Raw genomic sequence first — 115,343 nt, forward strand, 5'->3', positions numbered from 1 at the left:
GACTGGAGGCTGGACACCCCGGATCAGGTCGCGGACGTCATGCGGGCCCAGGACGCACTCGACGCGCCGGAGTCGGCCCTGATCGTCGCCCATCCCGTCCCCGAGGCGGAGCAGCTCGATCCCGCGCTGCACGCGCGCGTGCTCGCCGACGCGCTGCGCGCCTGCGCGGAGCAGGGCATCACCGGGCAGGCCGTGACCCCGTTCCTGCTGGACTACCTGGTCCGGCACACCGACGGCGCTTCCCTGAGCGCGAATCTGGCGGCCGTGCGCGGCAATGTACGGCTGGCGGCGCGGATCGCCACAGCGTGGACCAGCAGGTGACCACGGGTGGGGGCGAGGCCCTGCTGGTCGTCGGTGATGTGGTCACGGATGTGGTCGCCCGGCACCAGGGGCCGCTCGCGGCCGGCACCGACACGGCCGCCGCGATCCGGACGGTGCCGGGCGGCGCGGGTGCGAACGTGGCCTGTTGGGCCGCGCACACGGGCTGTGCGGACGTACGGCTGCTCGGGCGGGTGGGCGCGGACGCGGCCGCGTGGCACGAGCGTGAGCTGGTCGCGGCCGGGGTGCGGCCCCGCCTGGTGGTCGATCCGGCGGCGGCGACCGGGACGGTGATCTGTCTCGTCGACACGGGTGCGGCGGCGGAGCGCACGTTCCTCACGGACAGCGGGGCCTCGTTGCGGCTCGAACCCGCCGACTGGTCGGACGCGTTGCTCGACGGCGTGGCCCGGCTGCACCTGTCGGGCTATCTGCTGTTCACGGAGCCGAGCCGGGAGCTGGCCGGGACGGCGCTCGCGGCGGCACGCACGCGTGGCGTGCCGGTCAGCCTGGATCCGGCGTCGGCAGGCTTCCTGGTGCGGCTGGGCGTGGACCGCTTCCTGGCGTTCGCGGAGAAGCTCGACGTGCTGCTGCCCAGCCGGGACGAGGCGTGTCTGCTGACCGGGCTGCCGGATCCGGTGGACGCGGCGGCCAAGCTGAGCCGTCTCGTTCCGCTGGTCGTGGCCAAGGCGGGCGCGGACGGTGCGCTGGTGGCCCGCTCCGGCAACGCGCCGGTCAGGGTCCCGGCGACACCGGCGGTGCCTCGGGACACCACGGGCGCCGGGGACGCCTTCACCGGCGCGTTCCTCGCAGCCCTGCTCGCGGGCGCGGGCCCGGAGGAGGCGGCGACACGGGGCTGCCGGGCAGGCGCGGAGGCCGTCCAACGGGTGGGCGGCAGGCCGCCGTGTGCGGGACGCGCCGGCTAGCCGGCTGCCGTCGCGTCAGGACCCGGGCGGGCAGCTGGGGCTCGGCCCGCCCGGCAGCGCGAACGCCGAGGCGGAGCAGCCGAATGTGCGCGGCACGGGCATATCCCGCCCGGATCGGCAGGCAACTAGGCCTTCCTCCCCCACGCCGAGATCATCGGTGCGGTGGCCAGGTCCATGGCACCGGCCTCGACGTTTGCGAGGTGCCGGTCGATGTCCTCGTCGGTGGCGAGTCCGGCGGTGACGAGCCGGTCCCGGATCTGACGGACCGTCGCGGCCTCCAGAGCGGTGCAGGCAGGTGACGTCACCGGGAAGAACGCATCCGCCTCCACCCCGCTCAGGCCGGCCTCGCGCAGCAGACGCGGGACTTTGCGGCCGTACGACAGATCGGCGCCGCGTTCGGCGAGCAGCTTGCGGAAGCCCTGGCGCAGCCGGTTGGCCAGTTGCTGTTCAGGGCCGTACTCGTCGGGGCAGAGCAGGGGCTGGAGGGCGGGGTCGGCGTCCTCGACCAACAGCCAGCCGCCGGGCCGCAGGGCCCGGATCATGGACCGCAACGCCCTTGCCCGGTCCGGGACATGGACGAGGACGAGCCGGGCGTGGACCAGGTCGAAGCCCTCGCCCGGCGGTTCCTCGGCGCCGACGTCGTGGACGCGGACCTCCACCGGCGGACGAGCGGCGGAGGCGATCCGCGAGGTGTCGATGTCGGTCGCGACGACCTTGCCGGAAGGACCCGCCTTCTCGGCCAGCCAGGACACCACGGAGGTGCCGCCGGCCCCGACCTCCCAGCAGCGCCAGCCGGGCCCGATGCCGAGCGCCTCGATGTGCCGGAAGGTCGTGGGGTCGAAGAGGGCCGCGAGGGCGTCGAAGCGCTGTCCCGCCTCGTTCTGCCGGTTGTCCAGGAGGTACCCGTCGGATCGCGTCATACCACGATCATCCCAGTCGCCCGGCTTGTCCGGATCAGCGGACGCTCCTTCCTTGGCCAGGACCGATCCGTCGAGGAGCGGCAACCGAGCCGTCCACACTCGGGAATCGATTCTCCAGAGGCGGGCACCCGTCCCTCCACAGGCGGGAACCAAGCGGAACATCCTGTTCCCACAGCCTTCCCCGCGCCTTGCTCTCGGCTGGCAGACTTGCACCGCAAGGCGCGAAAGCGTCGCACGAGGAGATCCATGCGAGGAGATCCAGATGTCCATGGCGGGGAATCTGCGGAAGGTCACGGGGCTGGGCAGGGTCGGCGGCCTGCGCAAGGTGGCGCGGCTGGCCCGGCGGCGGCCGCGCGTGGACCTGAGTCATCCCGCGAGGTCACCGCTGGGCTCGTCGGTGGTCAACTGCGTGACGTACCAGGACGGTGTGCGGGTACCGCAGTGCACGGACCTGGTGGACGCCGTGCGGATGGTGCGCAAGACCCGCGAGGGGTTCGTCTGGCTGGGGCTGCATGAGCCGACGGACCGTGAGTTCGCGGGCATCGCCGAGCTGTTCGACCTGCATCCACTGGCGGTGGAGGACGCGGTCGAGGCCCATCAGCGCCCGAAGCTGGAGCACTACGGGGACACGCTCTTCGCGGTGTTCAAGACCGTCTGTTATGTGGAGCACGAAAAGCTGACGGCGACCAGCGAGGTCGTGAACACCGGCGAGATCATGGTGTTCGTCGGCGAGGACTTCGTCATCACGGTCCGCCACGGCCGGCACGGCTCACTGGGTCCCCTGCGCGAGGAACTGGAGGCACATCCGTACCAGCTCTCGAAGGGCCCGGCGGCGGTGCTGCACGCGATCGCCGACCATGTCGTCGACGACTATCTGAACGTCACGGACGCGGTGCAGGCCGACATCGACCAGGTCGAGACGGAGGTGTTCTCGGAGAACGGCGCACGGCTCGACCCGGGCCGTATCTACCAGATGAAGCGCGAACTGCTGGAGCTGAAGCGGGCGGTGGTGCCGCTGGGCCGCCCGGTGGAGGACCTGGCCACCCGGCCCATACGAGTCGTCGCACCGGAGATACAGACCTATTTCCGGGACGTGCTCGACCATCTGATCCGGGCCAAGGAGCAGATCGCCGCGTTCGACGAACTGCTCAACTCGATCCTGCAGGCCCATCTCGCGCAGGTGACCGTCGCGCAGAACGAGGACATGCGGAAGATCACGGCCTGGGCCGCGGTGATCGCCGTGCCGACGATGGTGTGCGGGGTGTACGGCATGAATTTCGACCACATGCCGGAGCTTCACTGGCGGTTCGGCTATCCGCTGGTCATGGTCGTCATGGCGGGGGCGTGTCTGGTGCTGTACCGGGGCTTCCGGCGCAACGGCTGGCTCTGAGCCGCGGAGGCCCCGGCGGCCGGGACGTGCGGCTCAGCCGCTCCAGGCGGGATGGCGTGGGTCGTCGGCGCGTACCAGGACGTCGGCCAGGGCGGCGGGGTCGCTCTCGTTCTCGTAGCGCTCGAAAGCGGGGAGTGTCCAGTGGTCGGCCTCCGGGGTGCGGCGGCGCAGCGCGCCCGGGGAGAGGAGGAGGTGCACGGTCAGGTCGAAGGGGAACCAGTGGCGCAGCAGAAGGGGGCCGTGGAGCAACAGGATCCCGCCGGGCGGAAGTTGGACATAGGGGCTGCGGGTGGCCCGGTCGGTGACCGGATCCCACAGGTCGGGCAGGATACGTCCGCTGCCGCCGGGGTCCAGCGGGCCGAAGACCTCGCGCCACAGGGCGCCGGTGTCGAACCATCCGCCGTAGTACGACTCCGCATCCCGCCGCCCGTGTTCCAGGCGCAGTGAAGCGGGACGCAGGAAGCCCTCGGCGCCGACCACGAGCGAGGGCCGACCGCGTACCCGCAGCGCTTCCCCGACCCGCGAGGCGAGATCACCGGGCCGGACTGCCGGGGCCCCGTCGAAGCCGACACGCGGCCAGGCGCCCCCATCGGCCGGCTCCAGTCCGGTCAGCCGGTCGGCGAGCAGCTCGGCGAGCCGGTCCCAGGTGATCGCTTCGAGTCGCACAGGGCCCATGATGCCGGGTGGCGGGGAGTGACGTGACAGCAGAGCCTGCTGGGAGGGGCGGGCGGTGCGCCGGGTTCTTCGTGAAGGCGGCCGGCGAACTGCTCGACGGGCTCGCCGAGGCGGGGGTGAACCGACTGGTCGCGGCGGGGCTGTTTACGAATCTGCTCGGCGCGGACGGGCGGCTGGCGAGGGAGGACCCGGCGGCGTTCCCACCGGAGATCCGCTCCTTCGCGCGGGCGCACACCGCGGGACTGGAGCGGCTGCGGGAACGGTCGCACGGGCCCGTCGACCGAGTGCTGCTCACACCCGCCGGGCATCAGGGGCGCGGGGCCGGGGACGGATCGGGCACCGTACGCGGGTGTCGGTGTTCAACTTCCGGCGCGGGAAGGAGATCGGCGTGCGGGAGGAGGAGATGGAGTAGGCAAGGCGTGGGAGGCACGGGCGGCGGCGGGGAAAGTACCGCGTATGGCGCTTCCCTCAACTCCCCACTCCCCCGGTCGGCTTGTCGTCGTCCAGGCGCTGAAGCCCAAGCGGTGTGCCGCTTGCCGGCGCGGGCCGCTGTCGCTGCTCGTACTGGAGGACGGGGCGCCGCGCTGTCTGCGCTGTGCGGACCTCGGACACCTGGTGTTCCTGCCGCGCGGCGACACCGCGCTGACCCGCAGGTCCAGGGAGGAGAGCGGGCTGTCGGTCGTGGTGGTGCGCCTCAACCGGCGCAAGAGCCGTTACGAGCGTCAGGGCGTGCTCGTGGAGGAGGCGGCGCTGGCCCGGGCCGAGGCTCGCTGTCTGGCGGACGCTGAGGCGCGGCGTCGGCGGCGGGCGCGGGACGCGCGGCGCCGGGCGGAGGAGGACGAGCTGTTCGCGGCGGCGTTCGCGGCCGAGATCCTGCGGCTGTTTCCCGGCTGCCCGGCCGACCGGGCGCGGTCCATCGCGGCGCACGCGTCCGCGCGGGGCAGTGGGCGGGTCGGGCGCAGCTCGGCAGGGCGGGCGCTGTCGGAGGGGGCCGTGATCTCGGCGGTCGTGGCAGCCGTACGGCATGTGGACACTCCGTACGACCAGCTGTTGATGAGCGGGGTGCCGCGGTACGAGGCACGGCGCCGGATCGCCCCGGCAGTGGAGAGCGTGCTGCGGGCCTGGCAGGACGCCGGAGCGGACGTGGGCTGACAGCAGTGAGAGGGGAGAGGGAAGAAGAAAGACAACGTGACGGGAGTGGGGGGAGACGTGCACGCACGGCGCCGCGGCCCTCGGACACGGTCGACACCGGTGACTGGGCGTTCCCTGGGGTGAGGGAGATGCCGGGCCCGTACTGGGCGGGACAAGAGGGGGCGTGGAGATGATCGGCGGGCCGTTCTTCGTGCTGGTCGTGGTGGGGGTTCTCGGCACCGGGCTGATGGCCGGGGTCTTCTGCGCGTTCTCCGCCTTCGTGATGCGGGGGCTCGCCGCGCTGCCGCCCGCGCAGGGCCTCGCGGCGATGAACGCCATCAATGTCGCCGCGGTCCGGCCCGCCTTCATGACGGTGTTCACCGGCACGGCGGTGCTGAGCACGATGATCGCGGTGGTGACGTTCGTGGTGTGGCCGGGCGAGGGGAAGCTCGAACTGCTGCTGGGCAGCGCGCTGTACCTCTTGGGCTCGTTCGGGGTGACGGTGGTGGCGAACGTCCCGCGCAACGCCAGGCTGGCCCGGCTGACCCCGGGCGCCCCGGAGGCCGCCGTGTACTGGCCGACGTACGTGCGCGAGTGGACGTGCTGGAACCACGTGCGGGCCGTCGCCGCCGCCGCGGCGGCCGTCTTCTACATACTCGCCCTCACGTGACCCCGCAGGAGCCCTTCGCCTGACCCGCCCCTGACAACCCCATCATCCGGTGCCGGGCTGACGGCCCGCGTCAGCAAGCGCTGTCCGCCGCTCTGCGCGCTCGCCGGCACGGACGTATCGTGGCCGAAAGAGTGCCGAAGGCAGTCGCAGGAAGACGATCATGGCCGATCCCAAGGGGTTCATGACCACGCCGCGCCAGGAGTGGGCGCGGCGGCCCGTCGAGGAGCGGGTACGGGACTGGGACGAGGTGTACGTCCCCGGGGCGCTGCTGCCCATCATCAGCAAGCAGGCCGACCGGTGCATGGACTGCGGGATCCCGTTCTGCCACGACGCCTGTCCGCTCGGCAATCTGATCCCGGAGTGGAACGACCTGGTCTCGCGGGAGGACTGGCGGGCGGCGAGCGACCGGCTGCACGCGACGAACAACTTCCCCGAGTTCACCGGCCGGTTGTGTCCGGCGCCCTGTGAGGCGGGGTGTGTGCTCGCGATCAACCAGCCGGCCGTGACCATCAAGAACGTCGAGTGCGCGATCGCAGACCGGGCCTGGGCGGAAGGTTTCGTCCCGGCGCGGCCGCCGGATCGGCTGTCGGGGATGACCGTCGCCGTCATCGGCTCCGGGCCCACCGGGCTCGCCGCGGCGCAACAGCTCACACGGGCAGGGCACACGGTCGCCGTGTACGAGAAGGACGACCGGATCGGCGGGCTGATGCGCTACGGGATTCCCGCGTTCAAGATGGAGAAGCGGCATCTGGAGCGGCGGATCGAGCAGATGCGGGCCGAGGGCACGAAGTTCCGTACGTCGACAGCGGTCGGGCGGGACGTCGGCGCGGTGGAGCTACGGGGGCGGTACGACGCGGTGGTGATCGCCACGGGAGCGACAGCGTGGCGGGAACTTCCGGTGCAGGGCCGGGAGTTGAAGGGGATACACCAGGCGATGGAGTATCTGCCGCTGGCGAACCGGGTGTGTGAGGGGGATCTGGAGGTTTCACCGCTGTCGGCGGCCGGCCAGCATGTGGTGATCGTGGGTGGCGGGGACACCGGGGCGGACTGTCTGGGGACCGCGGTGCGCGAGGGGGCCGCGTCCGTGACCCAGCTGGACATCTACGCGCAGCCGGGCGCCGAGCGGGACGAGGACACCGAGCCGTGGCCGACGTATCCGAAGATCTACCGGCTGTCGGCCGCGCACGAGGAGGCACGGGACCTGCGTACGGCACCGGCGGCGGACGCGGACGCGCGGCTGTTCGCGGCGTCCACGCTCCGCTTCGCCGGGGACGAGAGCGGGCGGGTGCGGTCGCTGCATCTGACGGAGGTCGACGAGCTGCGCCGTCCGCTGCCCGGCTCCGGGCGGACGCTGCCCGCCGACCTCGTGCTGCTCGCTCTCGGGTTCTCCGGGCCGGACCAGGAGGACGGGCTGATCGGGCAGTTGGGGCTGGATCTCGCCCCGCGGGGCACGATCGCGCGGGACGACGGCTTCGCGACCAACGTCCCCGGGGTGTTCGCCGCCGGGGACGCGGCGCGCGGGCAGTCGCTCATCGTCTGGGCGATCGCGGAGGGGCGGGCGGTGGCGGCGGCCGTCGACCGCTATCTGACCGGGAGTTCACGGCTGCCCGCGCCGGTCTCTCCGCGGGATCGGCCGATGAGGGTGTAGGTGTGGCCGACGGTGGCGCTGTGGCCACCGGGTGAGAGGGACGCGGCGGGGTCGGGGCAGCCGTTCCTCGCGTCCGTGCCCGCCACCTTGCCCGTGGACAGGGCCACCCGGTTCCAGGTGTTGATCGCGCAGATCAGGGCGATGACGTGGGCCGGTTCCTCCTCGTCGAAGTGGGCGGCGGCCTCGGCGTAGAGGGCGTCGGGGACGCCCGCGTCGGCGACCAGGGTCAGCGCCTCCGTGAGCGCAAAGCGGCCTGTTCCTTCGGGGTGAAGAAGTGCCGGGCCTCGCGCCGGACGGCGACCATGTGCGGCCGGTCCTCGCTCTCGCCGGCCTTGCGGGCGTCGCCCGTGTGCATGTGCAGGCGGTAGGCGCAGTGATGGAGATGCGAGGAGCGGATCCGGATCAGTTCGACCAGCGCCGGGTCGAGGAGGCCGCAGCGCGGCTGCCTCTTGAGCCCCACCGCCCCGTACCGGGGAATCACCCCGTCGTCCTGGCCCGGGAACGGTTCGCCCCGTTCCGGGGGCCGCTTGTGGACGGTCTCAGCGCCGGGCTCGATCGGGTCGAGGCCGGCGAAGAAAGCGGGTGAACTCCTCGCGGGAGCGCAGGACCAGGGTGTCGTGAGTGTTGTCAGCGCTGTGGGCGTTCGGTGCGATGAATGGTCAAGTGGGGCACTGTGATGAGGGGGGTCGGCCGAGGAACAACTCACGGTCGAGGTCAGGACAGCAGGAAGTCGGCCTTCCCCGCCTTGGCACCCTCGATGAACGCGGTCATCTCGTCGGCGGTGTAGATCAGCGCCGGGCCGTCCGGGTCGGTGGACTGGCGTACGGCGATCCGGCCGTCGGCCAGCTTCATGGCCTCCAGGCAGTTTCCACCGTTGCCGCCGCTCCAGGGCTTGTGCCAGCCCTCGCTGCCCAGCTCCCGCGCGGGCATGCCGTTGTAGACGTGTCCGCGCGGCTCGATGCGATCCATTCACAGCTCCTTGCGGAGATCCCGGAGGATCTCCTTCGTGCGTTGTGCCGTAGCGGCCTGCGCCGCCATGCGGTCCATGACCTCGAGATGGGTGGCCACCTCGGCGCGCGCGTCGAGGTAGACGGCGCCGGTCAGGTACTCGCTGTAGACCATGTCCGGCAGCTCCGGCATGGCGAATCGGAACAGCACGAACGGCCCGTACGTCCCCGGGTGCGGCCCGCTCGCGTACGGGGCGACCTGGAGCGTCACATGGGGCAGCTTCGTGGCCTCGAGCAACTTGTCGATCTGCGCACGCATCACCTCCGGACCGCCGACCGGGCGGCGCAGGGCCGTCTCGTCCATCACGGCCCAGAAGCGCGGGGCGTCGGGACGGGTGAGCAGCTGCTGGCGTTGCATACGCAACGCGACGTGCCGCTCGATGCCGTCCGGGCTGGTCTGGCCGATGGCACCGGACTTGAGCACACCACGCGCGTAGTCCTCGGTCTGGAGCAGGCCGGGGACGAAGTGCGGCTCGTAGGAGCGGATGAGGCTGGCCGCGCCCTCCAGGCTGACGTACATCGAGAACCAGCCGGGCAGGATGTCGTGGAAACGCTGCCACCAGCCGGGCCTGTTGGCCTCCTCGGCGAGCTGGACGAAGAGTTCGGCCTCGTCGTCGGGCACGCCGTAGGCCTTGAGCAGCAGTTGCAGATACGGGATCTTGAGAGCGACCTCGGCCATCTCCATACGGCGGACGGTGGCGGGAGCGACGCGCAGGACGCGGGCTGCCTCCTCGCGCTTCAGCCCGGCGCGTTCCCGCAGGTCCAGCAGGCGCCGACCGAGGACCACCTGACCCACTGTCGGCGCGGACCGCGGTTCGCTCACGCTCCCACCTCCACCGAAGACACCACCGAACGCTCCAACGACAGCCCCGCCGACACTCCCATCGGCAGTTCCGCCGGCAGCCCACCGACGGTTCCGCCGAAATGTTTCCCGACAGCCCTACGGCGCCATTCGAAGATGCATTCGAAGACCGAGCCGGATCTCCGAAGCCCCCAATTGGCGCCGCTCGACGTGCTGTTGCGAAGCAGTGTGCCACGGCCTCTGACCGAGTCACACAGCACTCTGCATTTTTCAGAGTGACACTTGCCAAGTGTTCACGGCGGGGAGATAGTGGCAAGCGTGATTCCGTCCGCGCCCTTAGGAACAGACGCCGCCGCAGGCCGTCCCGGTCTCGGCGCAGCCGCGGGAGCAACCCCTCAGGGGGACGCTGCCCGGCGCCGGTTCCGTTTCGAGTTGGCCGCACATCCGGGTTCCGTCGCCCAGGCGAGACGTCTGACGCATGCCCGGCTGAGCGGCTGGTCGGTGTGCGCGGACACCTGTGACAGCGCTGCCCTGGTCATATCCGAGCTGGTCACGAACGCGATCGTGCACACCGCGAGCAGTCGCGTCGTATGCGAACTGCACGACCACGACGACACCGTGCGCATAGCCGTACGCGACTGGGGCTGTGCCCCCGGTGAACCCCATCCGTCCCCGCGTCGGCCCGACGAGGAGCACGGGAGGGGGTTGCTTCTCGTCGACGCGCTGTGCCAGGCCTGGGGCGCCCAGGAACACGGGCCCGGACTGCTGGTCTGGGCCGAGCTGGCACGCCGGGCCGACGCGGGGCACAACACGGCGGCGCCGTACGACGCCCCGGGTTCGGCGCACGGCGCCGCGGGCCTGTACGAAGACCTGGGCACGATTGCCGGCACCATGGGGCCGCGCAACGACCTGGGCTGGGGTGCTCGCACCAAGCCGGGCCGCCCTGACGACTCCGACGAGGACGAGTCGCCGGAGGGCCGGCACCCGGGTTCCGGGCGCATCCCGCATCAGCCCGCAGATCAGCCGCACCGTAACGGAATTCCGGAGCCGCACCGCCACGGGACACCGGAGCCGCACCGGCACCGCGCCCCGGACCGGCCCGCGCACCAGCCGCTGCACCGGGCTCCCGAGCAGCGCCGCGCCGGAGAACGCCCGTGACCAGCTCCTACGACTCCGACCGGCGAGATGTCGTGCACTCCGGGCAGCACGGCCACGCCCGCTCCGAAGGTTCCGAGCGGTCCCTCGGTCTGGACACCCTGGTGCGGCTGCAGCGTCGCCGGAGCGTCCCGGACGCGCCCCGCCGGCTCACCGTGCCGGACGGCATGACTGCGCCGCTCGGCTGGGACGCCGTGGCCGTGCCCGACCGTCTCGGTCCGCTGGTCGTACCCCGGCTGCCGCGGCTGGGCTGTGTGTACACCGACGGCGCCCGCTGGTGGTGGATCGTTCCGTCGGACTCCGACTACGCCCTCCCCTGGCCGTCCCCGGCCCACTACGCCCCCGGCGCCCTGGTCACCGACACGGCCCGGCTCATCCACCGTCCGGAGGGTACGGTGCCGTACACTCCGCCGATCCCGCTGTATCTGGCGCTGTGCCGGGTGATCGGGACGCCGCCGGACTTTCCGCAGCGCATGGCCTGGCCGTGACGCCCATGAGGGTGCCGCCTTCTGTTCGGGAGGCGGCTGCGGGTTGTCGGTGGCTCGGCGCGCAGCCCCCCGCGCCCCTTGAGGTTGGCTGCCCCCGAGTCGGCTGATGAACCGCCTCCCCACCCGGAGTCTCGTCGTACGCCCCCTCTCGCTCCCCCTGGCACTCCCTGCGCGCCCTCCCCCGCCATCGGTGCGGCGGCGATAGTGGCCCTTTCGTCGGGGTCCGGGAGGTCACGGTGGGGAAGAGGCGGGGGACGGCCGAGCCGACGGTGTCGGGGTCGGAGCGGCTGCTCTTCGGGGGGCCGTTGCGGTACGACATGGGCTGGAACGAGCATGCGGACGCCTGTCTGGAGCTGGGCTTGCGCGCGATGGTGGTCCGGCTGCCCGGCATGCTGGCGTCCAGTCTCCGGCTGGCCCTGCAGGCCGACGCCCGGGCCGCGTGGATCGTGCTGGCCGCCGAGGCGGTCCGGGGCCTCGCCCAGGCGATGAGCCTGCTGGCCGTGAACAGCGCGCTCGGCAGCCTGCTGACCGGCCCGGACATCGGGCAGCGACTGCGCTCGGCGGCTCCCGCCCTGATCGCCGTGGCCGCCGTGTCGCTCATGGCCGTACTGCTGCGGGCGGCCTCCACCTACGCCACCGGGCGGCTGGAGCCCAAGGTGGAGCGGGTGGCGACAGAGCTGTATCTGGAGCGGGCGGCGAACGTGGAGCTGGCCGCGATCGAGGACCACGCCTTCCACAAACTGCTGGACACCGCCCAGTACGGCGCCGAGTCCGCGCGCCGGATGATCTCCGTCGGCACCCGGGTGATCAGCGCGCTGATCTCGCTGATCGCGGCGGCGGGCGTGCTGGCCGTGCTGCATCCGGTGCTGCTGCCGCTGCTGGTCACCATGACCCTGCCCAGCGCCTGGAGCGCGCTGACCAACGCCCGGCGCCGCTACGAGTCCTTCCACGTCTGGGTGCAGCACGTCCGCGCCGGCCGGCTGATCAGCCAGCTGCTCACCGAGCCCGGCGCGGCCCCGGAGATCCGGGTGCACGGGGTCGGCCCGTTCCTGCTGCGGCACTTCCGGTCCATGTCGGAGACGGCCGAGGCGGAGCAGACCCGGCTGGCCCGGCTGTCCGCCCGGACCGGTCTGATCGCGGCGTGCTGGACGGGCCTCGCCACCCTCGCGACCTACGCCACCCTGGGCGCGCTGCTGCTGGCCGGCGCGATGGCCCTGTCGGTCGCCGGTACGGCGGTGATCGCGATCCGTACGGGGTCGGCGAGCCTCGACTCGCTGGTGCTGGAGATCAACCAGCTGCACGAGGAGGCCCTGTTCGTGGGGGATCTGCAGCGGCTGTACGGGGAGGCGGCCGAGCGGGCCATCCCGGTGGGCGGCGAGTCGCTGCCCAACAACCCTCGGGAGATCCGGTTCGAGCACGTCACCTTCGGCTATCCGGGCGACGCGGCCCGTCCCGCCCTGGACGATGTCACCCTGACCCTGCCGCTCGGCCGGATCATCGCGCTCGTCGGCGAGAACGGCTCGGGCAAGTCCACGCTGGTCAAGCTGCTCGCGGGCCTGTACACCCCGGACCGGGGCCGGATCCTGTGGGACGACGTCGACGCGGCCCACGCCGACCGGCGGCTGCTCGCCGAGCGCGTCGCGATGGTGGCCCAGGACTTCAAGCGCTGGCCGTTCACGGCCCGGGTGAACGTGGCCGTAGGCCGTTCCTCCGCGCCCCTCACCGAGGAACGGCTGGCCGCGGCGGTCGCCGAGGCGGGGGCCGAGGAGGTGGTCGCGGATCTGCCGCGCGGCCTGGACACGCTGCTGGCCCGCGACTTCAGCGGCGGGCACGAGCTGTCCGGCGGTCAGTGGCAGCGGCTCGGCATCGCCCGGGCCGCGTACCGGCGCGGGCAGGTGCTGATCGTGGACGAGCCCACGGCCGCGCTGGACGCGCGCGCCGAGCTGGAGGTTTTCGAGAAGATCCGGGCGCTGGCCGGCAACGGGCAGACGGTCGTGCTGATCACCCACCGGCTGGCCTCGGTCCGCCACGCCGACCTGGTGCATGTGCTGGAGCACGGGCGGCTGGTGGAGTCCGGCACGCCCGAGGAGCTGCTGGCCAGAGGCGGTGTCTACGCCGAGCTGTATGCCCTCCAGGCCGAGCAGTTCACGGCGGAGGTACCGGCGCCGAAGCCGGCCTGAGCCCGCCCGGCGGCGGCCGCCGGCTCACTCCGCGCCGTCGCCGCCCCGCACGATCACCAGGAACGTGTCCGTCGCGAGGTCCATGACGACCTCGGCGGGCAGCCCTTCCAGGCGCCGCGCGTGCGCGAACTCCTCCGCGGGCCACGATCCCCGTGGACCACCGGCGGGAAAGCGTTCGAGCACGGTTCGCCCGTTCACCATCTCGCACCTCCAGAAAGCGTCGTCCTCATGGGAGTTAACGCCCTGGAGAACGAGAACGCCTCGCTCGGAGACGGGACTGAGACTTTACCGACACTGGTTCGGCGCGGACCGTGAGGATGCGTTCACTTTCTGACACGAACCGCACCCTCCGTGTCAGACGTCGTACTCGTCGTGCAGGCGGAGCCGCTCGCTGCCCCCGGGGGTGCGGACGAGCGCGGTAAGGTCGAGCAGGCCGGCGAGGGTGCCGAGGCCGTCCAGCCCGTCGTCGTACACCGAGTAGGTGTGGAAGACGCGGTCGCCGTCGCGCAGGAAGCAGCTGATGCCGGGGCGCTCGGCCGGACCGCCGCCCGGCTCCGCGGTGGCCACGGTGGCTTCGAAGTCGAGGTTGAAGTCGCCGTGGGCCGAAGAGGATGACGAGTACCAGGGCACCGCCCAGCCCATCCGTGCCTTGAACGGCAGGATCCGGGTGAACGGCGCCCGGGAGACGGCCGCGAAAGAGGTGTTCCGGGCATGCAGAGGGGCGAGGTGGCCGATCTGGTCCAGGAAGGCCGAGCAGCACGGGCAGCCGGACTCCCACTCCGGCGCGAACATGAAGTGGTGGACGACGAGCTGGGCCCGCCCCTCGAAGAGGTCCAGAAGGGTGGCCTTGCCGTCGCCGCCCTCGAAGACGTACTCCGTGTCGACCTCGACCATGGGCAGCCGGCGCCGCTCCGCGCCAAGGACCTCGCGCGCCCGCCTGACCGCCTCCTCCTTGCGCAGCAACTCCTCGCGCGCCGCGCGCCACTGCTCGCGCGGGACGATCTCCGGGAACGACATGGGCCCTCCTGCCGACGGCCGGTGAGATAAGTGGTGACCGTCGGTGGGTACGGAACTCATCGCCGTGCACGGAGATTCTTTCCGGACGGATTTCGCCGGTCGGCGCCCAGTACGGTCAGTACCTCACCGGCAGGGCCAGCAGTCCGCGAGCCCGCAGGGACGGACGCCACTCCAACTCCCCATCGCCCAGGCTCAGTTCGGGGAACCGTTCCAGCAGGGCCGCCAGGGCGATCTCCGTCTCCGCGCGGGCCAGGGGTGCGCCGAGGCAGTAGTGGATGCCGTGGCCGAGTGCGAGATGCCCGGCGGCGTCGCGGGTGAGGTCGAGGCGGTCGGGGTCGGCGAAGCGGGCGGGGTCACGGTTGGCGGCGGACAGGGACACGAGGACCGTCTCCCCGGCGGGGACGGTGACACCGGCGATCGTCACGTCCTCGACCGGGAACCTGCGGATGGCGAGCAGCGCGGGACCCTCGTAACGGACCAACTCGTCCACGGCGGCGGGGATGTGGGCCGGATCCTTGCGCAGGGCGGCGAGCTGGTCCGGGTGCTGGAGGAGGGTGAGGACGGCGTTGCCGATGAGCTGGACCGTGTTCTCGTAGCCGCCGAAGAGGATGAGGAAGGCCAGCGACATCAGCTCGTCCTCGCTGAGCCGGTCACCGTCCTCGTCGTGTACGGCGATCAGGTCGGAGAGCAGGTCGTCGGCGGGCTCGGCGCGCTTGGCGGCGAGGAGATCGGTGAAGAAGCCGAGCATGGCGGCCACCGCTTCCCGGGCGGCTCCGGGGCGTGCCGGGTCCGGGGCGACGAGGGTGTCGGTCCAGATCCGGAAGTCCAGGCGCCTGCTCTCCGGCACGCCGAGCAGGTCGCAGATGACGGTGATGGGCAGCGGGGCCGCGTAGGCGGCGATCAGGTCGGTGGTGCCGTGCGGGCCGAACGCGTCCAGGAGCCGGTCGGCGGTACGGCGGATGGGCTCGCGCAGTTGCCGCACGCGGCGCGGTGTGAACGCGCGGCCGACCAGGCGCCGGATGCGGGTGTGGTCCGGCGGGTCCATGTTGAGGAGGTTGGCGTCCAGCGCGGGCGGCAGCGGGAACCCCTTGTAGGTGCCGGCCGACGCGTGCCGCTTGTCCAGCGAGAGCCGCGGGTCGGCGAGCGCGGACCGGACGTCCTCGTACCGGGTGACGAGCCAGGCGGGGGTGCCGTCGGGTCCGGTGATGCGGTGCACGGGCGCGGTGTCGCGCAGGCGCCGGTAGACGTCGTAGGGCTGGTCGATGAGGCCGTCGGCGAGTTCCATGATCTTCAGCCTACGCGGACTCAGGTGTCGTACTGCTGGATGCGCCGCGCATGGCTCCGGTCGGTCAATGCGGGCAGGCGGCGCTCCAACTCGCCCACGACGGCGGGGAGATCGAGGGTCAGCAGTTCGCGGTCGCGCATCAGGATCCGGCCGTCGACGACGGTCGTGCGGACGTCCGACGAGCGCGCGCTGTGCACGAGGGTGGCGGCGAGGTCGTGGACGGGCTGGGTGTGCGGGCCGGTGAGGTCGACCAGGACGATGTCGGCGCGCCGGCCGGGCGCGAGGCTGCCGACGCGGGCGCCGAGGCCGACCGCGCGGGCGCTCTGCAGGGTGGCATGGTGCAGTGCCTGACGGGATGTCAGCCAGCGTGGATCGCCTTGGTTCGCCTTCTGGACCAGGGCGGTCAGCGTCATCGACTCCCAGACGTCGAGGGAGTTGTTGGAGGCGGCGCCGTCGGTGGCGAGCCCGACGGGGACGCCGGCCGCGCGCAGGGCCCGTACCGGAGTGGTGTCCGGCCAGGCGAACCTGAGGTAGCCGCGGGGCGCGGTCGCCACGGCCGTACGACCCCCGGCCCTGGCCAGCAACGGGAGGTCGCGCTCGATGATGCCGGTGCCGTGTGCGATGAGCAGGTCGGTGCCGAGCAGCCCGGTCCGGTCCAGGACCTCGATGGGGGTGAGGCCGCGCCGGGCGAGGCTGGTGTCCGTCTGGTCGCGGTTCTCGGCGGCGTGGAGGTGGACGGGCAGGCCGTGTGCGCGGGCGAGTTCGGCGGTGGCGGCGAGGTCGGCGTCGGTGACGGTGTAGGGGGCGTGCGGGGCGAGGGCGGTGGTGATACGGCCGTCGGCGCCGCCACGGTGCCGGAGCGCGAACTCGGCCGACCGCTCCCGCCCTTCGGGGCCCTGGCTGGAGAAGTAGGCCTCGCCGAGGTGGGCGCGCAGCCCGCACTCGGCGACGACGACGGCGACCTCGTCCATGTGGAAGTAGTGGTCGGCGAAGCAGGTCACCCCGCCCCGGATCATCTCGGCGCAGGCGAGCCGGGCGCCCAGCTCCACGTCGCCGGCGGTGAGGTTGGACTCGACGGGCCAGACGACGTCGTTGAACCACTCCTCGATCGGCAGGTCCTCGGCGAGGCCGCGCAGCACCGTCATCGACGCGTGCGTATGGCAGTTGATCAGCCCCGGCACGGCGACCTGCCCGTGCGCCTCGATCCGCTCCACGGCTGGCAGTTCCCGCACCTCGGCCGCCGTCGTCACCGACTCGATGACCCGGTCGCGTACGACGATCCCCGCGTCCGGGCGGAACTCGATCCGCTCCTCCTCGTCATGGACGAGCGCGGTGCAGCCGGTGATGACGAGGTCGGCGGGATAGGTACGCATGGGCTCACCGTACGGCTACGCGGCGACCGGCAGCGGGACCTTCACCCCGTGGGTCTCCAACTGCCGCAGGGCTTCTCGCAGTTGCCCGAGGTGCCGGGAGGTGAGCCGGCCTGTTTCGTCGAGGTGGACCGCACAGGCCGTGGTCGTGTCGACAAGTCGCTCCAGGACGTCCGCGACGGCGTCCGTGCCCGCGGTGTACCGGGCGAGGGCGGGCAGTTCGGCGGCGGCCAGCGCGATCGTGGTACGGGCCTCGGCGAGGGCGCGGTAGGCCTCCCGGCGCAACGCCCACCGCTCGGTACGGCCACCTGGGCGGCCGAGGACGCCGGACGTGTCGTGGTCGCCGGACGTGTCGTGGTCGCCGGAGCCGCCGACGGCGTCGGACTCGCCGAGGACATGCGCGAGATAGGCCTGCGCGGCACTGCCGGCCGTGGCGAGGCGTGCCCGTACCGCGCCGCCGCGTCTGCCCGGCATCGGAAGGTGCCCGACGACCAGCACGAGTACACAGGCCAGCAAGGTCTCACCGATGCGGCTGACGGAGGCCTGCGGCTCACCGCCGGCCATGACCAGGGCGAGGACGAGGACGGTGACGACGGCGGTCTGCGCGGCGAAGTGCCGGGTGGCGACCGGGACGAGCGCCCCGCAGACCGCGACCAGCGCGATCAGCCCGGCGGGCCGGGGCAGCAGCGCGGCGAGCCCGGCGAACACCACGGCACCCAGTACGGTCCCGGCGGCCCGGCACAGCACCCGGGAGACGAGCGGCCCGAGGTCGGGCTTGACGAGGAAGACGGCGGTGGCGGGCAGCCAGTACCAGTGCTGGTGCTGGCCGTACCAGCGGGTGTGGTGCAGCGCCTGGGCGATGGCGGCGCTGGCCCCGAAGCAGAGGGCGACGCGCAGCCCGTACTCGCGTCCGCCGGTGCCGAGCGCGGCGCGCAGGGCGTCCCTGGCGCCCCGGTGCCGGGTGAGCAACCGCTGCCGCGGGCCGTCCGCCCGGTCGAAGGCCTCGGCGGCGCGCAACAGGGCGTCGTCGAGGGCGCGCAGGGCGGGAACGGACCGGCTGGGGGCGGGCAACGGGCCGGTGCCGGTGTTGCCGCGGACGGCGGCGGCGAGCCGCCTGAGCCCTTCCGCGGCCCGCGCCGAGACCGGCTCCCCCGCCCAGAACAGGGCGGTGGCGGCCTCGGCGAGGGGCAGCGCGGCCGCGTACTGGGCGTGCAGCCGGCGCTCGGCGGCGGAACTGGCGTACCGGCGCAGCCGGGGCCCGGCGAGGGCGTCCTGGGCGTGGTCGAGTGCGGCGGTGAGCGCGGCCCGCCGCGCGGTGGCGTGCGCTTTGCCCACGGCCTCGACCAGGGCGGCCACCGCGTCGTACACCTCGGCGACCGCCGCCCGCTCCCCGTCGAACCGGAAGTCCCCGGCGAGCGAACCGGGCGTGGGCAGGGCGAGCCGCAGCAGAAGCAGCCACCCGGCTCCGGCGAGGAAGGCGAGCGCCCGCAGCGGGCCGCTCTCGGCAGCCGGCATCCCGGCGCCGAGCGCCGCACCGACGAGCAGGTGGGTCCCCGCGGCCGAGGCGACGGGCCCGACCGCGCTGATCCCGCCGGCGACCAGCCCGAGCCCGGTGAGCGCCGACGTGAGCGGTACGGCGGCCAGTTCCTGCCCGGCGTACGTGCCCACGAGCAGCCCGAGGGCACCGGCCGACGCGGGTACCCCGAGCCGCTCCACGGCGGCCCGCCGGCTGCCGGGCCGGTCGTTGATGCCGGCGAGCATCGCGGCGATGGCGGCGAGCACACCGAGGGGCGTCCGCCCGGCGAGCACACCGGCGAGCAGCAGCGGTCCGGCGGCGAGCGCGCCCCGGATCACCGCGCCCCAGGGCACAGGACCGCGCTGCGCGCGCAGGGCATGGGAGAGCCAGAGGGGTGCGGCGGGCCGGGACACGGGGCTCCTGTTCGTACGAGGGCGGGGTGGGCCTGCGGACGACAGTGGCCGGTGGACCGTGCTTCCACGGTAGGACGGGTTCGCCGGACGAACCGGGCGATCACGTTTCAGGGAGGTGAAAGATGCCTGGGACGGCCGGGTTCTTTATGAACGCAATCCCTCGGCGCAATCCGTCACCGCCGTCCATGACGCGGTTCCCCGACCAATTCACGAACTCGATGAGCTCGATGAGCTCGATGAGCTCGATGAACTCGATGAACTCGATGAACTCGATGAACTCGATGAAGGCCTTCACGAACGCGTTGCCCCGACGATCCGCTCGGCATCGGTGACGGCGCGGAGCAGCGCACCGGGTTCGGCCCGCAGCCCACCCACCACCGCGTCGATCCCGCGCAGCCCGGCCCGCTCCAGCAGCCGTTTCTCGTTCGTCACCCACTCGCCGCGTGCCGCGAGCACGGCGTGCGCGGCCTGGGCGGCGGCCGTGGCGATGGCCCCGGCGGTCTCGGTGAGGCGGCCGTGGGGCGCGTGGTTGGCCTTGGCGTAGCCGAGAGTGGCGCGGGCGGTGCCGTACCAGCGCTCGGCGGCGGTGACGCGCAGCCTGGCCGGGTAGCCCGCGGGGCGGGGCAGGGTGCCCCTGAGTACCTGGTTGACGGCGAGTTCGGCCACGATCAGATAGGTGGGAATGCCGGCGAGGTGGAAGAGCAGCGGCTCCACCCGGAACCGGCCCTCCGCGGCCTCCGCCAGCTCGTGCTCGACCACGTCCAGATCCCGGTAGTGCACATCCACCCGGCGTCCGTCGACGGTGAGCCAGGCCCCGCCGTTGAAGACCCCGCCACCCCACTCGCCGACCTCGGACACCTCCCCGTCCCAGCCGACGGCCCGCAGATCGTCGGGGTCGAAGGGACCCCGGTAGTAGACGGCCAGGTCCCAGTCGCTGTCGTCCCGGTGCGTGCCCTGGGCCCGGGAACCGCCGAGGGCGACGGCCTGGACGGTGGGGAGGGCGGCGAGGCGGTCGGCGGTACGGCTGAGGAAGTCGGAATCGGAAGACTCGGGCATGGCCTCAGCCTGCCGCAGCGATCCCGAAGTCCGCTCCCGAAATTCCCACGAGGCCCTCCGCGTTCGGCTTGCCCTTCTCCTGGTAGGAGGATTCCGGGGCGGGCGTGCTCGATGACCCGGCTGACCCGCTCGCACGAGGCCGGATTCGCGAACCGCATCATCGGGTCGGCGGGGCCGGCGTTCGCGAGCAGTCCACCTCGCAGCCGACCGCCCGGAGTTGGTCGATCCGCTGCTGACGGCGCTCGGGTCCCTTGCCCGCACCGACAGCGGTGCCGAAGATGACCTGCCGGACCATTCCCGAGTCGGTGACCAGGCCCGAGGCGTGGAAAACATCCCGAGACGCCCGCTCAGCGCCCGGAAACCGGGATGCGGCAGCGCTACCGAACGCGGATGATCGGGAGGTTGTTGGGCCTTTCCCTAGGAGCTGCCGTGATCCGACGAGTCGACGCGCCCGGTCTCTTCCCGCCGCCCACCTATGCGCATGCCTCCGTGGTGGAGGCGGGCAGCAGGCTCGCCTTTCTCGCGGGGGCCGTGCCGCTCGACGAGAAGGGGGAGGTCGTCGGTCCGGGTGACCCCGTGCGGCAGGCCGAGCAGGTGATCGCCAATCTCGTGGAGCAACTCGCCGCAGTCGGGAGCGACTTGGCGCATGTCGTCGTTACGGAGGTGTACGTGGTCAGCAGTGAGCCCTCCGTGCTGTCCGCCGTGTGGGAGGTCGTCGAGGCGTCCGGGCTGAGCGCGGGACCGCACTCGTCCACGCTGCTCGGTGTCGCCTGCCTCGGGTACACCGGGCAGCTGGTGGAGATCACGGCCACGGCCGTGGTGCCGGAGCGGGAAGAGAGCCGGTGACGGGCACGGTCGTACTGCGGCGGGCCGCACCGGCCGACGCGCGTGCCGCAGCCGATGTGTGGCTGCGGTCCTTTCGGGCGGCGCTGCCCACCGTGGCCCGGCCGCGCTCCGACGACGATGTGCGGAAGTACTTCCGGGACGTCGTGGTGCCGGCGCGGGAGACCTGGGTGGCGGAGGCGGCCGGCGGCGGGATCGTCGGTGTGATGGTCCTGCACGAGGAGGAGCTGTCCCAGCTGTATCTGGACCCGGAGTGGCGGGGGCACGGCATCGGCGACCGGTTCGTCGCGCTGGCCAAGGAGCGCAGCCCGGGCGGGCTGAGCCTGTGGACCTTCCAGGTCAACACGCCCGCCCACCGCTTCTACGAACGCCACGGTTTCACCGCCGCCGAGTCCACCGACGGCGGTGGCAACGAGGAGCGGGAGCCGGACGTGCGTTACGTCTGGCGGCCCTGAGCCCCGCGTTCCGGCTCGCCCGAGGACCGGCCCCACAGTCGGACCTTGGGCAAAGGCGTTCCGTAGCTGCCCGCTCGGCTCGTCGTCAGTCCCAGGGTGACCAGGGATTCCGCGAGCTTGACCGCCGCCGCCACCCCGTCGACGACCGGCAGCCCGAGCTTCTCCCCCACCGCCCGCTGCAGTCCCGTCATCCCGGCGCAGCCCAGGACGAGGACCTCGGCGCCTGCGTCCCGGGCCCGTTCGGCCGCCGTCAGGAACGCGGACTCCGTGCGGCCGGGGTCGTCGGCGAGGTCGAGGACCCCGAGGCCGGTACCGACGACGGCGGCGCAGTTGCGGGCCACACCGGCGGTCTCCAGGCTGTCCTCGATCTGGCCGCGGGAGCGGTCCAGGGTGGTGACGACGCCGTAGCGACGGCCCAGGAAGCAGGCGAGGTGGGCGGCTGCCTCGGTGATGTCCACGGCGGGAACGTCGACCAACTCCCGTACGCCTTCCCGGCCGTGCTCGCCGAAGCCGGCCAGGACGACGGCGTCGTACGCGGGTCCGTCGTAGGTGCGCAGCGTGTCGAGGACGGCCGCGGCCGAGAGGTAGCTGTCGAGCCAGCCCTCGGCCGATGCCGGGCCCCAGGCCGGGGTCAGGCCGGTCACGGCGGTGCCCGGTGCCGCGGCGGCCCGCGCGCCACGGACGATCTCCTCGGTCATCTCCCGCGTGGTGTTGCAGTTGGTGACGATGATCCGCAACGTGTCAGACCTCCTCCGCCGTCGCCGTGCGCTCCCGGCGGGCAAGCAGCGCGTACAGGGCGGCGCCGAGTGCCGTGCCGATGAACCAGGAGTACGGCGCCACATCGCTGAAGCTCTTCACCAGGGCCAGTACGGCGGCGACCGCGGCGGCGGGCAGGAACGCCCACAGCGCCATCGGGTTGACGCCCCCGCGGTAGTGGTACGGCGAGCCCGCGCGGGCGTCGAACAGCGCGTCGACGTCGACCTTGCCGCGCTTGACCCAGTAGTAGTCGATCATGATCACGCCGAACAGGGGGCCAAGGAAGGCGCCGAGGCCGCCGAGGAAGTAGTTGACGACGGTCGGGTTGGAGAACAGGTTCCAGGGGGTGACGACCAGCGCGGCGACCGTGCTGATCATGCCGCCGACCTTGAAGGTGATCCTCTGCGGCCAGACGTTGGCCAGGTCGTACGCCGGCGAGACGAAGTTGGCGACGATGTTGACGCCCATGGTGGCGACCGCGAAGGCCAGCGCCGCGACGATGAGCACCCAGGTGTTGCCGACCTTGGCGACCAGTTCCGCCGGGTCGGTGATGGCCTGCCCGAACGCCTTCAGCGAGCCGGCCGTGACGATCACCGACACGACGACGAAGGCGGTGGAGTTGATCGGCAGGCCCCAGAAGTTGCCGCGCCGGACGGTCCGGTAGTCGGGTGCGAAGCGCGAGAAGTCGCAGAAGTTGAGCATCAGCGTGCCGTAGGTGGCGAGGATGAGGCCGATCGCACCGAACCACTGCCGCCACTGCTCACCCGTGGACACCGGGTGCGGGGTGGAGGTGAGCGAGATGCTCCAGTGAGCCTTGGCCAGGACCCAGACCGCCAGCGCGATCATCACCAGCCAGATCACCGGGCCGCAGAAGTCCTGGAACTTGCGCACCGCTTCCATGCCCTGGCTGATGATCAACCACTGGAGCGCCCAGAGCGAGACGAAGGAGATCCAGCCGAGCGCGTCCAGGCCGAGGAAGGAGTGGTGAGTGAGGGACGCGAGGCCCGGCCAGGCCGCGAGCAGCATCACATTGACGGCGACGGAGGCCAGATAGGTCTGGATGCCGTACCACATGATGGCGATCACGGCTCTGATCAGCGCGGGGATGTTGGCGCCCCAAATGCCGAAGCTGATACGGCTGACCACCGGGAAGGGCACGCCGTGGCGCTGGCCGATCTTCCCCATCCGGTTCATGCCGATGTAGATCAGCACGAAGCCGACGAGCAGGGCGGTGAAGACCTGCCAGACGTTCATGCCGAGGACCAGCAGACCAGCGGCGAAGGTGTAGTTGCCGAGGTTGTGGACGTCGGACATCCACATGGCGAACAGGTCGAAGACCTTCCAGTTCCGCTGCTCGGCGGGGGCGAGGTCCTCGTTGACGAGTCGGGGGTCGGGGACGAACGCGGGGGCGCCGGTGGCTTCGGCGCGGTCGGCGAGGGACACGGGGCCTCCTGAACAGGGGGGACGAAGGGGCCGTACCGTAGGAACTCGGGCACACCGCCGGCCGAAACTCAGCGGCGCGATCGATTTGGTATACCAAACTGCCGACATGGTGCCGCCGTCAAGCGTTCGGACCGATGTCGTTGCCGTTACGGCCCCGTAAAAGCCGCCTCGCGTCGGCGAAGATGGGCCCATGACGACGATCGAACCCCTGGGCGCGGTGCGCGAGCGGGTCCTGGCGAGCCTGCGGGAGGACATCATCGCCGGGCGCCTGGGGCCGGGCGACCGGCTCGTCGAACGGGAGCTGGCCGAGCGGTTCGGCGTCTCGCGGGTGCCGGTGCGGGAGGCGATCCGCGCCCTGGTCGCCGAGGGCTTCGTCCTCTTCGAGTCGGCCCGCCGCACCGTCGTACGCCGGCTGACCCCGACCGATGTCCGGGAACTCTTCGAGCTGCGCGAGGCGTTGGAGGTGTACGCGGCGGGGCTGGCGGCGTCCCGGGTGACCCCTGAGGCCCTGACGGAGCTGCGGGAACTGCTCGACCAGGCGGAGCGGGCCACGAAGGAGGGCGATGCGGAGGCGATCACTGACATCAACACACGCTTTCACGACCGTATCCGCGCCCTGGCCGGCAACAGCCTGCTGATCTCGGTCATGGAGCCGGTAGACGGCCGCCTGCGCTGGCTGACCCGGCAGAACGAGGAATGGCCCCAACTCCTCACCGAGCACCGCGAGTTGTACGAGGCGATCGCCTCCGGCGACCCGGACCGCGCCCGCACCCACGCCCTCGACCACGTCCGCGCCAACTATCGCTCGACGGTACGGCACCTGTTCGGAACCGATGCTGCCGACGGTCACTGAGCCGAAAGCGACGGAGGGGCCGCTGCCGACGCCTGAGGGGGCGGCCGTCGACTGAGAAGTGGCTCCCGGGGAGAGAGGCCGCACCGGCCCACCGACAGCTACCGACCTACGGACGGCTGCCGGCCTACGGACGACTGCCGCAGGCCGGCCGCTTGTGCCGCCGTGCTCAGTACCTCGCGGAGCATCTGCGGGGTGAGCCGGCCGGTGAAGGTGTTGCGCTGGCTGACGTGGAAGCAGCCGAAGAGGTCCAGTCCGTCGAGCGGGACCCGGGTGCCATGGGCGAAGGCCGGGCGGGGCCGGGGCACGGTCCAGCCCGCCTCGGCGAACGCGGGCAGAGCGGCCTGCCAGCCGAAGGCGCCGAGGACGACCACGGCCCTCAGCGTCGGGCGCAGCAGCCTCAGCTCCTGGACCAGCCAGGGGCGGCAGGTGTCGCGCTCGCCGGGGGTCGGCTTGTTGGCGGGCGGGGCGCAGTGCACGGGCGCGGTGACGCGGACGCCGTACAACTCCAGCCCGTCGTCGGCGCTGACGGAGGCGGGTTGCGAGGCGAGCCCCACGTCGTAAAGCGCCTGGTAGAGCACATCTCCGGAGCGGTCGCCGGTGAACATGCGGCCGGTGCGGTTGCCGCCGTGCGCGGCCGGGGCCAGGCCGATGATCGCCAGCCGGGCGTCGGCCGGACCGAAGCCGGGCACCGGCCGCCCCCAGTACGTCCAGTCGGCGAACGCGGCCCGTTTCGTACGGGCCACCTCCTCGCGCCACTCGACCAGCCGGGGGCAGGCCCGGCACCGCGCGACCCGCCGGTCGAGCCGGGCGAGAGCGCTGCTGTCGTCCATACGGCCACGGTATGCCCCTGGCGAGCGGGACGAGGATCGGGAAAGGCGAACCTTCTCTTCCGCTCTGCGCCGATGGCTCTCCGGTGGTGGCGGCCGTGTTCGCCCCCGCTCTCGGTGCTGCTCGGGCCAGTTCGTTGACCAGCGGGGTCGAACCACCGGTCGCGATGCAGGACACCTTGGATCCCCACGCCCGCGCGAGCGCCTCCGGAGCCGCCCGACAGGCGGCACCGCCGGTGACGGCTTCGAAGCCGGGTCCGGTGTCGCCGGGCGTGACCGTGAGCGGAACACCGAAGGGCCTGAGCGACCGCAGACGCCCGACAACCGCCACCTGTGCCTCGCTCGGGGTCCTGCAACGGGTGGAACCGCACGTTCAGCTTGGCGTGGGCGTACGGTACGGCGGCCGAGGCGGCGCGGTCGACGCTCGGTGTGTCGAGTCCGATGACCGTGATCGCCGGACCGCTCCACAACCACTCCGCCAGCGTGCCGCCCCCCATGACCGGCACTCCCTCCTCCAACAGCCCATCAACCCTGCCCACCGTGTCCACGCCACCTCCGGCACTCCGTGCCCCCGCCTCCGACTCGATCCCGTCAACAGCCACGGCGGCGCGGAGGCCCGGCGCATCCGGGGTGCGCCAGGACGGGCGCGGCCCACCACCACGCCGGGCGTCGCCAGACCCAGACCCGGGAAATGGCCTCCGGCGCACCCGGTCGAGGGGGTTAAGGTCGGGGCATGGCTTCCGAGGATGCGGACGAGATCGTGAACCGTGGCACCGACGGACCGGACGGAACCAGCCCCGCCCAGGATGCCCAGGGCTCGGCTGTCTCCGAAGACCAGCCCGTCGATCCGAAGGTCGCCGCCGCGGTGGCCGCCGCCGAGGCCGCGGGGCCGGCCAACGGCGAGACGGTCCGGATCGACAGCTGGATCTGGGCCGTGCGTCTGATCAAGACGCGTTCCCTGGGCGCCACCGCCTGCCGGGGCGGCCACGTCCATGTGAACGGTGAGCGGGTGAAGCCTGCCTACTCCGTACGCGTTGGCGACGAGGTGCGCCTGCGGCACGAGGGCCGCGAGCGGATCGTGATCGTCAAGCGCCTGATCCGCAAGCGGGTCGGCGCCCCTGTGGCCACCCAGTGCTACGTCGACAATTCACCTCCGCCCCCGCCCCGCGAGGCCGTCACCCCCGCCGGCCTCCGCGACCGCGGCACCGGCCGCCCCACCAAGCGCGACCGCCGCGAACTGGAACGACTTCGCGGCCTCGCGAGCCCCGGCGCCCCAGGCGGCCTCGGGGCCTGGGGCGGCGCCCCAAGCCCCGGCGGCTTCGCCGGACTTGGCGGACCCGGTGGCCGGGGTGGCTCCGGATCGGGCGGGCCCGGCGGCTCCGATGGCCGGAGTGGCTCCGGCGCAGGCGGGCACGGTGAATCCGGCCGGTCCGGCAAGCGCGGCGGATCAAGTGGGACAGGGAGGCACGCCTGATCCGGGGCCGACAGGCGCGGCCAGCCCGGGACTGACAAGCGCGGCGGATCTCGCTGGACCGGCAAGCACACCTGATCCGCAAACCGGCAAGCGAGGCCGAACCGAGTCCGGCGAGCGCGGCGGATCCGCGTCGGGCAGGCACGGCAGATCCGGCTACCGGCAGGTGCGTCGGATCCGGGGACCGGGAAGCGCGGCACATCCGAGTCCGGCCGGACTGGCCGACCTACCCCCGGGCGGCGGCCCAGAGGCCTCGCCCGAAGGCGTCATCCCCTCTGCACACCGCAGCACCGCCGGCCAGGCCCCCGCGCCCGGTCGACGGCGTCGATGCTGCGTGCCAGGGTCACCGGCGCAGCGCCAACCGCAGCAGTTCCCCGTTGTGCTCACGGCGGGCCCAGGCGATCAGGGCGAGCGGCACGATCAGGATCAGCGGGGTCGCCGCGTTCTGGCCGTGGAAGACCGTGAGCTGCACGATGAACGCGCCCACCATGAGGGCGCTGAGCGCGATCGCCGCGAGGGACTGCAGCACGGGGATCAACAGCGCGACGGCACCGGCGAGTTCGAGCGCGCCGATGGTGTACATGGCCCCGCTGCCCCAGCCGATCTTGTCGAAGGACTCGACGGCCGAGGGGTGCGCGATGAGCTTGGGCAACGCGCTGGCGACGCCGTAGAACAGCGCGAGCAGCACCTGCACGGACCGCAGCGCGATCCGGGCCGCGCGCCTCCGGCCGCTGAGGGAGACAGTGGAGGCGACGGAAGCGGTGGAGGTGGCAGAGGCGGTGGTCTCGGACATGAGGGTCTCCTGGGGGAAGCGGTGCGGGTTGCTTTCACAGAGGTAGACCCCACGCGGTCCGGGAACTCATCGCTCTCCGGCCAACCGATGTGACCCGGTGCCCGCTATGCCTTCGGCACCGCCCGCACCCATGTCCCGTCCGGTGTCAGATACTCGTCCACCTCCAGTCCCGCTTCCTCCAGTGCCGACTCGAACTGCTCCTTCGTCAGGGGCCGGGCCAGGAACGTCTGGGTCCAGGCCGCATCGGGGAAGACATACTCCGCGCGGACCGAGTTCACTCCGTCTCCGGCAGGCTCGACCGAGGCGATCCGTATGGTGAAGCCGCTCGGGTCGACGCGCTCCCTCGGTACGTTCGTGTGGTAATCCTCGCCCTCCCGCTGGATCAGCACACAGCCGCCCTCCCCCACATGCCGGGCGCAGGTGCGCAGCATGCCCCGGCGGACCTCCTCGTCGCCGGTGTGGACGAGGAACGACGCCAGCATCACCACGTCGAACTTCTCGCCGCCCAGGTCCAGTTCCTCGATGGGGCCGCATATCGTGCGCGCCCCGCGGACCCGGCTCAGCATGTCGGGGGACTCGTCCACCGCCGTGACCGTGAAGCCGCGGTCGAGCAGGGGGTGGGTCATCCGGCCCACTCCGCTGCCCAGCTCCAGGATGTGCGCCCCGGCCGGTACCGCCGCGGTGATGACGTCCGGCTCCTCGCCCACCGGCAGCCGCTCGTACAACTCGACCGCGCAGCCGTCCGGGGTGATCGCACCGGGTCCCGTGCCCTCGTATCCCTCACGCATTTCGACCGTCATGCCCGAACAACGGCCCGCCTCCGCACGCCCGTTCCCGTTCGGCATCGGTTCACCCGTTCGAGCTATCTCGCGGCTCCGGGGCAACTCCGGCTAATCAGCAAGAGTTGACTCGGTCCGGAACGGGAACCATCCGTGCCCGATGTACCAGTGGCCGCCCGCCCGCAGATGGTCCCCCACGGCCCGCTCCACGGATGTGCGACGCGGCAGCTTTGCGACCGGCAGGTCGGGGTCCCCGAAGACGAACTTGACGGGTTCGGTGTCGGACGGCTCGGTGTCCTCACGGGCGGTGCGGAAGCGTTCCTGGAAGCGGACGATGTTGGAGTCGGCCTGCAGGTACCGCTTCAACTGCGGGTCGAGCAGCCAGGAATGGCACAGCGCGGCCACCGGCCGCTCCTCGGGGAAGTGCCGGGCGAAGAACTCACGGGCCAGGGCCAGCGAGCGGTCGCAGGCGGACGGGGTCAGCGGGCCGTGGAAGTCGGGGATGTGCAGGTTGAGGCAGGACGTGCCGGGGACGGCGTCCAGTCCGGCCGCCGCGAGCACCGGTGCCGTGCGCTGACCGAGCCGCGCCCGCTCGAACTGCAGCCGGCCCAGCTGGAACAGCTCGCCGCGGAAGTGGCGCACAAGCCAGCACCGCGCGTTCACCCCCGTCGTGCCGTGCCGTCTGCGGTGCACCGCGATCTGACGGCCCAGGTCCGCCAGGGTGCGCCGGGAGATCTCGGGCGGGACGCCACGTTCCCGGTGCCGGGCGAGGGTGCTCGGGACCGCGGCGAGGAAGACGTACACGGCGAAGGTGCCGCTCAGCCCGGCAGGCGCCGCGTCGAACAGCTCCGCCAGGTCGGGTGGGTGGCCGGTCCCCTCCGGTCCGCGGAACAGCTCCTCGACGCACTCCCGCAGGAGTCTCAGCGCGCCCGGGTCACCGGTCACCCGGGACCGCAGGGCCACCAGCGCGTTGATGTCCTCGTGCGGCACGGCCAGGTCGAGGAGCAGTTCGGGCAGGTCGTCGGCGTCCGGCAGCATCGGATCCCCCCTTCGGCGAGCGGCGGACGAGTTCGACGAGCGGCGGTCGGGCGCCGTTGATGAACGTCGTCACCGAAGAGTACGTTGCAAGGAGGAGTGGTGATCCGATGCGTACGGGCAGTGAACCGGCGACCGCGCGCAGTGCTCTGCGGGCGCGGTTCTGGCTGAGCATGTGGGGACTGGTCTGGTCGGTCTTCGGCACGGCGGCGTTCGCGCTCGTCGGGCGCCCCGGCTGGGCGGCGGCCTGCGCGGTGCTGTGGCTGGTGGCCACCGTCGACATGGTCATGATCCTCCGGCACATCCGGCAGGGCCCGCACTATCAGCCGGGCCGCGACGTGCCGCCGTACCGGCCGCCGGAGAGCGGACCGCCGTTCCCCGGGCCACCTCGGCATCGCCATCCGTGATCGACTGTGGCAGAGCCGTCCATGATCAACCGAGTCGGCGTCATCCGTGGTCCACCGAGCCACCGGCACCCGTGATCCAGCAGGCCACGGGCATCCGCGACACCCGCGTGTGGTGCGTGCTCAGTCGTCGAAGCGAGCGGCCTTCAGGTACTGCGGGTTGGGGTCCAGCGCGGCCGCGAGGCGAAAATGGCGTTTGGCCTGGTCGGAGCGGCCCTGGCGTTCATAGGTGCGGGCCAGTGCGAAGTGCGCGAACGCGTTGTCCGGCTCGCGCTCCAGCACGATCGTGAACTCCAGCTCGGCGGGCCGCAGTTGCGCTGCCGCGAAGAAAGCCCGCGCGCGGAGCAGCCGGGCCGCCGTGTTCTCGGGATGCACGGCGATGACTCCGTCGAGCAGCTTCACCGCGCCCCGTGGGTCCCGCGAGTTGAGCAGATGCTCGGCTGCGCGGAAGTCGATGACATGCGTCTCCGGAGTACGTCCGGTGGAACCGCTGGTCTCGGGCACGGCTGAGTCCTTCCCTCACTGCAGGGTTTCAACGCCCGCGGAGGGGGCCGCTATTCCGAGTCCCGTTCCGCGGAACCCTCGCGGGCCCGCCGTACGAGGTGCTCCCACACCTCGTCGACGCGCTTGCGCAGCGCGTCCAGAGGTACGTCGTTGTCGATCACGATGTCCGCGATCTCCCGGCGCTGCTCGCGGCTCGCCTGCGTGGCCATACGCGCGCGTGCGTCCTGCTCGGTCATCCCGCGCAGCCGGACCAGCCGGTCGAGCTGGGTCTCGGGGCTCGCGTCCACGACGACCACAAGGTCGTAGAGCGGTGCCAGGCCGTTCTCGGTGAGGAGAGGTACGTCGTGGATCACGACGGAGTCGGCTCCCGCGGTCTCCTCCAGCGCGCGGGAGCGGACACCCACCAGGGGGTGCACGATCGAGTTCAGGACGGCGAGCTTCTCGGGATCGGCGAAGACGATCGAGCCGAGCTTGGGCCGGTCCAGGCTGCCGTCGGCAGTGAGGACGTCCGTGCCGAAGGCCTCGACCACGGCGGAGAGACCGGACGTGCCCGGTGCCACGACCTCGCGCGCGATGCGGTCCGCGTCGATCAGCACGGCGCCATGCTCCACGAGCAGCCGTGACACCTCGCTCTTGCCGGCGCCGATCCCACCGGTCAGGCCCACTTTCAGCATGAGCGAAAGCCTAGGCCCTGCCACTGACAGCGGGAGTGGCGGAGGTCAGTTGTCGCCCTCCCGCTCCGCCAGGAACCGCTCGAACTCGCGCCCGATCTCGTCGGCCGACGGGATCTCCACCGGCTCGGCGAGCATGTTGCCCCGGGTCTCGGCGCCCGCGGCCGCGTCGTACTGGTGCTCCAGGCCCTGGACGAGCGCGGTGAGTTCCTCGTCGCCCTCCTGGATCTGCCGGTCGATCTCCGTCTGTGTGCGATGCGCGTCGGTGCGCAGCGAGTGCGCGACACCCGGCAGCACCAGCCCGGTGGCGGCCGTGATGGCCTCCAGGACGCTCAGGGCGGCGTCCGGGTACGGCGAGCGGGCGATGTAGTGCGGGACGTGCGCGGCGACGCCCAGGACCTCGTGCCCGGCCTCCATCAGGCGGAACTCGACGAGCGACTCGGCGCTGCCGGGCACCTGGGCCTCCTCGAAGGGGCTGCGGTGGCCCGGGACGAGGTCGGTGCGGTTGCCGTGCGGGGTCAGTCCCACCGGGCGGGTGTGCGGAACGCCCATGGGGATGCCGTGGAAGTTCACCGAAAGGCGGACGCCGAGCCGCTCGACGATCTGCTGGACGGCAGCCGCGAACCGCTCCCACTCCACGTCCGGCTCGGGACCGGACAGCAGCAGGAACGGGGCACCCGTGGCGTCCTGGACCAGGCGGACCTCAAGGGCGGGCACCTCGTAGTCGGCCCAGCGGTCCCGCTTGAAGGTCAGCAGGGGCCGACGGGCGCGGTAGTCCACGAGCCGGTCGTGGTCGAAACGGGCGACGAGCTGATGGGGCAGTGAGTCGAGCAGCCGGTCGACGATCTGGTCTCCGGTCTCGCCCGCGTCGATGTATCCGTCGAAGTGGTAGAGCATGACAAGGCCGGCCGACTCCTGGGCGAGCGCCATGTCGACAACGGCGAGGCCCTTCGGCTCCCATGCGTACAAACCCTGCGGATCAAGCACTGTGACCGCTCCTCCTCGTGTTCCTCAGGAACAACGCGCCCTGGAACGCGAGCATTCCCGAAACCGGCCACTGATCAGGGCTGTCCCCCCAGCTGCCTTGACGGTCCGTCAGAGGGGCGGGGCAACCCCCTGGCGGCGCGGGGCCGTATCGATATGCGGCTCCGCCGCGTGGGCGCGGCAAGCCACAGCGGACCCGCAGACGAACAACATCGGAAAGACCCCGAAAACGCCTGAGGGGCCGCACCTCGAAAGGTACGGCCCCTCAGAGCCGGCTATCGGCTAAGCCCAGCGGCTAGCGTTCAGCTCTGGCCACCGGCGAGCTTCTCGCGCAGCGCGGCCAGCGCCTCGTCCGAGGCCAGGGCACCGGAGGTGTCCGCACCCTCGGAGGAGTACGAACCGCCACCCGACGCGGCCGGAGCGGCAGCCTCGCCGCCCTCGGCGGCAGCGGCGGCGTCGGCCTCGCGGGACTTGATGACCTGCTGCTGGTGCTGCTCGAAGCGCTGCTGCGCCTCGGCGTACTGGCGCTCCCACTCCTCGCGCTGCTTCTCGTAGCCCTCGAGCCAGTCGTTGGTCTCGGGGTCGAAGCCCTCGGGGTAGATGTAGTTGCCCTGGTCGTCGTAGGACGCGGCCATGCCGTACAGGGTCGGGTCGAACTCGACCGAGGCCGGGTCGGCACCGAAGGACTCGTTGGCCTGCTTCAGCGAGAGGCTGATGCGGCGGCGCTCGAGGTCGATGTCGATGACCTTGACGAAGATCTCGTCGTTGACCTGGACGACCTGCTCCGGGATCTCCACGTGGCGCTCGGCCAGCTCGGAGATGTGGACCAGACCCTCGATGCCCTCGTCCACGCGGACGAACGCACCGAACGGAACCAGCTTCGTGACCTTACCGGGCACGACCTGGCCGATCTGGTGGGTGCGGGCGAACTGCTGCCACGGGTCCTCCTGGGTCGCCTTCAGCGACAGGGAGACACGCTCGCGGTCCATGTCGACGTCGAGAACCTCGACGGTGACCTCCTGGCCGACCTCGACAACCTCGGACGGGTGGTCGATGTGCTTCCAGGACAGCTCGGAGACGTGGACCAGACCGTCGACGCCACCCAGGTCCACGAAGGCACCGAAGTTGACGATCGAGGAGACCACACCGGAGCGGACCTGACCCTTCTGCAGGGTCGTGAGGAACGTCTGGCGGACCTCGGACTGGGTCTGCTCCAGCCAGGCACGGCGGGACAGGACCACGTTGTTGCGGTTCTTGTCCAGCTCGATGATCTTGGCCTCAAGCTCCTTGCCGACGTACGGCTGGAGGTCGCGGACGCGGCGCATCTCGACCAGGGAGGCCGGGAGGAAGCCACGGAGGCCGATGTCGAGGATGAGACCACCCTTGACGACCTCGATGACGGTACCGGTGACGATGCCGTCCTCTTCCTTGATCTTCTCGATGGTGCCCCAGGCACGCTCGTACTGGGCGCGCTTCTTCGAGAGGATCAGGCGGCCTTCCTTGTCCTCCTTCTGGAGGACCAGGGCCTCGATCTCGTCGCCGACGGCCACGACCTCGTTCGGGTCGACGTCGTGCTTGATCGAGAGCTCTCGGCTCGGGATGACACCTTCGGTCTTGTAACCGATGTCGAGCAGGACCTCGTCCCGGTCGACCTTCACGATGACGCCGTCGACGATGTCGCCGTCGTTGAAGTACTTGATCGTCTCGTCGATCGCGGCGAGGAAGGCTTCCTCGTTACCGATGTCGTTGACCGCTACCTGCGGGGTGGTGGCGGTGGTCTCGGTGCTGCTCGTCATGTGGGAAAGGGCTCCGGTACGGACATTGAAGTCGTAGGTACTGCTTACGCCGGGAGCCCGTTTCGCTCTGCAGAAGCCGGACAGCCAAGGAAGCGCCACCTTGTGGACACCGGGTGCCCGGTGGCGCCTCGACAACCGAGGGGACATACAACAGATGCGAGCGCAGCCTGCTACGTCTGAGGTGCGCAGGCCCGCAGCGCAACTTGTAGCATACGGGGGCAGCCGGACAGGGTCAATGCGCGAAGGCGCACACCAGGGGCGGATCGCCGCATATCCGGCAGAAGAAACGTCCCTTGAGGCCACGCAGGCCGGTGGGACCACTCCCGTGACGACCCCCTGACGGGTTGGACGGAAGAGTACGACGAGGGAGCCGATCATCCAAGAGCCGGAAGCGCATGAGCCCGAAGGACCCGAGGACTTCGAGCCGGAGGCCACGCGGCGTGACGCCGATGTCACGGAGAGCTCGCGGGCCAACCGTGGCTGGTGGGACCGCAACGCGGACGAGTACCAGGTCGAGCACGGCACGTTCCTCGGCGACGACCGCTTCGTGTGGGGTCCGGAAGGCCTGGACGAGGTGGAGGCCGAGCTGCTCGGCCCGCCGGAGGAGCTGAAGGGCAAGGACGTCCTGGAGATCGGCGCGGGCGCGGCGCAGTGTGCGCGCTGGCTGGCCGCCCAGGGCGCCCACCCGGTGGCGCTGGACCTGTCGCACCGCCAGCTGCAGCACGCCCTGCGGATCGGCGGATCGTTTCCGCTGGTCTGCGCGGACGCCGGCGCGCTGCCCTTCGCGGACGGCGCCTTCGACCTGGCCTGCTCGGCGTACGGGGCGCTGCCGTTCGTCGCGGACCCGCGGCTGGTGCTGCGCGAGGTGCGCCGGGTGCTGCGGCCGGGCGGCCGGTTCGTGTTCTCGGTGACGCATCCGATCCGCTGGGCGTTCCCGGACGAGCCGGGCCCCGAGGGCCTGTCGGTGTCCTCCCCCTACTTCGACCGCACGCCGTACGTGGAGCAGGACGAGGAGGGCCGCGCGGTCTACGTCGAACACCACAGGACGCTCGGCGACCGCGTCCGGGACATCGTCGCGTCCGGCTTCCGGCTGGTGGACCTGGTGGAGCCGGAGTGGCCGTCCTGGAACACCTCGGAGTGGGGCGGCTGGTCGCCGCTGCGCGGGAACCTGATCCCGGGCACGGCCGTCTTCGTGTGCGAGCGCGACTGAGACAGTGGCGGCGTCCACGCGCGCGTGGGGGCCGTTTTCGCCGTCGTACGACACTGGGGACGTGATCCGTTACGACGCCCTGGACGCGCTGCCCGTGCGCTCCGCCCTGCCCGCCCTCGCCGATGCCCTGGAGAGCGCCGGCACCGCCGTGCTCGTGGCGCCGCCCGGCACCGGCAAGACGACGCTGGTGCCGCTCGTGCTGGCGGGGCTGGTGGGCGGCGGGCCGGCGCGCCGGGTCGTGGTGGCCGAGCCGCGCCGGATCGCGGCACGGGCGGCGGCCCGCCGGATGGCGTGGCTGCTCGGGGAGAGGCCCGGCGAGAGCGTGGGCTTCACGGTGCGCGGCGAGCGGGCCGGGGGGCGGCACACGCGCGTGGAGGTCGTGACGACCGGCGTGCTGCTGCAGCGGCTGCAACGGGACCAGGAACTGCCCGGCGTCGACGTCGTCGTCCTCGACGAGTGCCATGAGCGGCATCTGGACGCCGACACGGCGGCCGCGTTCCTGTGGGACGTACGGCAGGCGCTGCGGCCGGAGCTGCGGCTGGTGGCCGCGTCGGCGACGACGGACGCGCAGGGCTGGGCGCGGTTGCTGGGTGGGGCGCCGGTGGTCGAGGCGGACGGCGTCGCGCATCCGGTGGAGGTGGTGTGGGCACCGCTGGCGCGTCCGGTACGGCCGCCGCACGGGATGCGCGTCGATCCGGCGCTGCTGGCGCATGTGGCCTCGGTGGTACGGCGGGCGCTGGCCGAGCGGGACGGGGACGTGCTGTGCTTCCTGCCCGGTGTGGGCGAGATCGCGCGCGTGGCGGGGCAGCTCGGCGGACTCGGCGACGTCGACGTGCTGCAGGTGCACGGGCGGGCGCCGGCCGCCGTGCAGGACGCGGTGCTGGCGCCCGGGGCGCGGCGCCGCGTGGTGCTGGCGACCTCGGTGGCGGAGTCGTCGTTGACGGTGCCCGGGGTGCGGGTGGTGGTGGACTCGGGACTCGCGCGGGAGCCGCGGGTGGACCACGCGCGCGGGCTGAGCGGGCTGACGACGGTACGGGCGTCGCGGGCGGCCGGGCGGCAGCGTGCGGGGCGGGCCGGGCGAGAGGCGCCGGGGGCGGTGTACCGGTGCTGGGCGGAGGCCGAGGACGGGCGTCTGCCGGCGTTTCCGGCGCCGGAGATCAGGGTGGCCGACCTGACCGCGTTTGCCTTGCAGGCGGCTTGCTGGGGCGATCCGGACGCCTCCGGGCTGGCATTGCTCGATCCTCCGCCGGGCGGGGCGATGGCGGCGGCGCGCTCCGCTCTGACAGCGGTGGGGGCGGTGGACTCCGCCGGGCGGGCCACGGAGGTCGGTGTTCGGTTGGCTCGACTTGGCGTGCATCCCCGGCTGGGGCGGGCCTTGCTGGACACCTCCGGTGAGGGTGCGGAGGTTGTCGCCCTGCTCTCCGAAGAGGTGCCCCGGGATTACGCGGATGATCTTTCCGGTGCGTTGCGTCGTGCGCGGCGCGGGGGCGACGCCTACGCTGCGCGGTGGGCTGCGGAGGTACGGCGGCTGCGGGCCGTCTCGGAGGAGTCTTCCCACCCGCCGGCCCGTCACGGTCGGCCAGAAGGTGCCCCTGGGGCCGGGCCGGGCGCCGGTGATGAGCGGCTCGCCGGAGTCGTCGCCGGGCTCGCCTTCCCCGAGCGTGTCGCCAAGCTCGACGGCGGGTCGTACCTGATGGCGTCCGGCACCCGGGCCGAGTTGTCCGACGGGTCCGCTCTGCGGGGCGCTCCCTGGATGGTCGTCGCCGTCGCCGATCGGCCCGCCGGGAAGGGGCACGCGCGTGTGCGGCTCGCAGCCGCCGTGGAGGAGGACGTGGCACTCGCCGCCGCCGGCGCCCTGCTCGGCGAGCGGGACGAGGTGCACTGGGCCGACGGGGACGTCGTGGCCCGGCATGTCGAACGGCTGGGGGCGATCGAGCTGGCCGTGCGGCCGCTGAAGGACGCCGATCCGGCGCTCGTGCGAGCCGCCCTCCTCGACGGGCTGCGTCAAGAGGGGCTGGGGCTGCTGCGGTGGACGGCGGATGCGGAGGCGTTGCGCCAGCGGCTGGCGTTTTTGCGGGCGCACCTCGGGGAGCCGTGGCCGGACGTGTCCGACGATGCGCTCCACGCGCGCGTGGACGAGTGGCTGGAGCCGGAGCTGGGCCGGGCGCGGCACCGGGCGGATCTCGGCCGGATCGACGCCGGGCAGGCGCTCGCCCGGCTGCTGCCCTGGGCCGGCGGGGAGGCCGGCCGGCTGGACGAGCTGGCGCCCGAGCGGATCACCGTACCGAGTGGGTCCAGAATCCGGATCGACTATCGGGACCCGGAGCGGCCGGTGCTCGCGGTGAAGCTTCAGGAGATGTTCGGGCTGGCGCAGACCCCCGCCGTGGCCGGGATGTCGTTGCTCGTCCATCTGCTCTCGCCCGCCGGGCGGCCCGCCGCCGTCACCGCCGACCTCGCCTCCTTCTGGAAGGACGGCTACAAGGGCGTACGGGCGGAGCTGCGCGGGCGGTATCCGAAGCATCCGTGGCCCGAGGACCCGGCGACCGCCGAGCCCACCCGGCACACCAACGCGCGGCTCAGGCGCTGACCGGTTCGGGCCGCGTCGCCTCCTCGGGGGCCGGGTCCCCGGGGTGCCGGGCGCGGGCCTCCAGGTAGAGGGAGAGGGCGAGGAGGAGCAGGCCGAGGATCAGGGAGCCCCAGGGGACGTACGAGGTGAGCATCAGGACCAGGGTGCGGTTGTGCTTGACCAGGGCGACCGTGTGCTCGATGTAGTCCTCGCGCATCTTCACGTCCCCGGCGAACGCCGTGACGCCGGCCCGGCCGCCGAGCAGGGTGCCGCCGCGCAGCTCCTCCTTGTGGAGTTCCTCGCCGTAGACGGGCGCGCCGGTGACCGGTTCGACCCAGAACCTGCGGACGGTGCTGTACCAGCGGGTGGTGCCCGTCCTGGCGACCGATTCCGGTGTGATGCCCTGGACCGGCATCGTCTTCGGCATGGGGACCTTGGTCCAGGGGATGCTCTGTTCGAAGTAGTAGACCTTCAGGCCGCGGAAGGTCTGTGTGCCCTTGTAGTGGATGGGGCTGGTGGTGCGGGTCTGCGCGTCGAAGTACTCGTAGTCGCGTTTCTGCGTCAGGAAGGGCCACTTGAACTCGATGCCCTCGCGGCTGACCGGGTCGCCGTCGACCATCTCGCCGGTCGCGTGCACGGGGTCCTGGCTGTGGGCGTCGAAGATGTAGCGCTCGGGGACGCGGGAGACCATCTTGCCGTCGGGGCCCTGGACGTAGGAGAGGCTGTCCCAGACCACGACCGGCCGCCCCGCCGTCCTCTCGATCTTCTTCGCGGCCTCGACGTTGCCTTTGAGGGTCTGCACGATGGTGACCTTGGAGACCTTCCGCGCGCGCATCGTGCCGTAGTCGAGGAGGGTGGCGCCCCTGGCCTCCAGAACCATGTCCTGGTACTGGTTCGCGGGGATCCTGGCCAGGCGCGGGAAGGCGTACCAGCGCATGAGCGGGGACAGCGCCGCGCAGAAGACGGCGCAGGCGAGCAGGACCAGGCTTGCCTTGCGGCGCATCGCAGGCCTCCTTCCCGGACGGGCGCGGCTACGGGTGCGTGGGCACCGTCGACAGCAGCGGCTTGGGGGACGTACGGCCCGACGGCGTACCCATGGCGGTCATCGTCAGGACCAGGGCGAGCGCGAGGGCGAGGCCGGTCGCGGCGGCGATCAGGGCGCGCATACGGGCCTCCCGGCGGACGGTCTGCACCCCAAAGGTTCTGATGGGGCGTCAGGTCGGCACCGTAGCAACGGGCGGGTGAGATGAGAACAGCGGTGCACGGACGAACGACGGCGCCCTCCCCGCCGGTGCGGGGAGGGCGCCCTGCCGGTGTGTGTGGTGTCAGGAGGAGGCGGACGGGCTCGGGGACGGGGAGGGGCTGGCCGAGGTGTCGTCGGCGGCGACCTTCAGTTCGACGGTCAGCGTCGTGCCACCGGCCGTGGTGATGCGGAGCAGGAAGGTGCCGGTGTTGTCGTCCGCGTACAGCTTGGGCAGCGTGAGCAGGCCCTTGGCGTCCGTCTGCAGACCGTCGAGGGTGCGTACGGGCTTGCCGTTCTTGTCCTTGAAGTAGGGGCCCTTGTCGTTCTCGCTGGTGTCGAGCGGGGACTTGATCAGGGTGGCGGTGGTCGCCACCTTGTCCGCGACGGCGCCCTTGTATGTCGCCTTCACCTGGACCTGGTCGGCGAACTCGCCGCCCGGGGTGCAGGTCAGCGGGGTGTCGCTGGTGCGGGTCAGGGTGTCGGCGACGCGCTCGGTGACGGTGGCCGTGTAGTCGACGCCCTTGACCGAGCGGCCCACGACGGTGGCGGTGACCTTGAAGTCGCCGGTCTTCTCGCCGGCCTGGAGCGCCGGTGCGAGGGCGACGCCCTGGGCATCGGTGGTGACCGTGGCCACGGTCTCGCCGCCGGTGAAGGTGGCGTCGGTGTCCCCGCTGATCGTGAACCTGATCCTGACCTTGGCGACGGACTTGTCGGCCTTGGTCTCGGCGCGGGTGCCGATGCGCTCGGTGAAGGCGTGGCCGGCCATCGCGGTGAGCTGTGCGGTGTCCGCGTTCTTCAGGTGGTCCACCGTGTCGGTGGGGGTCTGCGGAGTCGTCGGCGGGACGGGCGGCTTCGGCGGCTTAGGACTCGGGGTGCCGCTGCCGCCGCCGGGCTTGCTGGGCTTCGGGTCCGGTTTGGGGTCCGGCTCGGTCTGCGGCGGGTTCGACGGCTTCGGGGACGGTGAGTGCCCGCTGCCGTCGTCGCTGCGGTGGCCGGGCACGCTGCCGGTGCCGTTGGGCACGGAGTGGGTGCCCTTGCGGTAGTACTCCAGCCACGACAGGACGGTGTTCAGGTAGTCCTGCGAGTTGTTGTAACTGAGGATCGCGCTGTGCAGGTCGTCCTCGCGTGAGAGGTCCCAGCCGTTGCGGCACAGGTAGTCGCCGGCGGCGAGAGCGGCGTCGTAGACGTTGTTGGGGTCCTTATTGCCGTCGCCGTTGCCGTCGCGGCCCGCCCAGGCCCAGGTCGACGGGATGAACTGCATGGGGCCGACGGCCTGGTCGTACTCGGTGTTGCCGTCGTACTCGCCGTGGTCGGTGTCCTTGACGAGCGCGAAGCCGTTGCCGTCGAGCACCGGGCCCAGGATCCGGCCGATGGTGGTGCCGTCGGCGTCGACCCGGCCGCCGTCGGCCTGACCCGACTCGACCTTGCCGATTGCGGCGAGCAGTTGCCAGGGCAGATTGCAGCCGGGCTTGGCGGAACGCAGTTCGGCCTCGGCCTTCTTGTAGGCGTCGAGGACCGTCGCCGGTATGCCGGCCTCGGCGTCGCCCGTGGCGACGGGGGTGCCGGCGCTCGTCGGCGAGGGGCTGGGACGGGGGCTGTTGAGCGGCGGCAGGTCCGTGTAGTACGGCGAGTTGCCGGTGGCGTTGCCGTCGGAGGTCGCGTCGGGTACGGGAGCGGACGCGCCGGCCGTCGTCTGTCTGCCGTGGTCCTCGCCGGTCGCTCCCGGAGCCTGGGACGCGGACAGGGCCGCGACCGCTGCCGCGGCCACGGCGGTGGTCGCCGCCCCCTTGCGCAGCCGCCTTCCGAAATGCGCCGCCATCGAGTGAACCCCTCCCGTGGACGCCCCGCGTCCGTCTCCGTCGGTCTGCCCTCGCTCTGGTGTGACGGCTGACCCGGTGTTCAGGTTGCGCCTGAGGCGTCCTTTCCGTCTGTGCGTCATGTGTACGACCGTGCGTCCGGCACGGCGACCCAGGTGACCCTACGGCAACTTGCTGTGCGCCGGGACCCGTTCTCGCCCGATTTCACCGGTTGGCCGACTCTTGTTGTCGCGGTGGTCCCGCGCGGGGGTCGCGCATACTGGACGGAACTCGTTCACCGGCTCGATGCCGTGGCCGGCGACCGCCCCGGGGAGCCCTGTTGCCGTTCACGCTCAGCCATGCGGCGGCCGTCCTGCCCGCGGTCCGCCGGGACGGGTCCGGCCGCGGCCCGCTGGTGCCGGCGGTGCTCGTCGCCGGCTCCTTCGCACCCGACATGACCTTCTACGCGGCGGGTGTTCTGCCGGGCGGGATGGAATTCGGCGCGATCACCCACTCGTTCGCCGGGGTCCTCACGGTCGACGTGCTCATCTCCTGGGTGATGGTGGGGCTGTGGCTGCTCGTCCGCGAACCGTTGCTCGCACTGCTGCCCCGGAGCCTGCGGGGCCGGTGGGCCGTGCTGCTGCGCTGCGGCGCGCCACGCGCACGGGTACGGGCCGGCTCGGTGGTGTGGTGGTACGTCTCCGCGGTGCTGGGTGCGCTGACCCATGTGGTGTGGGACGCGTTCACGCATGACGGGCGGTGGGGGACGCGGCTGATTCCGGCCATCGAGCGGGACCGGCCGGCGGGCCTGCCGCTGTTCTCGTGGCTGCAGTACGGCTCGTCCGTGGTGGGCGCGCTCGTGATCGCGGTGTTCGCCGCGCGTGCGGTGCGGCGGGCGCCGGGCGGGGAGCCGGTGGGGGTGCCCGTGCTGTCCGTGCGGGACCGGTGGGTGGCCGGGGCGGTGATCGGCGGCTGTACGGCGGCCGGGGCGGTGCAGCGGGCCGTGCGTCGGTCGACCACCGTGGGCGCGCCCGGGCGGCTGTGGGATCTGGTGCCTGACCTGTGCTTCGGGAGGGGCGCCGGGGTGGTCCTGGGGCTGGTGCTGTACGCCGCCGGGGTCAGGGTGTGGCGTCGGGACCGGGTTCCGGACGGTCCGGGGAGTCCCGGTGATCACCGTGATCTCGGTGATCTCGGTGATCTCGGTGATCTCGGTGATCTCGGTGATCCCGGCGGGGTGGTCGGTGCGGGCCCGGAGCGGCCGGTCGCTCGGTGAGGGACGCGACGAAGACCGTGAGGGTCGGCCGGGGGCGCGATCTCGGGATCGCGGTGAGCGCGAGGGCGAGGTAGCCCCGGGCCAGGTCGGTCCACTGGCGCCAGTCCGGGGTGTGGCCCGTGTGGGCGGTCCCGCCGGCGCGGCCGTGCCAGAAGTCCGTGGCGGCTCGGCGGACGGCCGCGGCCAGGCCGGAGGGAATGCGGGCGGTGCTTGCGTCGGCCGCGAGGGCCGGGACCGGCGAGGCGAGCATGGCCTGCGCCGAGGCGGTGTCCGCCCAGGCCCGGGTGTCTGCCTCGGGCGTCCGGCGGTGAAGCATGCGTATACCCATGCTCGCAGTTTTGCGGCTGTGGGGGGTGGGGGGCGTTTTGGCGGGGGCCACGTGAGTGACGTCCCTCCGGGGGCCGGCCGACGGGTTCTTGTGGGTGCCGGTCCGGTGTGCTGATGGGAGGGGATGCCGTGGTGGGTGGCGGAGGGGGCGGTGCAGCGTGCCTCGGCTGCACCGCCCCCTCCGCTCGGTCGCCGCAGGCTAGTGGGCCGCCGATTCCCAGTCCGGGCCCACGCCGACCGAGACGTCCAAGGGGGCGTGGAGGTGGACGGCGTTCGCCATTTCGTGGCGGACGATCTCTTCCGCGGCCGCCCGCTCGCCGGGGGCGATCTCCAGGACGATTTCGTCGTGGACCTGGAGGAGCATGCGGGACTTCAGCTCCGCCGCCCGCAGCGCGCTGTGCACCTTGAGCATGGCGATCTTGACGATGTCGGCCGCTGTGCCCTGGATGGGCGCGTTGAGGGCCATGCGCTCGGCCGCCTCGCGACGCTGGCGGTTGTCGCTGTTGAGGTCGGGGAGGTAGCGGCGGCGGCCGAAGAGTGTCGCGGTGTAGCCCGTCGCCCGTGCCTCGTCGACCGCCCGGCGCAGATAGTCCCGGACGCCGCCGAAGCGCTCGAAGTACGCGTCCATGAGGGCGCGCGCCTCGGCCGCCTCGATGTTCAGCTGCTGGGAGAGGCCGAACGCGGAGAGGCCGTAGGCCAGGCCGTACGACATCGCCTTGATCTTGCGGCGCATCTCCGCGTCCACCGCGGCGGGTTCGACGCCGAACACCTGGGACGCGGCCGTGGTGTGCAGGTCCTCGCCCGAGGTGAACGCCCGGATCAGGCCCTCGTCCTCGGAGAGGTGGGCCATCACGCGCAGCTCGATCTGGCTGTAGTCGGCGGTCATCAGGGACTCGAAGCCCTCGCCGACCACGAAGCCGCGGCGGATCGCCCGGCCCTCGTCCGTGCGGACCGGGATGTTCTGCAGGTTCGGGTCCGTGGAGGACAGCCGGCCCGTCGCCGCCACCGTCTGGTTGAAGGTGGTGTGGATACGGCCGTCGCCCGCGATGGTCTTGATCAGGCCCTCGACCGTGACGCGCAGCTTCGCCTGCTCACGGTGGCGGAGCATGATCACCGGCAGTTCGTTGTCGGTCTGGGTGGCGAGCCAGGCCAGGGCGTCGGCGTCGGTGGTGTAGCCGGTCTTGGTCTTCTTCGTCTTCGGCAGGGCCAGCTCGCCGAAGAGGACCTCCTGGAGCTGCTTGGGCGAGCCCAGGTTGAACTCGTGACCGGCGGCCGCGTGGGCCTCCTTCACGGCCTGCTGGACCGCTCCCGCGAACGTCTGCTCCATCGCCTCCAGATGTGCGCGGTCGGCCGCGATGCCGTGCCGCTCCATACGGGCGAGCAGCGCGGACGTGGGCAGCTCCATGTCGCGCAGCAGGTCCGCCGCGCCGACCTCCTCCAGGCGGGTCCCGAAGGCCTCGCCGAGGTCGAGGACCGCGCGGGCCTGGATCATCAGCGCCTCGGCCTCGGCGGCGTCGTCGGCACCGAAGGCCAGCTGGCCGTCGGCCGCGGCGGCGGGCGCCAGTTCACGGTGCAGGTATTCCAGGGACAGCGCGTCCAGGTCGAAGGAGCGGCGGCCCGGCTTGACCAGGTAGGCGGCGAGCGCGGTGTCCATGGTCACGCCCTCGACGGACCAGCCGTGCTCGGCGAAGACGCGCATGGCGCCCTTGGCGTCGTGGAACACCTTGGGGCGGGCGGTGTCGGCCAGCCAGGCCGCGAAGGCGTTCTCGTCGGTCTCGTCCAGCTCGGCCGGGTCGAACCAGACGGCCGCTCCCCCGGCCGCGGCCAGGGCGACCTCGGCGACCGAGCCGGTGCCCAGTGCCCAGGTGTCGACGGTGGCGACGCCCAGGGTCCCGGTGCCGTGCTCGGCGAGCCAGGGGGCCAGCTCGCCGGTGCGCAGGGTCTTGCCGTCGATCTCCACGCCGCCGGTCGCCACGGGGGTGGTCTCGGCCTCCTCGGCGCCCGGGTCGACGGCGAAGAGGCGCTCACGCAGGGACGGGTTGCGGATCTCCAGGGTGTCCAGGACCATCGCGACGGTCTTGCGGTCGTACGGAGCCCGCTCCAGGTCGGGGACCGACTTCGGCAGTTCGACCTGGCGCTCCAGCTCGGTGAGGACGCGGTTGAGCTTGACCGACTCCAGGTGGTCGCGGAGGTTCTGCCCGGCCTTGCCCTTGACCTCCTCGGCGCGCTCGACCAGCTCCGCGAAGGAGCCGAACTGGTTGATCCACTTCGCGGCGGTCTTCTCGCCGACGCCGGGGATGCCGGGGAGGTTGTCGGACGGGTCGCCGCGCAGGGCCGCGAAGTCGGGGTACTGGGCGGGCGTCAAGCCGTACTTCTCGAGAACCTTCTCCGGGGTGAACCGGGTCAGCTCCGAGACGCCCTTCGTCGGGTAGAGCACGGTGATGTTCTCGGTGACCAGCTGGAAGGAGTCGCGGTCGCCGGTGACGATCAGCACCTCGAAGCCCGCGGCCTCGGCCTGCGTGGCGAGGGTGGCGATGATGTCGTCCGCCTCGAAGCCCTCGACGGCGAAGCGCGGGGTGTGCATCGCGTCGAGCAACTCGCCGATCAGCTCGACCTGGCCCTTGAACTCGTCCGGGGTCTTGGAGCGGTTCGCCTTGTACTCGGTGAAGCGCTCGGAGCGCCAGGTCTTGCGCGAGACGTCGAAGGCCACGGCGAAGTGTGTGGGCGCCTCGTCACGCAGGGTGTTGGCCAGCATCGACGCGAAGCCGTAGATCGCGTTCGTCGGCTGGCCGGTCGCGGTTGTGAAGTTCTCCGCGGGCAGCGCGAAGAACGCGCGGTAGGCCAGCGAGTGCCCGTCCATGAGCATCAGCCGGGGACGGCTACCGCCGGAGGTCTTGTCGGTCTTCTTCGATGCTGTCTCTGCCACGTCCCCGATCCTGCCACGCCGCACTGACAGTCCGGGTCGCGTCTCGCTGGTGGGTGTGAGCGCGGACACAGTGAACGGGGTCGAGAGATGGCCAAGGACGGTTCGGTGCCTTGCCCGACACCGAGGCCTTGCCCAACACCCCGGAGGAGATCGGAGGGAGAGGGGACGGGCGACGGCGTCGTTGTCGGTGGCCCGTGGGAGGATCGTTCGCGTACTTCTCACACGCAGTCGAAGGAGAGCGTGCGATGGCGACGAAGCCGCCCAAGGGTGATCCGGTCCAGGACGCGCCGCAGGTCGCGGAGCCGAAGCACGCGGCCGCGGGGCTGCCCGCCATCGGGCACACGCTGCGTATCGCCCAGCAGCAGATGGGTGTGCGGCGCACGGCGCTGACATTGCTGCGGGTGAACCAGAAGGACGGCTTCGACTGCCCGGGCTGCGCCTGGCCGGAGCCGGACCACCGGCACAAGGCGGAGTTCTGCGAGAACGGCGCGAAGGCGGTGGCCGAGGAGGCCACGCTGCGCCGTGTCACCCCGGAGTTCTTCGCCGCGCACCCCGTCGCCGACCTGGCCGGCCGCAGCGGCTACTGGCTGGGCCAGCAGGGCCGGCTCACGCATCCCATGTACCTCGCCGAGGGCGGCACGCACTACGAGCCGGTCACCTGGGAGCGGGCCTTCGACATCGTCGCCGAGGAGATCGCCGCCCTCTCCTCCCCGGACGAGGCCGTCTTCTACACCTCGGGCCGTACGAGCAACGAGGCCGCGTTCCTGTACCAGCTCTTCGCGCGCGAGCTGGGCACGAACAACCTGCCGGACTGCTCCAACATGTGCCACGAGTCGTCCGGATCGGCGCTCAGCCAGACCATCGGCATCGGCAAGGGCAGCGTCCTGCTCGAAGACCTCTACAAGGCCGACCTGATCATCGTCGCCGGACAGAACCCGGGGACGAACCATCCGCGCATGCTCTCCGCGCTGGAGAAGGCCAAGGCGAACGGCGCGAGGATCATCAGCGTCAATCCGCTGCCCGAGGCCGGCCTGGAGCGGTTCAAGAACCCGCAGACGCCGCAAGGCATGCTGAAGGGCGCCGCCCTCACCGATCTGTTCCTGCAGATCCGCATCGGCGGCGACCAGGCGCTCTTCCGGCTCCTGAACAAGCTGATCCTGGAGACGGAGGGCGCGGTCGACGAGGAGTTCGTGCGCGAACACACCCACGGTTTCGAGGAGTTCGCGGCGGCCGCGCATGCCGCCGACTGGGACGAGACGCTGGCCGCGACGGGCCTCACGCGCGCGGAGATCGAGCGGGCACTCGGCATGGCACTCGCTTCGAAGCGCACGATCGTCTGCTGGGCCATGGGCCTGACCCAGCACAAGCACGCCGTGCCGACCATCCGTGAGGTGGTCAACTTCCTGCTGCTGCGCGGCAACATCGGCCGGCCGGGCGCGGGCGTGTGCCCGGTGCGCGGCCACTCGAACGTGCAGGGCGACCGCACGATGGGCATCTTCGAGCGGCCCGCGCCGGCCTTCCTGGACGCGCTGGAGAAGGAGTTCGGGTTCGCGCCGCCGCGCGAGCACGGCTTCGACGTCGTGCGGGCCATCCGTGCGCTGCGCGACGGCGAGGCGAAGGTGTTCTTCGCCATGGGCGGCAACTTCGTGTCGGCCTCGCCCGACACCGAGGTGACCGAGGCCGCGATGCGGCGCGCGCGGCTGACCGTGCATGTGTCCACCAAGCTCAACCGCTCGCACGTCGTCACGGGCGCGCGGGCGCTGATCCTGCCCACGCTGGGCCGCACCGAGCGGGATCTGCAGGCAAGTGGCGAGCAGTTCGTGACCGTCGAGGACTCGATGGGCATGGTGCACGCCTCGCGTGGGCGGCTCGCGCCGGCGGGCCCGCGGCTGAGGTCCGAGCCCGCGATCATCTGCGGCCTGGCGCGCCGTGTGCTCGGCGCGGACAGCGTCGTGCCCTGGGAGGAGTTCGAGAAGGACTACGCGACGATCCGTGACCGCATCGCGCGCGTGGTCCCCGGTTTCGACGACTTCAACGCGCGCGTGGCCCGGCCGGGCGGCTTCACGCTGCCGCACGCCCCGCGGGACGAACGCCGCTTCCCGACCGCCACGGGCAAGGCGAACTTCACGGCGGCGCCGGTGGAGTATCCCGAACTGCCGGAAGGCCGGCTGCTGTTGCAGACCCTGCGCTCGCACGACCAGTACAACACCACGATCTACGGCCTGGACGACCGCTACCGGGGCATCACGGGCGGCCGCCGGGTGGTGCTGGTGCACCCCGAGGACGCACGGGCGCTCGGATTCGCCGAGGGGTCGTACGTCGATCTGGTCAGCGAGTGGAAGGACGGCGTGGAGCGGCGGGCGCCCGGTTTCCGGGTCGTGCACTATCCGACGACCCGGGGCTGCGCGGCGGCGTACTACCCCGAGACGAACGTCCTGGTCCCGCTGGACGCGACGGCCGACACCAGTAACACCCCGGCCAGCAAGTCCGTCGTCGTACGACTCGAAGACCCCACAGGGAGCGCGACGGGCCGTCTGGAACAATCGGCGACCGACTGAGCGTTTGCTCAGCCAGCAGACAGGTGGACGAAGAACGGAGCCGGACCCATGGGTGAGCAGCAGCGAGTGAAGTTCCCGCAGGAGGTCATCGACGAGTACGCGGCGCTCGGCGTGGACCTGCCCGCCCTGTTCTCGGCCGGACACCTCGGCACCCGGATGGGTGTGCAGATCCTGGAGGCCTCGCCGGAGAAGGTCGTCGGGACCATGCCGGTGGAGGGCAACACCCAGCCGTACGGCCTGCTGCACGGCGGCGCCTCCGCGGTGCTGGCGGAGACCCTGGGCTCGGTCGGCTCCATGCTCCACGGCGGCAGCTCGAAGATCGCGGTCGGCGTGGACCTGAACTGCACGCACCACCGCGGGGTCCGTTCGGGCCTGGTGACCGGTGTGGCCACGCCGGTGCACCGGGGCCGGTCGACGGCGACGTACGAGATCGTGATCAGTGACGAGGAGGGCCGCCGGGTGTGCAGCGCCCGGCTGACCTGTCTGCTGCGGGACGCCCGCCCCGGCGACGCGGCGCAGGCGTAGGCCCACCGCGAACCGGGCCGCTCCGCCGGGCCGTTGCCCCCGCCCCCTCTCCAGCCGGCAGTGGCGCCGATGTCGTGAAACAGCGTCAAGGCACCACGCCAGCCGGGAAGTTGGCCGGTCCACGGGCGGCCCGGCGCGCGACGCTACCGAGCGTGGACCGGCGGACACCGGCCACCCCGCCCCGGGCTGCCCGGCCGTACCCGGGAATCTCGCTGGTGACGGACTCGCGAACCCCCTTCCGGACAAAGGCGGGTTCGGACCGCAAGATCATGAAAACCCGGCACGTGGCGCACTACGGGATTGCGCCGATGAATGCCGGACCTCCTTCCCTGAATGTAACTCTGCGTAATACGCACGCAATACGGATTCACACTCGCGCGCCCGGTTCACGCCATCCGCAGCACGCCTCTCAGGTCCGGAAAGCCCCTTGCGACAACGGCATCATGTCATCACCAAAACCCCTGAGACACCTGAATTGATCAAGGTGAGTCCTGCGGGTTCTCATATTCCGGACCGGGCGAATCGGCCGTAATTTCGCCCTTCCCCCCAGGGTGTACCGCTGTGCATTACGTCGTGTCATAACAAGAGAGTCACAGCCTTGGTCAGACTCTCCTCCACGTTCCCCACACACGCTTAGAGTCACCGCCAGTCACCGCGCCCCGATTGCCTCTTCGGCTGGAAAGTTCGGGCAGCGCGCGGCTCGACCGCTTCCAGCGGGATGCGGTCGTACTGGGGAAAGGACTGATCGTGCGTCAACGTTCGCTCATCGCCATCACCGCCGCGCTGGCCGCGGGAGCACTCACCCTCACCGCCTGCGGCTCGCGCGACAGCGGCGGCAAGGGCTCGGACTCCAAGGGCGGCACCACCGTCGTCATCGGCGTCGACGCCCCCCTCACGGGCGACCTGTCCGCGATCGGCCTCGGCATCAAGAACTCGGTCGATCTCGCCGTCAAGCAGGCCAACAAGCAGAAGGTCGTCGACGGTGTGACCTTCAAGATGGAGGCTCTGGACGACCAGGCGCAGCCCTCCTCCGGCCAGCAGAACGCCTCCAAGCTCGTCAGTGAGTCCGACGTCCTGGGTGTGGTCGGCCCGCTGAACTCCTCGGTCGCCGAGTCCATGCAGAAGGTCTTCGACGACGCCAAGCTGGTCGAGGTCTCCCCCGCCAACACCAACCCGTCCCTGACCCAGGGCACCAACTGGCAGACCAAGAAGGCCCGTACGTACAAGTCGTACTTCCGCACCGCGACCACGGACGCCATCCAGGGCCCGTTCGCCGCGCAGTACGTGTACAACCAGGCCAAGAAGAAGAAGGTCTTCGTCATCGACGACAAGAAGACCTACGGCGCCGGCCTCGCCGCCACCTTCACCGACGAGTTCAAGAAGCTCGGCGGCACCGTGGCGGGCACCGAGCACATCAACCCCGACACCAAGGACTACTCGGCCGTTGCCACCAAGGTGAAGAACTCCGGCGCCGACGTCGTCTACTACGGCGGCGAGTACCCGCAGGCCGGTCCGCTCAGCAAGCAGATCAAGGCCGCGGGCGCCAAGATCCCGGTCGTCGGCGGCGACGCCATCTACGACCCGACGTACATCAAGCTGGCCGGTGCCGCCAGCGACGGCGACCTCGCCACCTCGGTCGGCGCCCCGCTCGACCAGCTGTCCTCCGCCAAGGACTTCCTCGCCAACTACAAGGCGGGCGGCTACAACGAGCAGTACGGCGCCTACGGCGGCTACGCGTACGACTCCGCGTGGGCGATCATCCAGGCGGTCAAGCAGGTCGTGTCCAGCGGGAAGGTCCCCTCGGACGCCCGCTCCAAGATCACGGCGGCCATGCAGAACGTCTCCTTCGACGGTGTGACCGGCAAGGTCTCCTTCGACGAATACGGCGACACCACCAACAAGCAGCTCACCGTCTACTCCGTGACGGGCGGCGCCTGGAAGACCGTGACGTCCGGTACCTACAACGGCGGCTGACCCACTCCGCACCCGTATCACCCATGAGCCGCGCGGGGCGCTGTTCCACTGGCGCCCCGCGCGCTCACGCATCCGGACATCCGGCACACCCCGTCGAACATCCGAAAGTCTCGGAGGACTTGCGGTGAACGAACTGCCGCAGCAGCTGGTCAACGGCCTGCTACTGGGATCCATGTACGGGCTGGTCGCCATTGGCTACACGATGGTCTACGGCATCGTCCAGCTCATCAACTTCGCCCACGGCGAGATCTTCATGACCGGCGCGTTCGGCGCACTCACGGTCTATGCGTACGTCCTGCCCGACGGCACCTCCATGTGGGTCGCCCTGCCCCTGATGCTCATCGGCGGCATCATCGTCGCGGTCCTCGTCGCCGTCGGAGCGGAACGGTTCGCCTACCGGCCCCTGCGGGGCGCACCGCGGCTGGCCCCGCTCATCACCGCGATCGGCCTCTCGCTCGCCCTGCAGCAGGCGGTGTGGGCCTGGTACCCCGACGCCAAGTCGGCCCGCACCTTCCCGCAGATCAACGGCGGCCCCTTCCACATCGGCAACGTCACCATCCAGACCGGTGACATCTTCCTGGTGGTCGCGGCCCCCATCAGCATGGCGTTCCTCGCCTACTTCGTCATGAAGACCCGTACCGGGCGCGGCATGCAGGCCACCGCGCAGGATCCGGACACCGCGAAACTCATGGGCGTCAACACCGACCGCATCATCGTGATCGCGTTCGCCCTGGGCGCCGCGTTCGCCGCCGTCGGCGGTGTCGCCGACGGCCTGAAGTACGGTCAGATCGACTTCCGCATGGGCTTCATCCTCGGTCTGAAGGCCTTCACCGCGGCCGTCCTCGGCGGCATCGGCAACATCTACGGCGCCATGATCGGCGGCCTCGCCCTCGGCGTCGCCGAGACCCTGGCCACCGCCTACATCGCCGACCTCCCCGGCATGGAGAAGTTCGGCAGCCAGTCCTGGGCGGACGTCTGGGCCTTCGTACTCCTCATCCTCGTTCTGCTGTTCAGGCCACAGGGCCTGCTCGGCGAGCGCGTCGCGGACAGGGCGTGACACCGATGACCACACAGACCACGGCATCCGAAACCCCGAGCGCTCCGGCCGCCGGCACCCCGGCCGGCCTCATCGGCCTCCCGCCCGTACTCGGCCGGGCCCTGGCCGTCGCCGGCGCCGTCCTCACCATCGTCTCCACGTTCCTGTCCTGGACCTGGACGCAGGACTTCCCCGGCGACCTCACCGTCTACGGCTACCCGGGCGGCCTGCAGGTCCTGGTGCTCATCGGCGCCGCCCTGACCACGCTGCTCGCCCTCGCGTCGTACGGCGTCAAGGGTCTGAAGTGGCTGGCCCCGGCGGGCGCGGACCCCGCGCTGAAGCTCGCGGCGCTCGCCACGTTCGCCACCACCTGGTTCACGGTCATCGCGATCAGCGTCGAACTCGGCGGCGTCGTCAACCTGGAGCCCGGCGGCTACTTCGTCGCCGTCACCAGCCTGGCCACGCTCGTCGGCGCCCTCGCGCTGCCGTTCCAGCGGCCCGAGCCCGACCCCGTCGACCCCGAGGACAGCGGCTGGGAGCAGTTCCGGCACCGCGCCGGACAGGCCTGGGAGACCGTCAAGGCCGCCTTCGCCGCCGACCGGCCGCGCCCGGTGGGCAAGCTCCCCGCCTACGCCGAGATCCTGATCATCGTCGCGGTCCTCGCCCTCGCCCTGACCGTCTTCACCTACGGCATCGGCACCGAGTACGACGAACTCTTCGTCGGCTTCCTGATCACCGCGGGATTCGGCTTCGCCGCGCTCAGCAAGTCCGGGCTCGTCGTCCACGCCTCGCAGATCACCAGCAGGCACCAGAACATCACGATCTGCGGCGCGTTCGTCACGGCGGCCCTGTTCCCGTTCACCCAGACCGACGACCAGTACGCGACCCTCGGCGTCTACATCCTCATCTTCGCCACCGTCGCCCTCGGCCTGAACATCGTCGTCGGCCTCGCCGGTCTGCTGGACCTCGGCTATGTCGCCTTCCTCGGTGTCGGCGCCTATGCGGCGGCCCTGGTCTCCGGCTCCCCCAGCTCGCCGCTGCACGTGCACTTCCCGTTCTGGGCCGCCGTCCTGGTGGGCGCCGCCGCCTCGCTGGTCTTCGGTGTCCTCATCGGCGCCCCGACGCTACGGCTGCGCGGCGACTACCTCGCGATCGTCACGCTCGGCTTCGGTGAGATCTTCCGGATCACGGCCAACAACCTGGACGGCACCTCCGGCCCCGACATCACCAACGGCTCCAACGGCATCTCCTCGATCCCGAACCTGAAGATCCTCGGCGTCGACCTCGGCGCCCAGCACGACGTCGCCGGCTTCACCATCGGCCGGTTCGCCAACTACTTCTTCCTGATGCTGGTCATCACCGCGGTCGTCGTCCTCGTCTTCCGGCGCAGCGGTGACTCCCGCATCGGGCGGGCCTGGGTCGCCATCCGCGAGGACGAGACCGCCGCGCTCGCGATGGGCATCAACGGCTTCCGGGTCAAGCTGATCGCGTTCGCCGTCGGCGCCTGCCTCGCCGGGCTCGCCGGCACCGTACAGGCCCATGTGACCTACACGGTCACGCCCGAGCAGTACTACTTCGCCGGTCCCGTGCCGCCCAACTCGGCGTTCCTGCTGGCCGCGGTCGTCCTCGGCGGCATGGGCACCATCGGCGGCCCGCTGATCGGCGCCTCGCTGCTCTTCCTCATCCCGAACAAGCTCCAGTTCCTCGGCAACTACCAGCTGTTCGCCTTCGGTGTCGCGCTCATCCTGCTGATGCGCTTCCGGCCGGAGGGCCTCGTCCCCAACCGGCGCCGCCAGCTCGAGTTCCACGACGAGGCCGAGGCGCCCGCAGTGCTCGGCAAGACAGGGGCCTGATCCGAGATGACCACGCAGACCAACACCCGCGGCGAGACCGTCCTCGACGCCCGCGGCGTCACCATGCGGTTCGGCGGCCTCACCGCGGTACGCAATGTCGACCTCACCGTGGGCAGCGGCGAGATCGTCGGCCTCATCGGCCCCAACGGCGCCGGCAAGACCACCTTCTTCAACTGCCTGACCGGCCTGTACGTCCCCACCGAGGGCGAGGTCCGGTACAAGGACCAGGTGCTGCCGCCCAAGTCCTTCAAGGTCACGGCGGCCGGGATCGCCCGTACCTTCCAGAACATCCGGCTGTTCGCCAACATGTCGGTGCTGGAGAACGTCCTCGTCGGCCGGCACACCCGGACGAAGGAGGGCTTCTGGTCCGCCATCCTGCGCGGCCCCGGCTTCCACCGGGCCGAGCAGGCCTCCCGTGAACGCGCCATGGAGCTCCTGGAGTTCGTGGGCCTCGCGCACAAGGCCGAGCACCTCGCCCGCAACCTGCCCTACGGCGAACAGCGCAAGCTGGAGATCGCACGCGCCCTGGCCAGCGAACCGGGCCTGCTGCTCCTGGACGAGCCGACCGCCGGCATGAACCCCCAGGAGACCCGCGCCACCGAGGAACTGGTCTTCGCCATCCGGGAGAAGGGAATCGCCGTCCTCGTCATCGAGCACGACATGCGGTTCATCTTCAACCTGTGCGACCGTGTGGCCGTGCTCGTGCAGGGCGAGAAGCTGGTCGAGGGCGACAGCGCCACCGTCCAGAGCGACGAGCGGGTCATCGCCGCCTACCTCGGTGAACCCTTCGAGGACGCCCCCGGCGCCGAGGAGGTCGCCGAGGTCGAGGCCGCCGAGGCCCAGGCAGAGGCAACCGCCGAGGCAGCCGAAGCCCCGGCAGAGGCCGAGGCTGAACCCACCACGGACGCCGCGCCCGGCAAGGAGAGCGACCGATGACCGCACTGCTCGAAGTCGAGGACCTCCGGGTCGCCTACGGCAAGATCGAGGCCGTCAAGGGCATCTCCTTCAAGGTCGAGGCGGGCGAGGTCGTCACCCTCATCGGCACCAACGGCGCCGGCAAGACCACGACCCTGCGCACGCTGTCGGGCCTGCTCAAGCCAGTCGGCGGCCAGATCAAGTTCAACGGCAGATCGCTGAGGAAAGTCCCCGCCCACGAGATCGTCCAGCTCGGCCTGGCCCACTCCCCCGAGGGCCGGCACATCTTCCCGCGCATGACGATCGAGGACAATCTGCGCCTCGGCGCGTTCCTGCGGAGCGACAAGCCGGGCATCGAGAAGGACATCCAGCGGGCCTACGACCTCTTCCCGATCCTGGGCGAGCGGCGCAAGCAGGCCGCGGGCACCCTCTCCGGCGGTGAGCAGCAGATGCTGGCGATGGGCAGGGCGCTGATGTCCCAGCCGAAGCTGCTGATGCTGGACGAGCCGTCGATGGGTCTGTCGCCGATCATGATGCAGAAGATCATGGCGACGATCGCCGAGCTGAAGTCGCAGGGTACGACGATCCTGCTGGTCGAGCAGAACGCCCAGGCGGCGCTGTCGCTCGCGGACCACGGTCATGTCATGGAGGTCGGCACGATCGTTCTGTCCGGCACGGGGCAGGACCTGCTGCATGACGAGTCCGTGCGAAAGGCGTACCTCGGCGAGGACTAGACGCTCCGCTGGTTCCCCGCGCCCCTCGGTCGGCGCGGGGAACGTCGGCGACCTGGGTCAGGCCTTCTTCGTGGCCTTCTTCTCCTCGCTGTCCGCGATGACCGCCTCGGCGACCTGCTGCATCGACATACGGCGGTCCATCGAGGTCTTCTGGATCCAGCGGAAGGCGGCCGGCTCGGTCAGGCCGTACTCGGTCTGCAGGACGGACTTCGCACGGTCGACCAGCTTGCGGGTCTCCAGGCGCTGGGTGAGGTCGGCGACCTCCTTCTCCAGCTGCTTCAGCTCGGTGAAGCGGGAGACGGCCATCTCGATGGCCGGGACGACGTCGCTCTTGCTGAACGGCTTGACCAGGTACGCCATCGCACCGGCGTCCCGGGCGCGCTCGACGAGGTCGCGCTGCGAGAAGGCGGTGAGCATCAGGACCGGCGCGATGGACTCCTCAGCGATCTTCTCGGCCGCGGAGATGCCGTCCAGCTTGGGCATCTTCACATCGAGGATGACCAGGTCCGGCTTGTGCTCGCGGGCCAGCTCGACGGCCTGCTCCCCGTCACCGGCCTCGCCGACGACGGTGTACCCCTCCTCCTCCAGCATCTCTTTCAGGTCGAGCCGGATCAGGGCCTCGTCCTCGGCGATGACGACTCGGGTCGTCAGCGGAGGCACGTGTGACTTGTCGTCGTCGGGCGCGTCTACGGGCTGGGGCGACTCGGCGGTCACAGGGGCTCCTCGTTCCGGGCAGGGGTACTGCTGACAAGAGCCTACCTAGCTACGGTATGGTGGACGCGCGGAGGGTCGGGGGAAACCTTGGATTCTGCGAGCCCCGGTAGCCCAATTGGCAGCAGGCAACGGATTCAAAACCCGTACAGTGTCGGTTCGAGTCCGACCCGGGGCACTTTTCCTTGGATTCCAAGGTCAGCGATCTGGAGGGCCCCTCGGGTGAGGGGCCTTTTCTCATGCCTTCGGCTTACTCGGTCCGTAAGGCCTTCGGGGCTCTTTTCAGGCCTTCGGGCTGTCGTCCTCGCCGATGTGGTGGACCCGGACCATGTTGGTCGAGCCGGAGACCCCGGGCGGGGAACCCGCCGTGATCACCACGATGTCGCCCCTCTCGCAACGGCCGTACTTCAGCAGCAGCTCGTCCACCTGGTCGACCATGGCGTCGGTGGAGTCGACGTGCGGCCCGAGGAAGGTCTCGGCGCCCCAGGTGAGGCTGAGCTGGGAGCGGGTGGCCGGCTCCGGGGTGAAGGCGAGCAGCGGGATCGGCGAGCGGTAGCGGGAGAGCCGGCGGGCGGTGTCTCCGGACTGGGTGAAGGCCACCAGGAACTTCGCGCCGAGGAAGTCGCCCATCTCGGCGGCGGCCCGGGCGACCGCGCCGCCCTGGGTGCGCGGCTTGTTCCGCTCGGTGAGTGGCGGCAGGCCCTTGGCCAGCATGTCCTCCTCTGCGGCCTCGACGATCTTCGCCATGGTGCGCACGGTCTCGACCGGGTACTTGCCGACGCTGGTCTCGCCGGAGAGCATCACCGCGTCCGTGCCGTCGAGGACGGCGTTGGCCACGTCGGAGGCCTCGGCGCGGGTCGGCCGGGCGTTGTCGATCATCGAGTCGAGCATCTGGGTGGCGACGATGACCGGCTTGGCGTTGCGCTTGGCGAGCTTGACCGCGCGCTTCTGCACGATCGGCACCTGCTCCAGCGGCATCTCGACGCCCAGGTCGCCGCGCGCGACCATGAGCCCGTCGAAGGCGGCCACGATGCCGTCGAGGTTCTCCACGGCCTGCGGCTTCTCGACCTTGGCGATCACCGGGAGCCGGCGGCCCTCCTCGGCCATGATCCGGTGCACGTCCGCGGCGTCGTCACCGCTGCGGACGAAGGAGAGGGCGATGACGTCACAGCCGATGCGCAGCGCCCAGCGCAGGTCGTCCTCGTCCTTCTCGGAGAGGGCGGGGACGGAGACGGCGACGCCGGGGAGGTTCAGGCCCTTGTGGTCGGAGATCATGCCGCCCTCGACCACCCGGGTGTGGACGCGGGGGCCGTCGACGGCGGTGACCTCCAGGCAGACCTTGCCGTCGTCCACGAGGACGCGCTCACCGGGCGAGACATCGGCGGCGAGGCCGGCGTAGGTGGTGCCGCACTGCCGGCGGTCGCCCTCGGCGCCCTCCTCCACGGTGATCGTGAAGGTGTCGCCGCGTTCAAGGAGTACCGGGCCTTCGGCGAAACGGCCGAGTCGGATCTTCGGACCTTGAAGGTCGGCGAGAATACCGACGCTGCGACCGGTTTCGTCGGCCGCCTTACGGACCCGCCGGTAGCGCTCCTCGTGTTCGGCGTGCGTGCCGTGGCTGAGATTGAAACGGGCGACGTCCATTCCGGCGTCGACCAGTGCCTTGATCTGGTCGTACGAGTCGGTGGCGGGCCCCAGAGTACAGACGATCTTTGCTCGGCGCATATGTCGAGCCTAGGCCTTACCCGCGGGTAGAGAATCGGCCGCACATGACCACTCAACAACCTTTGCGTGAAGCGTCATTGACAAGTATTGAATTGTGCAGCCACTCGCTCCGATGAGCGAATTCCCCTCCCGTGCGCCCTGGCATCTGAGGTCATGTTCAGGTCATCCGGTATTCCGGGCCGGGCCGGCCTTTTTCCGGCCCGGCCTGCTCCTCGTCTGTGCTCGTCTTTGTTCTCGTCACCTTCCTTCGACCAGCGGCGTGAGACGCAGTGCCTGGCGGGCCCGTGGGATCCGGGGGCGGGCGTCCTGGAGGCCGAAGGTGGTGAAGGCCGTTCTGGTGGCCGGCGGGTAAGGGTCGTTTCCGGTGAGGGAGTTGAGGATGGTGGCGCTGCGCCAGGCGGCGAGGCCCAGGTCGGGCGCGCCCACGCCGTGGGTGTGCAGTTCGGCGTTCTGGACATACGCCGAGCCGGTCACGGAGGGATCGAGGACGAGCCGGAACTCTTCGTCGATGCGCGGGCGTTCGCCGCTGTCGCGGCGCATGTACGGGTCGAGCCCGGCGAGGATGCGGTCGAGCGAGCGCTCGCGGTATCCGGTGGCGAGGACGACCGCGCCGGTGGTGAGCCGGGTGCGGGTGCCCTGCTGGAGATGCTCCAGATGGAGCTCGACCTTGGTGGTGGCGATCCGGCCGGCCGTACGCACCAGGACGCCCGGGGTGAGGACGGCGTCGGGCCAGCCGCCGTGCAGGGAGCGCCGGTACAGCTCGTCATGGATGGCGGCGAGCGTACCTGCGTCGATGCCCTTGTGCAGCTGCCACTGCGCGGCGATCAGGCGGTCCCGGACGGGCTCGGCGAGGGAGTGGAAGTAGCGGGTGTAGTCGGGGGTGAAGTGCTCCAGGCCGAGCTTGGAGTACTCCATCGGCGCGAACGCCTCGCTGCGGCCGATCCAGTGCAGCTTCTCGCGGCCGGCGGGCCGGTTCCGCAGCAGGTCGAGGAAGACCTCGGCACCGGACTGTCCGGAGCCGACGACGGTGACGTGGTCGGCTGCCAGCAGGGTGGACCGGTGTTCCAGGTAGTCGGCGGCGTGGATGACGGGCACGCCCGGGGCGTCCACGAGCGGCTTGAGGGGGTCCGGCACATGGGGGGCGGTGCCGATGCCGATGACGACGTTGCGGGTGTAGGTACGACCCAGCGCCTCGGCCTCGCCCTCGGCGTCGAGCTGGGTGAAGTCGACCTCGAACACGTCCCGTTCGGGGTTCCAGCGGACCGCGTCGACCTGGTGGCGGAAGCTCAGTGAGGGCAGGTTCTCCGCGACCCAGCGGCAGTAGCCGTCGTACTCGGCGCGCTGGATGTGGAAGCGCTCGGCGAAGTAGAAGGGGAAGAGCCGACCGCGGGTCTTGAGGTAGTTGAGGAAGCTCCAGGGGCTGGTCGGGTCGGCGAAGGTCACCAGGTCGGCCAGGAACGGAACTTGGACGGTGGCGCCCTCGATGAGCAGCCCGGGGTGCCAGGTGAAGCCCGGGCGCTGGTCGTAGAAGACGGCGTCGAGTTCGGCGAGCGGGTGGGCGAGGGCGGCCAGCGAGAGGTTGCAGGGGCCGATGCCGATGCCGACCAGGTCGCGGGGGGATGCGGCGTCGTGGTGTGGGGGGTTGGTCATCCGAGGGTGCCTTCTTCCACGAGTTTCAGGAGCTGGGCCAGGTCGCCCGGCCGGGTGTGGGGGTTGAGGAAGGTGGCCTTGAGCCAGAGGCGGCCGTCGAGCCGGGCGCGCCCGAGGACGGCCCGGCCCTCCTGCAGCAGCCCGCGGCGCAGGGCGGCCACTGCGGTGTCGCCGGCGCCCGTGGGCCGGAACAGGACCGTGCTGATCACGGGCCGGTCGTACAGCTCGAAGCCGGGGTGTTCCCGCACCAGCGCGGCGAACTCGCGGGCACGGACGCAGACTTGGTCGACCAGGGCGCCCAGGCCGGACCGGCCGAGGGTCCGCAGGGTGACCGCGATCTTGAGGACGTCGGGGCGGCGGGTGGTGCGCAGGGAGCGGTCGAGCAGGTCGGGGAAGCCGGCCTCGGTGTCGTCGTCGGCGTTCAGGTAGTCGGCGCGCTGGTGGAGTACGGCGAGTTCGCCGGGGCGGGCGACGGCGAGCAGGCCGGCGGCGACCGGCTGCCAGCCGAGCTTGTGCAGGTCGAGGGTGACGGTGTGGGCGGCCTCCAGCCCGGCGAGTCGGTCCCGGTGCCGGTCGCTGAAGAGGAGGCCTCCGCCGTAGGCCGCGTCGATGTGCAGCCGGGCTCCGTGGGCGGTGCACAGGCCGGCGATCTCGGGCAGCGGGTCGATGAGACCGGCGTCGGTGGTGCCGGCCGTGGCGGCGACCAGCAGCGGGCCGGAGAGCGTGGTGAGGGCCGCGTCGAGGGCGGCGAGGTCGAGGGTGCCGCCCGCGGCCGGGATGACGACCGGTTCGGGCAGGCCGAGCAGCCAGGCGGCGCGCGGCAGCGAGTGGTGGGCGTTGGCCCCGCACACGAGCTGTACGACGCCGCCGTGCGCCTCGCGGGCGAGCAGCAGGGCGAGTTGGTTGGACTCGGTGCCGCCGGTGGTGACGAGGGCGTCGGCGAGACCGGCGGCGTGGGCGAGCGCGCGGGTGACCGCGGCCTCCAGGGCGGCGGCGGCCGGGGCCTGGTCCCAGGAGTCCAGGGAGGGGTTGAGGGCGCTCACGGCGAGGTCGGCGGCGGTGGCCACGGCGAGCGGCGGGCAGTGCAGATGGGCCGCGCACAGCGGCTCGGCGGGGTCGGCGGCGCCCTCCGCCAGGGCGTGCACGAGGGCGCGCAGGGCATCGGGGTCGCCCTGCTCCGGCAGGACGTCCCCGAGGACCTCGGCGACCCGCGCGGCGACGGCCTCGGGTCCGCCGGCGGGCAACGGCCCGCCGCGCGCCCGGCCGCCGGCCGCGAGCGCGTCCAGGACCGTACCGAGGAGGGGACGCAGGGCGGCCGGGCCGTGCGGGCCCGAGGCGAGGGGCGGCGTGCGCAGAGGTCCGGCACCGCTCATCGGCTGTCCTCCGCTCATGGGTTCTCCTCCCCTCGTGGCCTGGCCTTCGGGGAGTTTCCGGTGCCGGATGGCTTCCGGCTTGTGGCTGGACTTCCAGCTTGTACGGAAAGAGGCCCCTGCGTCCAAAAAGCCCAACGATCAGCACCCGAAAGTGGGTACTGCCGTGCGAGGAAAGCGCGTTGGGACGGCGCTTGTGCGGCGCTGACACCGGTCGGACGGTTGACGCGCGGGTTGCCGCCCCGGAGGACGGTGTGCTGCGGCCGGCCGGGGGCCAGGGCCGGTCCCGCGGATCAGGTCGCAGGAAATCGACGGCGTGTCATCAGCGCAGGTGAGCGGGGGCGGTGGGGGTGCCCCCGCGCCCTTGAGGCGGCGGGCGAGGGCGTGCCGGCCCCCGCGTCCGCGACAGGATCCGCCGGACAGGCTCTAGGCCGGTCCCGTGAAGTCCGCGGTGTGGTCGCGCGCCCACTGGGCGAAGGTGCGGGCCGGGGTGCCGGTGATCTTCTCCACCGTGCCGGTGATCTCCGGTGGCACACCGACGCTCTCCTCGTAGGTCCGCAGCAGCCGCCCGAGCGCCTCGGGCGGTACGTGCGGGAACAACTCCGGGCCCGCCTCGCGCGGGTCCGCCTCCGCGAACGTCAGCTCTCTGCCGACGGCGGCGCCGATCGCCGCGACCTGCTCGGCGTTGGTGGTCGCCGCGGGCCCGGTCAGCCGGTGGACGGCGCCCTCGTGTCCGCCGTCGAGCAGGGCCCGCTCGGCGACGGCCGCGATGTCGTCCTCGTGGATGGGTGCGGAGAGCGCGCCCGCAAAGACCCCGCGGACGGTGTTCCCGGCGCGGATCTGCGGCGCCCACTGCAGTGCGTTGGTGGCGAAGGCGTTGGGCCGCAGGAAGGTCCGGTCGAGCCCGCTGTCGCGGATCTGCCGCTCGACGGTGGCGTGCATGACGTGGAGGGGGTGGGTCTCGTCGGCGCCCTCCTGGATCATGCCGCTGGAGAGGAACACGACCTGCCGCACCCCCTGGGCGCGGGCCGCCGCCAGCAGGTCGGCCGCGCGGGGGTGCGCGTAGAGGAAGAGGGCCGTCGCCCCGCCGAACAGGGCGGCCGGGTCGTCCGGCTGGAACCGCACCACCTCGGCACCGTCGGGCAGTCCGGCCCGCTGCGGGTCGCGGGTGAGCGCCCGCACGGGTCGGCCGGCGGCGAGGAGACGGTCGACAAGGGCACGGCCGACATTGCCGGTCGCACCGGTCACCACGATCACGGAAGGTGCCTCCGAAAGCTCGGCTGATCGTTCCTGACCCTGTCGAGCCTAAGAAGGTGTACGGGCCACGGCATCGGCTGCAGGGACCAGCCGCGGCCTAGGCCGCCGGACCTACTCCGCCCGCGCCCCCTGTTCCGCCGGTTCCGCCTGCTCGCCGCGCACCCGCAGGGCCCGGGCCAGGTCGTCGAGCCGGTCGGCGAGCGTACGGCGCAGGGCCGGGGTGGGGTCGGCGTCGCGCAGACAGGCCTCGCCGGCCCGCAGGTTCTCGGTGCCGACGGCGTGGGCCGGGAAGGCCCAGCGGCCGGCGGCGACCGCTATGGCGGGGCCGCGCCGGGCCGAGAGGGCCACGGCGTCCGGGTAGAAGCGTGGCACGTACTCCCGTACCAGATCGGCCTGTTCGGGTTGCCAGAAGCCCTGCGCGGTGGCCGTGAAGAGGTAGTTGGACAGGTCGTCGCCGGCGAACATCGCCTCCCAGGCCGCCCGCTTGGCCTCCGGGTCGGGCAGGGCGGCGCGGCAGCGGGCGGCACCCTCCTGGCCGGTGGCGCTCGGGTCGCGCTCCAGCTCGGCGGCGATGGCGGCCGCGTCGGTGGCGCCGAGCGCGGCGAGCCGCCCGAGGATACGCCAGCGCAGCTCCGGGTCGAGTTCCGGCCCGCCGGGCACCGTGCCGTCGGCGAGCCAGGCGGCGATGGTGTCGGGGTGGGCGGCCGCGCCGATCAGATGGCGTACGGCGATCAGGCGCAGGCCCGGATGGTCGCCGTCCTCGGTGCGCCGCAGCAGGTCGCGGCAGAGGGCGGTGAGGGTGCCCAGGGCGGCCGGACGGTCCTCGGCCGGCAGGTACTGGTCGGCGAGCTGGCCGGAGGCGAAGGCGAGCACGCCCTGGACCACGGCCAGGTCGGTCTCGCGCGGGAGGTGGGCGCGGGCCGTCTCCAGGTAGGCGGCGGGCGCCAGTTCGCCGTCGCGCACGGCGTCCCGGAGGGCGTTCCAGACGACCGCGCGGGTGAGCGGGTCGGGCAGGCCGGACAGGCCGGCCCGGACCGTCGCGAAGGACTCGGCGTCGAAGCGGACCTTGGCGTAGGTGAGGTCGCCGTCGTTGAGCAGGAGCAGCGCGGGACGCTTGCCGATGGGCCGCGGTGCGCTCTGCGGGACGTCCAGGTCGAGGCGTGTGCGCAGCACCAGCCGGCCCTCGTCGGCGACGTCGCGGTCGTACAGACCGGCGGTGAGGCGGTGCGGACGGCTGCCCGCGAGGTCGACGGTCAGGGTGCAGGCGCCGTCGGCGGAGTCGACGCGGGGCGTCAGCTTGTCCACACCGGTGGTGCGCAGCCAGCTGTCGGCCCAGGCGGGTACGTCGCGGTCGGTGGCGGAGGCCAGGGAGTCGATGAAGTCGGCGAGCGTGGCGTTGCCGAACCTGTGCCGGGCGAAGTGGTTGTTGATGCCCGCGAGGAAGTCCTTCTCGCCGAGCCAGGCGGCCAGCTGGCGCAGCGCGGAGGCGCCCTTGGAGTAGGAGATGCCGTCGAAGTTGAGCAGCGCGGAGGCCGTGTCGTCGACCTTCTCCGGGGCGACCGGGTGGGTGGTGGGGCGCTGGTCGGCGTCGTAGCCCCAGGCCTTGCGGGTGACGCCGAACTCGGTCCAGGGGCCGGTGAATCGAGTGGCCTCGGCGGTGGTCTGGTAGCCCATGTACTCGGCGAAGGACTCGTTCAGCCAGATGTCGTCCCACCACTTGAGGGTGACGAGATCACCGAACCACATGTGGGCCATCTCGTGCGCGACGACCATGGCGCGGGTCTGCCGCTCGGTGTCGGTGACGGCGGAGCGGTAGACGAACTCGTCGCGGAAGGTGACCAGGCCCGGGTTCTCCATGGCGCCCGCGTTGAACTCGGGGACGAACGCCTGGTCGTAGGAGTCGAAGGGGTAGGGCTCCTCGAACTTCTCGTGGTAGCGGTCGAAGCACGCGCGCGTGACCTCGAAGATCTCCTCGGCATCCACGTCGAGGTGGGGCGCGAGGGAGCGGCGGCAGTGGATGCCGAAGGGCAGTCCCCGGTGCTCGGTGCGCACCGAGTGCCAGGGGCCGCCGGCCACGGCGACGAGGTAGGTGGAGATCGGCGGGGTGGGCGCGGCCTGCCAGACGCCGTCGGCACGCTGTTCGGTGATGCCGTTGGCGAGCACGGTCCAGCCTTCGGGGGCCTTGACGGAGACCTCGAAGACGGCTTTCAGGTCGGGCTGGTCGAAGGCGGCGAAGACACGCTGGACGTCGTCCATGAACATCTGCGTGTAGACGTACGTCTCGCCGTCGCTGGGGTCGTTGAAGCGGTGCATGCCCTCGCCGGTGCGGGAGTAGCGCATGGCCGCGTCGACGCGCAGCTCGTGCTCGCCCGCGGTGAGGTTCTTCAGCGGGAGGCGGCCGTCGTCGAGCGCCTCCGGGTCCATGGGCTGTCCGTCGAGTGTGACCGTGCGCAGCTCGGCGGGCTTCAGCTCGACGAACGTGTCCCCGGCGGACCGCGCGGTGAACCGGATCACGGTGCGGGAGTCGAAGGTCTCGTCCCCGGTCGTGAGGTCCAGTTCGACCGTGTAGCGGCGGACGTCGAGGAGCTGTGCTCGGAGCTGCGCTTCATCGCGCGTGAGTACGGACATGCAGGCCATGCTGCCTGATGGCACTGACAGCGCACAGGGGGTGGATGGGTTCGCGGCTTATGTCCGGATGGCCGCCCGCGGTCGGGCCCGGCGCACGCCCCCGGTCGTGTCCGGCACGCGCCCCCGGTCGTGTCCGGCTCACGCCCCGGTTGTGTCCGGCTCACGCCCCGGTTGCGTCCGGCTCACGCCCCGGTTGCGTCCGGCTCACCACCCCCGGTTGCGTCCGGCTCACCACCCCCAGCCGCGTCCAGATCACCACCCCGGCCGGCCGGGTATCAGGCGTCCGGCTGCTGGCCGTTGGCGGCGTCCTCGGCGATGCGCTCGTGGTGCCGGATCACCTCGGCGATGATGAAGTTCAGGAACTTCTCGGCGAAGGCCGGGTCGAGCTTGGCGTTCTCCGCGAGGCGTCGCAGCCGCTCGATCTGGCGGGCCTCGCGGGTCGGGTCGGCGGGCGGCAACTGGTGCACCGCCTTGAGCCGGCCGACCTGCTGCGTGGCCTTGAACCGCTCGGCGAGCAGGTGGACGACGGCCGCGTCGATGTTGTCGATGCTGTCGCGCAGCCGCTCCAGTTCCTGGCGGACCTCGGGGTCCACGTCACCGGTTCCGGTGTTGCTGGTGGTCATGCTTGTCACCCTATGGGTTCGCCGGGCCGGGCCTCGGCGCTGTCCGGAGAGTGGATCATCGGCGGATCGTCAGGGTCCGGGACGTGGTCGCTCCAGCCGCCGGGGACACTGCGGCCCTGCTGCGCGCGGAAGCGGACCGGGGCGAGGCCCACCCGGCGGGTGAACAGCCGGGAGAAGTAAGCGGGGTCGTCGTAGCCGACGCGGCGGGCGACGGCGGCGACGGGCAGCTCGGTGGCGGCGAGGAGCTCCTTGGCGCGGGCGAGGCGGATGCCGAGCAGATAGTCCTTGGGGCTGCAGCCGGCGGCCCGGCGGACGGCGCCGCGCAGCTCGGTGGGGGTCATGCCGTGCACGCGCGCGTGGTCCGCGACGCTCATCGGGGTGCAGGCGTCCCGGGCGAGCGCCTGGAGCACCTGGTCGCCGTCCGGGGCGAGGTCGGCGCGGGCGCGACGCAGGGCGACGAGGAGTTCGTGCACGGCGGCGCCGGTCTCCACCTCCAGCAGCGGGTTGCCGCGGCGGGCGGCGCGGGCGATGCGGGCGACCACCGCGCGGGGCCCCGAGGCGTCCGAGAGCGGCACGACGGGCCGCTCGGGCTCGATGTAGCCCAGTTCGGTGTACGTCTCCGTGGCGGGCCCGGCGAAGTCGACGAAGCCCTCGTCCCAGCCGGTGTCCGGATCGGGCGCGTAGTGGTGGGGCACGCCGGGGGTGAGCCAGAGCAGCGCGGGCGCGGTGACGGTCGTACGGCGGCCGTCGGGCCCCCGGTACCAGCCGCCGCCCGCGCTGATCACGACGGCCACGTGGTGGTCCAGGGTGCGCGGGCCGACCGTGGGCAGCGCGCCGTGCTGGAGGCCGACGCCGAGGCAGACCAGGCCGAGGCGGTGGTGTGCGGGGCCGGGGCTGAAGAACCGCATCCAGGTCTGGTACATCGGCGCTCCTCCCGGAGTCGGCGACGGCGGACTTTTGTCCAAACGTCTGTGCCCGGCGCTTCTGTCCAGCTTTTACGCCCGGCGTTTTTGTCCAAGCAGCGCCGATCTTCGTCCATGGCGCCGGCCTCCGGAAGGGGTGAGGCTTGGGCGCATGGGTGAGTTCACGGTGGGGGAATCCGACTTCCTGCTGGACGGGAAGCCGGTACGGCTGCTGTCCGGGGCACTGCACTACTTCCGGGTGCACGAGGAGCACTGGCGGCACCGGCTGGCGATGCTGCGGGCGATGGGTCTGAACTGCGTGGAGACGTACGTCCCGTGGAACCTGCACTGGCCGGTCCCGGGCGGCTACCGGGACGTGCGGGCGCTCGGCCGGTTCCTGGACGCGGTCCGCGAGTCGGGTCTGTGGGCGATCGTGCGGCCGGGCCCGTACATCTGTGCCGAGTGGGAGAACGGCGGGCTGCCGCCCTGGGTGACGGGCGAGGCGGGCACGCGCGTGCGCACGCGTGACGAGCGTTATCTGTCCCGCGTGGAGCACTGGTTCCACCATCTGACGCACGAGATCGTGCCCCGGCAGATCGACCGCGGCGGCCCGGTGATCCTGGTGCAGATCGAGAACGAGTACGGCAGCTACGGCAGCGACACCGGGTATCTGGAGCAACTGGCGGGTCTGCTGCGTGCCGAGGGGGTCACGGCTGCGCTGTTCACCTCGGACGGCCCCGAGGACCACATGCTGACCGGCGGTTCGCTGCCCGGGGTGCTCGCCACGGTGAATTTCGGCTCCCACGCTCGCGAGGCCTTCGCGACGCTGCGCAGGCACCGCCCAGCGGGCCCGCTGATGTGCATGGAGTTCTGGTGCGGCTGGTTCGACCACTGGGCTGGCGAGCACGTCGTACGGGATCCGGAGGAGGCCGCCGGGGTGCTGCGGGAGATCCTGGAGTGCGGGGCGTCGGTGAACCTCTACATGGCGCATGGCGGCACGAGCTTCGGCGGCTGGGCGGGCGCCAACCGGGGCGGCGGCGCGCTGCACGAGGGCCCGCTGGAGCCGGATGTGACCTCGTACGACTACGACGCCCCGGTGGACGAGTACGGCCGCCCGACGGAGAAGTTCTGGCGCTTCCGCGAGGTACTGGCCGACTACCGCACCGAGCCGCTGCCCGAACTCCCGCCGCAGCCCGCGCGGTTGGGCCACTCGGCCGAGGTGACGCTCGACGGCTGGGCGTCCCTGGGAGACGTCCTGGGGACCCTGGGCGGCGAGGAGACCGTGGCACCGATGCCGCCCACCTTCGAGGAACTGAACGTCACCCGGGGACTGGTGCGCTACGAGGTGGACGTGCCCGGCCCGCGCCGGCCGTGTCCGCTGACCCTGCGCGGGCTGCGGGACCTCGCGGTGGTGTACGTGGACGGCGAGCGGGCCGGGGTGCTCACCGAGGAGGAGCCGCGGCTGCAGGAGCCCGTCGCGGGCCCCGCGCGCGTGGAGGCATGGGTGGAGTCTCTCGGGCGGGTGAACTACGGGCCGCGCTTCGGCGAGGCGAAGGGGATCACCGGCGGCATCCTGCACGAGCGGCAGTTTCTGCACGGGGTACGCGCGCGTGGGCTGGATCTGGACGCCTTCTCGGGCGGTGTGGCGAAGGTGCCGTTCGGTGCGCTGCCCGAGGGGGGCGCGGCGGGTCTGTACCGGGGCACCGTCCTGGTCCGCGGGGCCGGGGACGCCCGGCTGGAGCTGCCCGGCCTCACGCGCGGTTTCGTCTGGATCAACGGCTTCGAACTGGGGCGTTACTGGTCGGTGGGCCCCCAGCGATCCCTGTACGTGCCCGGCCCGGTGCTACGGGAGGGCGAGAACGAGGTGTGGGTACTGGAGCTGCAGGAGACTGACCCGGACCGGCCGGCGCCCCGGCTGCTGCCGGTGTGACCAGCGGCCCGTGCCGCCTACAGTGGAGAGGAGTTCCGGCGTCTTTGGGGGTGCGGACGTGGCGAACGGCGGACCGGTCCAGCACGGCTACCCGCACCTGGAGACGGTGCGGGCCGCCATCACGGCGCTGTACAAGCGCCTGTCCTACGACACCGTCCAGACGTTCTCGACCAGCCTGGTCCCGGCCGACGTGGCCTTCTGCGACACCGACGACCTGCATCTGGGCGCGCAGCGGGTGGCCCGCGAGATCGTGCGGCACTTCCGGCTGCCGGACGCGCGGCTGATCGTCGGCTTCCGGGAGATGACCCACGCGGCGAACGTCGAACTGGCGGCGGGCCCCGAGTACTTCGTGGAGCTGAACGACCGTTTCCGCACTCATCGCAGGGACATCGGCGCGGCGCTCGCCCACGAGGTGGCGCACGTCTATCTGCACCGCCTGGACCTCATCTTCCCGACCACGGCGGAGAACGAGATCCTCACGGACACGGTGACGGCCTATCTGGGCGCGGGCTGGCTGCTGCTGGACGCCTTCCGGGAGGACGCGGTCTCCTCGCAGAAGCTCGGCTACCTCACCCCGGAGGAGTTCGGGTACGTCCTGGCCAAGCGGGCGCTGGTCTTCCACGAGGACCCCTCGGTGTGGTTCACCAGCCCGCAGGCCTACGACGCGTACACCAAGGGCATGGCGCAGGCCCGCCGGGACGAGCAGCAGCCGCCGCTGACCGGGGCCGGCTGGGCGGGCCGGCGCCGCTACGCCCACGACCGCCGGCACGCGCCCTCGGCCCAGCCCGGGGTGTCCTACGCCTTCACCCCCGACCCCGCCGGCCACCTCCGCGTGACCTTTCCCTGCCCCACCTGCCACCAGCGGATCCGGGTACCGGTGAAGGGCCGGGTACGCGCGCGGTGCGGGCTGTGCCGGACGGTGCTGGAGTGCGACACCTAGGTTCACGGCACTCCGCTGGGCGCTGGGCGCCGCAGACCGGCCCTGGCGGTTCCGCCGCCGACAGCCTGCGCGCCCGCTCCCCCGCCTCCGCGGGTGTCCACCGCGTGCCCTTGCCGGCGGTGGAGCCTTGGCACCGGCCCTCCATGACGGTGATCCGGCAGCCCTCCGCCGCGAAGACCCGGACGGTGAGCCCCCGCGCTCGCGTCCGGGCCGAGCCGGGCGACGAGCGGGGAGACGGCGGCCCCGGCCACCGGATTCGACGCCGTGGCACCCGACGTGCCGGTGGTGGATCTGTCCCGCTCCGCGGCCGACAAGGGGTTCCGCGCCGAGGCCCGGACCTGGCTCGCGGCGCATGTGCCGCGCACGCCGCTGCCGCCCCCGGAGACGGCGGAGGGCTTCGCGGCCCCTCGCCGCTGGGGGCCGAACTGGCCGCGGACGGCTGGTCGGTGGTGTCGTGGCCGGAGAAGTACGGCGGCCGGGACGCGGGGCTGCTCAACGGCATCAGTCTGCTCGCGCCGACGCTCTTCGACCACGGTACGGAGGAGCAACACGCGCGGGTGCTGCCGCCGACGGCCGCCGGCGAGGTGGTCCCGGCGCGGGCCCGGTCCGAGCCGGAGACGGGCTGCGGTCTGGCCCCGCTCACCTCCAGGGCGGTACGGACGGACGGTGGCCGGCACCTGCGGGGCAGAAGACCTGGTCGTCGCGGGCGGCCTTCGGCCTGATCCGCAGCGATCCGGGCGCCCCGAAACCCCACCAGGGGCTGATCTGCCTGATGTTCGCCCTGCGGGCGCCCGGGGGTCACCTTGGGACGACGTGTTCGTACCGGACGCTGGTCGAGCTGTCGCGGCCGTCTCCCGCTTCCCGGAGGACGAGGGACCGGGAACCGGTATGCGCAGACCCTGCCTGCGGACATGCAACGACGCCTGCCCAGGCGTCCGGTCGGGGACTTGTCGGGCAGGCGTCGTCAGTGTTCCGTACGCCGTTGTACGGGACGTTTCTCGGGTGCCGTCAGACCGCCAGGGCGCGGTCGGTCGGGCGGATCGGGGCCGGCAGGTCGCTGGCACCGGTCAGGAACCGGTCGACACCGCGGGCGGCCGAGCGGCCCTCCGCGATGGCCCAGACGATGAGGGACTGGCCGCGGCCGGCGTCACCGGCGACGAACACACCCGGCACGTTGGTCTGGAAGTCGGCGTCGCGAGCGATGTTACCGCGTGCGTCGAGGTCCAGGCCGAACTGCTCCACCAGGCCGTTCTCACGGTCGGTGCCGGTGAAGCCCATGGCGAGGGTGACCAGCTGGGCGGGGATCTTGCGCTCGGTGCCCGGCTTGGAGGTCAGCTTGCCGTCGACGAACTCCACCTCGCTGAGGTGCAGCCACTGGACGTTGCCGTCCTCGTCGCCCTCGAAGTGGGTGGTGGAGGCGGAGTAGATCCGCTCGCCGCCCTCCTCGTGGGCCGAGGTGACCTTGTAGAGGATCGGGAAGGTCGGCCAGGGCTGGTTGGTCGGGTGCCGCTCGTCGTTCGGGCGGGGCATGATCTCCAGCTGGGTGACGGAGGCCGCGCCCTGCCGGTGGGCGGTGCCCACACAGTCCGCGCCGGTGTCGCCGCCGCCGATGACGACGACGTGCTTGCCCTCGGCCGAGATGGGCGTCGTGACGTAGTCGCCCTCCTGGACCTTGTTGGCCAGCGGCAGGTACTCCATCGCCTGGTAGATGCCCTTGAGCTCGCGGCCGGGGACCGGCAGGTCGCGGGCGGTGGTCGCGCCGACGGCCAGGACCACCGCGTCGTACCGCTTCTTCAGGTCCGTCGCCTTCAGGTCGCGGCCGATCTCGATGCCGGTGCGGAAGCGGGTGCCCTCCGCGCGCATCTGCTCGATACGGCGGTTGATGTGCCGCTTCTCCATCTTGAACTCGGGGATGCCGTACCGGAGGAGGCCTCCGACGCGGTCCGCGCGCTCGTAGACGGCGACCGTGTGACCGGCCCGGGTCAGCTGCTGGGCGGCGGCGAGACCCGACGGGCCCGAGCCGATGACCGCGACCGTCTTGCCGGACAGGCGCTCGGGGGCCTGCGGGGCGACCGTGCCCGCGTCCCACGCCTTGTCGATGATCGAGACCTCGACGTTCTTGATGGTGACCGGCGGCTGGTTGATGCCGAGCACACACGCGGACTCACAGGGAGCGGGGCACAGACGGCCCGTGAACTCCGGGAAGTTGTTCGTGGCGTGCAGGCGCTCGGACGCGGCAGTCCAGTCCTCGCGGTAGGCGTAGTCGTTCCACTCCGGGATCAGGTTTCCGAGCGGACAGCCGTTGTGGCAGAACGGGATGCCGCAGTCCATGCAGCGGCTGGCCTGCTTGCTGATGATCGGCAGCAGGGAGCCGGGGACGTAGACCTCGTTCCAGTCCTTGACGCGGTCACCGACGGGACGGGTCTGGGCGACCTCGCGGCCGTGGTTCAGGAAGCCCTTCGGGTCAGCCATTGGTCGCCGCCTCCATCATCTTCTCGGTGATCTCGGTCTCGGAGAGACCCGCTCGCTCGGCGGCGTCCTTGGCGGCGAGCACTGCCTTGTACGTGCTGGGGATGATCTTGCTGAACCGGGCCACGGCCGTGTCCCAGTCGGCGAGCAGCTTCTCGGCGACCGTGGAGCCGGTCTCCTCGGCGTGGCGGCGCACCACGTCGTGCAGCCACTGCTTGTCCGTGTCGTCCAGCACCTCGATCGACTCGACGTTGCCGACGTTGACGTTGTCGCGGTCGAGGTCGATGACGTACGCGACACCGCCGGACATGCCCGCCGCAAAGTTGCGGCCGGTCGGGCCGAGGACGACCGCGTGACCGCCGGTCATGTACTCGCAGCCGTGGTCGCCCACGCCCTCGGAGACGACCAGCGCGCCGGAGTTGCGGACGCAGAACCGCTCACCGGTACGGCCGCGCAGGTACAGCTCGCCGCCGGTGGCGCCGTAGCCGATGGTGTTGCCCGCGATGGTCGAGTACTCGGCGAGGTGGTCGGCCGCGCGGTCCGGGCGGACGACGACACGGCCGCCGGAGAGGCCCTTGCCGACGTAGTCGTTGGCGTCGCCCTCCAGGCGCAACGTGACACCGCGCGGCAGGAACGCGCCGAAGGACTGGCCGGCGGAGCCGGTGAAGGTGATGTCGATGGTCTCGTCGGGCAGGCCCGCACCGCCGAACTTCTTCGTCACCTCGTGGCCGAGCATGGTGCCGACCGTGCGGTTGATGTTGCGGATGGCGACCTGGGCGCGCACCGGCTGCGCCTCGGTCGCGTCGTTCGCGGCCAGGGCGTCGGCGGCGAGCTTGATCAGCTCGTTGTCCAGGGCCTTCTCCAGGCCGTGGTCCTGGGGAACCACCTGGTGGCGGACGGCGCCCTCGGGCAGCGACGGCACGTGGAACAGCGGCTCCAGGTCCAGGCCCTGCGCCTTCCAGTGGTTCACCGCGCGCTCGACGTCCAGCGTCTCGGCGTGGCCGACGGCCTCCTCGATGGAGCGGAAGCCCAGCTCGGCGAGGATCTCGCGGACCTCCTCGGCGATGAACTGGAAGAAGTTCACCACGTACTCGGCCTTGCCGGCGAAGCGGTCGCGCAGCGTCGGGTTCTGGGTGGCGATGCCGACCGGGCAGGTGTCCAGGTGGCAGACGCGCATCATCACGCAGCCGGAGACGACCAGCGGAGCGGTCGCGAAACCGAACTCCTCGGCGCCCAGCAGCGCGGCGATGACCACGTCACGGCCGGTCTTCAGCTGGCCGTCGGTCTGGACGACGATCCGGTCGCGCAGGCCGTTGAGCAGCAGGGTCTGCTGGGTCTCGGCGAGGCCGAGCTCCCAGGGGCCGCCCGCGTGCTTCAGCGAGGTGAGCGGGGAGGCGCCCGTACCGCCGTCGTGGCCGGAGATCAGGACGACGTCCGCGTGCGCCTTGGAGACGCCCGCGGCGACCGTGCCGACGCCGACCTCGGAGACCAGCTTGACGTGAATCCGCGCCTGCGGGTTCGCGTTCTTCAGGTCGTGGATCAGCTGGGCCAGGTCCTCGATGGAGTAGATGTCGTGGTGCGGCGGCGGCGAGATGAGGCCGACGCCCGGCGTCGAGTGCCGCGTCTTGGCGACCCACGGGTAGACCTTGTGGCCGGGCAGCTGGCCGCCCTCGCCGGGCTTGGCGCCCTGGGCCATCTTGATCTGGATGTCGTCCGCGTTGACCAAGTACTCGGAGGTCACACCGAAGCGGCCGGAGGCGACCTGCTTGATGGCGCTGCGCCGCGCCGGGTCGTACAGGCGCTCCGGGTCCTCGCCGCCCTCACCGGTGTTGGACTTGCCGCCCAGCTGGTTCATGGCGATGGCGAGGGTCTCGTGCGCCTCCTTGGAGATGGAGCCGTACGACATGGCACCGGTCGAGAACCGCTTGACGATCTCGGAGACCGGCTCGACCTCGTCGATGGGGATCGACGGGCGGTCGGACTTGAAACCGAACAGGCCGCGGAGCGTCATGAGCCGCTCGGACTGCTCGTTCACGCGGTCCGTGTACTTCTTGAAGATGTCGTAGCGGTTGGCGCGCGTCGAGTGCTGGAGGCGGAAGACCGTCTCCGGGTCGAACAGGTGCGGCTCGCCCTCGCGGCGCCACTGGTACTCGCCGCCGATCTCCAGGGCGCGGTGCGCCGGGGCGATGCCGGAGGCCGGGTAGGCCTTGGCGTGTCGGGCGCCGACCTCCTCGGCGATCACGTCGATGCCGACGCCGCCGATCTTGGTGGCGGTGCCGTTGAAGTACTTCTCCACGAAGGCCTCGTCCAGGCCGACGGCCTCGAAGACCTGGGCGCCCCGGTAGGAGGCGACGGTGGAGATGCCCATCTTCGACATGACCTTCAGCACGCCCTTGCCGAGGGCGTAGATCAGGTTCTTGATGGCCTTCTCGGGCTCGACACCGTTGAGGAAGGTGCCGGCGCGCAGCAGGTCCTCGACCGACTCCATCGCCAGGTACGGGTTGACGGCGGCGGCGCCGAAGCCGATGAGCAGGGCGACGTGGTGGACCTCGCGGACGTCGCCGGCCTCGACCAGCAGGCCCACATGGGTGCGCTGCTTGGTGCGGATGAGGTGGTGGTGGACGGCCGCGGTGAGCAGCAGCGACGGGATCGGCGCGTGCTCGGCGTCGGAGTGCCGGTCGGAGAGGACGATCAGGCGGGCGCCGTTGTCTATGGCGGCGTCGGCCTCGGCGCAGATCTCCGCGATACGGGCGGCCAGCGTCTCACCGCCACCGCTCACCCGGTAGAGACCGGACAGGGTCGCGGCCTTGAAGCCGGGCATGTCGCCGTCGGCGTTGATGTGGATGAGCTTGGCCAGCTCGTCGTTGTCGATCACCGGGAAGGGCAGCACGACGGACCGGCAGGAGGCGGCGGTCGGGTCGAGCAGGTTGCCCTGCGGGCCCAGCGAGGAGCGCAGCGAGGTGACCAGCTCCTCGCGGATCGCGTCCAGCGGCGGGTTGGTGACCTGCGCGAACAGCTGGGTGAAGTAGTCGAAGAGCAGCCGCGGGCGCTCGGACAGGGCCGCGATCGGCGAGTCCGTGCCCATCGAGCCGATCGGCTCGGCGCCGGTGCGGGCCATCGGGGCGAGGATGACGCGCAGCTCCTCCTCGGTGTAACCGAAGGTCTGCTGGCGGCGGGTGACCGAGGCGTGGGTGTGGACGATGTGCTCGCGCTCGGGCAGGTCGCCCAGCTCGATCTCGCCGGCCTCCAGCCACTCGGCGTACGGCTTCTCGGCGGCGAGGGTCGCCTTGACCTCGTCGTCCTCGATGATGCGGTGCTCGGCGGTGTCGACGAGGAACATCCGGCCGGGCTGCAGCCGGCCCTTGCGGACGACCTTGGCCGGGTCGATGTCGAGGACGCCGACCTCGGAGCCGAGGACCACGAGTCCGTCGTCGGTGACCCAGTAGCGGCCGGGGCGCAGGCCGTTGCGGTCGAGTACGGCGCCGACCTGGGTGCCGTCGGTGAAGCAGACGCAGGCGGGGCCGTCCCAGGGCTCCATCATCGTGGAGTGGTAGCCGTAGAAGGCGCGCCGGGCCGGGTCCATGGAGTCGTGGTTCTCCCACGCCTCCGGGATCATCATCAGCACGGAGTGCGGCAGCGAACGGCCGCCCAGGTGCAGGAGTTCGAGGACCTCGTCGAAGGAGGCGGAGTCGGAGGCGTCCGGCGTACAGACCGGGAAGACGCGGTCCAGCTTCTCCTGGGGGCCGAACAGGTCGGAGACCAGCTGCGACTCGCGGGCGCCCATCCAGTTGCGGTTGCCCCGGACGGTGTTGATCTCACCGTTGTGGGCGACGAAGCGGTACGGGTGCGCGAGCGGCCACGACGGGAAGGTGTTCGTGGAGAACCGGGAGTGCACGAGCGCGATCGCGGAGGCGAAGCGGCGGTCGGACAGGTCCGGGAAGAAGGGCTCCAGCTGGCCGGTGGTCAGCATGCCCTTGTACACGATCGTGCGCGCGGAGAGCGACGGGAAGTAGACACCGGCCTCGCGCTCGGCGCGCTTGCGCAGCACGAACGCCTTGCGGTCCAGCGCGATGCCCTCGCTGGCGCCGTCGGCGACGAAGATCTGCCGGAAGACCGGCATGGTGGAGCGGGCGGTGGCACCCAGCAGTTCCGGGGCGACGGGAACCTCGCGCCAGCCGAGGACGGTCAGCCCCTCCTCGACGGCGATCGTCTCGATCTGTGAGACGGCCTCGGTGGTCTCGTCCTCCGGCAGGAAGGCGATACCGACGGCGTACGACCCGGCGGCGGGGAGTTCGAATCCGGCCACCTCACGGAAGAAGGCGTCAGGCACCTGGGAGAGGAGACCCGCACCGTCGCCCGAGTCGGGCTCGGAGCCGGTGGCACCGCGGTGCTCCAGGTTGCGCAGCACCGTGAGTGCCTGCTCGACCAGCGTGTGCGACGCCTCGCCGGTAAGGGTGGCGACGAAACCGACGCCGCAGGCGTCGTGTTCGTTGCGGGGGTCGTACATACCCTGTGCAGCAGGGCGAGCATCCATGAACGACCAGTTCTGGCCATTCGCGGAATGCTGGGACGGCTGGCGCGGCGTACGCATCGGCTCTCCCGTCGTCGTCATGTGGCATGTGGCAGGTGCCGAGGGACGACGTTGGCCCTCTGCGTGAGTATCAAAATTTCGTGCAGGTTACATGATGGAGCGGTTCTCGGGAAGCGGATACTCCGTTCCAACATGCGGACGCCACAGGGTCCGTACGGTCCGTGGCCAGGGTGCCGCGCGGTGACGGCGGATGCCGCACGATGACGGCGGGGGTGCCGCGCGTGGCGGCGAAGCGTCAAAGGGACCGTTGCGGACAAGATCGATCGGATCGGCGTCCGGCGGCCCGAGGGTGGCGGGGGGAGCGTCTTCACTCACCCCGCGGGGGTGCGGCAGGCGTCATTGCCTGCGGCGCTTACGGCTCATGCCCGGTGGTCACGCGGTCGAAACCAGCGAGTAACGAGCGATGGCGGCTACTTATACGGCCCGTCGCATAAGTAGCGGCTGCGCTATCCTACGGCCGTTCCGAACAGACTGCCCAGGGCGTACGTCACACCGGCTGCGGCACCGCCCAGCACGAGCTGCCTGAGGCCGCTGTACCACCAGCTCCGCGCGGTCACCTTGGCCACGACGGCACCGCACCCGAAGAGCCCGGCGAGGGCGAGCAGCACGGCGGGCCACAGCACCGTCGCGCCGAGCAGATACGGCAGCACGGGCAGCAGCGCGCCGAGGGCGAAGGAGCCGAACGACGACACGGCGGCGACCAGCGGCGAGGGCAGGTCGCCGGGGTCGATCCCCAGCTCCTCTCGGGCGTGTATCTCCAGCGCCTGCTCGGGGTCCTGGGACAGCTGTCGCGCCACCTCGCGGGCCAGGTCGGGCTCCACGCCGCGCGCGACGTACAGCGCGGCCAGCTCGTCCTCCTCGTCCTGCGGGTGCTTGCGCAGCTCACGACGCTCGACATCCAGCTCGGCCTCGACCAGCTCCCGCTGGGAGGCGACGGAAGTGTACTCACCTGCCGCCATCGAGAAGGCACCGGCGGCGAGCCCCGCCAGGCCGGTGATCACAATGGTCTGCTGGCTCACGGCCCCACCGGCCACACCGGTCATCAGCGCGAGGTTGGAGACGAGACCGTCCATGGCACCGAAGACGGCGGGGCGCAGCCAGCCGCCGTTGACGTCGCGGTGCGTGTGGTTGTCCCGATGCGCCTCGTGCAGCGCGGCCTGGGTTTCGATGACGGCCATGCGGACCCCTGGATAGCTTAGCCAAAGCTAACTTTGGACGAGTTCTACTTTTCGACACCACAGAAGGTACGCCCATTCATGCTCGCCCGCCACCAAGGGAAGGCTGGGCTAACCTGCGGCTTTACCTGACTTTGCTCATCCGTGCATGATCTTGCTCAGATACCAAGCGGGTGATGAGAACGCCTGGGAGGCTCATGCGGTGGGAACCCGTGGCACACATCCGCAAAGCAGTTCGTGGTCGTGATCCCGCTGTCTTCGCCGTCTTTGTGGTTTCGCTGTCCTTGTGGTCCCGCCGAAGGAGGCCGCCCATGGCATCGATCGCCCGCACTCCCCCGGTCCCGGCGCCCGAGGACGCCACCGGACTGCGTGAAAGGGCCCGTGGCGCGCTGCTCGGCCCGGCGGCCGGAGACGCGCTGGGAGCGCCCGCGGAGAATCTCAGGCCGTCCGAGATCCGCGCCCGCTGGGGCCGTATCACGGGGTACGTCACGGACCACCCCCGCGGCACGGACGACACGGAGTACGCGATCTTCTCCGTCCTGCTGCTGACCCGGCACGGCTCGGCGCTCACCCCGGCCCGTGCGGAGGCGGCCCGGCACGAGTGGATCGCCGACGGCCTGCGCCATCGGCCCGGCCCGGGGCCGCTGTCTGCCGTCCATGGCGGGCCATCACGTCCTGGACATGGCAGAACTCCTCGTCCCGGGGGAGGGCGGGAAGTGGGGGGGCGGGGGCAGTGCTTCCGGGGGTACGGCCGGAGGGGACGGTGACCGCCCCACCCCCGCCCCTCCCGGCCACCCCTCAAGCCGCCACAGTGAGGGTCGGCCATGACACCCCGGCGTATTGAGGGGCTCCTGCTGGGCCTGGCCGCGGGCGATGCCGCCGGCTGGCCCGCCGCCCGGCACCGTGCTGCCCGTATGCCCGAGTGGACCCGGCGCCTCACCCGCGAGCTGGACACCTTCGCCGAGCAGAACGACACCACCACCCTCCCGGTGCCGATCGCCCTCAACCAGCCCCCGGAACCCCTCCACCTCGGCCCTTCCGACGACGCCGAGTGGGCGGCCTTCGCCGCGGAGGCGGTGCTGCGGGCCGGCGACGACGACGTCCTCGGCGACCTCAGCCGAGAGCGCCGTACCCGTGCCGCCATCGACCTCACCTGGACCGCCGTGGCCGCGGAGGTCGCCGCGGCGGCGGACCGCGCGCCCGAGATCGAGTCCGCCGTGCTCCCCCTGCGTGCCCGCATCTCCGTCCGGGCCGGGCTCGGCAACCTCGCCACCGGTCTGCGCCCGCCCGCCACCGGCCACGACAACCCGCACTACTTCGACGACGCCGCCTGTGTCCGCGCCTGCGTGCTCGCCGTCGCCCACTCCGGCGACCCCGAACGCGCCGCAGCGCTCGCCGAGTTCGACGCCCGCTACACGCAGGACGGCGACGGCGTGCACGGCGCCCGCGCCATGGCCGCGGCGATCGCGCTGGCCCTCGCCGACGCCGCCCCGGACACCTGCGTGACCGCCGCGCTCGCCGAACTCCCCGCCGGCACGGAGATCGGCCGCAACGCCCGTCACGCGCTCGCTCTCGCCGAGGACAGCGAGTCCGCCTTCGCCCTCGTCCCGCTCCTGGAGCACCAGATCGTCGACCATGTCTACAGCTACGGCATCGCCGCCGCCGAGACCGTCCCGGTCGCCCTGGCACTGGCCGCGGCGGCAGGCGGCCGTATCGCCGAGGCCGTTCCCGCCGCCGCCTGTCTGTCCCGGGTGGCCGACTCCGCACCCGCCCTCGCGGGCGCCCTCACCGGAGCCCTCGGCGGCGGCGCGGCCATCCCGCGGACCTGGCGGGACGCCTGCCGCACCCTGTCCGGCTGCGCCCTGCCCCGCCTCGCCGGCACCGACCTGGTGGAACTCGCCGGACTCCTGGAAGCCGTACAACCGGCCCACCCAGGAGGATGATTCGGGGCATGACGCCCACAGAGCCCGAATGCCCCGCAGGGCCCGAAGAGCAACAAAACGGCGGGACAACCCGTTACGGCCTCGCCGAACGGATCACCGGCGCCCTCGTCGGAGCCGCCGTCGGCGACGCCCTCGGCGGCCGCGTCCACGGCATCGTCGGCCCCTGGCACGGCGACGCCTGGCGCACCGCAGGCCCCCTCACCCGGTACCACAAGGGCGACGGCCACGTCACCGACGACACCCTGATGACCCACGCGCTGGTACGGGTCTACGCCCAGGTCCGCGACCACCTGGACGCGTACGCGATCGCCGGCCACCTGGTCCCGGACCTGATGACGAACCCGCGCTGGATCCCGGAGCTGGAAGCCGAGACCCTCCCCCCGCACCGCCTCTTCCCCGCCGAGAAGTGGCTCGTGGCGCGGCTCGCGTACGACCACGCCGACCCCCGGGAGGCGGGCGTCGGCAACATCGTCAACTGCGGCGCGGCGATGTACATGGCCCCCGTCGGCCTGGTCAACGCGGCCGACCCTGCCGCCGCCTACGCCGAGGCGCTGGACGTCGCCGGTGCGCACCAGGCGTCGTACGGCCGTGAGGCGGCCGGTGTCCTCGCCGCGGCCGTCGCCGCCGCGATGTCACCCGGCGCGAGCGCGGACTCGGTCGTCACCGCCTGTCCGCCGCCGGCGAAGGACGGCACGCGCGAGGCGATCGAGAAGGTCTGCGAAGTGGCCCGCGGTCACCGCGTCTTCGAGTCGGCGCTACGGCCCCTGCGCGCGGCGGTGGCCCCGTACGACACCGTCGGCCCGGACTACCGCGCGTCCTCCCTGGTCGCGCGCCGCCCCTCCCGGCTGCACGCGATCGAGGAACTACCCATCGCGCTCGGCATGTTGCTGGTCTCCGGCGGGAACCACCGGCACGCCGTCCTCGGCGCGGTGAACTACGGCCGCGACTGCGACTCGATCGCCACGATCGCCGGTGCCCTCGCGGGCGCCCTCGGCTCGCCGTTCCCGGAGGACTGGGCCAAGACGGTGGCGGAGGCGAGCCGCCTGGGCCTGTGGGCGCCGGCCCGGTCGCTCACCGAGGTCACCCGGGAGATCTTCGCGCGCGACGTACGCCGGCGCCGGGCGCACGAGCGCGCATGCACGGCGCTCGGAGGCACCGCATGCTCCGACTGACCTGGGTCCAGCCGGAGGACCTGCTGGGCCACGAACTCCGCCAGGCCCGCCTGGACGGCCGGTCGCCGTCGGCGATCGAGGCGCGCTGGCGAGCGGCGGGCGGCCCGGATGCCCCGGCCCGTGCGGGGGCGTCCCCGCACCGGGCATCCCGCTATCTGCGTCTCCTCGCGGAGGATCTGCTCGACGAACTGGCCGACCTGCCCAGCGCGTTGGCCGAGGACGAGCCGACGGACCTGGAGCGGATCAAGTCCCTGTGCGCGGACCGGCCGGTGCCGGAGAGCTGCGCTCACCCGTCGTCGTGCGCCTGCGGGCAGTGCGCGGCCGATGGTGCCCGCACGGCGGCAGCCGCACATCAAACGGAGCCCCGCGCCCCTTCGGGGCGCTACCCCGCCGCCCTCGAAGCCGCCTGGCTGGGCCGGGCCATCGGCTGTCTCCTCGGCAAGCCCGTCGAAAAGCTCCCTCTCGACGGCATCCGCGCCCTCGCCCGCGCAACCGGCAACTGGCCCCTCGCCGGCTACTTCACCGCCCTAGGAGTCCCGGATGACCTCCTCGCCGCGCACCCCTGGAACCGCCGCTCCGCCGCCACCTCCCTCGCCGAGAACATCGACGGCATGCCCGAGGACGACGACCTCGACTACCCCCTCCTGAACCTCCTGCTGCTGCGCCGGTACGGAAAGGCCTTCACCACCGCCGACGTGGCACGGCTCTGGCTGGACGAACTCCCGCCCGGCCGTACCTCCACCGCCGAACGCGTCGCCTGCCGCAACCTCCTCACCGGCATCGAACCCCCGTACACCGCCCGCCACCGCAACCCCTTCCGCGAGTGGACCGGCGCCCTGATCCGCGCCGACGTGCACGGCTGGACCAACCCCGGCGACCCGGGCGCCGCAGCCGGACAGGCGTACCGCGACGCGGTCCTCACCCACACCGTCAACGGCGTCTACGCGGCGATGTTCACGGCCGCCGTCATCGCCACCGCCGCCACCGGCGGCCACGACGTCCATGCCTGTCTGCGCACCGGCCGCCGGGTGGTCCCGCCCCGCTCCCGGCTCGCGCGGGCGATCGACCACGCCGTCCGGCTGGCCGAGTCCCACGAGGACTTCGCCGACGTCGTCGACCAGCTCCACGCCCGCTACTCCCCCGCCCACCACTGGGCCCACGCCCTCCCCAACACCGCCCTGCTCACCGCCGCCCTCACCCACGCGGACGGCGACTTCACCGGCTCCATCTGCCGTGCTGTATCCGGCGGCCTGGACACCGACTCGGTCGGCGCCACGGCCGGCAGCATCACCGGACTGCTCGCGGGCGACCCCGCCGCCCTCCCCGACCGCTGGCGCGCCCCGCTGAAGAACCGGCTCGCCACCACCGTCGCCGACTTCGACGGCGCCGGCTTCGACACCCTCGCCCACCTCACCCATCTGGAGGCGACCCGCTCATGACCCACATCGTCGTCCTCGGCAGCACGAACATGGACCTCGTCACCTATGTCACCAAGGCCCCGCAGCGCGGCGAGACCGTGACGGGACGGGAGTTCCATACGATCCCCGGCGGCAAGGGGTCCAACCAGGCCATCGCCGCGGCCCGCGCCGGTGCCACGGTCTCGATGATCGGCGCGGTCGGCAACGACGCCTTCGGCCTGCGGCTGCGCGACGCCCTCGAACACTCCGGCGTGGACACGGACTTCCTGCGTACGGTCGAGGGGCCGTCCGGCACCGCGCACATCGTGGTGGACGACGAGGGCGCCAACTCGATCGTCGTCATCCCCGGCGCGAACGGCACCGTCGACCATCTCTCCCCCGGCGACGAGGGGGTGATCGCCTCCGCCGACGCGCTGCTACTGCAGCTGGAGATCCCGCTGGCCGCGGTCGTCGCGGGCGCGGAGGCGGCGCGCCGGCACGGGGTCCGTACGGTGCTCACCCCCTCGCCCGCCCAGCCGCTGCCGCCCGAACTCCTCGCCGCGACCGGCCTGTTGGTGCCCAACGAGTACGAGGCGGTCACCCTCACCGGCCGCACCGACCCGCGAGAGGCCGCCGCCGCCCTGCTGGACCTGGTGCCGGAGGTCGTCGTCACCCTGGGCGCGACCGGCAGCCTCTACCTGGCCCGGGGCACCGAGCCGCTCGTGATCCCGGCGCCGAAGGTGACCACCGTCGACTCCACGGGCGCCGGTGACACCTTCGTCGGCGCGCTCGCGGTGGCCCTCGCCGAGGAGAAGCCGGTGCGGGAGGCCCTGTCCTGGGCGGCGGCCGCCGCGGCGATCTCCGTCCAGCGGGCCGGGGCGTCGGCGTCGATGCCGTACCGCCCCGAGATCGACGCCCAGTGCACCGCGTGAGGACCGACGCATGAGGTACGTCGCATGAGTACGACGGCTCCGCCCCTGTCGGGTCCGCGCGTGCTGGACCTGGCGACGCTGTTCGCCGGACCGCCGGCCACCACGCTGATCGGTGGCTTCGGCACCGGGGTGATCGAGAACTTCCGCCCGGGAACCTTGGAGAAGTGGGATCTGGGCTGGGAGGAACTGACGGCCGCCGGCCCTCGGCCGGTCCTCGCCCGGGTCACCGCCTTCGTCCAGTTCGGCCCGGCGCGCACCGCCCCGGCTTCGGCACGCTCGCCGAGGCGATGAGCGGCTCCGCCGCGATCACCGGCGAGCCGGACGCACCGCCCACGCTCCCGCCGTTCGGACTCACGGACTCGGTCGCGGGCCTGGGGACCGCCTACGCCGTGCTCACCGCGCATGCCGCCCGGGAGCGCACCGGCGCCGGGCAGGTCGTCGACATGGCGATCACCGAGCCGATCCTGCCGGCCCTCGGCCCCAGCGACCCCGCCCTGCGGGGCATCCCCCTCGGCGAGGCGGACCTGCGGGCCGACCTGGGGGTACGGGCCGACGCGGGCCTCGCCTCGTCGCCCCGGTCGGTCCACCCGGACATCCGCGACCTGGCCGGCCTCACCGCGTCCTGCGCCCAGGCCCTCCCCGACGGCCACGTCATCGGCGCGGCGATGGTGGCACCGGCCCGGCGCGCCCTGTCTCCGGCAGGCAGCGGCTGGCTCTTCACCGCACGACGAGGGCGCCCGGGAAACCCCGGGCGCCCTCGTCGTCGTACAACCAGCTGTCAGCTCTTCTTCGTCGCCGACCCGGCCTCGTCCTTGGCCTCGACGGCATCGGGCTCGGCCTCCGCCTCGGCCTCCGCCTCGGCCTTGTCCTGCGCCTCGGCAGCAGCTTCCGTGCCGTCGGCCGAACCGTCGGAGACGCCCGGCTCAACCACGGCCTCCCGTCCCGGCCGCTTCTTCGACGACACCACGATGTACGTCACCGCCAGCAGGAACACGATGATCGCGGTCCAGTCGTTCAGGCGGAGGCCCAGGATGTGGTGTGCGTCGTCCACGCGCATGTACTCGATCCAGCCGCGGCCCACGCAGTACGCCGCGACGTACAGGGCGAAGGCGCGGCCATGGCCCATGTTGAAGCGGCGGTCGGCCCAGAGGACCAGGAAACCGACACCGATGCACCACAGGGACTCGTACAGGAAGGTCGGGTGGTAGTAGCCCGGCACCCGGCCGCCCTCGGAGGAGGTGATGTGCAGGGCCCACGGAACATGCGTCTCCCGGCCGTACAGCTCCTGGTTGAACCAGTTGCCCCAGCGGCCGATGGCCTGGGCGAAGGCGATGCCGGGCGCGACGGCGTCGGCGTATGCCGGCATCGGGATGCCCCGGCGTCGCGCGCCGATCCACGCGCCGAGCGCACCCAGCGCGATCGCGCCCCAGATGCCCAGGCCGCCCTGCCACACCTTGAAGGCGTCCACCCAGTCACGGCCCGGGCTGAAGTACAGCTCGTAGTCCGTGATCACGTGGTACAGCCGGCCACCGACCAGGCCGAACGGCACAGCCCAGACAGCGATGTCGGCGACCGTGCCGGTCCGCCCGCCACGAGCGATCCACCGCTTGTTGCCGAGCCAGACGGCGACGAAGACGCCGATGATGATGCAGAAGGCGTAGCCGCGCAGCGGGATGGGGCCGAGATAGAGCACCCCGCGCGACGGGCTGGGAATGTAGGAAAGTTCCATGGCAAGTCCGACGCTACCGTGCCGGGCCGTGGGGACGGCAAGCAGCCCGGCTACGGCTCCATAACGGGGACGTGAAAAATGCAGACGGGCCGGAGGGAAATCCCCTACCCGCGGTCGGCCTCCTCCACCATCTGCTTGAGCTTGGCCGGGGTCATGGTCTGGTCCTGGTAGATGTTCTTCCCGCCGAGCAGGACCGTGGGCGTGCCGGTGAAGCCGCCGCCCTGGAATGCCTTCTGGGACTTGTTCACCCAGCTGTCGTGAGTACCGTCGTTGACGCACTTCTGGAAGGCCGGCGTGTTCAGACCGCTGACCTTGCCGGCCAGCTCGATCAGCTTGGCGTTGTCCGCGAACGCGTCGTTGGTTTCCTTGGGCTGGTTGGCGTACAGCGCGTCGTGGTAGTCGCGGAACTTTCCGGTGTCCTGGGCGCAGGCCACGGCGTTGGCCGCGCGCAGGGAACCGGTGCCGCCGAGGTTGCCGTCGATCAGGCGGACCAGGTGGTACTCGATTCTGAGTTTGCCGGAGTCGGCCAGTCCATGGAGCGTCGGGCGGTAGGCGACCTCGAAGGCCTGGCAGGCCGGGCAGCGCATGTCCTCCCAGACGGTGAGCGTCGACTTGGCGCCGTCCTTGCCGACCGGGATGGCGAGGCTGTCCTTGCCCTGCGCGCCCGAGGGCGCCACGACCGGGCCCGCCTTCTCGCTGCTGTGTTTGCCGGCGTTCGCGGCCAGAACGCCGATCACCGCCGCGAGGCCGAGGACGCAGACGATGCTGGCGCCCACGATCAGAGTGCGTCGTCGCTTGTCAGCGGCCTTCTGCTTGTCGCGCTCGACCGCCAGCCGCTCCCGGGCGGTGCGCTTTCCGTCACGGTTCTTCTCGCTCACACCCCCAGAACGAACCGGGGAGGCGCAGCGCGCCTCCCCGGCCAGAGGTCCACCCGTTCGAGTGACCGAATATTCCGTTACGGACAGATACGAATGACGAACGAAAGCTACCGAACGACTACGGACAGTTACTGCTGTTGTCCGCGCACGCCCTGCGCCAGCTCCCCGGCCAGCTCCCGCACCGCCGCGACACCCGACGCGTCGTCGGGGGCGTCGAGCATCCGCTTGACGAAGGCCGAGCCGACGATGACGCCGTCGGCGAAGCCGGCGACCTCGGCGGCCTGAGCGGCGTTGGAGACGCCGAGTCCGACGCAGACGGGCAGCCCGGTGCCGGTGGCGCGGGTGCGCTCGACCAGGTTCTGGGCCTGCGCGCCGACGGATTCACGGGTGCCGGTGACGCCCATCAGCGAGGCGGCGTAGACGAAGCCGCTGCCCGCCGCGGTGATCTGGGCGAGCCGCGCGTCCTTGCTGCTCGGCGCCACGACGAAGACTGTCGCGAGGCCGTGCTTCTCGGCGTGTTCCCGCCACAGCGCCGACTCCTGGACGGGCAGGTCGGGCAGGATGCAGCCCGCGCCGCCCGCCTCCGCCAGCTCGGCGGTGAACCGCTCGACGCCGTAGCGGTCGATGGGGTTCCAGTACGTCATGACGAGCACGGGCTTGCCGGTCGCCTCGTACGCCTCGCGGACCGTGCGCATCACGTCGGCGATCTTGACCCCGCCGCGCAGGGCGATGTCGTCGGCCGTCTGGATGACCGGGCCGTCGAGGACGGGGTCGCTGTGCGGCAGACCGACCTCGACGACGTCCGCCCCGCCGTCGAAGGCGGCCTTGATCGCGTCGATGCCGCCGTCCACGGTCGGGAACCCGGCCGGGAGGTAGGCGATGAGCGCGGATCGGCCCTCGGCCTTGGCGGCGGCGAGGGTGTCGCCCAGCAGCTGAATGTTCCCGCTCACTTGGCGTCCCCCTCGATCTCGGCGGTGTCGGTGGCGTCGGCGGCGACCTCGGCGTCGGTGTCGTAGAGGCCGAAGTAGCGGGCGGCGGTGTCCATGTCCTTGTCGCCGCGGCCGGAGAGGTTGACGACGATCAGGCCGTCCTTGCCCAGCTCCCTGCCGACCTCCAGGGCGCCGGCCAGGGCGTGGGCGCTCTCGATCGCCGGGATGATGCCCTCGGTACGGGACAGCAGGCGCAGGGCCTGCATGGCGGCGTCGTCGGTGATCGCACGGTACTCGCCGCGGCCCGAGTCCTTGAGGTACGAGTGCTCGGGTCCGATGCCCGGGTAGTCCAGGCCCGCCGAGATCGAGTACGGCTCGGTGATCTGGCCTTCCTCGTCCTGCAGGACGTACGACCGGGAGCCGTGCAGGATGCCGGGCTCACCGGCGGTGAGGGTGGCCGCGTGTTCGCCGGTCTCGATACCGTGACCTGCCGGTTCACAGCCGATGAGGCGGACGCCCGCGTCGGGGATGAAGGCGTGGAAGAGGCCGATGGCGTTGGAGCCGCCACCGACGCAGGCGACGGCGGCGTCGGGGAGGCGGCCGGCGCGCTCCAGCAACTGGCGGCGGGCCTCGACGCCGATGACCCGGTGGAAGTCGCGGACCATCGCCGGGAAGGGGTGCGGGCCGGCCACCGTACCGAAGAGGTAGTGGGTGTGGTCGACGTTGGCCACCCAGTCGCGGAACGCCTCGTTGATGGCGTCCTTCAGGGTGCGGCTGCCGGACTTCACAGAGACGACCTCGGCGCCGAGCATCCGCATGCGGGCCACGTTCAGAGCCTGGCGCCTGGTGTCGACCTCGCCCATGTAGATGGTGCAGTCGAGGCCGAACAGCGCGCAGGCGGTGGCGGTGGCGACACCGTGCTGGCCCGCGCCGGTCTCGGCGATGACCCGGGTCTTGCCCATCCGCTTGGTGAGCAGGGCCTGGCCGAGCACGTTGTTGATCTTGTGGGAGCCGGTGTGGTTGAGGTCCTCGCGCTTGAGGAACACGCGCGCGCCACCGGCTTCCGCGGCGAAACGAGGGACCTCGGTGAGCGCCGACGGGCGGCCGGTGTAGTTGACCATCAGGCCGTCGAGCTCTCGGGCGAACTCGGGGTCGTGCTTGGCCTTGTCGTACTCGACGGCGACCTCGTCGACGGCGGCCACGAGGGCCTCCGGGATGAACTTGCCGCCGAACGCGCCGAAGTAGCCTTCGGCGCTGGGGACTTGACCCTCCGGGTCAGGGAAGAAGAAGTTGCTGGGCATGCCGAAACCTCACGGTGAGTGCGTGAAAAGACACTATTCGCCGTGGGGGCGGGGATGTGACCGATGACTGCGGGCCGTCAGTGGTTTCTCGCGCCCGCGCGGCGGTAGCCGCAAATCAAACAGAGCCCCGCGCCCCTGACGGGGCGCTGCCATCGACGTCCGTTTACCTGCCCGGGCTCGTCACCGATGACATAACGCACGCGACGGCCGTGGACGCGCCTCGCCGGGGCTCGGCAGCCCCGGGGGCGGCAGCCGCGCGCCAGACGGGCGTAGCGGTCCACGGCGGTCACGGTGAGAGTCATCGGGGGCAGCCTATCGGGTGATCAGCTTCGGCCGTGCCGCAGAGCGGGGTGTTCGCCTGCGGCGACCAGGTCGGAGACGGCTGACTTCGGGTCGCGGCCGGTGACCAGGGACTCGCCGACCAGGACCGCGTCGGCGCCCGCGTTGGCGTAGGCGATCAGGTCGTGCGGGCCTCGGACACCGGATTCGGCCACCTTCACGATGTGGTCCGGGATCTCCGGGGCGACCCGTTCGAACGTGGTGCGGTCGACCTCCAGGGTCTTCAGATCGCGCGCGTTGACGCCGATGATCTTGGCGCCCGCGTCCACCGCCCGCTCGACCTCGTCCTCGTCGTGGACCTCGACGATCGGGGTCAGTCCGATGGACACGGCCCGCTCGATCAGCGACTCCAGGGCCGGCTGGTCCAGGGCGGCCACGATCAGCAGCGCGAGGTCGGCGCCGTACGCCCGGGCCTCCCACAGCTGGTACGACGTGACGATGAAGTCCTTGCGGAGCACCGGGATGTCCACGCGGGCGCGGACGGCCTCCAGGTCGGCCAGCGAGCCGCCGAAGCGGCGCTGTTCGGTGAGGACGGAGATGACGGCCGCGCCGCCTGCCTCGTAGTCCGCGGCCAGCCCGGCCGGGTCGGCGATCGCGGCCAGCGCGCCCTTGGAGGGGCTGGAGCGCTTGACCTCGCAGATCACCTTGACGCCGTCGCCCTTGAGCGCGGCCACCCCGTCCTTGGCGGCGGGAGCCTTGGCCGCGCGCTCCTTGAGCTCGTCGAGGCTGACGCGTGCCTGCCGCTCCGCGAGGTCGGCACGGACGCCGTCGATGATCTCGTCGAGCACACTCACGCGAGCGGCCCCCTTTCAGACGGTGTTTCCTTCAGGTTTTGAAAACCCGTGGTCATTGCGATGGTATCCGGAGGAACGCGGAGGTCTCGCATCCGATGGACGCCGGTCCCACTACCTGGACGTTCCCCAAACGATCAAGGATGCAACCAGCCTCCCGAGGGCAGGTTCCGGACAGTCGTGAACAGCAACAGCAGGACCCCGATCCCCCACAGATGCACCGGCCCCGGCTCGATCCGCAGCGGCCGGCCGCGCGCCGCGTGGACCACCCAGACGGTCCACAGCACCGCGAAGCCCAGATAGCCGGCCACGGCCAGCGCGTTGTCCTGCAGTGCGGTGAGCAGATCGCCGTGGACGAAGGCGTGAGCGCTGCGCAGGCCGCCGCAGCCGGGGCAGTACAGGCCGGTGATCCGGTACAGCGGGCAGACGGGGTAGTGGCCGGGCTGGTTCGGGTCGACGGCACCGACGTACGCGAAGGCTCCGGCGACGGCCGCGAACAGCCCGCCCGGGACGGCGAGCCGGCGCCACACGGGGGCGGCGGGCACGGCCGGGTACGGGACGGTCTGCGGGGCCGGGCGGCTGACGGCGTTCACCCGAGCATTGTCCCCCTCCGGTCCGGCACGGCGCGCGCTGGACCGGCGATACCCCTCCGCACACGGCGAGGGGCGGCCCCCACCCTCTTCAGGTGGTGGGCCGCCCCTCGGGGGAAGGCTGTGGGCTCAGCTCTCGGCGGCGACCGGCTCGCGGGTGGCGACCGGGGTGGCCGTCATCTTGAGGGGGGCCTGCTGCGGCTGGCCGAGACCCATGGCGCGCATGATGCCGCCGACCACCGCACCCAGCAGGATGAGCACCATGCCGGCCCAGAAGCCGACGGGCTGGGCCATCACCATGAAGGCGCCCGCGACGCAGAAACCGATGAAGGAAATGATGACACCGGTCCAGGCGGCCGGGGTGTGACCGTGGCCGTGGCTGCTGCCCGCCATGACTTGCTCCTCGTTGCTGTGTACGTGTCCAGTTGGCGTCGTACGTGTCGTACGGTTCCGAGCCCGCCCGTCACTGTCCGAGCCGGACGCTCGTCACCCATTGTCCCGTACGCCCGCGCGCGCCGGGCGCGGGGGTGGCGTCTGGTTCGCCACACCCGCCTCGCCTTGACCGGCGCTCGGCCGGCCCTTGACCGGAGGCTCAGGCTCCGGTCGGGTCCTCGCCCCGGTCCAGGGCCTTCCACATCTCCTCGGGCCGCTCCGGGTCGACCGGCCGGGCCTTGCGGCGCGGACGGTCGGTGCCGCGCTCGTAGCGGCCGGACATGGCGGGCCACAGGGCGCCGTAGCGCAGCGCCAGCAGACCGGCCAGCAGGATCAGCGCACCGCCGACGGCCGCGCCGTAGGGCCAGCCGGTGTGGCTGAGCGCGGCGACGGTGGCGGAGGTGTCGCCGCTGGCCTGGGCGGCCTTGTCGTCCAGCGCGGAGTTGTCGGAGGCGGCCACGAGGGCGGCGGCCACGATCCCGGCGCCGGAGAGCGCGAGCAGTGCGGCGACGACCAGCCGGCCGGCCCTGCGGACGGCGAAGACGGCGACGAGCGCGGCGAGGCCCACTATGGCGAGGGCCGCGGGGACGCCCGTGACGTCGCTGCCCTTGACGGTGAGCGGGAACGCGCCGCCGGCCACCGTCGCGGTGCCCTCCGCCCAGCGCTGCCGGGTCGCGAGCAGCGTCACGGCCGCGCCGAGCGCACCGCACAGGAGGGCCACGGCGAGGCTCCGCCGGCCGGACCGGGCGAGAGCGGCGGCTTCGGTACGGGGGTGAGGTACGGCAGTCACGTACTCCACTATCGCCTGAACCCCGGGCGAACCGTCACCCGGGGTTCGTATGAGAAGCGCCCCACACGCCGGAAGGGCCCTACTTGCCCAGCCGGTTGGCGGTGTGCACCGCGCGGAGGACGGCCGCCGCCTTGTTGCGGCACTCCTGGTCCTCCGCGACCGGGTTCGAGTCGGCGACGATGCCCGCGCCGGCCTGGACGTAGGCCGTGCCCTCGCGCAGCAGGGCCGTACGGATGGCGATCGCGGTGTCGGAGTCGCCGGCGAAGTCCAGATAGCCGACGCAGCCGCCGTACAGGCCGCGTCGGGACGGCTCCAGTTCGTCGATGATCTGCATCGCGCGGGGTTTGGGGGCGCCGGAGAGGGTGCCCGCCGGGAAGCAGGCGGTGAGCACGTCGAAGGCCGTACGGCCCTCGGCCACCTGGCCGGTGACGGTCGAGACGATGTGCATCACGTGCGAGTACCGCTCGATGGACATGAAGTCGACCACCTCGACCGAGCCGGGCTCGCAGACCCGGCCGAGGTCGTTGCGGCCGAGGTCGACGAGCATGAGGTGCTCGGCGCGCTCCTTGGGGTCGGCGAGCAGTTCCTCGGCGAGGGCCTGGTCCTCCCGCGGGGTGGTCCCGCGGGGCCGGGTGCCGGCGATGGGGTGGACCATCGCGCGCCCCTCCTCGACCTTCACCAGGGCCTCGGGGGACGAGCCGACGACGTCGAACCCGTCGAAGCGGAAGAGATACATGTACGGCGAGGGGTTGGTCGCCCGCAGGACGCGGTAGACGTCCAGGGCGCTCGCCGTGCACGGGGTCTCGAAGCGCTGGGAGGGCACGACCTGGAAGGCCTCGCCCGCACGGATGCGCTCCTTGATGTCCTCTACGGCCACCTGGAAGTCGGAGCCGCCCCACAGCGCGGTGTACTCGGGCAGTTCGGAGGGCGGCAGCACGGCCGGGGGCTGGGGCACCGCGCGCGTGAGGTCGGCCTCCATGGCGTCGAGGCGGGCCACGGCGTCGGCGTAGGCCTCGTCCACCCCGGTGTCGAGGTCGTTGTGGTTGATCGCGTTGGCGATCAGCAGGACCGAGCCCTCCCAGTGGTCCATGACGGCGAGGTCGCTGGTCAGGAGCATGGTCAGCTCGGGGAGCCGCAGGTCGTCGCGCTCGCCGGGGCCGATCTTCTCCAGGCGGCGGACGATGTCGTAGCCGAGGTAGCCGACCATGCCGCCGGTGAAGGGCGGCAGGTCCTCCTGGTGCGGGGTGTGCAGGGCCTGGAGGGTGGCGCGCAGGGCCTTGAGGGGGTCGCCGGCCACGGGGACGCCGACCGGCGGGGTGCCGAGCCAGTGGGCCTGACCGTCGCGTTCCGTCAGCGTGCCGGCGGAGCGGACGCCGACGAAGGAGTAACGGGACCAGGAGCGGCCGTTCTCGGCGGACTCCAGCAGGAAGGTGCCGGGGCGCTCGGCGGCCAGTTTGCGGTAGAGCGCGACCGGGGTGTCGCCGTCGGCGAGGAGCTTGCGCGTGACCGGGATGACGCGCCGGTCGGCGGCGAGCTTGCGGAAGGTCTCGAGGTCCATGGCGGCCGACCTTACTGACGGGAGCCGGTGGGGGCGGAATCGGCGTCCTTGAGGAGCACGTCCTCGTCGAAGCAGGTGCGCGCTCCGGTGTGGCAGGCGGCGCCCACCTGGTCGACCTTGACGAGCACGGTGTCGGCGTCGCAGTCGAGCGCGACGGACTTCACCCACTGGAAGTGGCCGGAGGTGTCGCCCTTGACCCAGTACTCCTGGCGGCTGCGGGACCAGTAGGTGCAGCGGCCGGTGGTCAGCGTGCGGTGCAGCGCCTCGTCGTCCATCCAGCCGAGCATGAGCACCTCACCGGTGTCGTACTGCTGGGCGATGGCGGGGAGGAGGCCGTCGGCGCTGCGCTTGAGGCGGGCGGCGATCTCCGGGTCGAGGCTGCTGGCCCGGGGCGTCCCGGTCGTACTGGTCATGGGTGCCATTGTGCCGCGCGGGTACGACAGTGCCGGTGCCGTGTCCACTGCGCGGACTCGGCGGCGGGTCGTAGGCTGACTCCATGTCGACCTTCGCCCAGCGTGAACGGCTGCTGCTCGCCGACCTCTTGGAAACCGTCGGTCCTGATGCCGAGACCCTCTGCGAGGGCTGGCGGACCCGGGACCTGGCCGCGCATGTGATCGTGCGCGAGCGCCGGCCGGACGCGGCTGGGGGCACGCTGATCAAGCAGCTCGTGCCGCGCCTGGAGAAGGTGATGGCGGAGTACACCGCGAAGCCGTACGAGGAGCTGATCCAGCTGATCCGTACCGGCCCGCCGCGCTTTTCGCCGTTCCAGCTCAAGCAGGTCGACGAGGCGGCCAACGTGGTCGAGTTCTACGTCCACACCGAGGACGTCCGCCGGGCCCAGCCGGACTGGAGCCCGCGCGAGCTGGACCCGGTCTTCCAGGACGCCCTGTGGTCCCGGCTGGAGCGCACGGCGCGGCTGGTGGCCCGGGGTGTGCCGACGGGTCTGGTGCTGCGCCGCCCGGACGGGCAGACGGCGGTGGCGCACCGGGGTGCCCCGGTGGTGACGGTGACCGGCGAGCCCTCGGAGCTGGTGATGTTCGCGTTCGGCCGGCAGGACGCGGCCAAGGTGGACGTGGACGGCGAGGCGGACGCGATCACCAAGCTGCACGAGTCCCGGCAGCTGGGCATCTGAGAAGGGCCACCCATGATCAAGGTGGCCATGACCGGGGTGTACGTGGACGACGTGGCCCGGGCGCATGCCTTCTACACGGAGGTCCTGGGCTTCGAGACGCGCCTGCACATGGACCTGGGCGACGACACGCTGTTCGTCACCGTCGGGGCGCCCGACGGGGGCCAGCCGGACCTCCAGCTGTTGCTGGAGCCGGGTCAGGGCCCCGTCGCCGAGCCGTATCGCCGGGCGCTTTACGAGGCGGGCATCCCGTGCATCGTCTTCTCCGTGGACGACCTCGCGGCGGAGTACGAACGGCTGACCGGCCGGGGTGTCCGGTTCACGCACGAGCCGCAGCGGCAGGGGCCGGTGCTGGCGGCGGTGTTCGACGACACCTGCGGCAATCTGGTGCAGCTCGTTCAGCCGAGGGCGTGAACTTCAGCGGGGCAGTTCCGCGCGGCGCAGCGCCGGTACGGCGAGGGCGACGACCCCGCCGAGGCCGCAGACGGCGGCGCTGACGACGTAGACCGGCGCGAGCCCCCAGGCCCCGACGGCGGCGGCCGCGAACGGCATGCTCAGCGGGGTGAGACCGAGGCTGATCAGGCTGGAGACGGCGGTGACCCGGCCGAGGTGGGCGGGGTCGGTCAGGGTCTGGAGCAGCGCGCCGCACATGACCCCGCTCAGCCCGGTGAGCAGGCCCACGAGCACGGCCGTGCCGACGGCCGCCGGGAGGGTGGGAACGTAGGCGAGGGCGCCGACGGCCACCGAGCCGACGATGATCGTGCATCCGGCGACGAGCCCGGCGCGGGGCAACCGCCCCCGCACGGCCAGCAGCAGGGAGGCGGCGCCCGCGCCCGTGCCGAACCCGGCGAGCACCCAGCCCATGCCGGCCGCGCCCCAGCCGCGCCGGTCGGACAGCAGGGTCAGGCCGACGTTCAGCGGACCGACGAATCCCAGGTCACCGAGGGCTATGCACAGCATCAGCGGGGCGAGGACGCGGTGGCCGCGGAGGTGGCGCAGCCCTGCCTTCAGGTCGCCCCAAGCCGTGCCCTTCGGCGCGTCCGCACGGTCTGCGGGCAGGTGCCGTACCCGCACGGAGACCAGCAGCGGCACGGACACGGCGATGAGCAGCCCGGCCAGGGCGAACGCGGCCGGGGCGCCGCCCATGGCCACGCCGAGCCCGCCGAGCGGGGCACCCGCCACGGCGGCGAAGCGGATCGCAAGGCTCCGCATGCCCTGGACCCGGCCGAGCTGGTCCTTCCCGGTGAGCCGGGCCGGCAGGGCGCCCACGGCGGGCACGAAGACGGCGTCGACGGCGCCGAAGACCAGCGCCAGCAGAGCGAGCAGCCAGAGTCCTGGGCGGGCGAGGAAGAGCAGGGCGGCCACGGCGAGGACGGCCGCGCAGCGTACGGCGTCGCTGCCGATGACGACCCGGCGCGGCCCGAACCGGTCGGCGACGACTCCTCCGCCCAGCATCAGTACGGCCCGGGGCAGCGCGCTCGTCGACATCACGAGCCCGACCTCAGCCGGGGTTCCGGAGCGGACGGCGGCCCAGGACAGGGCGATGTAGTAGACGTTGTCACCGAGCATCGAGGACGTGTAGGCGGCGAGCCAGCGCCGGACGTTCGCGTCGCGGTGGGCGGGCGTGGTGGCCGGCGGCGTGGTCAGCGTGGCGGTCACGGGAGGGGGTCCTCTCAGGTCCGGAACGGGAAGCCGTACATGTGCACCGCGACGTTCTCGCGGCCCTCGGTGTCGCCGGCGGTCTCGGCGGCCCGGCCCCGCTCGTCGTACCTGCGGACGAGGGCGAGCAACTCCTTGTTCAGCTCGGCCAGTTCACCCGCCGTCAGCCGCAGCACCGCCTCGGAGGACTCTGCGGCGTCGTTCCACTCCTCGCCCCAGTGCGTCCGCTCGTCGAGGAAGCGCCGGTACAGGTCGGCGCGCTGGTCGAAGAACAGCCTGCTGGCGGCGGTGTGCGCGGCCGCCTTCTCGGGAGCGTCCCGGAAGTCCTCGTCGCGGATGCTCACGCCGTCGGAGGCCGGCTGCCACCAGCGCTCCCGGCCGTCCCCGCTCTGCGGCTCGGCCGCCTCGATCAGCCCGTGCTCGGCCAGTTTGCGCAGGTGGTAGCTGACCAGCGAGACGGCCTCGTCCACCTGCTCGGCAAGCTGTGACGCGGTCGCGGTACGGGCGATGGACAGGGCTCGGTACAGCTGTGAACGCAGCGGATGCGCGAGCGCCTTCAGCGTACCCAGATCCTTGATCCGGCGGTCTCTTTCCTTGTCCGGCATGCCTTCAGGCTAGATACAAAAGAAAAGTTGCACAACAGATTTTGCGCAACTTCTCTTTCGTAATCCGTCAGGAAGAAGCCCCGGCGGCAACCCGCCGGGGCCCGTGTGCGCGCTAGCGGACGGGGTGGCCCGCCTCCCGCAGGGTCTGCTTCACCTCGCCGATCCGCAGATCCCCGAAGTGGAAGACGGAGGCCGCCAGGACCGCGTCCGCGCCCGCCGCGATGGCCGGGGGGAAGTCGGAGAGTTTGCCGGCGCCGCCCGAGGCGATGACCGGGACGGTGACGTGCTTGCGGACGGCGGCGATCATCTCCAGGTCGTAGCCGTCCTTCGTGCCGTCGGCGTCCATGGAGTTCAGCAGGATCTCGCCCGCGCCCAGCTCGGCGGCCCGGTGTGCCCACTCCACCGCGTCGATGCCCGTGCCCTTGCGCCCGCCGTGGGTCGTGACCTCGAAGGAGCCCGACTCGGTGCGGCGGGCGTCGACCGACAGGACCAGGACCTGACGGCCGAAACGTTCCGCGATCTCGCGGATCAGGTCGGGGCGAGCGATCGCCGCCGTGTTCACGCCCACCTTGTCGGCACCCGCCCGCAGCAGCTTGTCCACGTCCTCGGCCGTACGGACGCCGCCGCCGACCGTCAGCGGGATGAACACCTGCTCCGCGGTGCGGCGCACCACGTCGTACGTCGTCTCCCGGTTGCCCGAGGACGCGGTGATGTCCAGGAACGTCAGCTCGTCGGCGCCCTCGGCGTCGTACACCTTGGCCATCTCGACCGGGTCGCCCGCGTCGCGCAGGTTCTGGAAGTTGACGCCCTTGACGACCCGTCCGTTGTCCACGTCCAGGCAGGGGATGACTCGGACCGCCAGGGTCATGACTGTTCAGGCTCCTCTGAATGCTTCAAGCTCTACTTCGACCAGGATGCGCGGATCGACGAAGCCCTCGACCACCAGCAGGGTCGTACACGGGCGCACGGAGTCGAACAGGTCCTTGTGGGCCCGTCCCGCCTCGTCGACGTCGCGCACATGGCTCAGATACATACGGGTGCGGATCACGGACTCGATGCCGAGCCCGAACTCCTTCAGCGCCCCCAGGGCGTTGCCGAAGGCGACCTTGGTCTGCTCGTACGGGTCGCCCTCGCCGTACAGCACCGTGCCCTTGAAGGACGTGGTGCCGCCCACGGACACCCGGTCCCCCGCCGCGACGGCGCGCGCGAATCCGAAGCTCTCTTCCCAGGGACTTCCGCTCTGCACGCGCCGCACGGCTTCGGACGTCATGACGACACAGCCTCCAAGGCCTCTTCCAGGGTGAACGCCTTCGCGTACAGGGCCTTCCCGACGATGGAACCCTCGACACCGAGGGGTACCAGCTCGGCGATGGCGCGGAGGTCCTCCAGGGACGACACGCCGCCGGAGGCCACGACCGGGCGGTCGGTGGCGGCACACACATTGCGCAGCAGTTCCAGGTTCGGGCCCTGGAGCGTGCCGTCCTTGGCGATGTCGGTGACGACGTAGCGGGCGCAGCCCTCCTTGTTCAGGCGCTCCAGCGTCTCGTAGAGGTCGCCGCCGTCGCGGGTCCAGCCGCGGCCGCGCAGGGTCGTGCCGCGCACGTCCAGGCCGACCGCGATCTTGTCGCCGTGCTCGGCGATGACCTTGGCGACCCACTCGGGGGTCTCCAGGGCGGCGGTGCCGAGGTTGACGCGGGTGCAGCCGGTGGCCAGGGCGGCCGCCAGCGAGGCGTCGTCGCGGATGCCGCCGGACAGCTCCACCTTGATGTCCATCGCCTTCGCGACCTCGGCGATCAGCTCCCGGTTGTCACCGGTGCCGAACGCGGCGTCCAGATCGACCAGGTGCAGCCACTCGGCGCCGGACCGCTGCCAGGCGAGCGCGGCCTCAAGCGGGGAGCCGTACGAAGTCTCCGTGCCGGACTCGCCGTGCACGAGTCGGACGGCCTGGCCGTCACGGACGTCGACGGCGGGGAGGAGTTCGAGCTTGGCCATGGTCTACAGGGTTCCGATCCAGTTGGTGAGGAGCTGGGCGCCGGCGTCGCCGGACTTCTCGGGGTGGAACTGCGTGGCCCACAGGGCGCCGTTCTCCACGGCGGCCACGAACGGCTTGCCGTGCGTCGACCAGGTCACCTTGGGGGCCGCGATCAGCGGGTTGTGCGTCTCCAGGGCCCAGTCGTGGACGGCGTAGGAGTGCACGAAGTAGAAGCGGGCGTCGGCGTCGAGGCCGGCGAACAGCTCCGAGTCGGGCGGGGCGTCGACGGTGTTCCAGCCCATGTGGGGCACGACGTCGGCCTGCAGCGGCGCGACCGTGCCGGGCCACTCGTCCAGGCCCTCGGCCTCCACGCCGTGCTCGATGCCGCGCGCGAACAGGATCTGCATGCCGACGCAGATACCCATCACGGGCCGGCCTCCGGACAGCCGGCGGTCGACCACCCAGTCACCGCGCGCGGCGCGCAGGCCCCGCATACAGGCCGCGAACGCGCCGACGCCCGGCACCAGCAATCCGTCGGCGTTCATGGCCTTGTCGAAGTCACGCGTGATCTCGACATCGGCGCCCACGCGCGCGAGGGCGCGCTCGGCGGACCGGACGTTGCCGAAGCCGTAGTCGAAGACGACGACTTTCTTCTGCTGTGTCTGGGCAGCGCTCAATTCCACACCCCCAGCCGCATGATGCCCGCGACCAGGCACATGGCCGCACCGATGGAGAGCAGCACGATGAGACTCGTGGGCATCTTCTGCTTCACGAAGGAGATGATGCCGCCGACGAGGAAGAGGCCGACGACGATCAGGATCGTGGACAGACCGTTCATGGGTTTACAGCGCGCCCTTCGTGGAGGGGAGGATGCCGGCCGCGCGCGGGTCACGCTCGGAGGCGTAGCGCAGCGCCCGGGCCAGCGCCTTGAACTGGCACTCCACGATGTGGTGCGCGTTGCGCCCGTACGGCACGTGCACGTGCAGCGCGATCTGCGCCTGGGCGACGAAGGACTCCAGGATGTGCCGGGTCATCGTCGTGTCGTACTCGCCGATCATCGGCGCCATGTTCTCCGGCTCGGTGTGCACGAGGTACGGGCGGCCGGACAGGTCCACCGTGACCTGGGCGAGGGACTCGTCCAGCGGGACCGTGCAGTTGCCGAATCGATAGATCCCCACCTTGTCGCCGAGCGCCTGCTTGAAGGCGGCGCCGAGCGCGAGGGCGGTGTCCTCGATGGTGTGGTGGGAGTCGATGTGCAGATCGCCGTCGGTCTTCACGGTCAGGTCGAACAGGCCGTGCCGGCCGAGCTGGTCGAGCATGTGGTCGTAGAAGCCGACGCCGGTGGCGATGTCGGTTCTGCCGGTGCCGTCGAGATCGATCTCGACCAGGACCGAGGTCTCCTTGGTGGTGCGCTCGACGCGCCCTACGCGGCTCATGCCTCAAGCTCCTTCTTCAGTTCACGGACCGCGTCGAGGAACGCGTCGTTCTCCTCCGGGGTTCCGGCGGACACCCGCAGCCACCCCGGTACGCCGTTGTCCCGGACCAGGACGCCCCGGTCGAGGATCTTCTGCCAGGCGGTGTGGGCGTCCGCGAACCGCCCGAACTGCACGAAGTTGGCGTCGGACTCGATGACGTCGTAGCCGATCGCGCGCAGCTCGGCGACCAGCCGGTCCCGCTCCGCCTTCAGCTGCTCGACGTACTTCAGCAGTGTGTCGGTGTGCTCCAGGGCGGCCAGCGCGGTCGCCTGGGTGATGGCCGACAGGTGGTACGGCAGCCGGACCAGCTGGACGGCGTCGACGACCGCCGGGTCGGCGGCGAGATAGCCCAGACGCAGGCCCGCCGCGCCGAAGGCCTTCGACATCGTGCGCGAGATCACCAGGTGCGGGCGGCCTTCGAGCAGCGGCAGCAGCGAGTCGCCGTGGCTGAACTCGATGTACGCCTCGTCCACGATCACCATCGACGGCTTGGCCGCCTGCGCCGCCTCGTACAGCGCGAGGACGGTCCCGGGCGGGACCGCGTTGCCCGTGGGGTTGTTGGGGGTGGTGATGAAGACGACGTCCGGCTTGTGCTCGGCGATCGCCTCGACGGCCGCCGCGAGGTCGATCGTGAAGTCCTCGTTGCGCGGACCCGAGATCCATCCGGTGCCCGTGCCGCGCGCGATGAGGGCGTGCATCGAGTACGACGGCTCGAAGCCGATCGCGGTGCGGCCCGGTCCGCCGAAGGTCTGCAGCAGCTGCTGGATGACCTCGTTGGAGCCGTTGGCGGCCCACACGTTCTCGATGCCGAGGGGGTGCTTGCCGGTCTTCGTCAGGTATGCGGCCAGCTCCGTGCGCAGCTGGACCGCGTCCCGGTCGGGGTAGCGGTTCAGGTCGCGGGCGGCCTCCCGGACCCGCTCCGCGATCCGCTCGACCAGCGGCTCGGGCAGCGGGTAGGGGTTCTCGTTGGTGTTCAGCCGTACGGGGACGTCCAACTGGGGCGCGCCGTAGGGGGACTTGCCGCGCAGCTCGTCCCGTACGGGGAGATCGTCGATGCCGGTCACTTGCTCGTCGGTACCTTCCAGCCGAACCTCGCCTTGATCGCCGCGCCGTGCGCCGGCAGGTCCTCCGCCTCCGCCAGCGTCACCACGTGATGGGCGACGTCGGCGAGCGCGTCCTTCGTGTAGTCCACGATGTGGATGCCGCGCAGGAAGGACTGGACGGACAGGCCCGAGGAGTGGCAGGCGCAGCCGCCGGTGGGCAGGACGTGGTTGGACCCGGCCGCGTAGTCGCCGAGCGAGACGGGGGCCCAGGGACCGATGAAGATCGCGCCCGCGTTGCGCACCCGGTCGGCCACGGCGGCCGCGTCGGCGGTCTGGATCTCCAGGTGCTCGGCGCCGTACGCGTCGACCACCCGCAGGCCCTCCTCCAGGCCGTCCACGAGGACGATCGCGGACTGCCGGCCCTTCAGCGCGGGCACGATCCGGTCCTCGATGTGCCTGGTCGCCGCGACCTGCGGCTCCAGCTCCTTCTCCACCGCGTCCGCCAGTTCGACGGAGTCGGTGACCAGCACCGCCGCCGCGAGCGGGTCGTGCTCGGCCTGGCTGATCAGGTCCGAGGCGACGTGCACCGGGTCGGCGGTGTCGTCCGCGAGGATCGCGATCTCGGTCGGACCGGCCTCGGCGTCGATGCCGATCCGGCCGGTGAAGAAGCGCTTGGCGGCCGCGACCCAGATGTTGCCCGGGCCGGTGACCATGTTGGCGGGCGGGCAGGACTCGGTGCCGTACGCGAACATCGCGACCGCCGTGGCGCCGCCGGCCGCGTAGACCTCGTCCACGCCGAGCAGCGCGCAGGCGGCGAGGATCGTCGGGTGCGGGAGCCCCCCGAATTCGGCCTGCGGCGGCGAGGCGAGCGCGATCGACTCGACGCCGGCCTCCTGCGCCGGTACGGCGTTCATGATCACGGACGAGGGGTAGACGGAGCGGCCGCCCGGCGCGTACAGCCCGACGCGCTCGACCGGCACCCACTTCTCGGTGACCGAGCCGCCCGCCACCACCTGGGTGGTGTGCGTGTCTCGGCGCTGCTCACGGTGGACCAGGCGGGCGCGGCGGATGGACTCCTCCAGCGCGGCGCGCACGGCCGGGTCGAGGGCCGCCAGCGCGTCGGTGAGCGCCTGGGCCGGTACACGGACGGATTCCAGCCGTACTCCGTCGAACTTCTCGGCGAAGTCGATCAGCGCCGCGTCGCCACGATGATGCACGGCCTCGCAGATCGGACGCACCTTCTCCAGGGCGGCCTGAACGTCGAAGTCGGCTCGGGGCAGCAGGTCGCGCAGGGCCGGGCCCTCGGGAAGGGCGTCGCCGCGCAGATCGATTCGGGAGATCACAGTCCCAATTCTCGCAGACCGCCGTCTCGAATCGTCGGCGCGTATCAATGGCTGATACAGAACGTGGCCGAACTCGGAAGATCTCCTTCACCTCTAGTGTTCCAGCAGTCACTGAGCGGGCATGAACGGTTGTACGAGACCCCTGACCAGCGGAGGAGAAGGAACAGCGGTGACCGAGGGGGCCGGTGTCGTCGCCGGGGACCTGCCGGACGAGCTGACCGCGGCCGAGGCGGGCATGTGGCAGGCCTTCCGCAACGGCAGTGTGTACGACCTGAGCAGCGGGGACACCGTCGTGGACGATCCGCACGGCGGCCACCCCTGGGGTCCGGAACGCGCCGTGCGGGCCCGGATCGTGGCCTGGCTGCTGCTTGACGGCCCGCCCGCGCTCGCGGGCCGGGTGTCCTCGCTGAAGCTGACCGGCGTGCGGATCACCGGCACGCTGGACCTCTCCGGCGGCACGGTGCAGCCGTACGTCGAGCTGCGCGACTGCCGCTTCGACGACCAGGTGCTGGTGCCGGAGGCCCGGTTCACGACCCTGCGGATGGTGGACTGCGCGGTGCCCCGGCTGGAGGCGGCCCGGGTGCACACCGAGGGCGATCTGCATCTGCCGCGCTGCCGCTTCCAGAACGGGGTGCGGCTGACGGACGCCCACATCGGCACCGATCTCATGCTCAACCAGGCGGTCGTGTACCGGGACCGCAGCGGGCGGTCGATCGCCGGGGACGGCCTGACCGTCGGCCAGGACCTGCAGGCGGAGATGCTGGAGTCGCACGGCGAGCTGCGGCTGCGCGGCGCCAAGGTCGGCGTGTCGCTCAGCCTGCGCGGCGCGATGCTGGACAACCCGTACTCCCGCTACGCCCTGAACGCACCCCAGCTGACGGTCGAGCGCACCCTGTACCTGACCCCGGCCGGCGTGGGCAGCCCACTGCTGAGCGGCACGACACCGGCGCGCGGGACGCGGATCCAGCGGTTCGAGTGCCGGGGCGGGCTGCGCCTGGACGACGGGCGGTTCGGGGACGCCGTCGACTGCGAGCGGGCCCGGTTCACCCTCGGCGACGACCAGGAGCTGTCGCTGCGCCGGGTGCACGCCTCGGAGTTGCGCTTCCTCGGGGACAGGCCGCAGCGCGGCAAGGTGGTGCTGTCCGGCGCGCGGATCGTCAGTCTGGTGGACCGGGCGGCGAGCTGGCCCGGCCCCGGCAATCTGCACATGGGCGGCTTCGTGTACGAGATCCTCGTCCCGCGCGGTCCGTTCCCGCTGACCGGCCGGCTGGACTGGGTGGCGGCGGCCACCGCCGAGTACGCCCCGGAGCCGTACGAGCGGCTGGCGGCGGTGCTGCGCGCGGCCGGGGAGGACGAGGACGCGCGCGAGGTGCTGCTCGCCAAGCAGCGCCGGCGCCGCGAGACGCTGCCGCTGGCCGGCAAGTTCTGGGGGTACGTCCAGGACTGGACGGTGGCCTACGGCTATCGGCCGGGCCGGGCCGCGGTGTGGATGGCGGTGCTGTGGGCGGCGGGCACACTGGCGTTCGCGCACGCGGACCATCCGCCGATGAACCACGACGGCCATCCGTACTGGAGCCCCGCCCTGTTCACACTGGACCTGCTGCTGCCGGTCATCGACCTGGGCCAGGTCGGCCAGTGGCAGCTGCGCGGGGTCTGGCAGTGGCTGGCGGCCGTGATGATCCTGCTGGGCTGGATTTTGGCGACGACGGTGGCGGCGGGGGCGACGCGGCTGCTGCGGCGGGGCTGAGGTGCCGTGACCGAAGGGTTACGGCTACCCTCTTTTCCGTATATCGGTCGCTTTTTCCGTACAGCGACCGCACAAAAGCCGAACAGTCACCTTTTGCCGGTCCTTGACTCCTGGCCGTACAACTTTCCGCGACTTCTCAAAAGCCTCTGGCGCACTGCCGACCTGCGGTCTTTCAATGGTCGGCACCATGGCTCTGCTGCCCTCGTTCATCCGCCCCACGCGGATGGCCAAGCGCTCCGCGCACCTCGTCCCCGGCCGGACTCCGGCCGGGGACGAGGCCGTGCTCGACGCGCCCGACGACCGGCTCTCGCCCGCGCTGGTCGCGGCCGGCCGGGGCGAGTACGAGGCCGCGGCCGCCCTGTTGACCACCACCCGCGCCACGGCGGCCTGGGAGAGCCACGACCGGTACGTACGACACCTCGCCGCCTTCGCCCGCTCGCGCCCCGAGTGGTTCGAGGCCTGGCGCACGGCCGCCCCGCAGGACCCCGGTGCCCTGCTGGTCGGGGCACAGCTGGCGGTGGACCGCGTGTGGCCCTCGCCGGCCCGCGCCGAGCTGCTGCGCGAGGCGAGCCCGCTCATCACCGCCGCCGCCCGCGCCGACGACCGGGACCCGGTGCCCTGGCGGATCGCGCTGGACCACGCGCGCGGCTCCCGGGCCGGCCACCGGTACTTCGAGGAGCTGTGGGAGGCGGCCGTGCGGCGCGCCCCGCACCACTACGGCTGCCATGTGGCCGCGCTGCGCTATCTGGCCGCCTCCTGCTGCGTCCTGGGGAAGGACACCCCGCACACCCCCCGCGCCTCGCACCGCGAGTGCTTCGACTTCGCCGACCGGGCCGCGCAGGACGCCCCGGCCGACTCGCTCGTCCAGGCCCTGCCGGCCCGGGCGGCCTTCGGCTACCTGACCGACAGCTGCGGCCCCGAGATCCCGCGTGCGCGGCTGGACGCCGCCGCCGACCGGGCGCTCGCGCTGTCCGCCCGCTTCCCGGTGGCCGACCCGTGGCCCGCCGAGATCCGCAACAAACTCCTGTACGTCCTGCTGCGCCTGGACCGCTGGGAGGACGCCCGCGCCGAACTGCGCCTGATCGGCCCGTACGCCACGTCCTTCCCGTGGGACCGGTTCTCCGACGACCCGCTCGGCCACTTCCTGCGACTGCGCGAGCACCTGCTGACGGCCGGTCCCGGGCCGGTCCCCGCGGGTCTGCTGACCTGGTCCCCGGCCCCGCTCGGCGGGCATGGCGGACACGCCCGCGCCGACGACCACTAGGCTGAGGCGTCGTGACCACCGTCCGTCTCCCGCTCTTCCCGCTGAACACAGTGCTGTTCCCGGGGCTCGTGCTGCCGCTGAACGTCTTCGAGGAGCGCTATCGCGCGATGATGCGCGAGTTGCTCAAGACACCGGAGGACGAGCCGCGCCGGTTCGTCGTCGTGGCCATCCGCGACGGCCTCGAGGTGGCGCCGAGCGCCCCCGGTATGCCGGATCCCACGGCACAGCCCGCGCGGGGACCTGCCGCGGGCTTCGGCCCGGAGCCGCTCAAGGCCTTCCACGGGGTGGGCTGTGTGGCCGACGCGGCGACCGTCCGGGAGCGGGCCGACGGCACGTTCGAGGTGCTGGCGACGGGCACGACCCGGGTACGGCTGCTCTCCGTCGACGCGTCCGGCCCGTTCCTGACGGCGGAGCTGGAGGAACTGCCGGAGGAGCCGGGCGACGAGGCGGGCGCGCTGGCCGAAGGGGTGCTGCGCTCTTTCCGCCAGTACCAGAAGCGCCTGGCGGGCGCCCGCGAGCGTTCGCTGTCGACGGGCGCGGACCTCCCGGACGATCCTTCGGTGGTCTCCTACCTGGTGGCGGCGGCGATGGTGCACGACACCCCGACCAAGCAGCGGCTGCTGCAGGCGCCCGACACCGCGTCCCGGCTCCGTGACGAGCTGAAACTCCTTCGCTCCGAGACGGCGATCATCCGTAGTCTGCCGTCGCTGCCCGCGTTCGAGCTGACCCGGGCGCCGACGAGCCTGAACTGAGAAAGACGGCGGTGGACAGACGGATGGCGAAGAAGTCGAAGAAACTGCAGCAGTCCGGGGGCACCCCCGCGACGGTCGCCCTCTCATCGGCGGGCGTGGACTTCACGGTCCACGCCTACGACCACGACCCCGCCCACCCTTCCTACGGCGAGGAGGCCGCGGAGGCGATGGGCGTCTCCCCCGACCGCGTCTTCAAGACCCTGGTGGCCGACGTCGACGGCACCCTGACCGTGGCCGTGGTCCCGGTCGCCGGCTCCCTGGACCTGAAGGCCCTGGCGGCGGCGGTCGGCGGCAAACGAGCGGCCATGGCGGACCCGACACTGGCGGAACGCACCACCGGGTACGTGCGGGGCGGCATCTCCCCCCTGGGCCAGCGCAAGAAGCTCCCGACGGTCCTGGACGACTCGGCGGAGACTCACGAGACGATCTGCGTGTCGGCGGGGCGGCGGGGGCTGGAGGTGGAACTGTCCCCGGGAGACTTGGCGAAGCTGACAGAAGCGGTACTGGCACCGATCGGGCGAGGCTGAGGGGCGGCCCCGGGGTTACGGCAACTCGGGGTCACGGGGCCCGAACAACGCCGTGAGCCCCAGATGCACCATCAACGCGCCCAACGGCCAAGCCAGCAGCGCCCCCTTGGCCGAAAGCTTCAGCGGCGCCGAGAAGGTGACCCCCTTGCCCACAGCCTTCGCATGCGCGAGCACGTCGGACTCGGGACCCAGATACACCCCCAGCCGCCACGCCAGCACCGACCCGAGCAGCGCACCGAGCCCCAGCGCCACCACGACCGGCACACCCCCACGCCGCCGCAGCAGAAAGACGACCACCGCGGTGACGACACCGAAGGCAAGCGCCAGCAGGGTGAACGTACCGTCCACGCCTATCGCCTGCTCCCCCTCGCTGTCCTTGAGGTAGACGACCCAGCTCTTGTCGACCTCGTCGCCGACCAGCGGCACATGCGGCGCCAGCCACCACCACAGCAGCCCCAGCAGCGCCCCGACCAAGGTCACGGCCACCGTGATCACGGCGGCCTCCCGCAGTTCGGTCTTCATCCCGGGGCCGTCCTGTTCGTAGCTGCCCCCATCCTGCGCCCCGGCAGACGGCGGCGCCTGCCAGACCTGGTGCGGGGAGTCGTCGTGCGGTGGCGGAGTCAGCGGTGCGGTCATCCTGACATCGTGCCAGGTCGCGCTGTGCGCCGCGTCACCGGACGGCCGCCCGGCGGTACGCCCAGGTCGCCACGGCCAGCGAGACCACCCCGACACCCGCGCACACCCCCAGGTCGACCAGGACGACGGCCCAGTCCGGGTGGGCCCCGAAGGTCCGGGCGTAGGCCTCCACGCCATAGGTCGACGGCAGCAGATCCCGCGCCAGCCGTACGATCTCCGGCATCCGGTCGGCCGGCAGCACCCCCAGCAGCAGCGCCGCCGACATGCCCAGCTGCCCGAGCAGCGTGGCCAGTTCGGGCCGCGGCGCGAGCAGCCCGCAGGCGGCGCCGAGCCCGGACAGCGCGGCCCCGGCGAGCGGGATCACGGCCACCAGGATCCACAGGTTGGACAGCGGCAGCCCGAACAGCGCGCACCCGAAGACGGCCGTCACCAGCGTCCCCGGCACGGTGAAGGAGGCGTACGCCGCCGCCGCGCCCAGCACCACGGCGGCCGGCGGCACCGGCAGGGTGGCGTAGTGATCGAGCCCCCCGCTGGCCCGTAGCTGACCGAAGTACTGCGAGAGCAGGTTCAGGGCCACATAGGCGACGACCAGCACCGACGAGCCCGCCACCACGGACTCGGCCTCGCTGCCGCTGTCGACGACGCCCCGCATCATCACGGCGATGCCGACGGACTGGAAGGTGGCCACGAACAGCAGCGGGATCCGGGCCACCCGGGCCCGGGACAGCTGCGCCCGGTAGACGGCCGCCAGCGACGGCCACAGCCGTGCGGGCGGCCCGAGTTCGGCCGCGCCCCGTGCCGTCTCCGGCACGGCCGGGGCACCGCCCGGCAGAACCTCCGCGGGTACGACACTCACGTCGAGCTGCTCCTCTTCCCTACGGCGGTCGCGTAGCTCCCTACGACAGTCGCGTAGACCCATACGCATCGCACGGCCGCCGCGCTCACGCCTTCACCAGCCCCTGCCGGGCCGCGCCGCCCAACGCCAGGTAGACGTCCTCCAGGCTGGGAGTGGCGAGCGTGAAGTCGTCCAGGGCGGCGAAGGCGGCCCCGCCGGTCACGGTGGCGACGACAGCGCGGGCCTCCTCGGGGGCGAGCCGCAGCGTCCAGCGCCGCCCGGACTCCGTCGCACGCTCGCGCAGCGCGGCGACCTCGGGCACCTCCAGCGGCGCCCGCTCCCGCCACACCAGCTCGACCCGCACCTCGTCGGCGACCTGTTCCTTCAGCCCGGCGGGGGTGTCGCAGGCGATGACCCGCCCCTGGTCGAGCACGGCGACCCGGTCGAGCACGGTCTCGGCCTCGATGACGTTGTGGGTGACCAGCAGCACGGTCGTACCGCGCTCGGCGCGCCGCCGGTCCACGGCCGCCCAGACCGCGCGCCGGGCCACCGGGTCCATGCCGGTGGTCGGCTCGTCCAGCACGAGCAGCGGCCGCTCACCGACGAGGGCGGCGGCGAGACAGGCGAGCCGCCGCTGCCCGCCGGACAGCTTCTTCAGCGCCCGCCCGGCGATCGGCGTGAGCCCCAGCTCGTCCAGTACGGCGTCCCGCTCGGCCCGTGCCCGCCGTACGTCCAGGCCGCGCAGGCGTCCGGTGGTCTCGGCGGCGAGGGAGACGGTCAGCTCGTCCAGCGCGGAGGACTCCTGACCGAGGTAGGCGAGAAGGCGCGCGGCCCGTTCGGGGTGCCGGACGATGTCGTGCCCGAGGATCTCGACGCTGCCGCTGTCCGGCCGGAGCAGCCCGGTGAGCTGTCGTACGAGGGTGGACTTGCCGGCGCCGTTCGGCCCGAGCAGCCCGAAGACCTCGCCGCGCCGCACGTCCAGCTCGACCCCGTCGGTGGCCCGCACCTCGGGCGTGCCGGGCGCACCGCGCCGTCCTCTCACGGCCGGATAGGTCTTGCCGAGCCCGCGCACGCGTACGACCTCGTCATGCCGAGGTGCCTGTGCCGCGCGCGTACTCACAAGGGACGAGACTACGGGGTAGTGGCGCTTTACTCGCCCTTGGGGCCACGTCCGTCCGCGAACCGTAAGCACCCCCGGCACGGTGTGCCCGGCCGCTCACTCCCCCGCAGACGCGCTCTCCGACGCCGCCGGTACATCGACCTCCCGCCAGAACCCCGCCCGAATGGCGTAGCGGTCGTGTTCGTCGATCTGGTCGTCCTTGTGGGCGAGCAGCCCGAACCGCGCGGCGTACCGCAGCAGCTCCCCGTCGATGCGGTGCGGGATGCGCGGATACAGCTGCGACAGCTTCTGCAGATGGCCCTGGTCACCGAGCCGGGACATCCAGCGGCGGGCGAAGACCTGTCCCACCTCGTACGGGTCGCCGCCGACGGTGGTGATGTCCTCCTCGCGGTCGGCCCATCGCTGCTCGGCGGTGGTGAGCTGGGCGAGCGTCGGCATGGAGGCGACATCGGGCGGCTCCGTGACAGCGCCCGGCCGGTCCACCCAGCCCTTGTCGGAGGACCAGCGCAGGGTCGCGGTCGCGGGGTGCTGCACCGGCTGGGTGCCGGGCGCGCGCAGCGCGGCAAGGTCCTTGGGGGTGGGGACGCCCTTGGCGGCAGCCCGCTCCTGGGTGCCGTTCCCCGTCTCGGCGGCCGCCGGGGGCGCGCCCTGCTCGGCCGGCCGCTCGGCCGCCGCGGCGAGCGCGGAATCGGGCAGCGGCGCGGACAGGATCGCGGCGATCTCGGGCCGGGGCACGGGCGGCGGGGCGCAGACGCCGGTCAGCTCCTTGGCGCGGACGGCCTGGGTGATCCAGGCGCGGTCCAGGACGCGCCGCTCGTCGGCCTCGGCGACCAGGTCCTCGGACTGGTTGTAGTCGCCGTCGGCGGCCTGGACGGCCCACAGGTGGACGGCGACGCCGTGCTCCTTTGCGGCCATCATGCCGGGCAGCAGATCGCCGTCGCCGGTGACGAGGACGACGTCGGAGCAGGCGCGGTTGCGGGCCAGCTCGGTCAGCTCGGCGTGCATGGCGGCGTCGACGCCCTTCTGCGCCCAGCGTCCGTCACTGCGGGTGAGGGCGCCGAGCCGGACCGTGACGCGGGGCATCACGCGCAGCCGGCGATGCTCCGGTTGGGGGACGCGGTCGGGGGCGCCGTCGAACCAGTAGATGCGCAGCAGCGGGCGCTCGGTCTCCGACTCGGCGCGTTCGCGCAGCGCCTGGATCAGCGCGGTGTGGTCGACGGTGATCCGGGACCGTGAGGGCTCACCGGCGAGGAGGCTGGCGGCGGCTCCCAGCAGGTACCCGGCGTCCACCAGGACGATGCAGCGGTCCACGCGACTCACCCTCTTCCCGGGAGGTTTTGCTTCGGACTTCCTTCGAGTCTGCCCGACGGCGCAGAGGTTAACGGCCCGAACTCGATCTTCGGCGTGGCGTTTGCGGATCCCGCGCGCCCACCAACCCTGTCACACACGGTAATTATCCGACATGCGCGTGATGTCAGCGTATGTGAATCTGGTCCCGGCCCTGGCCCCTAGATCCCCCACAGGAGGCAGATCACCATGGCCAAGAACAAGAACCGTAAGCAGGGTGGCCCACAGGCCCGCGCGTCCCAGACCGAGCAGTCTCAGCAGCACGCGCAGCGGCCGCAGGAGACCCCCGAGTCTCCCGTGTCGCACATCCAGGGCAACCCCTCGGATGTTGCTCGTAGGAAGCAGAAGAGCTTCGGCCACAACTAAAGGGCAGTTGAAGCCCAGGCACACAGGAGGGGCGCACCCGTGGCGGGTGCGCCCCTTTGTCCATGTCCGGGATCGTGTCCGGGTCAGCCGGCCAGGCAGGACGGGCCGAGCAGTACCTTCAAGTCGCCGAAGAGCGCCGGGTCGGGCTTGACCCGGTGCCGGTCCAGGCGCAGCACGGTGGTCTTGCGCGGGCCCTGCAGCTTGATACGGACCTCGCTGTCGCCCTTGTGGTGGCTGAGGATCTCACCGAGGCGGCTGACCATGGGCGGGGTGACCCTGGTGGCCGGGATGGTGAGGATCACCGGCGCGTTGGTACCCGCGTTGGACAGGTCCGGGACCATCAGCTCCATGGCGACGAGCCGCGGCACGTCCTCGCGCTTGTCGAGGCGGCCCTTGACGAACACCACGGCGTCCTCGACGAGTTGGGTCGACACCAGCTGGTAGGTGGCCGGGAAGAACATGCACTCGATGGAGCCGGCGAGGTCCTCGACGGTGGCGATCGCCCAGGCGTTGCCCTGCTTGGTCATCTTGCGCTGGAGACCGGAGATGATGCCGCCGATCGTCACCACGGCGCCGTCGGCGTGCTCGCCGCCCGTCAGCTGCGCGATACCCGCGTCCGCCTTGTCGGACAGCACGTGTTCGAGACCGAACAGCGGGTGGTCGGAGACGTACAGACCGAGCATCTCCCGCTCCTGGGCGAGCAGATAGGTCTTGTCCCACTCGTCCTCGGTGAACTGCACGTCGAGTCCGAAACCGGGCTCGCTGCTGCTCTCCTCGCCCATGCCGCCGAAGAGGTCGAACTGCCCCTCGGCCTCCTTGCGCTTGACCGCGACCACGTTGTCGATCATCGGCTCGTACTGCGCGGTGAGCCCCTTGCGGGTGTGGCCCATGGTGTCGAAGGCGCCGGCCTTGATCAGCGATTCCGTGGTGCGCTTGTTGCACGCGACCGCGTCGACCTTGTCGAGATAGTCGGGGAAGGAGGCGTACTTCCCCTTCGCCTTGCGGCACTTGATGATCGACTCCACCACGTTGGTGCCGACGTTGCGCACGGCCTCGAGACCGAACAGAATCACGTCGTCGCCCTGGGCGGCGAAGTTGTGCACCGACTCGTTGACGTTCGGCGGGAGCACCTTGATGCCCATGCGGCGGCACTCGTTGAGGTAGATCGCCGACTTGTCCTTGTCGTCCTTGACGGAGGTCAGCAGCGCGGCCATGTACTCGGCCGGGTAGTTCGCCTTCAGATACGCCGTCCAGTACGACACCAGGCCGTACGCGGCGGAGTGCGCCTTGTTGAACGCGTAGCCGGCGAACGGGACCAGCACGTCCCACAGGGCCTGGATGGCCTCGTCGCTGAAGTCGTTCTTGCGGGCGCCGGCCTGGAAGATGGTGAAGTTCTTCGCCAGCTCCTCGGGCTTCTTCTTGCCCATCACCCGGCGGAGGATGTCGGCCTCGCCGAGCGAGTAGCCCGCGATGATCTGGGCGGCCTTCTGCACCTGCTCCTGATAGACGATCAGGCCGTAGGTGACGTCCAGGACCTCCTTCAGGGGCGCTTCGAGCTCCTTGTGGATCGGCGTGATCTCCTGCTGCCCGTTCTTGCGCAGCGCGTAGTTCGTGTGGGAGTTCATGCCCATCGGGCCCGGGCGGTACAGGGCCGACACGGCGGAGATGTCTTCGAAGTTGTCGGGCTTCATCAGCCGCAGCAGCGAGCGCATGGGGCCGCCGTCGAACTGGAAGACGCCGAGGGTGTCGCCGCGCTGGAGCAGTTCGAAGGTCGTGGGGTCGTCCAGCGGAAGCGACAGCAGGTCGATGTCGAGGCCCTTGTTGGCCTTCACCATCTTGACCGCGTCGTCCATGATCGTGAGGTTGCGCAGGCCCAGGAAGTCCATCTTCAGCAGGCCGAGCGACTCACAGCTCGGATAGTCCCACTGCGTGATCGTCACGCCGTCGGTGTGCCTCACCCACACCGGGACGTGCTCCGTGATGGTCTCGCTGGACATGATGACGCCGGCGGCGTGCACGCCCATCTGCCGGACCAGGCCCTCCACACCGCGCGCGGTGTCGATGACCTTCTTCACGTCCGGCTCGTTCTCGTACATCCCGCGGACCTCGCCCGCCTCCGAGTAGCGCGGGTGGCTGGAGTCGGTGATGCCGGAGAGCGGGATGCCCTTGCCGAGGACGTCGGCGGGCATGGCCTTGGTGATGCGGTCGCCCATCGCGTACGGATAGCCCAGCACGCGCGCGGAGTCCTTGATCGCGTTCTTGGCCTTGATGGTGCCGTACGTGCCGATCATGGCGACCTTGTCGGCGCCGTACTTCTCCGTGACGTACCGGATCACCTCGACGCGCCGGCGCTCGTCGAAGTCGATGTCGACATCGGGCATCGAGATGCGCTCGGGGTTGAGGAACCGCTCGAAGATCAGGCCGTGCGGGATCGGGTCGAGGTCGGTGATGCCCATGGCGTAGGCGACGATCGAGCCCGCGGCGGAGCCTCGGCCGGGGCCGACGGCGATGCCGTTGTTCTTCGCCCACATGATGAAGTCGGCGACCACGAGGAAGTAGCCGGGGAAGCCCATCGAGATGATGACGTCCATCTCGTACTCGGCCTGCTTCTGGCGGTCCTCGGGGACGCCGCCGGGGAAGCGGCGCTCCATGCCGCGGCGGACCTCCTCCTTGAACCAGGTGACCTCGGTGAAGCCGTCCGGGATGTCGAACTTCGGCATGAGGTCGCGCTTCTCGAACATGCCCTCGGTGTCCACCATCTCGGCGACGAGGAGCGTGTTGGCGCAGCCCTCCTGCCAGGCGTCCGAGGAGTCGATGGCGTACATCTCGTCCGTGGACTTCAGGTAGTAGCCGGTGCCGTCGAACTTGAAGCGGTCCGGGTCGGAGAGGTTCTTGCCGGTCTGGATGCAGAGCAGGGCGTCGTGGGCGCCCGCCTCGTGCGCGTACGTGTAGTGCGAGTCGTTGGTGACCAGCGGGGGGATGCCGAGCTTCTTGCCGATCTCCAGGAGGCCGTCACGGACCCGGTGCTCGATCTCGATCCCGTGGTCCATCAACTCCATGAAGTAGCGGTCCTTGCCGAAGATGTCCTGGTAGTCGGCGGCCGCCTTCAGGGCCTCGTCGAACTGCCCCAGGCGCAGCCTGGTCTGGACCTCTCCGGAGGGGCAGCCGGTGGAGGCCACGATCCCCTCGGACCACTGGGAGATCGTCTCCTTGTCCATCCGGGGCCACTTCTGCAGCCAGCCCTCGGCGTAGGCGTCGGAGGAGAGCCGGAAGATGTTGTGCAGGCCGGTCTTGTTGGTGGCCCACATCGTCTTGTGGGTGTAACCACCGGAACCGGAGACGTCGTCCCGCTTCTGGTGCGGCTGACCCCACTGGATCTTGCGCTTGTTCCGCCGGGACTCGGGGGCGACATATGCCTCGATCCCGATGATCGGGGTGATTCCGGCCTTCTTCGCGGAGTGGAAGAAGTCGTAAGCCCCGTGGAGGTTGCCGTGGTCGGACATGGCGATGTGCGTCATGCCCATCTCATTGCAGGCATTGAACATGTCCTTGAGCCGCGCGGCACCGTCCAGCAGCGAGTACTGGGTGTGGACGTGCAGGTGCGTGAAGGGCGGCTTTGACACGGTATGGCCTCCGGCGAAAACAGTAGGCGACAGGCGGACGGACAGTTCTGGGGTCAGCGTCGAAGTCTATGCCCCGGCACTGACACCGGAAGTGGTTCCGTGGCACGAAGCGCCTCGATGAGGGAGGGCGGCCGCGAGACGGATGGGTGATCCGTGCGTACCTTCATGCGGGAACCGGGCACTCCCGCGTGGCGTCGCCCGTTGGGTACGGCAGAGACGCTGTCGTACGGAAAAAGCACCAGGAGGCACTCCGCGATGTCGGTCCCCCAGCTCAGCGACGAGCAGCGCGGCGAGGAGATCCTCGCCGTCTTCGACACCGCCTTCGGCCGGCTCCTGGCCGCCGACCCGGCCGCGTTCCGGGTGAAGTTCCGGAAGATGGCGGCCTCGGCCTTCGCGTTCTACCGGGGCACGGCGTGCCTCTTCTACCGCGACCTCGACGCGGAGAGGCGCGGCGGCCCGTACCTGGACGACCGCACCTCGCGCGTGTGGATCCACGGCGATCTGCACGCGGAGAACTTCGGCACGTACATGGACTCCAACGGCCGCCTGGTCTTCAACGTCAACGACTTCGACGAGGCCTACGTCGGCCCGTTCACCTGGGACCTGAAGCGCTTCTCGGCGTCGATCGCGCTGATCGGGTACGCGAAGGCGCTCGGCGACGACCAGATCACCGAGCTGGTCTCGATCTACGCGGCCGCCTACCGTGAGCGCATCCACGCCCTGGCCACGGGCGCCAAGAGCGACGAGGTGCCGCCGTTCACCCTGGACACCGCCGAGGGCCCGCTGCTGGGCGCCCTGCGGGCCGCCCGTTCGCTGACCCGCTTCGAGCTGCTGGAGTCGATGACCGAGATCCGTGACTTCGAGCGCCGCTTCGCGCCGGGCGGCGGCTCCATCGAGCTGGACGCGGCCACCCGCTACAAGGTCCTCGCGGCCTTCGACGGCTATCTGGAGACGCTGCCGGACTCCTCCCTGGCCCGCCCGGACTCCTACCGCGTGAAGGACGTCGTCGGCCGCCGGGGCATCGGTATCGGCTCGGCCGGCCTGCCGTCGTACAACATCCTCCTGGAGGGCCACAGCGACGCCCTGGAGAACGACGTCGTGATCTACATCAAGCAGGCCCAGACCCCGGCTGTCTCCCGGCACATCACGGATCCGGCCATCGCCGACTACTTCCAGCACGAGGGTCACCGCACGGTGATCTCCCAGCGTGCCTTGCAGGCGCACGCCGACCCGTGGCTGGGCTGGACCGAGTTGGACGGCGCGGGCCAGCTGGTGGCCGAGGTCTCGCCGTACGCCGTCGACCTGGACTGGGGCGACATCGACGACCCGGAGGAGATCGCGCAGGTCGTCGCCGACCTGGGCCGGGCCACGGCGACGATGCACGCGGCCGCCGACGACACCTCCGGCGAGTCCCTGGTGCCGTTCTCCACCGAGCGGGCCATCGACGCGGCGCTCGCGGCCGACGAGGAGGGCTTCGCGCCCCTCCTGGTGGACTTCGCGCACAGCTACGGCGCACGCGCGCGTGCCGACCACCAGATCTTCGTCGACCTGTTCCGCAACGGCCGGATCCCGGGGCTGTAACCTTCGCGCGCTCACAGGCAGTCTTTAGGGGTCCCTTAACCGCGTACGTGACAGACTCTTCTCTCTATGGACATATCCGGGACCCAGCTCAGAGCCGTGCGCGCGGCGCTGTTCACGGCTGTCGTCGTGACGCTCAGCACCGCGTCGCACGTGCTGCTGTCCCGGGCCCCGCTGCCGGTGCCGACGGTCCTGGCGGTCTCCGCCGGCGTGTTCGGCACCGCGTACGCACTGGCGGGCCGCGAGCGTGGCTTCGGCCGGATCGCGGCCCTGCTGGTCCCGCTGGAACTGGCCGCCGACACGGTGTTCACCACCGGCCAGCACGCCTGCTACGGCCGGGCGGGCGGCCCGGTCGCCGGCCCTCTGCACCTGTTCGGCTTCAAGGTGCTGTGCGGAAGCGGCGCCGTCGGCACCCCGCTGGCCCAGATGACCGGCGCCCACGGCCGCCCCGAGGCACTGCTCACGCACGCCAGCCCGGCGGCCGCCTGGCTGCTGCTCGCCGCGCACGTCGGCGTGGGCCTGCTCGCCGCCGCCTGGCTGCGCCGGGGCGAGCGGGCACTGGTGCAGCTGCTGCGCGCGGTCGCCGCCACCACCTTCCGGCCGCTGCTGCTCGCGGTGGCCGCGGTCGCCGTCCGGCTGCCCCCGGTCCACCGGCTGCCCCGCCCGGCTCCGCGCCGGACCGCCGCCCGCGACCCGCTTTTCGTGCACTCCCTGGGACGGCGTGGACCGCCGTGCTCGCCCGCCCTCGCCGCCGTCTGAGCGGCAGGGCCTGAGCACATCCAGTCCCCCACACGTATTCCGCGTACGGCATGTGCGCGTCCCACACGGAGATCACCAGTATGAGCAAGCGGAACAGCCAGTCGGCGAAGACGGCGGCCCGGGAGCGGCTGCGCCAGGAGCGCGAGCGGCAGGCCAAGCGTGACAAGACCAGGCGTCAGGTCATAGTGGCCGCCTCGGTCGTGGCCGTGCTGGCCGCGGCCGGCGGTATCGGCTATGCCGTCGTCCAGGCGAACAAGCCCACCGGGTGGGAGGCTGCGAAGAGCCAGACGCTCGTGAAGC

General features: G+C 71.5%; 103 protein-coding genes, 1 tRNA gene and 3 pseudogenes (2 of these 107 only partly in view). 44 read left to right on the plus strand and 63 right to left on the minus strand.

Translation table 11 applies throughout. The annotated features are described in order from the left end of the window. Positions 1-321: the end of a pseudouridine-5'-phosphate glycosidase gene (locus tag AV521_RS21460; protein WP_076090090.1), read on the plus strand. Its footprint begins 588 nt before the window's first position; the window shows 321 of its 909 coding nt (coding positions 589-909); the start codon falls outside the window, past its left edge; the stop codon is at positions 319-321. Continuing rightward, entirely contained in the window at positions 306-1,241 is a 936-nt protein-coding gene (locus tag AV521_RS21465; RefSeq protein WP_076090091.1) for a carbohydrate kinase family protein, read from the plus strand. The genes AV521_RS21460 and AV521_RS21465 overlap by 16 nt, the downstream gene beginning before the upstream one ends. Positions 1,242-1,366: 125 nt before the next feature. On the opposite strand, the gene AV521_RS21470 is transcribed toward AV521_RS21465, so the two are convergent. Then, positions 1,367-2,161 carry a class I SAM-dependent methyltransferase gene (locus tag AV521_RS21470; RefSeq protein WP_076090092.1) on the minus strand — a complete coding sequence of 265 codons (795 nt, stop codon included), beginning with the start codon at positions 2,159-2,161 and terminating at the stop codon, positions 1,367-1,369. Between the two features lie 262 nt (positions 2,162-2,423). Between AV521_RS21470 and corA the strand changes: the two genes are divergently transcribed. Beyond that, on the plus strand, positions 2,424-3,551 hold the full coding sequence (corA, locus tag AV521_RS21475; RefSeq protein ID WP_076090093.1) for a magnesium/cobalt transporter CorA: 1,128 nt from the start codon (positions 2,424-2,426) through the stop codon (positions 3,549-3,551). Positions 3,552-3,584: 33 nt separating this feature from the next. On the opposite strand, the gene AV521_RS21480 is transcribed toward corA, so the two are convergent. After that, positions 3,585-4,217 carry a uridine kinase gene (locus AV521_RS21480; RefSeq protein ID WP_076090264.1) on the minus strand — a complete coding sequence of 211 codons (633 nt, stop codon included), beginning with the start codon at positions 4,215-4,217 and terminating at the stop codon, positions 3,585-3,587. 465 nt (positions 4,218-4,682) lie between these two features. Here AV521_RS21480 and AV521_RS21485 point away from each other — a divergent pair, with 465 nt between their 5' ends. The 3 genes from AV521_RS21485 (at position 4,683) to AV521_RS21495 (ending at position 7,675) form a co-directional block, all read left to right on the plus strand. Next, positions 4,683-5,378, plus strand: coding sequence for a DUF2293 domain-containing protein (locus AV521_RS21485; RefSeq protein WP_076090094.1), 696 nt, complete (start codon positions 4,683-4,685; stop codon positions 5,376-5,378). A gap of 169 nt (positions 5,379-5,547) precedes the next feature. Then, a complete protein-coding gene (locus AV521_RS21490) occupies positions 5,548-6,027 on the plus strand; it encodes a DUF1772 domain-containing protein (RefSeq protein ID WP_076090265.1) in 480 nt (159 codons plus the stop codon). A gap of 160 nt (positions 6,028-6,187) precedes the next feature. Beyond that, on the plus strand, positions 6,188-7,675 hold the full coding sequence (locus AV521_RS21495) for a glutamate synthase subunit beta (RefSeq protein ID WP_076090095.1): 1,488 nt from the start codon (positions 6,188-6,190) through the stop codon (positions 7,673-7,675). 65 nt (positions 7,676-7,740) lie between these two features. On the opposite strand, the pseudogene AV521_RS51020 reads toward AV521_RS21495, so the two are convergent. From AV521_RS51020 to AV521_RS21510, 3 genes and pseudogenes are all read right to left on the minus strand, one after another. After that, positions 7,741-8,156: pseudogene (locus AV521_RS51020) on the minus strand (carboxymuconolactone decarboxylase family protein); the annotation flags it as partial. A gap of 233 nt (positions 8,157-8,389) precedes the next feature. Then, complete coding sequence (locus AV521_RS21505; protein ID WP_076090096.1) at positions 8,390-8,644, minus strand: DUF397 domain-containing protein; 255 nt, start codon at positions 8,642-8,644, stop codon at positions 8,390-8,392. After that, entirely contained in the window at positions 8,645-9,505 is an 861-nt protein-coding gene (locus tag AV521_RS21510; protein ID WP_076090097.1) for a helix-turn-helix transcriptional regulator, read from the minus strand. It abuts the gene before it with no gap. A 261-nt stretch (positions 9,506-9,766) separates the two neighbouring features. Between AV521_RS21510 and AV521_RS21515 the strand changes: the two genes are divergently transcribed. The 3 genes from AV521_RS21515 (at position 9,767) to AV521_RS21525 (ending at position 13,307) form a co-directional block, all read left to right on the plus strand. Further along, positions 9,767-10,642 (plus strand): ATP-binding protein, encoded by an 876-nt coding sequence (locus tag AV521_RS21515; protein ID WP_256725648.1) that lies wholly within the window; start codon positions 9,767-9,769, stop codon positions 10,640-10,642. A gap of 32 nt (positions 10,643-10,674) precedes the next feature. Beyond that, complete coding sequence (locus AV521_RS21520; protein WP_076090266.1) at positions 10,675-11,127, plus strand: hypothetical protein; 453 nt, start codon at positions 10,675-10,677, stop codon at positions 11,125-11,127. A gap of 317 nt (positions 11,128-11,444) precedes the next feature. Then, positions 11,445-13,307, plus strand: a complete 1,863-nt coding sequence (locus AV521_RS21525) for an ABC transporter ATP-binding protein (protein WP_371917056.1) — start codon at positions 11,445-11,447, stop codon at positions 13,305-13,307. A 24-nt stretch (positions 13,308-13,331) separates the two neighbouring features. On the opposite strand, the gene AV521_RS49380 is transcribed toward AV521_RS21525, so the two are convergent. The 7 genes from AV521_RS49380 to AV521_RS21555 form a co-directional block, all read right to left on the minus strand. After that, entirely contained in the window at positions 13,332-13,508 is a 177-nt protein-coding gene (locus AV521_RS49380; protein WP_167357441.1) for a hypothetical protein, read from the minus strand. 153 nt (positions 13,509-13,661) lie between these two features. Then, positions 13,662-14,324 carry a DUF899 domain-containing protein gene (locus AV521_RS21530; protein ID WP_076090100.1) on the minus strand — a complete coding sequence of 221 codons (663 nt, stop codon included), beginning with the start codon at positions 14,322-14,324 and terminating at the stop codon, positions 13,662-13,664. A 115-nt stretch (positions 14,325-14,439) separates the two neighbouring features. Continuing rightward, on the minus strand, positions 14,440-15,609 hold the full coding sequence (locus AV521_RS21535; RefSeq protein WP_076090101.1) for a cytochrome P450: 1,170 nt from the start codon (positions 15,607-15,609) through the stop codon (positions 14,440-14,442). 20 nt (positions 15,610-15,629) lie between these two features. Further along, positions 15,630-16,982: an amidohydrolase gene (locus tag AV521_RS21540; RefSeq protein WP_076090102.1), complete on the minus strand. Its 1,353-nt coding sequence runs from the start codon at positions 16,980-16,982 to the stop codon at positions 15,630-15,632. Positions 16,983-16,997: 15 nt separating this feature from the next. Beyond that, positions 16,998-18,908 carry an FUSC family protein gene (locus tag AV521_RS21545; RefSeq protein WP_179023281.1) on the minus strand — a complete coding sequence of 637 codons (1,911 nt, stop codon included), beginning with the start codon at positions 18,906-18,908 and terminating at the stop codon, positions 16,998-17,000. Positions 18,909-19,008: 100 nt separating this feature from the next. Next, positions 19,009-19,203 carry a hypothetical protein gene (locus tag AV521_RS21550; protein WP_076090103.1) on the minus strand — a complete coding sequence of 65 codons (195 nt, stop codon included), beginning with the start codon at positions 19,201-19,203 and terminating at the stop codon, positions 19,009-19,011. After that, entirely contained in the window at positions 19,200-19,964 is a 765-nt protein-coding gene (locus AV521_RS21555) for a nucleotidyltransferase domain-containing protein (protein ID WP_076090104.1), read from the minus strand. Before AV521_RS21555 ends, AV521_RS21550 begins: the two co-directional genes overlap by 4 nt. A 429-nt stretch (positions 19,965-20,393) precedes the next feature. Here AV521_RS21555 and AV521_RS21560 point away from each other — a divergent pair, with 429 nt between their 5' ends. Both AV521_RS21560 and AV521_RS21565 read left to right on the plus strand, forming a co-directional pair. Then, positions 20,394-20,810: a RidA family protein gene (locus AV521_RS21560; RefSeq protein WP_076090268.1), complete on the plus strand. Its 417-nt coding sequence runs from the start codon at positions 20,394-20,396 to the stop codon at positions 20,808-20,810. After that, the gene (locus AV521_RS21565; RefSeq protein ID WP_076090105.1) at positions 20,807-21,262 is read left to right on the plus strand and encodes a GNAT family N-acetyltransferase; all 456 of its coding nucleotides are present in this window, start codon (positions 20,807-20,809) and stop codon (positions 21,260-21,262) included. The genes AV521_RS21560 and AV521_RS21565 overlap by 4 nt, the downstream gene beginning before the upstream one ends. Here the strand turns inward: AV521_RS21565 and AV521_RS21570 are convergent. Beyond that, positions 21,244-21,999: an aspartate/glutamate racemase family protein gene (locus AV521_RS21570; RefSeq protein WP_076090106.1), complete on the minus strand. Its 756-nt coding sequence runs from the start codon at positions 21,997-21,999 to the stop codon at positions 21,244-21,246. The two genes, AV521_RS21565 and AV521_RS21570, sit on opposite strands and share 19 nt — an antisense overlap. Positions 22,000-22,003: 4 nt before the next feature. Next, entirely contained in the window at positions 22,004-23,461 is a 1,458-nt protein-coding gene (locus AV521_RS21575; protein ID WP_076090107.1) for an NCS1 family nucleobase:cation symporter-1, read from the minus strand. 190 nt (positions 23,462-23,651) lie between these two features. Here AV521_RS21575 and AV521_RS21580 point away from each other — a divergent pair, with 190 nt between their 5' ends. Then, positions 23,652-24,314, plus strand: a complete 663-nt coding sequence (locus AV521_RS21580) for a GntR family transcriptional regulator (RefSeq protein WP_076090108.1) — start codon at positions 23,652-23,654, stop codon at positions 24,312-24,314. Between the two features lie 98 nt (positions 24,315-24,412). Here the strand turns inward: AV521_RS21580 and AV521_RS21585 are convergent, their stop codons facing one another. Beyond that, positions 24,413-25,144: a uracil-DNA glycosylase gene (locus AV521_RS21585; RefSeq protein ID WP_076090109.1), complete on the minus strand. Its 732-nt coding sequence runs from the start codon at positions 25,142-25,144 to the stop codon at positions 24,413-24,415. A gap of 730 nt (positions 25,145-25,874) precedes the next feature. Here AV521_RS21585 and AV521_RS21590 point away from each other — a divergent pair. Continuing rightward, a complete protein-coding gene (locus AV521_RS21590) occupies positions 25,875-26,615 on the plus strand; it encodes an RNA-binding S4 domain-containing protein (RefSeq protein WP_076090110.1) in 741 nt (246 codons plus the stop codon). A gap of 340 nt (positions 26,616-26,955) precedes the next feature. Here AV521_RS21590 and AV521_RS21595 read toward each other — a convergent pair whose 3' ends face one another. The 3 genes from AV521_RS21595 to AV521_RS21605 form a co-directional block, all read right to left on the minus strand. Then, complete coding sequence (locus AV521_RS21595; RefSeq protein ID WP_076090111.1) at positions 26,956-27,405, minus strand: DoxX family protein; 450 nt, start codon at positions 27,403-27,405, stop codon at positions 26,956-26,958. A 104-nt stretch (positions 27,406-27,509) separates the two neighbouring features. Beyond that, complete coding sequence (locus tag AV521_RS21600; protein ID WP_076090269.1) at positions 27,510-28,193, minus strand: bifunctional 2-polyprenyl-6-hydroxyphenol methylase/3-demethylubiquinol 3-O-methyltransferase UbiG; 684 nt, start codon at positions 28,191-28,193, stop codon at positions 27,510-27,512. Positions 28,194-28,295: 102 nt separating this feature from the next. Continuing rightward, positions 28,296-29,222, minus strand: a complete 927-nt coding sequence (locus AV521_RS21605; RefSeq protein WP_076090112.1) for an acyltransferase domain-containing protein — start codon at positions 29,220-29,222, stop codon at positions 28,296-28,298. A 107-nt stretch (positions 29,223-29,329) separates the two neighbouring features. Here AV521_RS21605 and AV521_RS21610 point away from each other — a divergent pair, with 107 nt between their 5' ends. Next, positions 29,330-29,626: a DUF6343 family protein gene (locus tag AV521_RS21610; RefSeq protein ID WP_107480972.1), complete on the plus strand. Its 297-nt coding sequence runs from the start codon at positions 29,330-29,332 to the stop codon at positions 29,624-29,626. Between the two features lie 120 nt (positions 29,627-29,746). Here the strand turns inward: AV521_RS21610 and AV521_RS21615 are convergent, their stop codons facing one another. The 4 genes from AV521_RS21615 to rpsA form a co-directional block, all read right to left on the minus strand. Beyond that, positions 29,747-30,127 carry a tetratricopeptide repeat protein gene (locus AV521_RS21615; RefSeq protein ID WP_076090114.1) on the minus strand — a complete coding sequence of 127 codons (381 nt, stop codon included), beginning with the start codon at positions 30,125-30,127 and terminating at the stop codon, positions 29,747-29,749. Positions 30,128-30,177: 50 nt separating this feature from the next. After that, entirely contained in the window at positions 30,178-30,801 is a 624-nt protein-coding gene (coaE, locus tag AV521_RS21620) for a dephospho-CoA kinase (RefSeq protein ID WP_076090115.1), read from the minus strand. Between the two features lie 45 nt (positions 30,802-30,846). Next, positions 30,847-31,785 carry a PAC2 family protein gene (locus AV521_RS21625; protein WP_076090116.1) on the minus strand — a complete coding sequence of 313 codons (939 nt, stop codon included), beginning with the start codon at positions 31,783-31,785 and terminating at the stop codon, positions 30,847-30,849. Between the two features lie 299 nt (positions 31,786-32,084). Continuing rightward, on the minus strand, positions 32,085-33,578 hold the full coding sequence (gene rpsA / locus AV521_RS21630) for a 30S ribosomal protein S1 (protein WP_076090117.1): 1,494 nt from the start codon (positions 33,576-33,578) through the stop codon (positions 32,085-32,087). 373 nt (positions 33,579-33,951) lie between these two features. Here rpsA and AV521_RS21635 point away from each other — a divergent pair, with 373 nt between their 5' ends. After that, complete coding sequence (locus tag AV521_RS21635; protein WP_107480973.1) at positions 33,952-34,788, plus strand: class I SAM-dependent methyltransferase; 837 nt, start codon at positions 33,952-33,954, stop codon at positions 34,786-34,788. 61 nt (positions 34,789-34,849) lie between these two features. Continuing rightward, entirely contained in the window at positions 34,850-37,375 is a 2,526-nt protein-coding gene (gene hrpB / locus AV521_RS21640; RefSeq protein ID WP_076090119.1) for an ATP-dependent helicase HrpB, read from the plus strand. Here the strand turns inward: hrpB and AV521_RS21645 are convergent. The 3 genes from AV521_RS21645 to AV521_RS21650 all read right to left on the minus strand — a co-directional run bounded on the left by AV521_RS21645 (position 37,365) and on the right by AV521_RS21650 (position 40,416). Further along, complete coding sequence (locus AV521_RS21645) at positions 37,365-38,357, minus strand: DUF3068 domain-containing protein (protein ID WP_076090120.1); 993 nt, start codon at positions 38,355-38,357, stop codon at positions 37,365-37,367. The genes hrpB and AV521_RS21645 overlap by 11 nt on opposite strands. A 28-nt stretch (positions 38,358-38,385) precedes the next feature. Beyond that, entirely contained in the window at positions 38,386-38,520 is a 135-nt protein-coding gene (locus AV521_RS47765) for an SPW_0924 family protein (protein ID WP_107480974.1), read from the minus strand. A 159-nt stretch (positions 38,521-38,679) separates the two neighbouring features. Next, complete coding sequence (locus AV521_RS21650; protein WP_076090121.1) at positions 38,680-40,416, minus strand: lytic transglycosylase domain-containing protein; 1,737 nt, start codon at positions 40,414-40,416, stop codon at positions 38,680-38,682. Between the two features lie 317 nt (positions 40,417-40,733). Between AV521_RS21650 and AV521_RS21655 the strand changes: the two genes are divergently transcribed. Beyond that, the gene (locus tag AV521_RS21655) at positions 40,734-41,666 is read left to right on the plus strand and encodes a DUF4184 family protein (protein ID WP_076090122.1); all 933 of its coding nucleotides are present in this window, start codon (positions 40,734-40,736) and stop codon (positions 41,664-41,666) included. Positions 41,667-42,192: 526 nt separating this feature from the next. Here the strand turns inward: AV521_RS21655 and polA are convergent. Beyond that, positions 42,193-44,919 carry a DNA polymerase I gene (gene polA / locus AV521_RS21660; protein WP_076090123.1) on the minus strand — a complete coding sequence of 909 codons (2,727 nt, stop codon included), beginning with the start codon at positions 44,917-44,919 and terminating at the stop codon, positions 42,193-42,195. A 245-nt stretch (positions 44,920-45,164) separates the two neighbouring features. Between polA and AV521_RS21665 the strand changes: the two genes are divergently transcribed. From AV521_RS21665 to AV521_RS21695, 7 genes are all read left to right on the plus strand, one after another. Further along, positions 45,165-47,477, plus strand: a complete 2,313-nt coding sequence (locus tag AV521_RS21665) for an FdhF/YdeP family oxidoreductase (RefSeq protein WP_076090124.1) — start codon at positions 45,165-45,167, stop codon at positions 47,475-47,477. Between the two features lie 48 nt (positions 47,478-47,525). Continuing rightward, positions 47,526-48,002: a hotdog fold thioesterase gene (locus AV521_RS21670; RefSeq protein WP_076090125.1), complete on the plus strand. Its 477-nt coding sequence runs from the start codon at positions 47,526-47,528 to the stop codon at positions 48,000-48,002. Between the two features lie 747 nt (positions 48,003-48,749). Continuing rightward, positions 48,750-49,976, plus strand: coding sequence for a branched-chain amino acid ABC transporter substrate-binding protein (locus AV521_RS21675; protein WP_076090126.1), 1,227 nt, complete (start codon positions 48,750-48,752; stop codon positions 49,974-49,976). Between the two features lie 124 nt (positions 49,977-50,100). Beyond that, the gene (locus AV521_RS21680) at positions 50,101-51,033 is read left to right on the plus strand and encodes a branched-chain amino acid ABC transporter permease (RefSeq protein WP_023551517.1); all 933 of its coding nucleotides are present in this window, start codon (positions 50,101-50,103) and stop codon (positions 51,031-51,033) included. A 5-nt stretch (positions 51,034-51,038) separates the two neighbouring features. After that, entirely contained in the window at positions 51,039-52,865 is a 1,827-nt protein-coding gene (locus tag AV521_RS21685) for a branched-chain amino acid ABC transporter permease (RefSeq protein ID WP_076090127.1), read from the plus strand. A 6-nt stretch (positions 52,866-52,871) separates the two neighbouring features. Next, complete coding sequence (locus AV521_RS21690; RefSeq protein WP_076090128.1) at positions 52,872-53,801, plus strand: ABC transporter ATP-binding protein; 930 nt, start codon at positions 52,872-52,874, stop codon at positions 53,799-53,801. Then, positions 53,798-54,514, plus strand: coding sequence for an ABC transporter ATP-binding protein (locus AV521_RS21695; protein WP_076090129.1), 717 nt, complete (start codon positions 53,798-53,800; stop codon positions 54,512-54,514). Before AV521_RS21690 ends, AV521_RS21695 begins: the two co-directional genes overlap by 4 nt. Positions 54,515-54,571: 57 nt before the next feature. On the opposite strand, the gene AV521_RS21700 is transcribed toward AV521_RS21695, so the two are convergent. Then, positions 54,572-55,228, minus strand: a complete 657-nt coding sequence (locus tag AV521_RS21700; protein ID WP_076090130.1) for an ANTAR domain-containing response regulator — start codon at positions 55,226-55,228, stop codon at positions 54,572-54,574. A gap of 100 nt (positions 55,229-55,328) precedes the next feature. On the opposite strand from AV521_RS21700, the gene AV521_RS21705 reads away from it, so the two are divergent. Continuing rightward, positions 55,329-55,403, plus strand: a tRNA-Leu gene (locus AV521_RS21705). A 104-nt stretch (positions 55,404-55,507) separates the two neighbouring features. Here the strand turns inward: AV521_RS21705 and pyk are convergent. The 7 genes from pyk to AV521_RS21740 form a co-directional block, all read right to left on the minus strand. Next, positions 55,508-56,947: a pyruvate kinase gene (gene pyk, locus AV521_RS21710; RefSeq protein ID WP_076090131.1), complete on the minus strand. Its 1,440-nt coding sequence runs from the start codon at positions 56,945-56,947 to the stop codon at positions 55,508-55,510. Positions 56,948-57,184: 237 nt separating this feature from the next. Then, a complete protein-coding gene (locus tag AV521_RS21715) occupies positions 57,185-58,597 on the minus strand; it encodes a lysine N(6)-hydroxylase/L-ornithine N(5)-oxygenase family protein (protein WP_076090132.1) in 1,413 nt (470 codons plus the stop codon). After that, positions 58,594-59,988 carry an aminotransferase class V-fold PLP-dependent enzyme gene (locus AV521_RS21720; RefSeq protein ID WP_256725649.1) on the minus strand — a complete coding sequence of 465 codons (1,395 nt, stop codon included), beginning with the start codon at positions 59,986-59,988 and terminating at the stop codon, positions 58,594-58,596. Before AV521_RS21720 ends, AV521_RS21715 begins: the two co-directional genes overlap by 4 nt. A 405-nt stretch (positions 59,989-60,393) precedes the next feature. Next, a complete protein-coding gene (locus tag AV521_RS21725; protein WP_076090134.1) occupies positions 60,394-61,224 on the minus strand; it encodes an SDR family oxidoreductase in 831 nt (276 codons plus the stop codon). Positions 61,225-61,335: 111 nt separating this feature from the next. Then, complete coding sequence (gene pepN / locus AV521_RS21730) at positions 61,336-63,852, minus strand: aminopeptidase N (protein WP_076090270.1); 2,517 nt, start codon at positions 63,850-63,852, stop codon at positions 61,336-61,338. Positions 63,853-64,127: 275 nt separating this feature from the next. Further along, a complete protein-coding gene (locus tag AV521_RS21735) occupies positions 64,128-64,475 on the minus strand; it encodes a chorismate mutase (protein ID WP_076090135.1) in 348 nt (115 codons plus the stop codon). Between the two features lie 5 nt (positions 64,476-64,480). Beyond that, a complete protein-coding gene (locus tag AV521_RS21740; RefSeq protein ID WP_076090136.1) occupies positions 64,481-65,398 on the minus strand; it encodes an AraC family transcriptional regulator in 918 nt (305 codons plus the stop codon). 151 nt (positions 65,399-65,549) lie between these two features. Here AV521_RS21740 and AV521_RS21745 point away from each other — a divergent pair, with 151 nt between their 5' ends. The 3 genes and pseudogenes from AV521_RS21745 to AV521_RS46680 all read left to right on the plus strand — a co-directional run. After that, a complete protein-coding gene (locus AV521_RS21745) occupies positions 65,550-67,307 on the plus strand; it encodes a beta-galactosidase family protein (RefSeq protein WP_076090137.1) in 1,758 nt (585 codons plus the stop codon). 58 nt (positions 67,308-67,365) lie between these two features. Next, a complete protein-coding gene (locus tag AV521_RS21750) occupies positions 67,366-68,247 on the plus strand; it encodes a hypothetical protein (protein WP_076090138.1) in 882 nt (293 codons plus the stop codon). A 285-nt stretch (positions 68,248-68,532) separates the two neighbouring features. Next, positions 68,533-69,043: pseudogene (locus AV521_RS46680) on the plus strand (acyl-CoA dehydrogenase); the annotation flags it as partial. Between the two features lie 212 nt (positions 69,044-69,255). Here the strand turns inward: AV521_RS46680 and AV521_RS21760 are convergent. From AV521_RS21760 to AV521_RS21770, 3 genes are all read right to left on the minus strand, one after another. After that, positions 69,256-70,719 (minus strand): glutamate synthase subunit beta, encoded by a 1,464-nt coding sequence (locus AV521_RS21760; protein ID WP_076090140.1) that lies wholly within the window; start codon positions 70,717-70,719, stop codon positions 69,256-69,258. Then, positions 70,712-75,307 carry a glutamate synthase large subunit gene (gene gltB / locus AV521_RS21765; protein WP_179023283.1) on the minus strand — a complete coding sequence of 1,532 codons (4,596 nt, stop codon included), beginning with the start codon at positions 75,305-75,307 and terminating at the stop codon, positions 70,712-70,714. Before gltB ends, AV521_RS21760 begins: the two co-directional genes overlap by 8 nt. 446 nt (positions 75,308-75,753) lie before the next feature. Continuing rightward, on the minus strand, positions 75,754-76,485 hold the full coding sequence (locus tag AV521_RS21770) for a VIT1/CCC1 transporter family protein (RefSeq protein ID WP_076090142.1): 732 nt from the start codon (positions 76,483-76,485) through the stop codon (positions 75,754-75,756). Positions 76,486-76,793: 308 nt separating this feature from the next. On the opposite strand from AV521_RS21770, the gene AV521_RS21775 reads away from it, so the two are divergent. The 6 genes and pseudogenes from AV521_RS21775 to AV521_RS46685 all read left to right on the plus strand — a co-directional run. After that, positions 76,794-77,249, plus strand: a complete 456-nt coding sequence (locus tag AV521_RS21775) for an ADP-ribosylglycohydrolase family protein (RefSeq protein ID WP_079249357.1) — start codon at positions 76,794-76,796, stop codon at positions 77,247-77,249. Between the two features lie 57 nt (positions 77,250-77,306). After that, entirely contained in the window at positions 77,307-78,425 is a 1,119-nt protein-coding gene (locus AV521_RS21780; RefSeq protein WP_076090143.1) for an ADP-ribosylglycohydrolase family protein, read from the plus strand. A gap of 8 nt (positions 78,426-78,433) precedes the next feature. Next, on the plus strand, positions 78,434-79,597 hold the full coding sequence (locus AV521_RS21785) for an ADP-ribosylglycohydrolase family protein (protein ID WP_076090144.1): 1,164 nt from the start codon (positions 78,434-78,436) through the stop codon (positions 79,595-79,597). Further along, on the plus strand, positions 79,585-81,036 hold the full coding sequence (locus AV521_RS21790; RefSeq protein WP_076090145.1) for an ADP-ribosylglycohydrolase family protein: 1,452 nt from the start codon (positions 79,585-79,587) through the stop codon (positions 81,034-81,036). Before AV521_RS21785 ends, AV521_RS21790 begins: the two co-directional genes overlap by 13 nt. Continuing rightward, the gene (gene rbsK, locus AV521_RS21795; RefSeq protein WP_076090146.1) at positions 81,033-81,926 is read left to right on the plus strand and encodes a ribokinase; all 894 of its coding nucleotides are present in this window, start codon (positions 81,033-81,035) and stop codon (positions 81,924-81,926) included. Before AV521_RS21790 ends, rbsK begins: the two co-directional genes overlap by 4 nt. 24 nt (positions 81,927-81,950) lie before the next feature. After that, positions 81,951-82,408: pseudogene (locus tag AV521_RS46685) on the plus strand (CoA transferase); the annotation flags it as partial. Positions 82,409-82,704: 296 nt separating this feature from the next. On the opposite strand, the gene lgt reads toward AV521_RS46685, so the two are convergent. The 11 genes from lgt to hisI all read right to left on the minus strand — a co-directional run bounded on the left by lgt (position 82,705) and on the right by hisI (position 91,676). Further along, positions 82,705-83,655, minus strand: coding sequence for a prolipoprotein diacylglyceryl transferase (gene lgt, locus AV521_RS21815; RefSeq protein WP_076090149.1), 951 nt, complete (start codon positions 83,653-83,655; stop codon positions 82,705-82,707). Positions 83,656-83,759: 104 nt separating this feature from the next. Further along, positions 83,760-84,533 (minus strand): thioredoxin domain-containing protein, encoded by a 774-nt coding sequence (locus tag AV521_RS21820; protein WP_076090150.1) that lies wholly within the window; start codon positions 84,531-84,533, stop codon positions 83,760-83,762. A gap of 128 nt (positions 84,534-84,661) precedes the next feature. Further along, on the minus strand, positions 84,662-85,483 hold the full coding sequence (gene trpA, locus AV521_RS21825; protein ID WP_076090151.1) for a tryptophan synthase subunit alpha: 822 nt from the start codon (positions 85,481-85,483) through the stop codon (positions 84,662-84,664). After that, complete coding sequence (gene trpB, locus AV521_RS21830; RefSeq protein WP_076090152.1) at positions 85,480-86,763, minus strand: tryptophan synthase subunit beta; 1,284 nt, start codon at positions 86,761-86,763, stop codon at positions 85,480-85,482. The genes trpA and trpB overlap by 4 nt, the downstream gene beginning before the upstream one ends. 77 nt (positions 86,764-86,840) lie before the next feature. Further along, positions 86,841-87,065 carry a tryptophan biosynthesis modulator TrpM gene (gene trpM, locus AV521_RS52730; RefSeq protein WP_076090153.1) on the minus strand — a complete coding sequence of 75 codons (225 nt, stop codon included), beginning with the start codon at positions 87,063-87,065 and terminating at the stop codon, positions 86,841-86,843. Positions 87,066-87,086: 21 nt separating this feature from the next. After that, entirely contained in the window at positions 87,087-87,896 is an 810-nt protein-coding gene (trpC, locus tag AV521_RS21840) for an indole-3-glycerol phosphate synthase TrpC (RefSeq protein WP_076090154.1), read from the minus strand. Between the two features lie 134 nt (positions 87,897-88,030). Further along, positions 88,031-88,438: a DUF2752 domain-containing protein gene (locus AV521_RS21845; protein WP_107480978.1), complete on the minus strand. Its 408-nt coding sequence runs from the start codon at positions 88,436-88,438 to the stop codon at positions 88,031-88,033. A gap of 174 nt (positions 88,439-88,612) precedes the next feature. Then, positions 88,613-88,876, minus strand: coding sequence for an HGxxPAAW family protein (locus tag AV521_RS21850; RefSeq protein ID WP_076090156.1), 264 nt, complete (start codon positions 88,874-88,876; stop codon positions 88,613-88,615). 199 nt (positions 88,877-89,075) lie between these two features. Next, entirely contained in the window at positions 89,076-89,714 is a 639-nt protein-coding gene (locus tag AV521_RS21855; protein ID WP_076090157.1) for a TIGR02234 family membrane protein, read from the minus strand. Positions 89,715-89,784: 70 nt separating this feature from the next. Next, positions 89,785-91,263: an anthranilate synthase component I gene (locus tag AV521_RS21860; protein ID WP_076090158.1), complete on the minus strand. Its 1,479-nt coding sequence runs from the start codon at positions 91,261-91,263 to the stop codon at positions 89,785-89,787. Between the two features lie 11 nt (positions 91,264-91,274). Continuing rightward, a complete protein-coding gene (gene hisI, locus AV521_RS21865) occupies positions 91,275-91,676 on the minus strand; it encodes a phosphoribosyl-AMP cyclohydrolase (protein ID WP_076090271.1) in 402 nt (133 codons plus the stop codon). An 83-nt stretch (positions 91,677-91,759) separates the two neighbouring features. Between hisI and AV521_RS21870 the strand changes: the two genes are divergently transcribed. Both AV521_RS21870 and AV521_RS21875 read left to right on the plus strand, forming a co-directional pair. Then, entirely contained in the window at positions 91,760-92,395 is a 636-nt protein-coding gene (locus tag AV521_RS21870; protein WP_076090159.1) for a TIGR03085 family metal-binding protein, read from the plus strand. A gap of 12 nt (positions 92,396-92,407) precedes the next feature. Beyond that, a complete protein-coding gene (locus tag AV521_RS21875; RefSeq protein WP_076090160.1) occupies positions 92,408-92,806 on the plus strand; it encodes a VOC family protein in 399 nt (132 codons plus the stop codon). A gap of 3 nt (positions 92,807-92,809) precedes the next feature. Here the strand turns inward: AV521_RS21875 and AV521_RS21880 are convergent, their stop codons facing one another. The 10 genes from AV521_RS21880 to hisD all read right to left on the minus strand — a co-directional run bounded on the left by AV521_RS21880 (position 92,810) and on the right by hisD (position 100,489). Beyond that, entirely contained in the window at positions 92,810-94,051 is a 1,242-nt protein-coding gene (locus AV521_RS21880) for an MFS transporter (RefSeq protein ID WP_076090161.1), read from the minus strand. Positions 94,052-94,065: 14 nt separating this feature from the next. Further along, positions 94,066-94,656 (minus strand): transcriptional regulator, encoded by a 591-nt coding sequence (locus AV521_RS21885; protein ID WP_076090162.1) that lies wholly within the window; start codon positions 94,654-94,656, stop codon positions 94,066-94,068. 112 nt (positions 94,657-94,768) lie between these two features. Continuing rightward, complete coding sequence (gene hisF, locus AV521_RS21890) at positions 94,769-95,524, minus strand: imidazole glycerol phosphate synthase subunit HisF (protein WP_076090163.1); 756 nt, start codon at positions 95,522-95,524, stop codon at positions 94,769-94,771. A gap of 6 nt (positions 95,525-95,530) precedes the next feature. Continuing rightward, entirely contained in the window at positions 95,531-95,926 is a 396-nt protein-coding gene (locus AV521_RS21895; protein ID WP_076090164.1) for a RidA family protein, read from the minus strand. Then, positions 95,923-96,648 (minus strand): bifunctional 1-(5-phosphoribosyl)-5-((5-phosphoribosylamino)methylideneamino)imidazole-4-carboxamide isomerase/phosphoribosylanthranilate isomerase PriA, encoded by a 726-nt coding sequence (gene priA, locus AV521_RS21900; RefSeq protein ID WP_076090165.1) that lies wholly within the window; start codon positions 96,646-96,648, stop codon positions 95,923-95,925. The genes AV521_RS21895 and priA overlap by 4 nt, the downstream gene beginning before the upstream one ends. Positions 96,649-96,651: 3 nt before the next feature. Next, positions 96,652-97,305: an imidazole glycerol phosphate synthase subunit HisH gene (hisH, locus tag AV521_RS21905; protein ID WP_371917055.1), complete on the minus strand. Its 654-nt coding sequence runs from the start codon at positions 97,303-97,305 to the stop codon at positions 96,652-96,654. Continuing rightward, a complete protein-coding gene (locus tag AV521_RS49385) occupies positions 97,302-97,466 on the minus strand; it encodes a hypothetical protein (RefSeq protein WP_179023285.1) in 165 nt (54 codons plus the stop codon). Before AV521_RS49385 ends, hisH begins: the two co-directional genes overlap by 4 nt. A gap of 4 nt (positions 97,467-97,470) precedes the next feature. Continuing rightward, complete coding sequence (gene hisB, locus AV521_RS21910; RefSeq protein WP_030783530.1) at positions 97,471-98,064, minus strand: imidazoleglycerol-phosphate dehydratase HisB; 594 nt, start codon at positions 98,062-98,064, stop codon at positions 97,471-97,473. Further along, the gene (locus AV521_RS21915; RefSeq protein WP_076090167.1) at positions 98,061-99,167 is read right to left on the minus strand and encodes a histidinol-phosphate transaminase; all 1,107 of its coding nucleotides are present in this window, start codon (positions 99,165-99,167) and stop codon (positions 98,061-98,063) included. Before AV521_RS21915 ends, hisB begins: the two co-directional genes overlap by 4 nt. Beyond that, positions 99,164-100,489 carry a histidinol dehydrogenase gene (gene hisD / locus AV521_RS21920; protein WP_076090168.1) on the minus strand — a complete coding sequence of 442 codons (1,326 nt, stop codon included), beginning with the start codon at positions 100,487-100,489 and terminating at the stop codon, positions 99,164-99,166. The genes AV521_RS21915 and hisD overlap by 4 nt, the downstream gene beginning before the upstream one ends. 169 nt (positions 100,490-100,658) lie before the next feature. Here hisD and AV521_RS21925 point away from each other — a divergent pair, with 169 nt between their 5' ends. From AV521_RS21925 to ybaK, 4 genes are all read left to right on the plus strand, one after another. Continuing rightward, positions 100,659-102,236 carry an oxidoreductase gene (locus tag AV521_RS21925; RefSeq protein ID WP_076090169.1) on the plus strand — a complete coding sequence of 526 codons (1,578 nt, stop codon included), beginning with the start codon at positions 100,659-100,661 and terminating at the stop codon, positions 102,234-102,236. A 175-nt stretch (positions 102,237-102,411) separates the two neighbouring features. After that, entirely contained in the window at positions 102,412-103,500 is a 1,089-nt protein-coding gene (locus tag AV521_RS21930) for a hypothetical protein (RefSeq protein WP_179023287.1), read from the plus strand. 11 nt (positions 103,501-103,511) lie between these two features. Further along, on the plus strand, positions 103,512-104,252 hold the full coding sequence (locus AV521_RS21935; RefSeq protein ID WP_076090170.1) for an LON peptidase substrate-binding domain-containing protein: 741 nt from the start codon (positions 103,512-103,514) through the stop codon (positions 104,250-104,252). A 23-nt stretch (positions 104,253-104,275) separates the two neighbouring features. After that, positions 104,276-104,779: a Cys-tRNA(Pro) deacylase gene (gene ybaK, locus AV521_RS21940; RefSeq protein ID WP_076090171.1), complete on the plus strand. Its 504-nt coding sequence runs from the start codon at positions 104,276-104,278 to the stop codon at positions 104,777-104,779. A gap of 15 nt (positions 104,780-104,794) precedes the next feature. On the opposite strand, the gene AV521_RS21945 is transcribed toward ybaK, so the two are convergent. From AV521_RS21945 to AV521_RS21960, 4 genes are all read right to left on the minus strand, one after another. Then, complete coding sequence (locus AV521_RS21945) at positions 104,795-105,415, minus strand: AAA family ATPase (protein ID WP_076090172.1); 621 nt, start codon at positions 105,413-105,415, stop codon at positions 104,795-104,797. A 34-nt stretch (positions 105,416-105,449) separates the two neighbouring features. Continuing rightward, positions 105,450-106,271 (minus strand): ABC transporter permease, encoded by an 822-nt coding sequence (locus tag AV521_RS21950; protein WP_076090173.1) that lies wholly within the window; start codon positions 106,269-106,271, stop codon positions 105,450-105,452. Positions 106,272-106,356: 85 nt separating this feature from the next. Further along, positions 106,357-107,370, minus strand: a complete 1,014-nt coding sequence (locus AV521_RS21955; RefSeq protein WP_076090174.1) for an ABC transporter ATP-binding protein — start codon at positions 107,368-107,370, stop codon at positions 106,357-106,359. A gap of 96 nt (positions 107,371-107,466) precedes the next feature. After that, positions 107,467-108,681: an NYN domain-containing protein gene (locus tag AV521_RS21960; protein WP_076090175.1), complete on the minus strand. Its 1,215-nt coding sequence runs from the start codon at positions 108,679-108,681 to the stop codon at positions 107,467-107,469. Positions 108,682-108,906: 225 nt separating this feature from the next. On the opposite strand from AV521_RS21960, the gene AV521_RS49390 reads away from it, so the two are divergent. After that, positions 108,907-109,083, plus strand: a complete 177-nt coding sequence (locus tag AV521_RS49390; protein ID WP_179023289.1) for a hypothetical protein — start codon at positions 108,907-108,909, stop codon at positions 109,081-109,083. An 83-nt stretch (positions 109,084-109,166) separates the two neighbouring features. On the opposite strand, the gene dnaE is transcribed toward AV521_RS49390, so the two are convergent. Further along, positions 109,167-112,706, minus strand: coding sequence for a DNA polymerase III subunit alpha (dnaE, locus tag AV521_RS21965; RefSeq protein WP_076090176.1), 3,540 nt, complete (start codon positions 112,704-112,706; stop codon positions 109,167-109,169). 255 nt (positions 112,707-112,961) lie between these two features. Here dnaE and AV521_RS21970 point away from each other — a divergent pair, with 255 nt between their 5' ends. From AV521_RS21970 to AV521_RS21980, 3 genes are all read left to right on the plus strand, one after another. Next, the gene (locus tag AV521_RS21970) at positions 112,962-114,287 is read left to right on the plus strand and encodes a DUF2252 domain-containing protein (RefSeq protein WP_076090177.1); all 1,326 of its coding nucleotides are present in this window, start codon (positions 112,962-112,964) and stop codon (positions 114,285-114,287) included. Positions 114,288-114,353: 66 nt separating this feature from the next. Continuing rightward, positions 114,354-115,043, plus strand: a complete 690-nt coding sequence (locus AV521_RS21975) for a hypothetical protein (protein ID WP_076090178.1) — start codon at positions 114,354-114,356, stop codon at positions 115,041-115,043. A gap of 80 nt (positions 115,044-115,123) precedes the next feature. Then, a protein-coding gene (locus AV521_RS21980; protein ID WP_076090179.1) for a thioredoxin domain-containing protein crosses the window boundary here: on the plus strand, positions 115,124-115,343 show its start. It continues 593 nt past the right edge of the window; only the first 220 of its 813 coding nucleotides appear in the window; it begins with the start codon at positions 115,124-115,126; the stop codon falls past the right edge of the window.

The sequence above is a fragment of the Streptomyces sp. IMTB 2501 genome, assembly GCF_001953885.1.
Lineage (GTDB): Bacteria > Actinomycetota > Actinomycetes > Streptomycetales > Streptomycetaceae > Streptomyces.

Coding starts and splice junctions, on each gene's coding strand:
- AV521_RS21600 (WP_076090269.1), bottom strand. CDS start 28,193: ATGCGTGAGGGATACGAGGGCACGGGACCCGGTGCGATCACCCCGGAC.
- hisB (WP_030783530.1), bottom strand. CDS start 98,064: ATGAGCCGCGTAGGGCGCGTCGAGCGCACCACCAAGGAGACCTCGGTC.
- ybaK (WP_076090171.1), top strand. CDS start 104,276: ATGGCGAAGAAGTCGAAGAAACTGCAGCAGTCCGGGGGCACCCCCGCG.
- AV521_RS21610 (WP_107480972.1), top strand. CDS start 29,330: ATGCGTACGGGCAGTGAACCGGCGACCGCGCGCAGTGCTCTGCGGGCG.
- hisF (WP_076090163.1), bottom strand. CDS start 95,524: ATGACCCTGGCGGTCCGAGTCATCCCCTGCCTGGACGTGGACAACGGA.
- AV521_RS21670 (WP_076090125.1), top strand. CDS start 47,526: ATGGGTGAGCAGCAGCGAGTGAAGTTCCCGCAGGAGGTCATCGACGAG.
- priA (WP_076090165.1), bottom strand. CDS start 96,648: ATGGCCAAGCTCGAACTCCTCCCCGCCGTCGACGTCCGTGACGGCCAG.
- AV521_RS49390 (WP_179023289.1), top strand. CDS start 108,907: ATGGCCAAGAACAAGAACCGTAAGCAGGGTGGCCCACAGGCCCGCGCG.
- AV521_RS21775 (WP_079249357.1), top strand. CDS start 76,794: ATGGCATCGATCGCCCGCACTCCCCCGGTCCCGGCGCCCGAGGACGCC.
- AV521_RS21780 (WP_076090143.1), top strand. CDS start 77,307: ATGACACCCCGGCGTATTGAGGGGCTCCTGCTGGGCCTGGCCGCGGGC.
- AV521_RS21770 (WP_076090142.1), bottom strand. CDS start 76,485: ATGGCCGTCATCGAAACCCAGGCCGCGCTGCACGAGGCGCATCGGGAC.
- AV521_RS21970 (WP_076090177.1), top strand. CDS start 112,962: ATGTCGGTCCCCCAGCTCAGCGACGAGCAGCGCGGCGAGGAGATCCTC.
- AV521_RS21875 (WP_076090160.1), top strand. CDS start 92,408: ATGATCAAGGTGGCCATGACCGGGGTGTACGTGGACGACGTGGCCCGG.
- AV521_RS21715 (WP_076090132.1), bottom strand. CDS start 58,597: ATGACCAACCCCCCACACCACGACGCCGCATCCCCCCGCGACCTGGTC.
- AV521_RS21685 (WP_076090127.1), top strand. CDS start 51,039: ATGACCACACAGACCACGGCATCCGAAACCCCGAGCGCTCCGGCCGCC.
- AV521_RS21745 (WP_076090137.1), top strand. CDS start 65,550: ATGGGTGAGTTCACGGTGGGGGAATCCGACTTCCTGCTGGACGGGAAG.
- AV521_RS21605 (WP_076090112.1), bottom strand. CDS start 29,222: ATGCTGCCGGACGCCGACGACCTGCCCGAACTGCTCCTCGACCTGGCC.
- AV521_RS47765 (WP_107480974.1), bottom strand. CDS start 38,520: ATGCGCGCCCTGATCGCCGCCGCGACCGGCCTCGCCCTCGCGCTCGCC.
- AV521_RS21585 (WP_076090109.1), bottom strand. CDS start 25,144: ATGGACGACAGCAGCGCTCTCGCCCGGCTCGACCGGCGGGTCGCGCGG.
- AV521_RS21870 (WP_076090159.1), top strand. CDS start 91,760: ATGTCGACCTTCGCCCAGCGTGAACGGCTGCTGCTCGCCGACCTCTTG.
- hisI (WP_076090271.1), bottom strand. CDS start 91,676: ATGACCAGTACGACCGGGACGCCCCGGGCCAGCAGCCTCGACCCGGAG.
- trpB (WP_076090152.1), bottom strand. CDS start 86,763: ATGCCCAGCAACTTCTTCTTCCCTGACCCGGAGGGTCAAGTCCCCAGC.
- AV521_RS21470 (WP_076090092.1), bottom strand. CDS start 2,161: ATGACGCGATCCGACGGGTACCTCCTGGACAACCGGCAGAACGAGGCG.
- AV521_RS21535 (WP_076090101.1), bottom strand. CDS start 15,609: ATGGAACTCGCCGACGGCCTCATCGACCAGCCCTACGACGTCTACCGG.
- AV521_RS21720 (WP_256725649.1), bottom strand. CDS start 59,988: ATGAGCGGAGGACAGCCGATGAGCGGTGCCGGACCTCTGCGCACGCCG.
- AV521_RS21495 (WP_076090095.1), top strand. CDS start 6,188: ATGGCCGATCCCAAGGGGTTCATGACCACGCCGCGCCAGGAGTGGGCG.
- AV521_RS21595 (WP_076090111.1), bottom strand. CDS start 27,405: ATGTCCGAGACCACCGCCTCTGCCACCTCCACCGCTTCCGTCGCCTCC.
- AV521_RS21530 (WP_076090100.1), bottom strand. CDS start 14,324: ATGTCGTTCCCGGAGATCGTCCCGCGCGAGCAGTGGCGCGCGGCGCGC.
- AV521_RS21490 (WP_076090265.1), top strand. CDS start 5,548: ATGATCGGCGGGCCGTTCTTCGTGCTGGTCGTGGTGGGGGTTCTCGGC.
- gltB (WP_179023283.1), bottom strand. CDS start 75,307: ATGCGTACGCCGCGCCAGCCGTCCCAGCATTCCGCGAATGGCCAGAAC.
- AV521_RS21860 (WP_076090158.1), bottom strand. CDS start 91,263: ATGGACCTCGAGACCTTCCGCAAGCTCGCCGCCGACCGGCGCGTCATC.
- pyk (WP_076090131.1), bottom strand. CDS start 56,947: ATGCGCCGAGCAAAGATCGTCTGTACTCTGGGGCCCGCCACCGACTCG.
- AV521_RS21665 (WP_076090124.1), top strand. CDS start 45,165: ATGGCGACGAAGCCGCCCAAGGGTGATCCGGTCCAGGACGCGCCGCAG.
- AV521_RS21690 (WP_076090128.1), top strand. CDS start 52,872: ATGACCACGCAGACCAACACCCGCGGCGAGACCGTCCTCGACGCCCGC.
- coaE (WP_076090115.1), bottom strand. CDS start 30,801: ATGCTGAAAGTGGGCCTGACCGGTGGGATCGGCGCCGGCAAGAGCGAG.
- trpM (WP_076090153.1), bottom strand. CDS start 87,065: ATGACTCTCACCGTGACCGCCGTGGACCGCTACGCCCGTCTGGCGCGC.
- AV521_RS49385 (WP_179023285.1), bottom strand. CDS start 97,466: ATGAACGGTCTGTCCACGATCCTGATCGTCGTCGGCCTCTTCCTCGTC.
- AV521_RS21525 (WP_371917056.1), top strand. CDS start 11,445: ATGGGCTGGAACGAGCATGCGGACGCCTGTCTGGAGCTGGGCTTGCGC.
- AV521_RS21485 (WP_076090094.1), top strand. CDS start 4,683: ATGGCGCTTCCCTCAACTCCCCACTCCCCCGGTCGGCTTGTCGTCGTC.
- corA (WP_076090093.1), top strand. CDS start 2,424: ATGTCCATGGCGGGGAATCTGCGGAAGGTCACGGGGCTGGGCAGGGTC.
- AV521_RS21895 (WP_076090164.1), bottom strand. CDS start 95,926: ATGACGTCCGAAGCCGTGCGGCGCGTGCAGAGCGGAAGTCCCTGGGAA.
- AV521_RS21695 (WP_076090129.1), top strand. CDS start 53,798: ATGACCGCACTGCTCGAAGTCGAGGACCTCCGGGTCGCCTACGGCAAG.
- pepN (WP_076090270.1), bottom strand. CDS start 63,852: ATGTCCGTACTCACGCGCGATGAAGCGCAGCTCCGAGCACAGCTCCTC.
- AV521_RS21785 (WP_076090144.1), top strand. CDS start 78,434: ATGACGCCCACAGAGCCCGAATGCCCCGCAGGGCCCGAAGAGCAACAA.
- AV521_RS21540 (WP_076090102.1), bottom strand. CDS start 16,982: ATGCGTACCTATCCCGCCGACCTCGTCATCACCGGCTGCACCGCGCTC.
- rpsA (WP_076090117.1), bottom strand. CDS start 33,578: ATGACGAGCAGCACCGAGACCACCGCCACCACCCCGCAGGTAGCGGTC.
- lgt (WP_076090149.1), bottom strand. CDS start 83,655: ATGGAACTTTCCTACATTCCCAGCCCGTCGCGCGGGGTGCTCTATCTC.
- AV521_RS21740 (WP_076090136.1), bottom strand. CDS start 65,398: ATGTACCAGACCTGGATGCGGTTCTTCAGCCCCGGCCCCGCACACCAC.
- AV521_RS21505 (WP_076090096.1), bottom strand. CDS start 8,644: ATGGATCGCATCGAGCCGCGCGGACACGTCTACAACGGCATGCCCGCG.
- AV521_RS21975 (WP_076090178.1), top strand. CDS start 114,354: ATGGACATATCCGGGACCCAGCTCAGAGCCGTGCGCGCGGCGCTGTTC.
- AV521_RS21555 (WP_076090104.1), bottom strand. CDS start 19,964: ATGCCCGAGTCTTCCGATTCCGACTTCCTCAGCCGTACCGCCGACCGC.
- AV521_RS21590 (WP_076090110.1), top strand. CDS start 25,875: ATGGCTTCCGAGGATGCGGACGAGATCGTGAACCGTGGCACCGACGGA.
- AV521_RS21790 (WP_076090145.1), top strand. CDS start 79,585: ATGCTCCGACTGACCTGGGTCCAGCCGGAGGACCTGCTGGGCCACGAA.
- rbsK (WP_076090146.1), top strand. CDS start 81,033: ATGACCCACATCGTCGTCCTCGGCAGCACGAACATGGACCTCGTCACC.
- AV521_RS21580 (WP_076090108.1), top strand. CDS start 23,652: ATGACGACGATCGAACCCCTGGGCGCGGTGCGCGAGCGGGTCCTGGCG.
- AV521_RS49380 (WP_167357441.1), bottom strand. CDS start 13,508: ATGGTGAACGGGCGAACCGTGCTCGAACGCTTTCCCGCCGGTGGTCCA.
- AV521_RS21645 (WP_076090120.1), bottom strand. CDS start 38,357: ATGCGCCGCAAGGCAAGCCTGGTCCTGCTCGCCTGCGCCGTCTTCTGC.
- AV521_RS21930 (WP_179023287.1), top strand. CDS start 102,412: ATGGTCGGCACCATGGCTCTGCTGCCCTCGTTCATCCGCCCCACGCGG.
- AV521_RS21885 (WP_076090162.1), bottom strand. CDS start 94,656: ATGCCGGACAAGGAAAGAGACCGCCGGATCAAGGATCTGGGTACGCTG.
- AV521_RS21850 (WP_076090156.1), bottom strand. CDS start 88,876: ATGGCGGGCAGCAGCCACGGCCACGGTCACACCCCGGCCGCCTGGACC.
- AV521_RS21650 (WP_076090121.1), bottom strand. CDS start 40,416: ATGGCGGCGCATTTCGGAAGGCGGCTGCGCAAGGGGGCGGCGACCACC.
- AV521_RS21735 (WP_076090135.1), bottom strand. CDS start 64,475: ATGACCACCAGCAACACCGGAACCGGTGACGTGGACCCCGAGGTCCGC.
- AV521_RS21945 (WP_076090172.1), bottom strand. CDS start 105,415: ATGACCGCACCGCTGACTCCGCCACCGCACGACGACTCCCCGCACCAG.
- AV521_RS21760 (WP_076090140.1), bottom strand. CDS start 70,719: ATGGCTGACCCGAAGGGCTTCCTGAACCACGGCCGCGAGGTCGCCCAG.